The sequence below is a fragment of the Paeniglutamicibacter gangotriensis Lz1y genome, assembly GCF_000348945.1.
In the GTDB taxonomy this organism is placed as follows: Bacteria; Actinomycetota; Actinomycetes; order Actinomycetales; family Micrococcaceae; genus Paeniglutamicibacter; species Paeniglutamicibacter gangotriensis.
The window spans coordinates 1-112649 of the sequence record NZ_AOCK01000011.1; the positions used below are offsets into that span (position 1 = coordinate 1).

The 112649-nt window shown below is 63.8% G+C and carries 103 protein-coding genes, 6 tRNA genes and 1 pseudogene (1 of these 110 running past the window's edge); 50 read left to right on the forward strand and 60 right to left on the reverse strand.

Going from position 1 to position 112649, the window contains the following annotated elements:
* Window positions 1-204 precede the first annotated feature (204 nt).
* The 5 genes from ADIAG_RS16110 to ADIAG_RS16130 form a co-directional block, all read right to left on the reverse strand.
* Window positions 205-960: a GlgB N-terminal domain-containing protein gene (locus ADIAG_RS16110; protein ID WP_007272491.1), complete on the reverse strand. Its 756-nt coding sequence runs from the start codon at window positions 958-960 to the stop codon at window positions 205-207.
* A 230-nt stretch (window positions 961-1190) separates the two neighbouring features.
* Window positions 1191-2192, reverse strand: coding sequence for a 23S rRNA (guanosine(2251)-2'-O)-methyltransferase RlmB (gene rlmB, locus ADIAG_RS16115; protein WP_007272492.1), 1002 nt, complete (start codon window positions 2190-2192; stop codon window positions 1191-1193).
* A gap of 105 nt (window positions 2193-2297) precedes the next feature.
* The gene (gene cysS / locus ADIAG_RS16120) at window positions 2298-3767 is read right to left on the reverse strand and encodes a cysteine--tRNA ligase (protein ID WP_007272493.1); all 1470 of its coding nucleotides are present in this window, start codon (window positions 3765-3767) and stop codon (window positions 2298-2300) included.
* A gap of 44 nt (window positions 3768-3811) precedes the next feature.
* The gene (gene ispD, locus ADIAG_RS16125) at window positions 3812-5074 is read right to left on the reverse strand and encodes a 2-C-methyl-D-erythritol 4-phosphate cytidylyltransferase (protein ID WP_007272494.1); all 1263 of its coding nucleotides are present in this window, start codon (window positions 5072-5074) and stop codon (window positions 3812-3814) included.
* 156 nt (window positions 5075-5230) lie between these two features.
* Entirely contained in the window at window positions 5231-5713 is a 483-nt protein-coding gene (locus ADIAG_RS16130; RefSeq protein ID WP_007272495.1) for a CarD family transcriptional regulator, read from the reverse strand.
* A gap of 309 nt (window positions 5714-6022) precedes the next feature.
* On the opposite strand from ADIAG_RS16130, the gene ADIAG_RS16135 reads away from it, so the two are divergent.
* Entirely contained in the window at window positions 6023-6553 is a 531-nt protein-coding gene (locus tag ADIAG_RS16135) for a hypothetical protein (RefSeq protein WP_152426194.1), read from the forward strand.
* A 114-nt stretch (window positions 6554-6667) separates the two neighbouring features.
* On the opposite strand, the gene ADIAG_RS16140 is transcribed toward ADIAG_RS16135, so the two are convergent.
* Both ADIAG_RS16140 and ADIAG_RS16145 read right to left on the reverse strand, forming a co-directional pair.
* Entirely contained in the window at window positions 6668-7348 is a 681-nt protein-coding gene (locus tag ADIAG_RS16140; RefSeq protein ID WP_007272497.1) for a response regulator transcription factor, read from the reverse strand.
* A 66-nt stretch (window positions 7349-7414) separates the two neighbouring features.
* Window positions 7415-8566: a sensor histidine kinase gene (locus ADIAG_RS16145; RefSeq protein ID WP_007272498.1), complete on the reverse strand. Its 1152-nt coding sequence runs from the start codon at window positions 8564-8566 to the stop codon at window positions 7415-7417.
* Window positions 8567-8745: 179 nt separating this feature from the next.
* On the opposite strand from ADIAG_RS16145, the gene phoU reads away from it, so the two are divergent.
* Window positions 8746-9405: a phosphate signaling complex protein PhoU gene (gene phoU, locus ADIAG_RS16150; RefSeq protein WP_007272499.1), complete on the forward strand. Its 660-nt coding sequence runs from the start codon at window positions 8746-8748 to the stop codon at window positions 9403-9405.
* Window positions 9406-9591: 186 nt separating this feature from the next.
* On the opposite strand, the gene ADIAG_RS16155 is transcribed toward phoU, so the two are convergent.
* Together ADIAG_RS16155 and ADIAG_RS16160 are read right to left on the reverse strand one after the other, a co-directional pair.
* On the reverse strand, window positions 9592-9894 hold the full coding sequence (locus tag ADIAG_RS16155) for a DUF4193 domain-containing protein (RefSeq protein WP_007272500.1): 303 nt from the start codon (window positions 9892-9894) through the stop codon (window positions 9592-9594).
* 304 nt (window positions 9895-10198) lie between these two features.
* A complete protein-coding gene (locus ADIAG_RS16160) occupies window positions 10199-10942 on the reverse strand; it encodes a phosphoglyceromutase (RefSeq protein ID WP_007272501.1) in 744 nt (247 codons plus the stop codon).
* 85 nt (window positions 10943-11027) lie between these two features.
* On the opposite strand from ADIAG_RS16160, the gene ADIAG_RS16165 reads away from it, so the two are divergent.
* From ADIAG_RS16165 to ADIAG_RS16175, 3 genes are all read left to right on the forward strand, one after another.
* Window positions 11028-11885 carry a hypothetical protein gene (locus ADIAG_RS16165; RefSeq protein ID WP_043475536.1) on the forward strand — a complete coding sequence of 286 codons (858 nt, stop codon included), beginning with the start codon at window positions 11028-11030 and terminating at the stop codon, window positions 11883-11885.
* Between the two features lie 66 nt (window positions 11886-11951).
* Window positions 11952-12419 (forward strand): globin family protein, encoded by a 468-nt coding sequence (locus tag ADIAG_RS16170; RefSeq protein ID WP_007272503.1) that lies wholly within the window; start codon window positions 11952-11954, stop codon window positions 12417-12419.
* Complete coding sequence (locus tag ADIAG_RS16175; protein ID WP_007272504.1) at window positions 12416-14083, forward strand: DUF5671 domain-containing protein; 1668 nt, start codon at window positions 12416-12418, stop codon at window positions 14081-14083. Before ADIAG_RS16170 ends, ADIAG_RS16175 begins: the two co-directional genes overlap by 4 nt.
* Here the strand turns inward: ADIAG_RS16175 and ADIAG_RS16180 are convergent.
* Complete coding sequence (locus ADIAG_RS16180; protein WP_007272505.1) at window positions 14080-14418, reverse strand: DUF2516 family protein; 339 nt, start codon at window positions 14416-14418, stop codon at window positions 14080-14082. The genes ADIAG_RS16175 and ADIAG_RS16180 overlap by 4 nt on opposite strands.
* 5 nt (window positions 14419-14423) lie before the next feature.
* Window positions 14424-15575, reverse strand: a complete 1152-nt coding sequence (locus tag ADIAG_RS16185) for a trans-sulfuration enzyme family protein (protein ID WP_007272506.1) — start codon at window positions 15573-15575, stop codon at window positions 14424-14426.
* A gap of 65 nt (window positions 15576-15640) precedes the next feature.
* Here ADIAG_RS16185 and tmk point away from each other — a divergent pair, with 65 nt between their 5' ends.
* The 6 genes from tmk (at window position 15641) to ADIAG_RS16215 (ending at window position 20421) form a co-directional block, all read left to right on the forward strand.
* Complete coding sequence (gene tmk / locus ADIAG_RS16190) at window positions 15641-16354, forward strand: dTMP kinase (RefSeq protein ID WP_007272507.1); 714 nt, start codon at window positions 15641-15643, stop codon at window positions 16352-16354.
* A 2-nt stretch (window positions 16355-16356) separates the two neighbouring features.
* A complete protein-coding gene (locus ADIAG_RS16195) occupies window positions 16357-17505 on the forward strand; it encodes a DNA polymerase III subunit delta' (protein ID WP_007272508.1) in 1149 nt (382 codons plus the stop codon).
* Between the two features lie 51 nt (window positions 17506-17556).
* Window positions 17557-19080, forward strand: a complete 1524-nt coding sequence (locus ADIAG_RS16200; RefSeq protein ID WP_007272509.1) for an alpha/beta hydrolase — start codon at window positions 17557-17559, stop codon at window positions 19078-19080.
* 81 nt (window positions 19081-19161) lie between these two features.
* A tRNA-Thr gene (locus tag ADIAG_RS16205) sits at window positions 19162-19234 on the forward strand.
* A gap of 80 nt (window positions 19235-19314) precedes the next feature.
* A complete protein-coding gene (locus ADIAG_RS16210) occupies window positions 19315-19818 on the forward strand; it encodes a MepB family protein (RefSeq protein ID WP_007272510.1) in 504 nt (167 codons plus the stop codon).
* A 9-nt stretch (window positions 19819-19827) separates the two neighbouring features.
* Window positions 19828-20421, forward strand: a complete 594-nt coding sequence (locus ADIAG_RS16215) for a GNAT family N-acetyltransferase (protein ID WP_007272511.1) — start codon at window positions 19828-19830, stop codon at window positions 20419-20421.
* 76 nt (window positions 20422-20497) lie between these two features.
* Here the strand turns inward: ADIAG_RS16215 and ADIAG_RS16220 are convergent, their stop codons facing one another.
* Window positions 20498-21352: an aldo/keto reductase gene (locus tag ADIAG_RS16220; protein ID WP_407636057.1), complete on the reverse strand. Its 855-nt coding sequence runs from the start codon at window positions 21350-21352 to the stop codon at window positions 20498-20500.
* A 124-nt stretch (window positions 21353-21476) separates the two neighbouring features.
* Between ADIAG_RS16220 and ADIAG_RS21045 the strand changes: the two genes are divergently transcribed.
* Complete coding sequence (locus ADIAG_RS21045; protein ID WP_235045945.1) at window positions 21477-22004, forward strand: RNA polymerase sigma factor; 528 nt, start codon at window positions 21477-21479, stop codon at window positions 22002-22004.
* A complete protein-coding gene (locus ADIAG_RS16230; protein WP_007272514.1) occupies window positions 22001-23200 on the forward strand; it encodes a hypothetical protein in 1200 nt (399 codons plus the stop codon). Before ADIAG_RS21045 ends, ADIAG_RS16230 begins: the two co-directional genes overlap by 4 nt.
* A 22-nt stretch (window positions 23201-23222) precedes the next feature.
* On the opposite strand, the gene ADIAG_RS16235 is transcribed toward ADIAG_RS16230, so the two are convergent.
* The 6 genes from ADIAG_RS16235 to ADIAG_RS16260 form a co-directional block, all read right to left on the reverse strand.
* The gene (locus tag ADIAG_RS16235) at window positions 23223-23675 is read right to left on the reverse strand and encodes a hypothetical protein (RefSeq protein WP_007272515.1); all 453 of its coding nucleotides are present in this window, start codon (window positions 23673-23675) and stop codon (window positions 23223-23225) included.
* A gap of 56 nt (window positions 23676-23731) precedes the next feature.
* Window positions 23732-24352, reverse strand: coding sequence for a proteasome activator (locus tag ADIAG_RS16240; protein WP_007272516.1), 621 nt, complete (start codon window positions 24350-24352; stop codon window positions 23732-23734).
* A gap of 158 nt (window positions 24353-24510) precedes the next feature.
* Window positions 24511-24726, reverse strand: a complete 216-nt coding sequence (locus ADIAG_RS16245; protein ID WP_007272517.1) for a hypothetical protein — start codon at window positions 24724-24726, stop codon at window positions 24511-24513.
* Window positions 24727-24947: 221 nt separating this feature from the next.
* Window positions 24948-25175, reverse strand: a complete 228-nt coding sequence (locus tag ADIAG_RS16250; RefSeq protein ID WP_007272518.1) for a YbdD/YjiX family protein — start codon at window positions 25173-25175, stop codon at window positions 24948-24950.
* 2 nt (window positions 25176-25177) lie between these two features.
* Window positions 25178-27424 (reverse strand): carbon starvation CstA family protein, encoded by a 2247-nt coding sequence (locus ADIAG_RS16255; protein WP_007272519.1) that lies wholly within the window; start codon window positions 27422-27424, stop codon window positions 25178-25180.
* 125 nt (window positions 27425-27549) lie between these two features.
* Complete coding sequence (locus ADIAG_RS16260) at window positions 27550-28527, reverse strand: NAD(P)H-quinone oxidoreductase (RefSeq protein ID WP_043475542.1); 978 nt, start codon at window positions 28525-28527, stop codon at window positions 27550-27552.
* A gap of 197 nt (window positions 28528-28724) precedes the next feature.
* Here ADIAG_RS16260 and ADIAG_RS16265 point away from each other — a divergent pair.
* Window positions 28725-28812, forward strand: a tRNA-Ser gene (locus ADIAG_RS16265).
* A gap of 86 nt (window positions 28813-28898) precedes the next feature.
* Here the strand turns inward: ADIAG_RS16265 and ADIAG_RS16270 are convergent.
* Window positions 28899-30932, reverse strand: a complete 2034-nt coding sequence (locus ADIAG_RS16270; protein WP_007272521.1) for an FAD/NAD(P)-binding protein — start codon at window positions 30930-30932, stop codon at window positions 28899-28901.
* A gap of 82 nt (window positions 30933-31014) precedes the next feature.
* On the opposite strand from ADIAG_RS16270, the gene ADIAG_RS16275 reads away from it, so the two are divergent.
* Window positions 31015-33213 carry a prolyl oligopeptidase family serine peptidase gene (locus ADIAG_RS16275; RefSeq protein ID WP_007272522.1) on the forward strand — a complete coding sequence of 733 codons (2199 nt, stop codon included), beginning with the start codon at window positions 31015-31017 and terminating at the stop codon, window positions 33211-33213.
* 8 nt (window positions 33214-33221) lie between these two features.
* Here ADIAG_RS16275 and ADIAG_RS16280 read toward each other — a convergent pair whose 3' ends face one another.
* Complete coding sequence (locus ADIAG_RS16280; protein ID WP_007272523.1) at window positions 33222-33632, reverse strand: hypothetical protein; 411 nt, start codon at window positions 33630-33632, stop codon at window positions 33222-33224.
* 137 nt (window positions 33633-33769) lie between these two features.
* Here ADIAG_RS16280 and ADIAG_RS16285 point away from each other — a divergent pair.
* Window positions 33770-33858 (forward strand) — tRNA-Ser (locus tag ADIAG_RS16285).
* A 141-nt stretch (window positions 33859-33999) separates the two neighbouring features.
* Here the strand turns inward: ADIAG_RS16285 and ADIAG_RS16290 are convergent.
* Together ADIAG_RS16290 and ADIAG_RS16295 are read right to left on the reverse strand one after the other, a co-directional pair.
* Window positions 34000-34935 carry a hypothetical protein gene (locus tag ADIAG_RS16290; protein WP_007272524.1) on the reverse strand — a complete coding sequence of 312 codons (936 nt, stop codon included), beginning with the start codon at window positions 34933-34935 and terminating at the stop codon, window positions 34000-34002.
* Between the two features lie 196 nt (window positions 34936-35131).
* Window positions 35132-37267: a RecQ family ATP-dependent DNA helicase gene (locus tag ADIAG_RS16295; protein ID WP_007272525.1), complete on the reverse strand. Its 2136-nt coding sequence runs from the start codon at window positions 37265-37267 to the stop codon at window positions 35132-35134.
* Window positions 37268-37402: 135 nt separating this feature from the next.
* Between ADIAG_RS16295 and ADIAG_RS16300 the strand changes: the two genes are divergently transcribed.
* The 4 genes from ADIAG_RS16300 to ADIAG_RS16315 all read left to right on the forward strand — a co-directional run bounded on the left by ADIAG_RS16300 (window position 37403) and on the right by ADIAG_RS16315 (window position 41270).
* Window positions 37403-38818, forward strand: a complete 1416-nt coding sequence (locus tag ADIAG_RS16300) for a phosphomannomutase/phosphoglucomutase (protein ID WP_043475597.1) — start codon at window positions 37403-37405, stop codon at window positions 38816-38818.
* Entirely contained in the window at window positions 38815-39297 is a 483-nt protein-coding gene (locus ADIAG_RS16305) for a hypothetical protein (protein WP_007272527.1), read from the forward strand. The genes ADIAG_RS16300 and ADIAG_RS16305 overlap by 4 nt, the downstream gene beginning before the upstream one ends.
* A 142-nt stretch (window positions 39298-39439) precedes the next feature.
* Window positions 39440-39877: an RrF2 family transcriptional regulator gene (locus tag ADIAG_RS16310; RefSeq protein ID WP_043475600.1), complete on the forward strand. Its 438-nt coding sequence runs from the start codon at window positions 39440-39442 to the stop codon at window positions 39875-39877.
* A 211-nt stretch (window positions 39878-40088) separates the two neighbouring features.
* A complete protein-coding gene (locus ADIAG_RS16315; RefSeq protein WP_007272529.1) occupies window positions 40089-41270 on the forward strand; it encodes a globin domain-containing protein in 1182 nt (393 codons plus the stop codon).
* 134 nt (window positions 41271-41404) lie between these two features.
* On the opposite strand, the gene ADIAG_RS20475 is transcribed toward ADIAG_RS16315, so the two are convergent.
* From ADIAG_RS20475 to ADIAG_RS16330, 3 genes are all read right to left on the reverse strand, one after another.
* Window positions 41405-42679 carry an alpha/beta fold hydrolase gene (locus tag ADIAG_RS20475; RefSeq protein WP_007272530.1) on the reverse strand — a complete coding sequence of 425 codons (1275 nt, stop codon included), beginning with the start codon at window positions 42677-42679 and terminating at the stop codon, window positions 41405-41407.
* Window positions 42676-43203, reverse strand: a complete 528-nt coding sequence (locus ADIAG_RS16325; RefSeq protein ID WP_007272531.1) for a PadR family transcriptional regulator — start codon at window positions 43201-43203, stop codon at window positions 42676-42678. Before ADIAG_RS16325 ends, ADIAG_RS20475 begins: the two co-directional genes overlap by 4 nt.
* 213 nt (window positions 43204-43416) lie before the next feature.
* Window positions 43417-45246 (reverse strand): phosphoenolpyruvate carboxykinase (GTP), encoded by a 1830-nt coding sequence (locus tag ADIAG_RS16330; protein WP_007272532.1) that lies wholly within the window; start codon window positions 45244-45246, stop codon window positions 43417-43419.
* 306 nt (window positions 45247-45552) lie between these two features.
* On the opposite strand from ADIAG_RS16330, the gene ADIAG_RS16335 reads away from it, so the two are divergent.
* Both ADIAG_RS16335 and ADIAG_RS22245 read left to right on the forward strand, forming a co-directional pair.
* Window positions 45553-45629: transfer RNA gene (locus ADIAG_RS16335), tRNA-Arg, on the forward strand.
* Window positions 45630-45960: 331 nt separating this feature from the next.
* Entirely contained in the window at window positions 45961-46359 is a 399-nt protein-coding gene (locus ADIAG_RS22245; protein ID WP_051059986.1) for a VOC family protein, read from the forward strand.
* Here the strand turns inward: ADIAG_RS22245 and ADIAG_RS22565 are convergent.
* The 7 genes and pseudogenes from ADIAG_RS22565 to ADIAG_RS16370 form a co-directional block, all read right to left on the reverse strand.
* Window positions 46356-46406 (reverse strand): annotated as a pseudogene (locus ADIAG_RS22565) (hypothetical protein); the annotation flags it as partial. The gene ADIAG_RS22245 and the pseudogene ADIAG_RS22565 overlap by 4 nt on opposite strands.
* Window positions 46407-46436: 30 nt before the next feature.
* Window positions 46437-46580, reverse strand: a complete 144-nt coding sequence (locus ADIAG_RS22255; protein WP_235045946.1) for a hypothetical protein — start codon at window positions 46578-46580, stop codon at window positions 46437-46439.
* Window positions 46581-46756: 176 nt separating this feature from the next.
* Window positions 46757-47770 carry a LacI family DNA-binding transcriptional regulator gene (locus tag ADIAG_RS16350; protein ID WP_007272536.1) on the reverse strand — a complete coding sequence of 338 codons (1014 nt, stop codon included), beginning with the start codon at window positions 47768-47770 and terminating at the stop codon, window positions 46757-46759.
* A gap of 96 nt (window positions 47771-47866) precedes the next feature.
* Window positions 47867-49285, reverse strand: a complete 1419-nt coding sequence (locus ADIAG_RS16355) for a GH1 family beta-glucosidase (protein WP_007272537.1) — start codon at window positions 49283-49285, stop codon at window positions 47867-47869.
* Window positions 49285-50181 (reverse strand): carbohydrate ABC transporter permease, encoded by an 897-nt coding sequence (locus ADIAG_RS16360; RefSeq protein WP_007272538.1) that lies wholly within the window; start codon window positions 50179-50181, stop codon window positions 49285-49287. Before ADIAG_RS16360 ends, ADIAG_RS16355 begins: the two co-directional genes overlap by 1 nt.
* On the reverse strand, window positions 50178-51299 hold the full coding sequence (locus tag ADIAG_RS16365) for a carbohydrate ABC transporter permease (protein WP_007272539.1): 1122 nt from the start codon (window positions 51297-51299) through the stop codon (window positions 50178-50180). The genes ADIAG_RS16360 and ADIAG_RS16365 overlap by 4 nt, the downstream gene beginning before the upstream one ends.
* A gap of 70 nt (window positions 51300-51369) precedes the next feature.
* A complete protein-coding gene (locus ADIAG_RS16370) occupies window positions 51370-52695 on the reverse strand; it encodes an ABC transporter substrate-binding protein (protein WP_007272540.1) in 1326 nt (441 codons plus the stop codon).
* A gap of 370 nt (window positions 52696-53065) precedes the next feature.
* On the opposite strand from ADIAG_RS16370, the gene ADIAG_RS16375 reads away from it, so the two are divergent.
* Window positions 53066-53142: transfer RNA gene (locus ADIAG_RS16375), tRNA-Arg, on the forward strand.
* Here ADIAG_RS16375 and ADIAG_RS22700 read toward each other — a convergent pair.
* The 3 genes from ADIAG_RS22700 to ADIAG_RS16385 form a co-directional block, all read right to left on the reverse strand.
* Window positions 53113-53325, reverse strand: coding sequence for a BTAD domain-containing putative transcriptional regulator (locus tag ADIAG_RS22700; RefSeq protein WP_152426202.1), 213 nt, complete (start codon window positions 53323-53325; stop codon window positions 53113-53115). The genes ADIAG_RS16375 and ADIAG_RS22700 overlap by 30 nt on opposite strands.
* Window positions 53326-53679: 354 nt before the next feature.
* Complete coding sequence (locus ADIAG_RS16380; protein WP_007272541.1) at window positions 53680-54396, reverse strand: esterase/lipase family protein; 717 nt, start codon at window positions 54394-54396, stop codon at window positions 53680-53682.
* A gap of 9 nt (window positions 54397-54405) precedes the next feature.
* The gene (locus ADIAG_RS16385; protein ID WP_007272542.1) at window positions 54406-55431 is read right to left on the reverse strand and encodes a lactonase family protein; all 1026 of its coding nucleotides are present in this window, start codon (window positions 55429-55431) and stop codon (window positions 54406-54408) included.
* A gap of 157 nt (window positions 55432-55588) precedes the next feature.
* Here ADIAG_RS16385 and ADIAG_RS16390 point away from each other — a divergent pair, with 157 nt between their 5' ends.
* Genes ADIAG_RS16390 through ADIAG_RS16400 form a run of 3 tightly spaced genes read left to right on the forward strand, consistent with a single transcriptional unit; the run spans window position 55589 to window position 59405 of the window.
* Entirely contained in the window at window positions 55589-56485 is an 897-nt protein-coding gene (locus ADIAG_RS16390; RefSeq protein ID WP_007272543.1) for a hypothetical protein, read from the forward strand.
* Window positions 56482-58800, forward strand: coding sequence for a YhgE/Pip domain-containing protein (locus tag ADIAG_RS16395; RefSeq protein ID WP_007272544.1), 2319 nt, complete (start codon window positions 56482-56484; stop codon window positions 58798-58800). The genes ADIAG_RS16390 and ADIAG_RS16395 overlap by 4 nt, the downstream gene beginning before the upstream one ends.
* Window positions 58797-59405, forward strand: a complete 609-nt coding sequence (locus ADIAG_RS16400) for a TetR/AcrR family transcriptional regulator (RefSeq protein WP_007272545.1) — start codon at window positions 58797-58799, stop codon at window positions 59403-59405. Before ADIAG_RS16395 ends, ADIAG_RS16400 begins: the two co-directional genes overlap by 4 nt.
* On the opposite strand, the gene ADIAG_RS16405 is transcribed toward ADIAG_RS16400, so the two are convergent.
* The 4 genes from ADIAG_RS16405 to ADIAG_RS16420 all read right to left on the reverse strand — a co-directional run bounded on the left by ADIAG_RS16405 (window position 59386) and on the right by ADIAG_RS16420 (window position 63977).
* The gene (locus tag ADIAG_RS16405) at window positions 59386-61137 is read right to left on the reverse strand and encodes an ABC transporter transmembrane domain-containing protein (protein WP_152426195.1); all 1752 of its coding nucleotides are present in this window, start codon (window positions 61135-61137) and stop codon (window positions 59386-59388) included. The genes ADIAG_RS16400 and ADIAG_RS16405 overlap by 20 nt on opposite strands.
* Entirely contained in the window at window positions 61134-62288 is a 1155-nt protein-coding gene (locus ADIAG_RS16410) for a hypothetical protein (RefSeq protein ID WP_007272547.1), read from the reverse strand. The genes ADIAG_RS16405 and ADIAG_RS16410 overlap by 4 nt, the downstream gene beginning before the upstream one ends.
* Before the next feature lie 281 nt (window positions 62289-62569).
* Entirely contained in the window at window positions 62570-63091 is a 522-nt protein-coding gene (locus tag ADIAG_RS16415; protein ID WP_007272548.1) for a SixA phosphatase family protein, read from the reverse strand.
* 88 nt (window positions 63092-63179) lie between these two features.
* Window positions 63180-63977, reverse strand: coding sequence for a winged helix-turn-helix domain-containing protein (locus ADIAG_RS16420; RefSeq protein ID WP_007272549.1), 798 nt, complete (start codon window positions 63975-63977; stop codon window positions 63180-63182).
* A 585-nt stretch (window positions 63978-64562) separates the two neighbouring features.
* Here ADIAG_RS16420 and ADIAG_RS16425 point away from each other — a divergent pair.
* Window positions 64563-65303: a response regulator transcription factor gene (locus ADIAG_RS16425; protein WP_007272550.1), complete on the forward strand. Its 741-nt coding sequence runs from the start codon at window positions 64563-64565 to the stop codon at window positions 65301-65303.
* On the forward strand, window positions 65300-66955 hold the full coding sequence (locus ADIAG_RS16430; protein WP_007272551.1) for a sensor histidine kinase: 1656 nt from the start codon (window positions 65300-65302) through the stop codon (window positions 66953-66955). The genes ADIAG_RS16425 and ADIAG_RS16430 overlap by 4 nt, the downstream gene beginning before the upstream one ends.
* Before the next feature lie 91 nt (window positions 66956-67046).
* On the opposite strand, the gene upp is transcribed toward ADIAG_RS16430, so the two are convergent.
* On the reverse strand, window positions 67047-67685 hold the full coding sequence (upp, locus tag ADIAG_RS16435; protein ID WP_007272552.1) for a uracil phosphoribosyltransferase: 639 nt from the start codon (window positions 67683-67685) through the stop codon (window positions 67047-67049).
* Between the two features lie 121 nt (window positions 67686-67806).
* On the opposite strand from upp, the gene tadA reads away from it, so the two are divergent.
* Window positions 67807-68289 carry a tRNA adenosine(34) deaminase TadA gene (gene tadA, locus ADIAG_RS16440; protein ID WP_007272553.1) on the forward strand — a complete coding sequence of 161 codons (483 nt, stop codon included), beginning with the start codon at window positions 67807-67809 and terminating at the stop codon, window positions 68287-68289.
* Between the two features lie 14 nt (window positions 68290-68303).
* Here tadA and ADIAG_RS16445 read toward each other — a convergent pair whose 3' ends face one another.
* Window positions 68304-69542 (reverse strand): DNA glycosylase AlkZ-like family protein, encoded by a 1239-nt coding sequence (locus ADIAG_RS16445; protein ID WP_007272554.1) that lies wholly within the window; start codon window positions 69540-69542, stop codon window positions 68304-68306.
* A gap of 70 nt (window positions 69543-69612) precedes the next feature.
* Here ADIAG_RS16445 and ADIAG_RS16450 point away from each other — a divergent pair.
* A tRNA-Ser gene (locus ADIAG_RS16450) sits at window positions 69613-69703 on the forward strand.
* Between the two features lie 193 nt (window positions 69704-69896).
* On the opposite strand, the gene ADIAG_RS16455 is transcribed toward ADIAG_RS16450, so the two are convergent.
* The gene (locus ADIAG_RS16455; protein ID WP_007272555.1) at window positions 69897-70670 is read right to left on the reverse strand and encodes an SDR family oxidoreductase; all 774 of its coding nucleotides are present in this window, start codon (window positions 70668-70670) and stop codon (window positions 69897-69899) included.
* Window positions 70671-70724: 54 nt separating this feature from the next.
* Window positions 70725-71429, reverse strand: coding sequence for a phosphatase PAP2 family protein (locus tag ADIAG_RS16460; protein WP_007272556.1), 705 nt, complete (start codon window positions 71427-71429; stop codon window positions 70725-70727).
* A 56-nt stretch (window positions 71430-71485) separates the two neighbouring features.
* On the opposite strand from ADIAG_RS16460, the gene ADIAG_RS16465 reads away from it, so the two are divergent.
* Window positions 71486-71944, forward strand: coding sequence for a 23S rRNA (pseudouridine(1915)-N(3))-methyltransferase RlmH (locus ADIAG_RS16465; protein WP_188109157.1), 459 nt, complete (start codon window positions 71486-71488; stop codon window positions 71942-71944).
* A gap of 72 nt (window positions 71945-72016) precedes the next feature.
* On the opposite strand, the gene ADIAG_RS16470 is transcribed toward ADIAG_RS16465, so the two are convergent.
* A complete protein-coding gene (locus tag ADIAG_RS16470) occupies window positions 72017-72436 on the reverse strand; it encodes a hypothetical protein (protein ID WP_007272558.1) in 420 nt (139 codons plus the stop codon).
* A 116-nt stretch (window positions 72437-72552) separates the two neighbouring features.
* On the opposite strand from ADIAG_RS16470, the gene ADIAG_RS16475 reads away from it, so the two are divergent.
* The 4 genes from ADIAG_RS16475 (at window position 72553) to ADIAG_RS16490 (ending at window position 81385) form a co-directional block, all read left to right on the forward strand.
* Complete coding sequence (locus ADIAG_RS16475; protein ID WP_007272559.1) at window positions 72553-77388, forward strand: ATP-dependent helicase; 4836 nt, start codon at window positions 72553-72555, stop codon at window positions 77386-77388.
* A gap of 184 nt (window positions 77389-77572) precedes the next feature.
* Window positions 77573-78334, forward strand: a complete 762-nt coding sequence (locus tag ADIAG_RS16480) for an Fpg/Nei family DNA glycosylase (RefSeq protein ID WP_321162835.1) — start codon at window positions 77573-77575, stop codon at window positions 78332-78334.
* Between the two features lie 54 nt (window positions 78335-78388).
* Entirely contained in the window at window positions 78389-79462 is a 1074-nt protein-coding gene (locus tag ADIAG_RS16485) for a pseudouridine synthase (RefSeq protein WP_188109170.1), read from the forward strand.
* 180 nt (window positions 79463-79642) lie between these two features.
* Complete coding sequence (locus tag ADIAG_RS16490; protein WP_152426196.1) at window positions 79643-81385, forward strand: hypothetical protein; 1743 nt, start codon at window positions 79643-79645, stop codon at window positions 81383-81385.
* Between the two features lie 23 nt (window positions 81386-81408).
* On the opposite strand, the gene ADIAG_RS16495 is transcribed toward ADIAG_RS16490, so the two are convergent.
* A complete protein-coding gene (locus ADIAG_RS16495; protein WP_007272563.1) occupies window positions 81409-81714 on the reverse strand; it encodes a hypothetical protein in 306 nt (101 codons plus the stop codon).
* Window positions 81715-81788: 74 nt separating this feature from the next.
* Here ADIAG_RS16495 and ADIAG_RS16500 point away from each other — a divergent pair, with 74 nt between their 5' ends.
* Window positions 81789-82565, forward strand: coding sequence for a DUF1684 domain-containing protein (locus ADIAG_RS16500; RefSeq protein ID WP_007272564.1), 777 nt, complete (start codon window positions 81789-81791; stop codon window positions 82563-82565).
* A gap of 14 nt (window positions 82566-82579) precedes the next feature.
* On the opposite strand, the gene ADIAG_RS16505 is transcribed toward ADIAG_RS16500, so the two are convergent.
* A complete protein-coding gene (locus ADIAG_RS16505; RefSeq protein WP_007272565.1) occupies window positions 82580-83359 on the reverse strand; it encodes an SDR family NAD(P)-dependent oxidoreductase in 780 nt (259 codons plus the stop codon).
* A gap of 143 nt (window positions 83360-83502) precedes the next feature.
* Between ADIAG_RS16505 and ADIAG_RS16510 the strand changes: the two genes are divergently transcribed.
* Complete coding sequence (locus ADIAG_RS16510) at window positions 83503-84249, forward strand: glutamine amidotransferase (RefSeq protein ID WP_007272566.1); 747 nt, start codon at window positions 83503-83505, stop codon at window positions 84247-84249.
* Here ADIAG_RS16510 and ADIAG_RS16515 read toward each other — a convergent pair.
* Window positions 84246-84818 (reverse strand): YdeI/OmpD-associated family protein, encoded by a 573-nt coding sequence (locus tag ADIAG_RS16515; protein WP_007272567.1) that lies wholly within the window; start codon window positions 84816-84818, stop codon window positions 84246-84248. The two genes, ADIAG_RS16510 and ADIAG_RS16515, sit on opposite strands and share 4 nt — an antisense overlap.
* 117 nt (window positions 84819-84935) lie before the next feature.
* On the opposite strand from ADIAG_RS16515, the gene ADIAG_RS16520 reads away from it, so the two are divergent.
* The 3 genes from ADIAG_RS16520 (at window position 84936) to ADIAG_RS16530 (ending at window position 87034) form a co-directional block, all read left to right on the forward strand.
* Window positions 84936-85094: a ribbon-helix-helix domain-containing protein gene (locus ADIAG_RS16520; protein WP_007272568.1), complete on the forward strand. Its 159-nt coding sequence runs from the start codon at window positions 84936-84938 to the stop codon at window positions 85092-85094.
* The gene (locus ADIAG_RS16525) at window positions 85094-85855 is read left to right on the forward strand and encodes a hypothetical protein (RefSeq protein ID WP_007272569.1); all 762 of its coding nucleotides are present in this window, start codon (window positions 85094-85096) and stop codon (window positions 85853-85855) included. Before ADIAG_RS16520 ends, ADIAG_RS16525 begins: the two co-directional genes overlap by 1 nt.
* 69 nt (window positions 85856-85924) lie before the next feature.
* Complete coding sequence (locus ADIAG_RS16530) at window positions 85925-87034, forward strand: oxidoreductase (RefSeq protein ID WP_007272570.1); 1110 nt, start codon at window positions 85925-85927, stop codon at window positions 87032-87034.
* Between the two features lie 326 nt (window positions 87035-87360).
* On the opposite strand, the gene ADIAG_RS16535 is transcribed toward ADIAG_RS16530, so the two are convergent.
* Window positions 87361-88797, reverse strand: a complete 1437-nt coding sequence (locus ADIAG_RS16535; protein WP_007272571.1) for a DHA2 family efflux MFS transporter permease subunit — start codon at window positions 88795-88797, stop codon at window positions 87361-87363.
* 163 nt (window positions 88798-88960) lie between these two features.
* Between ADIAG_RS16535 and ADIAG_RS16540 the strand changes: the two genes are divergently transcribed.
* On the forward strand, window positions 88961-89500 hold the full coding sequence (locus ADIAG_RS16540) for an NUDIX hydrolase family protein (protein ID WP_043475628.1): 540 nt from the start codon (window positions 88961-88963) through the stop codon (window positions 89498-89500).
* A gap of 111 nt (window positions 89501-89611) precedes the next feature.
* Here ADIAG_RS16540 and ADIAG_RS22465 read toward each other — a convergent pair whose 3' ends face one another.
* The gene (locus ADIAG_RS22465) at window positions 89612-89734 is read right to left on the reverse strand and encodes a hypothetical protein (RefSeq protein WP_268744256.1); all 123 of its coding nucleotides are present in this window, start codon (window positions 89732-89734) and stop codon (window positions 89612-89614) included.
* Window positions 89735-90000: 266 nt separating this feature from the next.
* On the opposite strand from ADIAG_RS22465, the gene tgt reads away from it, so the two are divergent.
* Both tgt and ADIAG_RS16550 read left to right on the forward strand, forming a co-directional pair.
* Window positions 90001-91302, forward strand: coding sequence for a tRNA guanosine(34) transglycosylase Tgt (gene tgt, locus ADIAG_RS16545; RefSeq protein WP_007272573.1), 1302 nt, complete (start codon window positions 90001-90003; stop codon window positions 91300-91302).
* A 243-nt stretch (window positions 91303-91545) separates the two neighbouring features.
* The gene (locus tag ADIAG_RS16550; RefSeq protein ID WP_152426197.1) at window positions 91546-92571 is read left to right on the forward strand and encodes a hypothetical protein; all 1026 of its coding nucleotides are present in this window, start codon (window positions 91546-91548) and stop codon (window positions 92569-92571) included.
* Window positions 92572-92611: 40 nt separating this feature from the next.
* Here the strand turns inward: ADIAG_RS16550 and ADIAG_RS16555 are convergent, their stop codons facing one another.
* The 3 genes from ADIAG_RS16555 to ADIAG_RS16565 form a co-directional block, all read right to left on the reverse strand.
* Window positions 92612-94228: a DUF6297 family protein gene (locus ADIAG_RS16555; RefSeq protein ID WP_152426198.1), complete on the reverse strand. Its 1617-nt coding sequence runs from the start codon at window positions 94226-94228 to the stop codon at window positions 92612-92614.
* A 100-nt stretch (window positions 94229-94328) separates the two neighbouring features.
* Entirely contained in the window at window positions 94329-95021 is a 693-nt protein-coding gene (locus ADIAG_RS16560) for an ABC transporter ATP-binding protein (RefSeq protein ID WP_007272576.1), read from the reverse strand.
* 113 nt (window positions 95022-95134) lie between these two features.
* Window positions 95135-95860 (reverse strand): queuosine precursor transporter, encoded by a 726-nt coding sequence (locus ADIAG_RS16565; RefSeq protein ID WP_043475569.1) that lies wholly within the window; start codon window positions 95858-95860, stop codon window positions 95135-95137.
* Between the two features lie 293 nt (window positions 95861-96153).
* Here ADIAG_RS16565 and ADIAG_RS16570 point away from each other — a divergent pair, with 293 nt between their 5' ends.
* From ADIAG_RS16570 to ADIAG_RS16590, 5 genes are all read left to right on the forward strand, one after another.
* A complete protein-coding gene (locus tag ADIAG_RS16570) occupies window positions 96154-96801 on the forward strand; it encodes a TetR/AcrR family transcriptional regulator (protein ID WP_007272578.1) in 648 nt (215 codons plus the stop codon).
* 172 nt (window positions 96802-96973) lie between these two features.
* On the forward strand, window positions 96974-97630 hold the full coding sequence (locus ADIAG_RS16575) for a hypothetical protein (RefSeq protein ID WP_007272579.1): 657 nt from the start codon (window positions 96974-96976) through the stop codon (window positions 97628-97630).
* Between the two features lie 90 nt (window positions 97631-97720).
* On the forward strand, window positions 97721-98545 hold the full coding sequence (thiD, locus tag ADIAG_RS16580; protein WP_007272580.1) for a bifunctional hydroxymethylpyrimidine kinase/phosphomethylpyrimidine kinase: 825 nt from the start codon (window positions 97721-97723) through the stop codon (window positions 98543-98545).
* Window positions 98546-99000: 455 nt separating this feature from the next.
* Window positions 99001-102312 (forward strand): S8 family peptidase, encoded by a 3312-nt coding sequence (locus tag ADIAG_RS16585; RefSeq protein ID WP_007272581.1) that lies wholly within the window; start codon window positions 99001-99003, stop codon window positions 102310-102312.
* Window positions 102313-102523: 211 nt separating this feature from the next.
* Window positions 102524-103435: a serine hydrolase domain-containing protein gene (locus tag ADIAG_RS16590; protein ID WP_007272582.1), complete on the forward strand. Its 912-nt coding sequence runs from the start codon at window positions 102524-102526 to the stop codon at window positions 103433-103435.
* A 10-nt stretch (window positions 103436-103445) separates the two neighbouring features.
* On the opposite strand, the gene ADIAG_RS16595 is transcribed toward ADIAG_RS16590, so the two are convergent.
* Entirely contained in the window at window positions 103446-104750 is a 1305-nt protein-coding gene (locus ADIAG_RS16595; protein ID WP_007272583.1) for a glycoside hydrolase family 3 N-terminal domain-containing protein, read from the reverse strand.
* A 189-nt stretch (window positions 104751-104939) separates the two neighbouring features.
* Here ADIAG_RS16595 and ADIAG_RS16600 point away from each other — a divergent pair, with 189 nt between their 5' ends.
* Entirely contained in the window at window positions 104940-105389 is a 450-nt protein-coding gene (locus ADIAG_RS16600) for a hypothetical protein (RefSeq protein WP_007272584.1), read from the forward strand.
* Here the strand turns inward: ADIAG_RS16600 and ADIAG_RS16605 are convergent.
* The 7 genes from ADIAG_RS16605 to ADIAG_RS16635 all read right to left on the reverse strand — a co-directional run bounded on the left by ADIAG_RS16605 (window position 105386) and on the right by ADIAG_RS16635 (window position 112247).
* Complete coding sequence (locus tag ADIAG_RS16605; protein ID WP_007272585.1) at window positions 105386-106660, reverse strand: Y-family DNA polymerase; 1275 nt, start codon at window positions 106658-106660, stop codon at window positions 105386-105388. The two genes, ADIAG_RS16600 and ADIAG_RS16605, sit on opposite strands and share 4 nt — an antisense overlap.
* A gap of 40 nt (window positions 106661-106700) precedes the next feature.
* Entirely contained in the window at window positions 106701-107123 is a 423-nt protein-coding gene (locus tag ADIAG_RS16610; protein ID WP_007272586.1) for a LexA family protein, read from the reverse strand.
* A gap of 73 nt (window positions 107124-107196) precedes the next feature.
* Entirely contained in the window at window positions 107197-108087 is an 891-nt protein-coding gene (locus ADIAG_RS16615) for a cytochrome c biogenesis CcdA family protein (protein WP_007272587.1), read from the reverse strand.
* A gap of 6 nt (window positions 108088-108093) precedes the next feature.
* Window positions 108094-108837 (reverse strand): DsbA family protein, encoded by a 744-nt coding sequence (locus ADIAG_RS16620; protein ID WP_161623975.1) that lies wholly within the window; start codon window positions 108835-108837, stop codon window positions 108094-108096.
* A gap of 255 nt (window positions 108838-109092) precedes the next feature.
* Complete coding sequence (locus ADIAG_RS16625; protein ID WP_007272589.1) at window positions 109093-110148, reverse strand: SH3 domain-containing protein; 1056 nt, start codon at window positions 110146-110148, stop codon at window positions 109093-109095.
* Window positions 110145-110456: an SH3 domain-containing protein gene (locus ADIAG_RS16630; RefSeq protein ID WP_007272590.1), complete on the reverse strand. Its 312-nt coding sequence runs from the start codon at window positions 110454-110456 to the stop codon at window positions 110145-110147. Before ADIAG_RS16630 ends, ADIAG_RS16625 begins: the two co-directional genes overlap by 4 nt.
* A gap of 201 nt (window positions 110457-110657) precedes the next feature.
* Entirely contained in the window at window positions 110658-112247 is a 1590-nt protein-coding gene (locus tag ADIAG_RS16635; RefSeq protein WP_007272591.1) for an AMP-binding protein, read from the reverse strand.
* Between the two features lie 368 nt (window positions 112248-112615).
* On the opposite strand from ADIAG_RS16635, the gene ADIAG_RS16640 reads away from it, so the two are divergent.
* A protein-coding gene (locus tag ADIAG_RS16640) for a uracil-DNA glycosylase family protein (RefSeq protein ID WP_007272592.1) crosses the window boundary here: on the forward strand, window positions 112616-112649 show its beginning. The gene runs 596 nt beyond the window's last position; 34 of the gene's 630 nt are visible here — the first part of the coding sequence; the start codon lies at window positions 112616-112618; the stop codon falls past the right edge of the window.

The window sequence follows — 112649 nt, forward strand, 5'->3', positions numbered from 1 at the left end:
CAACTCTACGCGCAACGGGCCGGAATGTCCAAACCGCCTGCTCCTAGCCGGGATACGACACCAAAGTCCCGGAAACACGTGGTGTTTCACGCTTTAGACCGCTTGAAACAGGAGATTAGCCCGATTTCGAGGCTTGTGAACTGAAGCACAGGAAGTTCCCCATCGTTCCAAGAACGATTTGGGCCTCGCTTGAGGCACGAAGGCCTAAGCTTCGAACCCTTCTGGTTGAACCACGCAAATGGAGTCTGGATCCTCGGTCGAATAGTGCCCCACGGGATCGGCATACTCGACCCACGTGCCAGTCGGCTCTAAGTACTCAAACCGGTACTTGGCCCCGGTGGGTACACCGGGGATGAAGATCTCCCAGATCCCGCTCAGGCCCAGCCGCCGCATTGCATGTGAGGAACCGTTCCAGATATTAAAATCCCCGCAGACGCGCACAGCGAGGGCTTCTGCCTGGCTGACCACGAATCCGGTGCCTTCAACCTCGCCCATGGGTGAGGAGTAATGCTGTGGGTGAGCGCCAAGAAGCAGTTCAAGCGTGTCCATGCCCCCGGTCCTGATCCGGTGCAGTTCCAACTCTCCGAGTCTCGGGGTGTGCCGATACGGATCATCAATGATCCGAACCCCATCGGACTCGATCCGTTGGATCCGGTAGTCGGGCACCCGCCCAATCTCCAGGGCTTCGAGCAGGCCCACCCAGATGTCACCATGTTCTCGGGTCAGCGGCACGGTATCGGTGGCGGTGAGGATATTGATAGCCAAGACATCACGTTGCAGGGTCCTGACACTTACGTGGCCCAACAAGTTCAGGTGGGGGCCCAGGACAGCATGCGGGGACTTGTCCTCGCCGCGCTCTACCGCTTCAAGGATCTCGGGACGCACATGTAACGGCGCCCCCAACGAGTCCTCGAGCCGATGCGGCGCGTAATCTTCGGCGTCCAGCCGCGTTGAACCCATATACGTGGCTCCCGTCCCTCATGTAGCAACTTAAGAATGCGGTTGCCGGCCCGTTTCTGAGCCGCGTTTGCCGTTGACTCTCACGCTATCGATAATCCATGGGCTTGGGAATAGCCCCACACCGTGCCGCCGTGGCACATTGCTTCGGAAAACGAAAAAGTGGTCCGACGAATCCTTTCGGAAACGTCGAACCACTTTCGGCCACGGCTCGGAGCCGTGGAAGTTATGGATCAGGCGCTGCGTTTGCGCGAAACCTCATAGAGCGTGATGCCTACTGCCATCGACGCATTCAAGGACTCCATGGACGAGTTGATCGGGATCGAAAGGATCAAGTCGCAGTTCTCCCGCACCAGGCGAGAGAGTCCCTTGCCCTCGGAGCCGACAACGATGCACAGCGGGTCGGTGGCCAGGTCAAGGTCCGGAAGCGAGACATCGCCCTCGCCGTCCAGGCCAACGACGAACACTCCGGCTTCCTTCATGCCTTTGAGCGTGGCAGTCAGGTTGGGGGCGCGGGTGACGGGCACACGCACCGCCGCACCGGCACTGGTCTTCCAAGCCGAGGCGGTCATGCCCACCGAGCGGCGTTCTGGCACGATCACCGCGTGGGCGTTGAACGCGGATGCCGAACGGATGATGGCACCGAGGTTGCGCGGGTCGGTGATGCCGTCCAGGGCGATGAAGAGCGGGGCGTTCTTGATGTAGCCCTTCTTGTGCTTGGAGATGGTGGCCTTGACGGTCTCCAGCGCATCGGCGTAGTCGTACGGCGGTACCTGCAGGACCAGGCCCTGGTGGATTGCTTCGTCAGTCATCCGATCCAGTTCGCTCTTGCTGGATTCCATCACCGGGATGCCACGCTCGGCAGCGATCTTCATGGTCTCGCGCACACGCTCGTCCACGTCGATGCGGATGGCCAGGTGCAGCGCCTTGACCGGGATGCCGGCGCGCAGTGCCTCAACTACCGAGTTGCGGCCGGTCACCAGCTCTTCGCTGTTCTTCGAGCGTCCACCGGTGCTGCGGCCGCGGGGTGCGGAGCCGCCCCTGGACGGAGTGCGCTTGGCGGCGGAGCGCTCGGCGAGCTCCTTGCTCTTAAAGGCCTTGTGGTACGGGCGGTCTTCGGCCTTGGGCGTGGGTCCCTTGCCTTCGAGTGCCTTGCGGCCGTATCCGCCGGTTCCGACGGAGGGGCCCTTCTTGTTCTTGCTTGTGGCGCTGGAACGCCTTGGTGCAGCAGACATGATGGTGTATTCCTAGGATCGGGGCGGACGGCACGGCGATTTCACTCACCGTCCCGCCCATTTTAGCGACAAGGAACCTCGATCCCTTGTTCTTTGTGGGGCAACTTACGCTTTCAGGCTCCAACTGGCTCCGTCGGCGGAATCCTCGACAAGGATTCCGGCCGCGGCCAAGGTGTCCCGGATGGCATCGGAACGGGCCCAGTCCTTGGCGCTCCGGGCTGCTGCCCGGTCCGCAAGTTGCGCGGCAACCAGCACGTCAAGGGCCGCGGACTGCGCCGCGTCGGCGGCACCGCCGGCCTCGATGGTGTCGTCCAAGCCCAGCGTGTAGGTCATGGCCATCACCTGCTGCAGGGCTTGGTCGGCGGCTTCCATGTCGCCGGCGGCCAAGGCAGTGTTGCCGCGGCGCACCGTCTCATGCAGCGCGGCCAATGCCATGGGCACGTTCAAATCGTCGTTCATGGCCGAGGCGAAAGCCTCGGTGACCACGAAGTGGTGCATGTCGATGGAGAAGTCCTCGCTCGGACCAACCCCGTGGATGCGGGACAGTGCGTTGGCGATAAAGGTGTCGATCCGCTCGATGGCAGAGGCGGCCTCGGTGAGCGAATCGGGCCGGTAGTCCAACTGGGATCGGTAGTGGGCTTGGCCCAGGAAATAACGAACGACCCTCGGGGTGGCCACTTCCAGCATTTGGGCCGGGGAGATGGTGTTTCCAATGGACTTGGACATCTTTTCACCCTCGTAGGTGACCATGCCATTGTGCATCCAGAAGTTGGCGAAGTCGTGGCCGGCGGCCATTGACTGTGCCATCTCGTTCTCATGGTGCGGGAAGCGCAGGTCAAGTCCGCCGCCATGGATGTCGAATGCGGTGCCCAGGTATTTGGTGACCATGGCGGAGCATTCCAGGTGCCAGCCCGGGCGACCGGTGCCCCAGGGACTGGGCCAGGAGGCGGTGGCCGGGTCGGTGGCCTTGCGGCCCTTCCACAGCGCGAAGTCCCGGGGATCCTTCTTGCCACGTGGATCGGCATCCGGGGCGCCCTGCATGTCGTCGACTTTTTGATGGGTCAGGGTGCCGTAGGCGGGGAAGGAACGAACGTCGAAGTAGACATCTGAGGAGTCATCCAACGCCGGGTAGGCGTGCCCCTCCTCGATGAGTCGGGCGATGAGCTGGTGCATCTCGGTGATGTGTCCGGTCGCGCGCGGTTCATAGGTGGGACGGCGCACCCCGAGGGTGTCGTAGGCGGAGGCGAATTCCTGCTCGAAGCGGTAAGCCAAGGCGAACCACTGTTCGCCGGCAATGTAGTCATCGTCCGCCTCGAAGTCTTCGGCGAAAGAGGCCGCGGACTTTTCTAGGATCTTGTCGTCGATGTCCGTGACGTTGCGGACCACCGTGACCTCGAACCCGCGGTTTTCCAACCAGCGAGTGAGGATGTCGAAAGCGATGGCGCTGCGCACGTGGCCCACGTGCGGCATCCCCTGGACTGTCGCACCGCAGTAGTACAGCCCGACCTTGCCCTCGTTCAGGGGGACGAAGTCCCGGGTCGTTGCCTGCTTGGTGTCATAAAAACGGATAGTCACCCCTCAAGGTTATCCGAGGTCGTCAACCGGATCCGACGGGCGCCTTAGCGACGGAGAGAATACACCAGGGCGGTGGCGTACGCAGTCAGTCCCTCCCCCGTACCTTCATAACCCAGTCCGTCCGACGTCGTGGCGGTGACGGTGACCGGAGCACCCGCCGCCGCGCTGAGCACGGCATCGGCTTCCAGCCGGCGGGCGGAGAACTTCGGGCGACGACCCACGAACTGGACCGCCACGTTGCCGATCTCGAATCCCGCCTCACGCACCAGCCTGGCCGCCTCGGCCAACAGCGTGGTGCCGGCCGCTCCCGCATACTCGGGGCGGTCGGTCCCGAAGTGCGTGCCCAGGTCTCCGATGCCAGCGGCCGAGAAGAGCGCATCGCAGGCCGCATGTGCGACGGCATCCCCGTCGGAATGCCCGGACAGGCCTTGGTCCTCCGGGAAGTGCAGTCCGGCAAGCCACATCGGCCGGGGCTCGGCGGAGTCTGCGACGGCGTGCACATCGATCCCGATGCCGGTACGTGGGATCAACAGGGGGGTGTCCCTGGCCGGCTGCAGCTCGTCAGCGGATTTCCCAGGCTTGCGCTCCTGCAGCATGGAGCTGGCCAGCGTGAGATCGGGCTTGGTGGTGATTTTCAGCGCCGCAGCTGCCCCGGGCACCGTGTCCACACGTTCTCCGAGCATTTCCATGAGCATGGCATCGTCGGTGATGGCGGCGGCTTCGGCAGGTGTCCATCCGGCGGCACGTTCGTGGGCCTCCAACAACGTCGGTGCGTGGAACCCTTGCGGGGTCTGCACCGCGCGTAAAGATTCACGGGCAGGGGTGCCGGTGACGTGCGGTGAAGTTCCGCTACCGTCGTTAGCGACTTGCTTGATGGTGTCAACCACCGGCAACACCGGGATCACGGCGTGGGCGCCGCGGACGAGTGCGAGTGTCACCTCGCGGAAGACCTCCGGCGGGGTTAGCGCGCGGGCAGCATCGTGGATCAGTACCCGTTCGGTCCCAGGCTTCAGCGCCGCGAGGCCGGAGCGGACCGAGTCGCTGCGGGTGGCTCCCCCCTCGACGCAGGTGGGGCGCGAAGGGTGGTTCCCCGCCAGGGCGGCCAATGGGGCGTCACCGGCGGGCAGCACGGCGATGATCTGGGCGGCGCAGTTCGCCTGCAGGATGCCGTCGAGTGCGTGTTCGAGCAGGGACCGTCCTGCCAACGGCACCAAGGCCTTCGGGATCCCGTAACCGAGCCGGGTTCCAGAGCCTGCCGCAACCACAATGATCGCGGTATGTTCGATGTTTTGGTCGCTTAGCGACATGGGTGCACTCACGGGTTACAGCCTAGTCGTGTTGGTCCGGGCTACGTCGGCGGGGCAAGTAACTGCGGGTTAAATGCCGGTGGGGGTCCGCGAACATCCTTGCGGATGCTCGAGGACCCCCACCGGGGAACAAATCTCTTACGGTTCAAAAAGTTCTTACGAGGCCAGAACTTCGTCGAGGACAGTCTCTGCTTTTTCCTCGTCAAGCTTCTTGGCCAGCGCAAGTTCACTGATCAGGATCTGGCGTGCCTTTGCAAGCATGCGCTTTTCGCCTGCGGAAAGCCCGCGGTCATTGTCTCGGCGCCACAGATCGCGAACGACCTCTGCCACCTTGATGACGTCACCGGAAGCAAGCTTCTCCAGGTTCGCCTTGTATCGACGCGACCAGTTGGTAGGCTCTTCAGTAAACTCGGCACGGAGAACGTCGAAGACTTCATCCAAGCCCTCCTGACCAACTACATCGCGCACGCCAACGAGATCGACATTTTCTGCCGGAACCTCGATGGTCAAATCACCCTGGGCAACCTTAAGCTTGAGATACATCTTCTCTTCGCCCTTGATGGTGCGCATCTTGATCTCTTCGATCATTGCTGCACCGTGGTGCGGGTAGACAACTGTCTCGCCAACCTCAAAAACCATGTGGATAAACCCCTTTCCCAATTACCAGTTTATCACGATAAATGCCCAAAACGATTCGGGGGCCTCCTCTACTCCCTAGTAATGGCGCGGTTTTGCCTCTTCCCAAGTCGGCAATCTAGTGCTATGCAAAGGGGTCATTTCGGGTCGTTTAGTGCTGATCATCAGTACATTGATGACGCTTCCGCCGGGAGCCGAATCATACATTTGGGGGGAAACCCCTTAGGCTAGGACACGAGAGTGGCTCCCTCGGGTGCAACCCGTGTGCCCACGAGCTCACCCGAACTCGAACCTGATTGAGGAGTTTGTGCCGTGATGACCGCACAGAAGAACCGTGGACGCCGCGTCGTTGCAGCAGCCGCATTGGCCATGTTGACCCTTGGTGTTACCAGCTGTGGTGCCATCAACGAGCAGGCGACGACCTACCAGTACGCCGCTTCCGACGGAATCGTACTTAACGTCGGAGATCTTGATGTCCGCAACCTGATGCTCGTCACCAAGAGTGCCACCGACGAGGCCCGCGTACTCGGCTCCCTCGTTAACAACACCGACAAAGACGAGACCTTCGAGCTGAAGCTCGATACCGACAGCGTCACCGTCAAGGTCCCGGCCAAGAGCGTCGTGGAATTTGAAGAAGACGAGAACAAGACCCTGTTATCATCCACCGGTGTGGCTCCTGGAGCCCATGTACCCGCGACCTTGACAGTGGGCGTGAACTCCGCCAGCCCCAGCATCCCGGTTATCGATGGAACACTCGAGGAATACCGTGAGTATGTCCCGGGCGGGTTCGAGCCGAGCGATCTGGCGCACTTGACTCCGTCACCGAAGCCCGCCGGACACTAAGTCGGCCGCGGCGCCTAGGCCGTCAAGAAGCATATGAGTGGGGCCCGATGGAAAGATCCATCGGGCTCCACTCGCGTCTCTGGCCGATGCTTTCCCGGGGCGATCTACGCTCTACTACGCCTCAAACTTGTAGCCCAGGCCGCGCACTGTCACCAGGTGCACCGGTACCGCGGGTTCGGGCTCAATCTTTGAACGCAACCTCTTCACGTGCACATCAAGCGTTTTGGTGTCTCCGACGTAGTCCGAACCCCAGACGCGGTCGATCAGCTGCCCGCGGGTCAGCACGCGCCCGGCATTGCGCAGCAGCATCTCCAGCAGCTCGAACTCCTTCAGCGGCATCGAGACTTCGTCGTTGCGCACCGAGACCACGTGGCGTTCGACGTCCATACGCACCGGACCGGCAGCGACAACGTTGGTCACCAGCTCGTCGCCCTCGCCCTGGCGGCGCAGCACCGCGCGGATGCGGGCCACCAATTCACGCGAGGAATAGGGCTTGGTGACGTAGTCGTCGGCGCCCAGCTCCAGGCCCACGACCTTGTCGATCTCGGAGTCCTTGGCTGTCAGCATGATCACGGGGACTTGGGAAGTCGTACGGATCTGGCGGAATACTTCGGTACCGGGTTGGCCCGGAAGCATCAGATCGAGCAGCACCAGATCGGCGCCGTGGCGCTCGAACTCCGTGACCGCGTCCAGGCCGTTCTCGGCCACACGAACCTCGAAGCCCTCTTTTTCCAGCAGGTACGTCAACGGGTCCGAGAGCGATTCCTCGTCCTCAACCAGCAAAATACGGGTCATCCCCGTCCCTCCTTCAGATCGGTGCCCCGCAGGGACGCCGACCATGTTGTGTTTATTCGTTCCACGTTAGGGAAGCGATTTGTCGTTGTCGCCGCGTTCTTCCAACATGGGCAGGCGCACGGTGAAGGTCGAACCCTGTCCGGGTTGCGACCACAGGGTGATCTCTCCGCCGTGATTGGCCACCACGTGCTTCACGATGCTCAGCCCCAGACCGGTACCCCCGGTGTGGCGGGAGCGTGCGGCGTCGATGCGGTAGAAGCGTTCAAAGATCCGGTCTTGCTCATCCGGGGCGATGCCCGGACCTTGGTCGGTGACGGAGATTTGGATCAATCCATCACGTTCCCGCAGCCCTACCCCCACAGTGGTGTCTTCCGGGGAATAGCGGATGGCGTTGTCGATGAGGTTGCGCAATGCGGTCATCAACAGGTCCCGATCCCCCAACACCCCCGCTTCGATGCTTCCGCCCATCGAGATCTTGATGCGTTTTTCCTCCGCGGGAAGCTTGTTGCGGTCCACCGCCTCGGCCAAGACCTCGTTGAGGTCGATGGCCTCTCCGGCGAGCACCACGTCGGTGCCCTGCAGCCGGGAAAGTTCGATGATGTCTTGCACCAGTGCGGCCAGACGCGCCGATTCCTTGTGCAGACGGGTGGTGAAGCGGCGCACCGCAACCTCGTCGTCGGCGGCCCCGTCGATGGCCTCGGCCAACAGGGAGATCGCCCCGACGGGGGTCTTGAGTTCGTGGGAGACGTTGGCAACGAAGTCGTTGCGCACCGCTGCGGTGCGAGTCAGTTCGGTGCGGTCATCTGCCAGCAGCAGGATGTATTCCTCGCCCAACGGGGCGACGCGCACGTGGACGAACATGCTGGCCACACCCATGGTGCCGCGCTGCAGCTCGAATTCCCGCTCGGCGATCACCCCGTCGGCTCGGACCTTGCGGGCCAAGTCACGCAACTCCTCGTGGATCAGCGTATGACCGCGGACGAGCCCATAGGCATAGGAAGCGGGATTGGCCCGCACCACCCCGTCGACCTCATCGAGGATCACGAAGGCACGGCCAATGACCGAGAGCACCTCGGCGGAACCTTCGGGCAGCGTCGGTTCGCCCACCACGGGCAGCCCGCCGCGGGTCAGTAAGGAGCCGCGGTACGCCATGATGCCCACAATGCCCAGGGCCAACCCGACGAGGCCCGCAACCACGGATAGCAAGACATCATTCACGTTTCCTAGCCTAGCCGGGGTTCACCGCCACACCCCTGCCAAAGCGTGCCGCGCGGCGACTCATTCACTAAACGTTCACCTTGTGCGTCACGTTGGTTCACCCGGTGCTGTAAGAATAGACATGAACAGTTCCGTGGTCCGCGTCGGACGCGGTGCCACCGTAGTGAAAGGACGCCCGCGTGCGTAAGGTTTTCCAGGCCGATCTGCAGCAAATCGGAGAAGAACTCATTGAGATGTCGCGTTTGGTGGCCACGGCCATGGAGCGGGCCTATGAGTCATTTGCGAACGCGGATATCGAGTTGGCCCAGGAAGTCATCGGCGAGGACGCGAAAATCGATTTCCTGCAGAACCAGCTTGATGAGCGCGCCATCGATGTCCTCGCCCTCCAGGGCCCCGTGGCCTCGGACCTGCGCATGATCGTCGGGTCCCTGCGCATGAGCGCGTCGCTGGAGCGCATGGGAGACCTGGCCCGCCACGTGGCCCAGCTGGCCCGCCTGCGTTTCCCGCAGCAGGTGGTCCCCGACTCTATCGCCCCGACTTTCCAGGCCATGGCCGAACTGGACATCGCGATCGCCGGCAAGGTCGGCGAACTGCTGGACAGCCGGGATTTGGCTGTTGCCCGGGAGATCATCGAGTTGAATACCAAGATTGATGAACTGCACGTCTCAATCTTCAAGGCCGTCGCTTCCCCCGAGTGGTCACACTCCGGGCCGATGACCGCCGATGTCACCCTGACCAGCCGCTACCTTGAGCGCTTCGGCGACCACGGGGTATCGGTGGCTCGCAAGGTCTCTTACTTGGTGACCGGCGAATGGGATCCGGACATCACCGTTTTCTAATCCCCGCACTACGCACCAAGAATGCGGGTGGGCCAGCCAAAGCGTTGGCCCACCCGCATTTTTTGTGCCGTAGTGGACCTGCTTAAATATCGAAACGCTGCGCCTTGCCCTCTCGGGGAACACGCTTTGCGTGTGATCCGACAGGGCCTATGGTGCAGCGGCAGGGTGTCTTCGTGGCTCGGGCTTTTAGCTTTCGCAGTCGCGGCAGTATGCCACGCCCTTGGACTCGCGCGCCAGCAGCGTGCGGTGGCGGATCAGGAAGCATGAACCACACAGGAACTCTTCTTCCGTCTGCGGGATCACCGTGACGGATAGTTCCTCGTTGGACAGGTCGGCACCACCGAGTTCGACACCATCAGAGGTGTCTGCCTCATCCAGATCCCGGGACACGCTGCGCGCGTCCGGGGCGTTTGCGGACTGGACCGCGTCTAGGGAGGCCTTACGGGCCTCGGCTACGTCCGGCCGGACCTCATCATAATCAGTTGCCATTAAATGCAGTCCTTACGTGAATCAGGGGTACGTCGAGACGACACAGTACAGCATGAAACCGAGCGCGCAAGCCTAAACCCGATTTTTCGCTCCCCCACAGGGCGTCTTGTGACCAACGACATGTCGGCGGAGCCCTAGGGTACGACATCCCTATGGTCAGGAGCACCGCCACTGCCGAGGAACCCCGCCGAGACACCCATTATTGCGTGGCCTGCCACCGCGCAAAACGGGGTCGTGGTCAATGCCCGCGATGGACATTGACCACGACCCCGAAGAGTCCCCCTGATGCGAGGAACGAACCGGCTTAGCGGCCCTGGTTGGCTACTGCCTTGATGGCATCCGCCGCGGCGTCGGCATCCAGGTACTGCCCACCACGGGTGACCGGAGTGAAGTCCTCATTCAGTTCGTAGACCAACGGAATGCCGGTGGGAATGTTCAATCCGGCGATATCCTCGTCGCTGATGCCATCGAGGTGCTTGACCAAGGCGCGCAGCGAGTTGCCGTGCGCGGTGACAAGCACCGTCTGGTGAGCCGCGAGGTCGGGCTTGATCTCGTCCTCCCAGTACGGGAGCATGCGGACCAGAACGTCTTTGAGGCATTCGGTGCGTGGCGCGTCGTCACCCAGGTCCGCATAGCGCGGATCGTTGATCTGGCTGAACTCCGAGTCGTCGGCCAACACCGGCGGAGGGGTGTCGTAGCTACGGCGCCATTCCATGAACTGCTCTTCGCCGTATTCGGCCAGGGTAGCGGCCTTGTCCTTACCCTGCAGCGCACCGTAGTGGCGCTCGTTCAAACGCCAGTTGCGCTTGACCGGGATCCACGACAGATCCGCTGATTCAAGGGCGAGGTTGGCAGTGATGATGGCGCGCTTGAGCAGCGAGGTGTGCAGGACGGCAGGGGCCAGCCCGGCCTCGGTCAGCAGCGTGCCGCTGCGGGTTGCCTCGGCACGGCCCTTCTCGGTGAGCGGTACATCGTACCAACCGGTGAACAGGTTTTTTTCGTTCCACTCGCTTTGCCCGTGGCGCAGCAGGATCAAGGTGTAGGTCATAGAAACCATTCTAGGACGCGTGAAGTGCCTTACTTTATTCCGTTACGTGCATTCGGGACGTGGCCGACACTTTACTCTTAAAGCAATGGTTCAGAAAGCGACTCGGCTCGGCGGACGGTCACGGACCGGTCGCCCACTGGGCAATACGACCCGTGGGACCACAAATCCCAACCGCATGCGCCGCGTGGACCGCTGGATGACCGGCTCCCAGGGCTGGCGTCTTCGCCCCGAGACCACCGGCGCACCACCCATAGCCGTCGACCTAGGGTTCGGCGCGTCTCCTGCCACCGCCGTCGAATTCTACGAGCGGGTGCGCGCCATCAGCCCCACCGCACGCGTCTTCGGCATTGAGATTGAACCCGAACGTGTCGCCCGCGGTGTCGCCCTGCACTTGGAGGGCCTTGATTTCCGTCTGGGTGGGTTCGAGATCCCCATTGAATCGGACGCCACGGTGATCCGCGCCTTCAATGTGCTGCGGCAATACGACGAATCCGATGTGCCGGGCATCTGGGAAACGATGGCCGGTCGACTGACGGAGCACGGGATGATCATCGAGGGCACCTGCGATGAGATCGGCCGGCGCAGTTCCTGGGTCACGCTCACCAAGGGCGGCCCACAAACCTTGAGCATTTCCCTGCGCTTCGGCGCCTTTACCCGACCCTCGGATGTGGCCGAACGGCTGCCCAAGGCGCTGATCCACCGCAATATTTCCGGTGAACGCATCCATGATTTTCTCACCGCCGCCGATGCCGCATGGCTCAGCGCCGCACCCCTGGCCACCTTCGGCAACAAGCAACGTTGGGTGTCCATGTGCCGTGCACTGCGCGAGTCGGGCTGGCCGATCTGTGATTCGGCCTCGCGTTGGAGACTGGGCGAGGTGACGGTGAAGTGGGAGGCCGTGGCCCCGCGCAGCGGAGCGTTGGCCCTGGCGGAACCCAACTAGCCATCACCGGATTTTGCCCGCCCTGAAGGATGTGCAATTTCCCCGGTGCGAGACCATACTTGATCCATGGTCAAAGGTATTGGACGGCCCGGGAGACCACTGGTCCTGCTACTCTGTGTGATTGCCGCCCTCGTGCTCGCGTCACTGGTCGTTGTGCTCACGCGGGGCACACCGAAACCGCTTGATCCCTCCACCCCTGCCGGGGTGGTGCAGGGCTATGTCACCGCAGTCATCGGCGGCGATGAGGACGCCGCCGCCCGCTTCCTCGAACCCGGGCAGGACACCCGGTGCAAGGAGTTCGAATCGGTGGCCCCCGAGCGAAACATCCGGGTCGCACTGGTATCCACGACCCAGCGCGAAACCACTGCAGACGTCGTGGTTTCCATTTCCTACATGAATGTCGGCGGGCCCTTCGGTAGCCCCGAATACGCAAGCGAGGAATCCTTCGACCTGTCCCTCGTTGAGGGACAGTGGTTGATCTCCAAAGCGCCGTGGCCGTTGCTCGTCTGCCCGGGCCAGGAATTTGCGCCATGAGCGCCCCCGACGCTGCCGGGGGCCGCACGACGGCCCCCGCATTGGGCACGCTTCGCCGCATCATTCTCTACGTGCTCTTGTTCGCCTTGGTGGCCCTCACCGCTTCCGGCGTGAGCGGACTGTTGGGCAGGTTGTTCACCACGCCGGACGTGATCGCGTTCAACGATTCCTCGTCACTGGCGCTTGACCTGGCACTGACCCTGGTCGGCGGCCCGCTGGGTGCCGTGGTGTTCTGGGCCTCGTGGCGGCTGCTGGCCCATCCGGCCGAGCGCCGCGCCACGGCCTGGGGCATCTATGTCTCGGCCATGTGCATTACTTCACTTCTCACCGCGGCCAGCTTCGGCATTGCTGCCGTGGCTTCCCTGGCCGGCGGGGACACAGGTTCTTGGATGTCCCCTCTGGCCACCGGCCTAGCCTGGGCCGGGGTCTGGGTGTGGCATCGGTGGATTCTGGGCCACCGAACGCGTGGCCCGTTGGCGTTGGCGAAGGTCCCGCAGGTGCTGGGCACCGCCGTGGGGTTGGTGATCGGTTTGGGCTCAAGCACCACCGCGCTGGGCATGCTCTTCGAACGGGCGATCGGGACGGGCGGGGAGCTGGCAGTCATCGGGGTGCCCTGGTGGCGCGCCAGCCTCGGGCTGCTGGTCTGGGCCGTAGGCGGGATCCTGATCTGGTGGTGGCACTGGGTCCGCGAGGGCACCCGCAAGCTGCACACCACGCTGTCCGGGGTTTCCCTGGTGGTGATCGGCATCGGCGGGTCCGCAATCCTGGCCCTGGGCGGGGCAGGCGTCCTGCTGTTCGTACTGCTGCGCCTGGCACTTGACCGCACCGACCCGGTGCCGGTGCTGTTGGAGCCGGCACCCGAAGCCCTGGCCGCCGCACTGCTCGGCACACTGTCCTGGCTGTACCACGCCCGGATCGCCCGGGGGCGGCCGGCGCCGGTCCCTGCCGCGGCCGGATTGGCAATTTCCGGGATCGTCCTGGCCGCTGCTGCCTCGGGCATCGGAGTCGTCGTCAACGCGGCCCTTGCCACGGGTACCACGCAGTTGGGCGGCACAGACGCTAGGGAGCTTCTACTGGCCGGCCTCAGTTCGCTGGCCATCGGCGGGCCGCTGTGGTGGTTCACCTGGCATCCGACCCGGCCCTCGGACCCGCAGGGCAGGAGGATCTACCTAGTCCTGATCTTCGGGATCAGCGCGGTGGTTGCCCTGGTGACGCTGCTGGTGATCGGCTTCCGGCTCTTTGAATTCATGCTGGGGGATGCCGCCGGTTCGGGCCTGCTCGAACGCGTCCGCGCGCCCCTGGGCCTGCTGGTGGCCACCGGGTTGGTGGCAGGGTACCACTTCGCACTCTGGCGGCATGCCCGCGTATCGGCGCCGGTCCCCGAGGCGGAAGCTGCATCCGGGACCGAACGCAAACGCGGTATCAGGGAGGTGGTGCTGGTGGCCGGTGCGGATGCAGAAGAGCTCGCATCCGCGATCCGCGACCACACCGGCGCCACTGTCACGATACTGCGGCGCCAGCACGCACCGGGCGGGACGCCGGGCCCCGCGCAACTCTTCCGAGTTCTTGAAGGCGTCGAGGCAGAGCGCGTCCTCCTACTGGCAGGCCCCGAGGACAGCCTCGAGGTCATCGAGCTGGCGGCCGAGACCCGCCGCCGGGCCTAGTACGGGTAGTAGCCGCCCTTGCCGGACACGGCGGGCTTGACGTCTGCGAGGTACACGCAGGCGATGCAGGCGCCGATGAGCTGGAAGATCCCGCCGCCGCCGCCACCAATGGCCCCGGCAGCGATGTTCGCAAACCCGGTATAGGCCGAGAGCCCACACACGAGGGTCGCTGCAGCAGTCAGTCCCATCCAGAACGGCTTGCTGCGCTTGTTCTCGCGCAGGTAGTTGGCTGCGGGGCGCCGCACCGCGTCCACGAGGGCCACGATGGCAAGCACCGCGGCGAGGACACTGAGTGCGAACAGCAGATACATCTCGAACAAGTGCGCGTAAACCATGTGTTTCAGCTTAGCCGGGTTTCATCCAGTGCGGCGCTGAGGTCGGCGTGCAAGTCCTCAACATTTTCGATACCGACACTGAGCCGCACCAGATTTTCCGGGACAGTGCCAGGTTCCCCGGGGTGGCGCCGGCGCCGCTCGGCCAGCGATTCGACCCCGCCCAGGGAGGTGGCCGGGGTCCACAGTTTCAGGGCCGCGAGCATCGCATCGGCCACCTCTGCGCCGCCGGCGATCTCGATTCCCACGATGGCCCCGAAGCCCTCCAGCTGGGCTGCAGCTCGTTGGTGCCCGGGGTCCTGCGGCAGGCCGGGGTAGCGCACCTTGGAGATCCCCGGGTGATCGGCCAGGCGCTTGGCCAGTTCCATGGCGTTGGCCTCGGCCTTGTCCAGGCGCAGGGCCATGGTCCGGATGCCGCGCAGCGTCAGCCAGGCCTCGAAGGGTCCGGGGATTGCCCCATGCAAGGTCCGCATGGTGTGCAGGCGGGTACGCAGCTCGGGATGCCGGGTCACCACGGCCCCGAGGACCACATCCGAGTGCCCTCCCATGTACTTGGTGGCCGAATGCACCACCACGTCGGCACCCTGTTGCAGGGGGCGCTGGCGCAACGGGGTGGAGAAGGTGTTATCCACCACCGACAGCGCCCCTGCCCCGCGCGCGGCGGCCAACAGCACAGGCAGGTCCGCGACCTCGAGCATCGGATTGGTGGGCGATTCCAGCCAGGCCATGTCGGCACCGTTGAAGGCAGCGATTGCCGCGTCGGTGTCGGCCAAATCGACGCGGCGCACCGTGAGCCCGAGGTTGGCCTCAAGCTCGGCGACCAGCGAGAGCGACCCGTTGTAGGCGTGGGACGGCATCACGATGGTTCCGCCGGCAGGAAGCAGCGACAGGGCAGCGGCCACGGCGGCCATGCCGGAGGCATAGGCCAAGGCCGGCAGATCGCAATCCTCAAGTTGGGCAATGGTTTCTTCCAACGGATCCCAGGTGGGGTTGGTGAAGCGCCCGTAGACCTTTTCCCCGGCTCCCGGGGTCCCCAACGAATGGAAGGTGGAGGAAAGCACTATCGGCGGGTTCACGGGCTGGTCAGCTTCATGCGGCGGGCGTCCTGCGGCCACCACGAGGGTGTCCGGGGCCCAAGGCGCGGATTCAGGGCGGGTCATGACTTTGAGGTTACTCCCTGCGCCCGTCCGCGCCCCAGCACGTGACGCGCACGGGCGCAGGGCAGATGAACCGACATGGCCCGGGTGGCGATAGGCTGGAAGGCGTGAGCAACGCGCAACCAAACCCCGTCAATGCAGGCCGTTTCATCGTCTTCGAAGGCGGTGACGGCGCCGGAAAATCCACGCAGGCAGCACTGCTGGTCCAGGCCCTGGGCCAAAAGGGCCACACCGTGCTGCACACCCGCGAGCCCGGCGGAACCCCCATCGGCGAGAAGTTGCGCTCCCTGGTCCTCGACCACGGACAGGGCACCGTGGACGCCCGCACCGAAGCGTTAATGTATGCCGCGGCCCGCGCCGCCCACGTCGAACAGGTCATCCGTCCTGCCCTGGCGGCCGGCACCATGGTCATTTGTGACAGGTTCGTCGATTCATCTCTGGCCTACCAGGGCATCGGCCGAGGTTTGGGTGAGGACAAGGTGCGCTCGATCAACGAGTTTGCCACCGGCGGCTTGGCACCGGATCTGACCGTATTACTAGATGTTTCACCGGCCGACGGTCGCTCGCGGCGCACCGTGGGCCCCGATGGCCAGCCGGTAACCGAGGACCGTCTGGAATCCGAACCCGACGAGTTCCATTCCCGCATCCGCGATGCCTTCGTGGACTTTGCCGCCCGCGAACCGGAACGCTACCTGGTGCTGGATGCCGCCACCGGCGTCGATATCTTGGCCTCGGCAATAGCCGAGGCCGTCGCGGCACTGCCCGCAGGACCCGGAGCCTAACCATGGACGTCTGGGGAGACCTGCCGGGACAGGAAAAAGCCATCACCGCGCTGCGCCGCGCGGTCGCCGAGGGCAACCCTGCACACGCGTGGCTGTTCACCGGCCCCCCTGGCTCGGGCCGGTCGAACGCCGCCCGCGCCTTCGCCGCGGCCCTGCAATGCCAGGTGCCCGACCCCGAACAGCGGGGCTGCGGGACCTGCAAGGCCTGCATCACGGTGCTGGCCGGCACTCACCCCGATGTCGCGCTGATCAGCACCGAGAAGGTCAACTACCAGATCGAGGACGTCCGGACACTGATCACCAAGGCACAGGACCGGCCCTCCACCGCGCCCTGGCGCGTGATCATTGTCGAGGACGCGGACCGGATGACCGAGCGCACCACCAACGTGCTACTCAAGTCCATCGAGGAGCCACCACCGCACACCGTATGGATGCTGTGCGCACCCTCCCCTGCCGACGTCCTGGTGACCATCAGATCGCGCTGCCGTTCGGTGTCCTTAGCTGTGCCCACCCGCCAGTCCGTCGCCGAGCTACTGGTGCGTCGTGACGGACTGACTACCGAGCAGGCCGACTTCGCCGCCCGTGTCTCCCAGTCGCACATCGGGGTGGCCCGTCGGCTGGCCCGCGACGAGCAAGCACGGCGCCGCCGCGATACCACCGTGCGCCTGCCGCTGCGCATCAGGTCGGTGTCCGATGCGGTGATGGCCGCGGCCGAACTCGTGGAGCTGTCCACCGCTGAGGCCACTGCCTCGTCGACTGAACGGGCCGAAACCGAAGCCTCTTCCTTGCGCACTTCGTTGGGCCTTGACGCGGATTCACCGATCCCGCCCCAGCAACGCAGCGCGTTCAAGGCGCTGGAGGAGAATGCGAAGCGTCGTGCCCGGCGCGCCACCACCGATGCTTTGGACCGTTCGCTGATCGACCTGACCACGTTCTTCCGCGATGTGTTGGTGCTGCAGCTGCGCAGCGGCAGCGAGCTGGTCAACGACTACCTCGCGGATCCATTGCACGCTTATGCCAACGCCTCACGCTCCGAGCAAACGATCGCGAAGATCGATGCCATCGCCGAGGCCCGGAAACGTATCTGGACCCCGGGCAACCCCCTGTTGACCATCGAGGCCATGGCGGTCTCGCTGCGTCCGGCCAAATAGCAATTTTCTCGCCCGCTTTTCCCCTATCCCCACAAGGAGCCCGAAACCCGCATGAGAGCCTCCCGCAGTCGTCCCCTGTTCATCATGGCCATCCTGGGTTCGCTGTCCCTGCTGCTGGGCTCCTGTTCAGCAACCCCCGCACCTTCCATCGATTCGGCGCCGGCCCCGGCGGCCAAGGTGCCCGCGGGACTGGAGAAGTTCTATTCACAGGAACTGGACTGGGCCCCCTGCGGCGGCGCGCTGCAATGCACGGAAATCGAGGTCCCGATGGACTATGCGAAGCCGGAGGGCGAAACCATGACGCTGGCGCTGAACAAACGCCCCGGCGGCAAGAAGACCATCGGATCGTTGTTGGTGAATCCGGGCGGCCCTGGCGCCTCGGGACTTGAAATAGTGGCAGATGCGGTTCCCACGATGTTCGGACAAAAGTTACAACGCGGCTACGACGTCATTGGTTTTGATCCGCGCGGTGTCGGTTCCTCAACACCGGTGAAGTGCCAGACTCCCACCGAACAAGATGCCTCACGCGAAGAGCAATTCGATCCAAGCACCGACGCCGGACTAGCGGACATGCGCAAGGCCAGCGCCGCCTACGCCAAGCAGTGTGCCGAGCGCACCGGGGAGTCCTTGGGTTTCGTGGACACGGTGTCCGCGGCGCGGGACATGGACGTGATGCGAGCGGCTCTGGGCGATGAGCAATTGAACTACCTCGGATACTCCTACGGCACCTCATTGGGAGCCCACTATGCGGAGCTATTCCCGAGCAACGTGGGCAAGCTCGTACTCGATGGGGCGTTGGACCCGACGCTGGGTGACGATGAAATCACCTTGGGACAAGCCGTGGGGTTCGAGAACGAAATCCGGTCTTATATGCAGGATTGCCTCGAGTCCGCAGACTGCCCGTTTACCGGCACCCTTGACGAGGCACTAACCCAGCTCCACGATCTCTTTGACTCGGTCAAGGCCACCCCGATGGTTGGCAGCGATGGACGCAAGGTCCCGATCATCGACTTCGTCAATGGGTTCATCATCCCGCTGTACGACAACTCCACTTGGCCGATGCTCACCGAGGGGCTGCGCAACGCCATCGCTGGGAACGTCGATGACATTTTGTACTTTGCCGATCTCAACGCCGGGCGAGAAACCGATGGCAGCTACAGCGGCAACGGGGCAGCAGCCTTCACCGCCATCAACTGCTTGGACTACCCCGTTGACGCCGACATACCCACCATGCGCGCCGGCGCCAAGACCCTAACCGAGAAGGCACCGACCATTGGCGAATACCTCGCCTACGGTGCGGTGGGTTGCCAAGACTGGGAGTTCCCAGCCACCGGGAAACCTGGAGAACTGACGGCGAAGGGCGCGGCCCCGATCATGGTCATCGGCACCACCGGTGATCCAGCCACTCCGCATGCCTGGAGCCAGTCGCTTGCCAAGCAACTTGAGTCGGCTTCGCTGGTCACCTTCGAGGGCCACGGACACACCGCCTATGGCCGTTCCAACGGTTGCATCTCCAACGCCGTGGAATCCTATTTCCTTGACGGCACGGTTCCCGCCGACGGTTTGACCTGCTGACCGACCATGTCATCGCCCCGTTTTGACCGCTGAGGACAGACTCCTATAAAGTGATCACTTGTGGTGCATGCGCACCGCGGTGCCTCCTTAGCTCAGTTGGTAGAGCGTTTCACTCGTAATGAAAAGGTCGCCAGTTCGATTCTGGCAGGGGGCTCGTAGCTTCACTTCAAGGGTCCGACACCGCAAGGTGTCGGACCCTTGAACGTTAACCACTGCGGCACTCCGGGAGGCCCCATGCCAGCCACATCGGCCGATGTCCCTGTTTCCACCCCTGCGTTGGACCGGTTCCTGGCCTGCAGCAACATCTTGGCAACCCACCGGATCTCCGCTTTCACTCCCGATTCGAACCCCGAAGCCCGCGCATATTCCGGCTGCAGCTACGTGCTGACAGGTCCAGACGGGCTCAGCACCCGAACTGTTTTCCGCGCCGCAAAAGTGACCCCCACCAAGGCGGGACTCTTCGTGACCTTATGGCAACGCGGCGCGGACGGTGAGACGCGGCCCTACGCTCTCAGCGACGACGTCGAAACCTTCATCGTCTGGACCGCTACGGCGGCCGGCTGCGGATACTTCCGCTTCCCCGCCGGAGCTCTGGCGGAGAACGGCATCCTCTCCGGCGTCACACGGCCCGGCAAACGAGGTTTTCGGATTTACACCCCGTGGGACAAGAATCTAAACGCGACCGCCAGCAGGACGTGGGACTGGCAGCGCAACTACTTCACCATCGCCAGCGAATAGTCTTTCTTCATGGAAAAACTGTCCCTGGCCACCCCCAATCTGGAGCTGGTTCCTCCCTGTGCAGCAGATGCCGAAGCCTTGACCGCTGCCTGCCAGGACCCGCAGATCCAACGGTGGGTACCCATCCCTGTCCCGTACACGCTCACCGACGGCCTCGAGTACGCCACCACCGGATGCGACGCTGCCTGGGCCGAGGGCCATGCGGCAATCTGGACCATCAGGCTCGGGGATAAAATGGCCGGGAATGTGGGCCTGCACCGGATCGGCCATGGTGCCGCCGATCTCGGTTTCTGGATGGTTCCCGCATTCCGTGGCCGCGGCATCATCACCGAGGCCTGCCGTGCCGTCTTGGACTATGGATTCGCACCGGATCCCGAGGGACTCGGCCTGAAACGGATCGGTTGGAACGCCTACGCCGGGAACCACGGGTCGGCCAGGGTCGCCCAAAGACTCGGATTCCGGTTTGAGGGCATCTCTCGTCTTGCGGCGGTGGGCAGGGACGGACTCGAAGACGACTGGGGAGCCGGGCTGTTGGCCACCGACGACCGCAGCGAACAGCCCTGGCCGGCCCTCAACGGACCAGCGGGCCCACAGGCCGGTTAAAGCAGTGGTGGGAGCCCCACAGGACTCCCACCACTGCTTTGTTCTGGCCCGTGCAGCTGCGCGAGGAGTTTAGGATTTAGGCGAAATCGCTGGTTGCCGGATCGGCAGCGATGCGGCCTTCGGCGCCCTTGTCCAGCGCATTGATCGCCGCGAGGTCGCCCTCATCCAGACTCACGCCGAGGCCCGCATAGTTTTCCACGATGCGCGAGGGGGTCACCGACTTCGGGATGACCACGTTGCCCAAGGCGAGGTGCCAGGCGATGACCACCTGGGCCACAGTGGCGTCGTGCTTCTGCGCGATAGCTACCAATGCGGGATCAGCCAACAAGTCGCTGCCCTGGCCCAACGGCGACCACGACTGGTGCAAGATGCCCTTGGAGGCCTCAAATGCGCGAAGCTCGGTCTGTGGGAAGTACGGGTGGGTCTCAACCTGGTTGATCACCGGCAGCACCCCGGTGGCCTCTTCGAGTTCGGCGAGCGCCTCGGCGGTGAAGTTGCAGACGCCGATGGACTTCACGCGGCCGGCACGCTGAAGCTCGATCAGGGCCTTCCAAGTGTCCACGTACTTGCCCTGCTTGGGCTGCAGCCAGTGGATCAGGTACAGGTCGAGGTATTCCAGGCCCAGACGGTCCATCGACGCATCAAAGGCGGCCAGTGTTTCGGCGAAGCCCTGGTCGGCGTTCCAGACCTTGGTGGTGATGAACATGTCTTCGCGCGGCACCTCGGCCGCCTCGATGGCGCGTCCCACGCCCTCTTCGTTGCCGTAGATCTTGGCCGTGTCGATGTGGCGGTATCCTGCGGCAAAGGCCTGCTGGACTACATCTGCTGCCACGTCGTCCTCGACCTTCCAGACCCCGTAGCCAAGCTGGGGAATGGTGTTGCCGTCATGGAATGAAAGTTCTGGGGGTACAAGGTTGGTCATGTCCCCCATCCTGCCACCGCGTGTTGTTCCGCCGCGCGGCAAAGCCGACCGATCAGCGTTGGGCGAAACAAGGAATTTTCAAAAGCCGTGTAACACTGTGCCCACCTGCGGACATAAGGGAAGTATGGACGAGGTGAAGACACTACCGCGACCGGCGCCAAGCGCCGAGGAACGATTCGCAGCCGTGCATACGGCATGCCACGACACCGTGTATAGATATTTGGCCCGCCGGATCATTCCGGCGCATCTGGCCGAGGACCTGACCGGCGAGGTCTTCGTGATCGTCTGGTCAAAGGTGCTCGATGGTGCACACCTGGAGGTGCCCTATGTGGTGGCCATCGCGCGTAACCTGCTGCGCAACGCCTATCGGGCCTCGGCGAAGGCCTCAAGGCTGCGCGCGGCGCTGGCACTGACACAGCAACGCCCCGCAATCCACGACCCGGAGGTGGCCCTGGGACTGGCGGCACTGAAGGAAGCCGAGCGCGAGCTGTTGCTGCTCACCTATTGGGATTCCTTCACCTCCGAGGAAATCGCCGTCATCTTTGGCACGAGCCCCGGTGCCATCCGGGTGCGCCTGCATCGGGCACGCAAATCCTTTGCGGCGGCCCTCGAATCGGAATCCACCCAGCGCGGTCCCCTGGGAAAGGCGGCACGGCCATGAACACCATTCCAACTCCACCAGCCAACGACGAACTCGATCCGTCTCTGGCGGCATTACTGCGCGGCTCCGACCCCTGCGACGCGGAGCATGAGCGCGCCATGGCCCGTAGCCGTGCCCACACCGCCGATATCCCCGACGGCGCCTATCTGCCGGTGATCTCCCAACGGTTGAACCCCGCAGCGGCTCTCATGCCCGCATACGCAGCAGCAAAGCGGAATGCGGGCAGGGGTTGGGCCGCGATCCTGGCCTTGGCCGCGGTCGGCGCCGTTATTGCCGGTGTGGCCGCGCTTGGGCCGTGGGGCGGGCAGCCGCAGCCGGCCGCACCGCCGCCGGTGGTGCCCTCCCCCGCCTCCCTCGAATTCAACCCCGACGACGACGGCCGAATGAACGAGTTCGCCGAGGCCGGCGGCAAGCGTGTCACCGGCTGGCTCCGTTCGGCGCTGCCCACTGATCCCCCGGCTTTGCACCGCACCGGCTGGCTGTTCAACACCATCGCCGTGGCCGGTTCTGGCGAGGTCTGGTCCCAGGCCCAAGACCCTTGGGTTCCGATCGACCTGGGCTCGCGTGACACCTCCCTGCTGGACAGCACCGGCCAAGGTGGGATTCTGGCGGTGGTCGCCACCACCGATGGCAACTTGGAGTCCATCACCCCGGTGCCCGGACCCTACGGCATCATGTTCACCGATGCGAAGCGGCTTGCCACGGGGTCGGTGTCCGATGCCAGGAGCCTGATGACGCCGGACGGGGTCCACCTCAGGGAACCCGACGGGAATTACAACGGGACCGTGCTGGCCCAATTCGCGACCTTTGAGATGACCTATTCCTACACCGCCGTCCCGCCGAGACCAGCCCGGCGGTTCAACGCCACGGCGTTCCATTCCCATACCAATTCGGAGGCCCTCTCCTGCATCACGGCTTCCACGGGATCCGGGGAGAAGATCCTGGCCTTTCCCGAAGGTGCCACGGCTTCCGTATCGATTGCCGAGCCAACCGACCTTGATGAGCCCGTCGCCGACTACCCGCTGCGGATCATGCCGCTCGACGGGTGGTTCGATGATGCGGGAGACGACTCGATGTTCTTGTTGGACACGGCAGGGACACCCCAGGCGACTTTCACCGGATTCCCCACCGCAACGATGGGAACCTGCGGAGGATATTCCGGGGAGGTCGTCCAGTTCGAGGCACTTGCTCAGTAGCTGCTTAGCTGGCGTTGCTCCCCTAGTGCCTTGCGAGTTCGGCCTCGGCCGCGCTGATGCCGTCGGCGACCAGATCCGCGCGCATGGCGACGTTTTCCAGACCCGCAGAGGCGTAACCCCAGCGTTCGCCATCCATTCGGGCCATCGCCGCAACTTGGGCCGCGGCGGCCAGATCGTTGGCTGCCTTGGAAAGCAACCGGTGCACCGCGTGAAGCTCGTTGGGAATGTCATCGCCGCTGCTGGGGCACGTGGCCTGGGCGGCGACACACACCACCCGCACCCGGGCCTGGAGATCCGCTAGATGGTTGGCGATCAGGATCAGTGCGTTGTGCAGGTCATCGTCTTCGATCCCTTCCAGGACCTGGTGCACCCGGTCCAGCGAGCGGCCGAACCTGTCATAGGCCCGACGCCAGACCCCGTCGCCGAGTTCCTTGTTGTCGCGGCGTGCGCCGCGCGCTGCGGAGAACAACCCCATCTACTGTCTACGCCTTCGTTCGTGCCGTGGGATCCGTTCCCTCGCGCCATTCCAGTCTAGAGGTATTGCCCGAATCCGCCGTCGCCCCCGGGCCTCTGGCCCTGCGTCGGCGACTGCGGCCCGGGGCCAGGAGTCTGGCCGGGTGCGCCCACGCGCTCGGGTTCGCCCTGCTCGTTGATGACGATGCCCGGGGCCACCTGCGTGCCCGGGGGAAGCTGGCGCATGGCCATCTGCTGGGCCAGCTGTTGGTTTGCCAGTTGCTGGGCGGCCATCGCTGCTTGCAAGCCATGGAAGACGCCTTCCAGCCAGCCCACCAGCTGGGCCTGAGCGACGCGCAGTTCCGGGGCCGAGGGGGTTTCCCCGTCGGCAAACGGCAACCGGATGCGGTGCAGTTCCTCGGCCAGTTCCGGGGACAGTCCGGTCTCCAGCTCCTGGACCGAGCGTTCGTGGATGTTGGCCATCCGGGCGCGGGCCTGCGCATCCAGCGGGGCGGAGCGCACCTCGTCGAGCAGCTGCTTGATCATCCCGCCGATGCGCATGAGTTTGCCCGGCTCGCCGATGCTCGTGACCTGTACCGCGCCGGTGCCCGACGAGGATGCGGATTGTTGTTCGGGGCGGGGCGCCGAGGTGCTTGGTGCGACGCGGGGATCGGGGTTCTGTTCACTGTGCTCGCTCATGACCCCATCTTGCCATGCAGATCCCCGGCCCGTCTGGACCACTTCGTTGTCGGTGAACCACCAAGGGTGCGCCGCACGAACAAGGGCACGGGAAAATGCGCGGCCACATTGAATCCGCGGCTAACTGGTGCCGGTCGTGGAGCGCGCTGGCCGCGTTGCTACCGGGAGCCGGCGGCCTCCGCAGCGTCCCCACCGGATTTTGCGATCCGCAGAGACCGCATTTCAAGGCCCTGCCAGCCAGTAAACGCCGTCAACATCCAAAAAAGCAGCGCCGACTGATCCCGCATCGGGGCGATAAACAGCGCCCCAATGAGGCAGGCCGCGGCCAGCATCCACATCAGGGCCTCGAACAGAACGGGGAAACGTGAATACATGGCAAGCTCCTGGTGCATGATCGGGCACGGTATGACTCTCCCACCCATTGTTACAGAACCCCCAAGGGTCAGCACCGCAGAGCCCCGGCGGAACGTCCCCGTTCCAGGTGGCTCGTGCCCACACTCGGACACCACAAGGGGAAGGTGTGCAGATCAGATTCATTCATTCGGCCCATGCACGCCCTCCCCGTTGTCACCGGTACTCCCGCAGCGTCAGTGACTCAGCAGCAGCGGCCCTGGGGGTTCTTTTCCTGCCAGTCGGTGTAGTCGCGCCAGAACTCACGTTCGCCCATGGGTGCCTCTCCGGGGTGCGTGCGGGCTTGGTGCTCCAGGTAGATGCGGTATTTGTCCGCGCCCAACACCCCCTCGAGATAGCGTGTCAGCGCACGAGCCCCCGACCCCACCGAGCGCAGGGCCCGCAGAGTCATCGAGGTGCTTGCAGCTTCCATTCTCAGTGTCCCCCGCGCGTTGTCTGGTGCTCGGGCGGAACCTGCTTCCAGGCCGCCTCGAGTTCCTTTTCCGCCGGGGATGACACAATCCCGCTGGGTGCGTACATCCGGGAAGGCAGCTCCGGGTCCTCGGTGTCCTTGCCCCCGCCATGGGGGTAGGCGCGGATGGTCGCGATGATCGCGGTGATGATCACGATCAGCGAAAGCACCAAGAAGATCACCGAGAGCCAGCCCTGTACCCCGGTGTTGCGCACCACGGCCTCCATGGCTTCGACGTTCTTGGCAGATCCGAAGCTGGTCTCGCCGCGCTCCAGCGCACCCTTGTGCGCATTATGCTGGGCGAAGTAGCCCACGGCCGGGACCGTGGAGAAGATCTTCAGGAACGAGGCGTACACGGTGACCACCGTGGCGAAGGCCAGCGGCAGCACCACGATCCACAGGTACTTGAAGTTCCCGCGTTTGGCCACAATGGTCATGATGACGGCCAGGGCGATGGCGGCCAGCAGTTGGTTGGCAATGCCGAAGAGCGGGAAGAAGGTGTTGATGCCGCCCAACGGGTCTGTGACCCCTAGGAGCAGGATGTACCCCCATCCGGCGACCATGATGGCGGTACAGACCCACGCCCCGGGACGCCAAGAGGTGTCCTTGAACTTGGGAATGAAGTTGCCGATGGTGTCCTGCAGCATGAAACGAGCCACGCGGGTTCCCGCGTCGACGGCGGTGAGGATGAACAGCGCCTCGAACATGATGGCGAAGTGGTACCAAAAACTCATCATGGCGGCCCCGCCAAACCACTGCTGCATGATGTGGGCGATGCCCACGGCCAAGGTCGGGGCACCGCCGGTGCGCGATACCACCGATTCCTCGCCCACGCCTGCAGCAAGATCGGTGAGCATGCTCGGAGTCAGGTTCACGCCGGTCAGGCCCAGCGAGTTCACAAACGCCACTGCACCTTCAACGGTGCCGCCGGTTGCGGCGGCCGAGGAATTCATCGCAAAGTAGATGCCACGATCAATGGAAATCGCAGCAACCAACGCCATGATGGCCACGAAGGATTCCATGAGCATGCCCCCGTAGCCCAGGAAGCGGGTCTGCTTTTCCTTTTCCACCATCTTCGGGGTGGTGCCGGAGGCGATCAAGGCGTGGAACCCGGAGAGGGCGCCACAGGCAATGGTGACAAAGAGGAACGGGAAGAGGTGCCCGGCGACCACGGGTCCCTTGTCGGTTCCCGCGAACTCGGAGATCGCCGGAACACTGATTTCCGGGCGGACCACCAGGATGGCCACCGCGAGCAACCCGATGACACCGATCTTCATGAAGGTGGAGAGGTAGTCGCGCGGGGCCAGCAGCAGCCACACTGGAAGCACCGCGGCGATGAAGCCGTAGATGATGATGAACCAGGCCAGCGTGGTCCGGTCCATGTGGAAGAGTTCGGCTCCCCATGCCGACTCGGCGACCCAGCGCCCGGAGATGATGGCGAACATCAGCAGCACGAAGCCGATCACGGAGATTTCCATGATCTTGCCCGGGCGGATGAAGCGCAGGTAGACGCCCATGAACAGGGCGATCGGGATGGTCAGGCCGACCGAGTACACGCCCCAAGCCGATTCACCCAGCGCGTTGACCACCACGAGGGCCAGGATCGCCACGATGATGATCATGATGGCCAGGGTTGCGATCAACGCGGCGGTGCCGCCAATGACACCGAGTTCCTCGCGGGCCATCTGGCCCAGCGAACGTCCTCCCCGGCGCATCGAGAAGAACATCACCAGGTAGTCCTGGACGGCTCCGGCCAGCACCACGCCGATGATGATCCAGATGGTTCCCGGAAGATAGCCCATCTGCGCGGCGAGGATCGGACCGACCAGCGGGCCGGCACCGGCGATCGCGGCGAAGTGGTGTCCGAAGAGCACCCGGCGGTCGGTCGGCATGAAATCGCGGCCGTTGTTGTTGTATTCGGCCGGGGTCGCCCTGAAATCGTTGGGCTTGGCGATCTTGCGTTCAATGAACTTGGAGTAGAAACGGTAGGCCACCAAATAGGTGCACACCGCAGCGAAGACAAACCAGATAGCGTTGATGGTCTCACCGCGGGAGAAGGCCAGGATCGCCCACGCGACACCACCGAGCAGCGAAATCGCCACCCACAGCGCGATCTTCGCCGGTGTCCATTTTCTTTCCTCGGCGTCCGCAACCTGCGGGTCCACACCTGCCGGGGGAAGCCCCGGGGCTGTTGGTTGTGACGTGCTCATGTTTTCCTCTCACGTGACTACTGGGTCGGTGGGTGCGAGTGATCCCTGGGGAGGGTGCCTCTGGACTCATGTGTCCTGCGGCACCCTCCCGTTGTGATCCACCGTAGTCCGTGGGAAAAGCAGAATCAGTTCTTTACGATGATTTTCCCCATGTGCATCCCTGAATCGAAGTATTCGTGCGCCAAACGGGCTTCCGTGAAGGAGAAACGACGGTCAATCGACAACTCGAGCGTGCCCGCTGCCAATAAAGGCAGCGCATGGGTTTTCACTGCCGCAACGATCTCGGCTTTCTGCTCCAGTGGCCTGGCCCGCAGTGTGGTGCCAATGACCCTGGCCCGCTTGCCCATCAAGACGCCGAGGTTCAGTTCCGCCTTGGCCCCGCCCTGCAAGCCGATGATAATCAGGCGGCCGTCGTTGGCCAGAGCCTTGACGTTTTGGGCCAGGTATTTGGCTCCGACCACATCGAGGATCACATCGACTCCGTTTCCGCCGGTCAGCTCCGCAACTCTTTCGACGAAGTCCTCGTCGCGGTAGTTGATGCCGGCGCTCGCGCCAAGCGCCAGGCAGTGCTCGATCTTTTCCTGACTTGATGCCGTGACCAGAACCTTCGCACCGGCTGCCGCGGCGAGCTGGATGGCCATGGACCCGATGCCGCCCGCCCCACCGTGCAGAAGCACCGTCTCCCCTTCGGTGAGGCCCGCTTCCAGGAAGAGATTGGAGACCACCGTGCCGGCAACCTCCATGAACCCGGCGGCGTCGATGACGTCAATGTTCTTCGGGACCTCCAGGACCAAGCCCGCGTTCACCGCAACGAACTGGGCATAACCGCCTCCGGCTAGCAGGGCGCAGACGCGCTGCCCGACCGCGAATCCCGCAGCACCCTCCCCTACCGCCTCGATGGTGCCGGAAATTTCCAGTCCCGGAATGTCGCTGGCTCCGGGCGGCGGCGGGTAGACGCCGCGTCGCTGTTGCACGTCGGCGCGGTTCAGTCCGAAAGCGGAAACCTTGATCAGCACCTCACCCGGCCCAGCCGTTGGCTTGGGCCGTTCGACCTCCGCCAGTACTTCGGGTCCGCCTGCACCCTGATATTCATAGGCACGCATCGTTGTCATACTTTCCTCTTTTCTTGCCTCGTCCTGCTCCCGGCCAGGGCCCGCCAGTCCACTGGCGTTGGCCCCTCGCAACATGTCTAAGGCCTTGTTGGGCCCACTCTACAGCGGCGGGACAACGCCCCCACAGTCACATTTCGAAGTGCCGCTGTCAGCCAAAGACCTGACTCTGGAGTATACTTTTTTGGTCTGGATGGTTGTCCGAGCGGCCTAAGGAGCTGGTCTTGAAAACCAGTGTGCGGTAACCCCGCACCAAGAGTTCAAATCTCTTACCATCCGCTCAATATGCTGAAGGCGGTTCCCCCGTGGGGGGGAACCGCCTTCAGCTTTTCGTTTTTATTGGCACCGGATGGTCCGGTTCCGGCTCAATGCGGCTGGTTGAGATTCTGGACCTGGCTCAGCCGCATCAGTTCTCGGGCAATCTCCTGGGCGTCGCCCAAGGTCCGTGCTGCCCCATCAAGAGGTTCACCGGCCTGGGCGGCAATCGCCGTCCCCCACTGTGCCGTGGAGAGCTGCAGCCCGAGCACGAACACGGCCCGGTGCGCCACACCTCTGGCGTCGACCATCCGGTAGGGTTCCCCTGCGACCGACAGTCCCTGCCCGGGGAGCGGCTCGCCTTGGTCGTTGCGCATGGGATGCGCCGCGGCCAGCCCGTCATTGAGCAGCTGGCGCAGCAACGGAGATGCACTCTGCAACACCCTGTTGGCCGGCATCATCGCCTCGATGAGGGTATTGGCGGTGTATGCCGGCGCATCGACCCAGGGTGAGGACGCGGTGAACATGGCGGAGGGCCCGTCGATGCCGAACTCCGGATCAGGGCCGATGAACTCCACCACGTTGGCGCGGGCCAGCGCGGCAAGTTCCTCGATGCGTTGCAGCGGCGGGCCGGAGGCCAGCCCTTCGACCAGCGGCTCGAACCATCCTTGGACTTCCAAGAGCCGGGATTCATCGGAGATCAGGCCTTCGGTGATCATTTGTTTCACGACCATGCGCCCGGCATTCAGCGTGGCGATGGCCATCTTCAGTGGGTCCTTCTCCCCTTCGTCCGAGGAGATCGCGTCGTACTCCAGGTACTTCATGACGGCCTTCTGGTATTCCTTCAGCGTGCCGAACCCCCGCTGGTCGAACGGGTGCCCCAACCCGGGAAAGTCAAGGAACCCCAGCTCCGGGGCCAGCTTCCCGATCAGTCGGCGAGCCACCTGCAACCACACCTGCGATCCAGCCTGGTGCTCGGCATCGAGCACCGCGGTGAGCTGTTCCACGAAGTCGTCTGGGTCGATTTTGAAGCGCGAAGGATGACGCGTGGCCGCGGTGCGGTAGTAGGCCAGGAGGACGTCGCGGTGCAGCAGCGGCCACACATGGGCGTCGAAGCGGACCGTTGCCTCGGGGTTCAACACCCTGGCCTCGGCAACCTGCTGCACAATCACTTCCAGGTCGAGGTAACGCAATCCCACGGAGGCGGGAATGAATTCATCGATGCAAGATTTGGCCCGGTAGGGGGTGCCGCGCCGCGAGGCAGCCACGATCCGGGGCTCGCGGCCCGAGGGCCAGTACTCCAGAGCCCGACCCGGACCGCCGTTGAGCTGGTTGAATTGTCCGCCGCGGCCGGCCGTCAACGCAATCATCACATCAAAAAAGTTCAGACCAAGGCCGCGGACCAGCACCGTGTCCCCGGCGGGGACGTCGTCCCAGTGCACATCTGTCGGGATGTTGGGGCCGATGTAGCGTAGCCCGGCGTCGTCCGCGGCTTGGGCCATGGCTTCCTGGGTCGGGTTCAACCGTGCCGGGACGTGGCCTAGCGCCAGCACCACCGCCTGGGCACGCAGCTCAACTTCTTCTCTAACACCGCTGGAATAGCTCTTGCTTTCCCCTACGTGGTGGCCTTTCAGCAGGTAGTCTGCATCCCCGCGGTGTAGCTCGGTGATTTCCGCGCGTTCGATGCGTACCTCGGCCACGGCCTCGTGGGCGCGCAGAGCAGCCACAGAATTTTCGAAGACGTGGCGAAGGTACCTGCCGTAGAGCGCGCGCGGCGGGTAGGACCCCCTGTCTAAGGACTCCAGCTCTTGGGTTTCGACGCTGCTGAGCACCGCTCCATCACCGGCGGCAAGCCGCCATTGATCAAAGCTGAGTCCAGGTTCGCCGGGAACGGTTCGTTCGGGGGCAACGGTGGGGAACCCCGCAGGAGTGTTCATCAAAAAAAGCCGTGACTGCGTCGTTGCCCAGACATGACCGGGGCCCGGATCGTGAACATCGAAGACCACCACGCGGATCTGGCGCGAAGGGTTTTGGATACTCCCTAATTCGGCCGCCAGACGTTCGAGGACCGAGGTGCCTCGGGGGCCAGCCCCCACTACGGCTATGACATAGGGTTCCCGACCGGGATTCTGCGCATCACTCACTGTTTCAGCCTAGTCGCACCGGCACCTTGGGCAGGGCCCGACGCCCACCTGTTTTTCATTCGCTGCATGAGAGACTGTGCCCATGAGCCATTCTTACCCTTACCCTCCCCTGATCAATACGTCCGATACACAGGCGTCGAACGACGTGGACATGGGGAACGCGGCAGCCGGGGCGCCCGCCTCCGATATCGATTCGAAGACCGGAGAAACACCCGAAGACCTTTTCCTGTGGTTGGAGGAACTGGACTCCGAACGCGCTATGGACTGGGTCATGAAGCAGAACGCCCGCACCGAATCGGAGCTCTTCGACGACGGGTTCAACACCACGAGAGAATCCATCTTGACGGTCTTGGATGCCACCGACAAGATCCCGATGGTCACCAAGCGTGGGGAGCACTACTACAATTTTTGGCGTGATTCGCAGAATCCCAAGGGCCTGTGGCGCCGCACGTCGTGGGAGTCGTACCTGCAAGAGGATCCCGAATGGGAAATCCTGTTGGACATCGATGCACTGGCCAAAGCCGAAGGCCTCGACTGGGTCTTCTCCGGTGCGCAGATGCTTCGTCCAACACCGGGAGAGCCCTACACGCGTGCCCTACTCAAGCTTTCGCCCGATGGTGGAGACCAGGTCCGCATCCGCGAATTCGATTTGTCGGCGGGCGGCTTCGTCCCCGGTGGTTTTGATATGCCCGTGGCCAAGACCAATGTTTCTTGGGCCGGCCCAGACACCTTGTTCGTGGCGACGGACGTCGGTGAAGGATCCCTCACCCGATCTTCCTACGCACGAACCGTGCGCCGGCTTCAGCGCGGAACGCCGCTGGATGCGGCACCGGAGATCTTCGCCATCGACGAATCGCATGTCTTGGCCTATGTCTCCCACGATCCGACTCCGGGGTTTGAACGCGATGTGGCCCACGATGTCATCGACTTCTACAACTCCAAGACCTTCCTGCTCCGCGATAACCAGTGGGTGTACATCGAGGTTCCGACAGATGTCGGGGTTTCGCTGCACCGCGGCTGGGTATTGTTCTCCCCGCAGACACCCTGGACACGTGAGGGTGTCACGTACGTCCCAGGCTCCCTGGTGCTCGCCGACCTCGAAGAGTTCCTGGCCGGAACCGCAACCCTTCATGAAATCTTCGTTCCCACACCAAGCACCTCGTTGCAGTCCATCGATTTCACGGCAAACTACATCCTGCTCAATGTTCTGCAGGATGTCTCCTCGCAGATCGTCATCTGCGATCCGGCCCGGGACTTTGAACTGCGAGCCATGGACATCGGTTCTCCGTTGCACAGCTTCGGTATCTCCGCGGTAGACGACCAAGACCCGGAATGCGGAGACGACTTCTGGCTGACCTCGACCGGATTCCTCACCCCCACCACGCTTGCGCGCGGAAGCGTCGCTGCCACTGCCACCCCGCAGGCTATCAAGAGCACCCCGGCGCGCTTCGACGCTGCCGACTTCGAGGTCTCCCAGCACTTTGCCCGCTCGGACGACGGGACGTTGGTCCCCTATTTCCAGGTATCCGAACGCGGGCTGCGGCTCGACGGGCAGAACCCGGTGCTGATGAACGGGTACGGCGGCTTCCAAGCCAGCCTGACCCCCAGCTACCTCGGCGCGATGGGACCTGGCTGGCTGACCCGCCGCTCCACCGACGGCAGGCGCGGCACCTATGTGGTGGCGAACATTCGCGGCGGCGGCGAATACGGGCCGAACTGGCATCGTGCGGCTCTGCGGGAGAACCGTCACCGCGCCTACGAAGACTTCGCGGCCATTGCCCGTGATCTCGTTTCGCGCCGGGTCACATCGCGCGAGCACTTGGCTGCGACCGGTCGTTCCAACGGCGGGCTGTTGATGGGCAACATGATCACCGGCTACCCGGAACTCTTCGGGGCGATCTCCTGCGGTGTTCCGTTGTTGGACATGCGCCGATACACCCGGCTGGCCGCGGGACACTCTTGGATCGCCGAATATGGAGATCCTGATGTGCCCTCCGATTGGGAGTTCGTGCAGACGTTCTCCCCCTACCACCGCCTCGACGATGCCTTGGACGAAGGTGTCGAGTATCCGGCCTCACTGATCTGGAGCGCGACGAGTGATGATCGGGTCGGTCCGGTGCAGGCCCGCAAAATGGCCGCGAAAATGATGGATATGGGGGTACCGGAGGTCCGCTACCACGAGTCCCTTGACGGGGGTCATGCAGGAGCCAGCGACAACGGCGCCACCGCAACCATGCTGGCCACCAGTTACGAGTTCCTCTGGCGGCACGTCGCCAGATAATTCACTGCTTAGGGCGTACGCCCTCCCTGCTGGGGGGTTGCAGCGTTGAGGCGCTTGATCAGCCGTTGACTTAGCCGGACTTCGTGGGGCAACTCGCGCAGTCCGGCCGGCTCAATATCAAAATCCTGCCGTTCAAGGATTTCGCTCAGGTATTCCCAATACTCCTCGGCCGCCTCGTCATCGCTCTGGTCCTCGAGCGCATCATCCGGACCCACGACACTCAACGCATCTGCTTTGATCTCATCTACTGCCGCTTCCGACCAGCGCTGCGTGGTGGAGAACCCCCGGTCGTCAAGTAGCAGCAGACTGTTTCCACTTTCCAGCAGCAGGCTAAGTCGCGCCGAGACCGATACACGGTTTTTATCGGACGAGTTGTAGTCGAGATCTGCGATGGTGACCAGGCTGATGGCTCTTCTCATGTGCCCACGATATCCTTCTAGGCCGCAAGACGTCCGCGGAATTCCGCCTGTCTTGGGCGGGTATTGCATTCCCTTGGCCCTCGTTTTGTATGCCGCGCCTGCTTTGGGTAGTCTAGGGGAGCTGGAAACAGCAATATGGATACGTGCCAGAGCGGCCGAATGGGCTTCACTGCTAATGAAGTGTCGGGGTTAAACTCGACCGGGGGTTCAAATCCCCCCGTGTCCGCTGAAATAGCCTCGATTATTCGGGGCTATTTTCGTTTAACCACTGTCTAGCCACGGACAAAAAATCCCTCTTTAAACCGCAAAACCGCGCGGAACCGATCCCTTGGGAGGGAACCAGCTACACGCGGTAGACGATGGGAAGTTATTTGTCTCCGTCGCCGAAGGCGTTGAGCAGGGTGCGCACCATTTCGTCGGGCAGACCGGTGTGGCGGACGACGATGTTGGTCGCTTCATCCAGTTCGCCTAGGCGCAAGTGGTCAAGCAACGCGGTGCGCTCGGGCTCAACCAGGTCATTGATGCTGAACGTTACCGGGCCTTCGGGGCCTTGGCCTTCAAAGCTGAAATCGGCAATGTTTTCTGTTGCGGTTTTGTTTCCGCCCAGCGGTGATGCGGCCAGCATCCGCAGGATCTCGACCTGTTCAAGTCCGGAGTGCTTGGCTATCAGTGACGCGGCGCCCGGCAGGTCGTCATCGCGCACCAAGGCGAGGAACTGGTCGTATTCGGCAGGCGGCAGGTCCTCGCTGGCGAACTCGCGCGATTCGCCGTCGACCAGGTAGGAGACCTTGAACTGTGTGGAGGTCCGTTCCGCCTCGCTGCCGAATTCCTGTGCCCATTCGGTGGGCACCACCCACCGGTCATCAGCATCGGGGGCAGCTGCAGGCTGTACTGGCACCTCGGCAGCAGCACCTGCTGCTTGTGGTTCGGCGGCGCTGGCATCGGTCACCGGGTCCGACTCGCGCTCCGCGGCCAGCTGCTGGGAAATTGTGGGGCCCGTGACCGGCTCCTGGCGAACCTGGGGGAAGCGTTCGAGGCTGCGAACGGAAATGATGCTGGCCTTGTAGCCTTCTCCGGTCATGGCCTTGTAATTCTGCACGGCAGCCATGAAATCACCTTGGGCTAGGGACTTGTAGACGGCACGGTGCCCTTCCCCGGTCAGCCGTGCGGCGGCGGCCTGCGCCGTTTTCTGGGTGAGCGACGCGGAAACCTCGGCCGAGTTCTTGATGCGCAGCCGCCGGATGCCGATCCACGCAAGTCCAATAATGAGCAGCGGGACGACGACCCAGAGCAGAGTTTCCATATCACTAGCCTACGGCCACGCGGGGGCCAATGCTTAACTCGGTAGCCACAGGATTCGCCCAGTCCTGGCCTTCGGGCACTTCCCATGTATCTCCCCATGTTGGAAGCTATATGGGCGCAAGAATGTCTGGAGGAGAGGTCGAAGATCGGTCCGCTCTCCGGTCTTCCTGCTCTAGTCCGTGCGTTGCCGCCCTCCGTCAGCCAGCCACGCCGAGCACAAAGGGAAGCACTCCGGGTGCGCCCGCCTCACGCAGGATCCGTGCAGCCTCGGTCATCGTCCATCGGCTGTCGGCCAGGTCGTCGAGCAACAGGACCGGTCCCGGGGCGCCGGCCAGCTTCTGTGCCATTTCCGCCGGGACCACAAACTGGTCCCAGACCGCGGCAAGCCTGAAGGCGGAGTTGCCGCCCGAGCCCCCTCGCGGTCCATGGTCCCGGTATTCCAGCTGACCCAGGTACGGCAGCCTGCCGATGGTCGAGATGCCTTGGGCAAAAGAGCCGACCAGCTGGGGCCGGGAGCGCGAGGGCATGGAGACCACCGCGACGGGCCGGGTCGACCACTTCCATTCGCTGAGCACCTTCACGCAGGCATCGAGCATGGTCTGGGGAATCGGCGCATCCGGTTCGTCCGCACTCTCCAATAAGGTGCGTAAGCGCCCGCCCCACCCAAGGTCCGTGAGTCGGGCCAGTGCGCGCCCGTCCTCGGCTTGGAATTCAGGTTTGATTTTTCCCTTGAGCGGAACACCCAACTTTTCCATGCCGCCGGGATACATCCGCCGTGCCTCCACCAACGCACCGACTCGGCCCAGAGCGGTCTGCGCCGAGTCCTTGGCCGAGGCTTGGATGTCATCGCTGAACCAGACCCCGGCACAGTTGTCGCAGCGCCCGCAGGGTGCAGCCGCCGGATCGTCCAACGCGCGGGAGAGGAACTCCATGCGGCAGCCCTTGAGGTTCTCGTAGTCGAGCATCGCGTTCTGTTCCTGGACTCGGGCGGCGGCCACCCGGGTGTAGCGTTCGGCGTCATAGAACCATTGGGCGCCGGTGCGGATCCAGCCTCCGGAGACACGCTGGACGGCGCCATCCACGGCCAGCACCTTGAGCAGCAGCTCCAACGGCGTGCGCTTGATGTTGACTCGCGCCTCGAGCGCGGGCACGGAGATCGGACCTGTGCTTGCACCGAGTTCCTGCAGCACCGCGTGGGCTTTTTGCTCGTCGGGCATGGAGCTGGTGGCGAAGTAACGCCAGATCTCGCGATCCTCCGGGCCTGGCAGCAGCAACACATCGGCGTTGATGCTGCCACGGCCGGCACGGCCCACTTGCTGGTAGTAGGCCACCGGGGAGCTTGGTGCCCCGACGTGGATGACGAAGCCCAAGTCCGGCTTGTCGAAGCCCATGCCCAGCGCACTGGTAGCAACCAGCGCCTTGACCTCATTGTTCTTCAGCGCGGTTTCGGCACGTTGGCGTTCTTCGGTGTCGGTGCGCCCCGAATACGCCAGCACCTGGTGGCCGGCCTCGGCCAATAGCCGGGTAATGTCTTCGGCCGCGGAGACGGTCAGCGTATAGATGATGCCCGAGCCGTGGAAGTCATTCAGGTGCGTGAGCAGCCAGGCGAATTGCGAGCGCGGCGAGGACAGTCGCAGGACACCCAGTCGCAGGGAATCGCGGGCCAGCGCGCCGCGCAGCGTGAAGACCTCGGCGCCGCCGACGGCCAGCTGTTCGGCCACGTCCTCGACAACACGCTCGTTGGCCGTGGCGGTGGTGGCCAGCACCGGGACATTTGTGGGCAGCTCGTTGATCAAGTCCTTGATGCGGCGGTAGTCGGGACGGAAGTCATGTCCCCAGTCCGAGATGCAGTGTGCCTCGTCAATCACCAGCAGGCCCATCCGCTCCACCAGGGCAGGCAGCTGGGTGTCACGGAAGACCGGGTTATTCAGTCGTTCCGGGGAAACCAGCAGCACGTCGAGCTCATCGTTGGCCAACTTCTGCGCAATGGTCTCCCAGTCCAGGGCATTGGCGGAGTTGATGGCTTCGGCGCGCACCCCGGCGCGGGAGGCGGCGGCGACTTGGTCGCGCATTAGCGCCAGCAGCGGGGAAACGATCAGCGTCGGCCCGGCTCCGCGGGCGCGCAGCAACAACGAAGCCACGAAGTACACGGCCGATTTTCCCCAGCCGGTGCGCTGGACCACCAGGGCACGGCGGCCCCCGGCGACCAAGGCCTCGATCGCTTCGAACTGACCGTCATGGAATTCGGCGTCGTCCCGTCCCACCAGGGAACGCAGGATCGACGTGGCATCGGAGCGCAAGTCCGAATCAATGCTGGGTGTGAAGGCGTCCATGGCCCCAGTATTCCAGTGTCCACCGACACTTGCCTGTTTCCTGACCCAAACGGAGCACGGGTTCGCTTATGGCACTACTCACCTTCGAAGCACCAAATCCCCGGGGCAACGAAGCAACCGGATAAGCTCGTGGGTGTGAGTGTGGAAATCGATCTTTCTGAGTCCTTCAAGGCCTACGATGTGCGCGGCATCGTCGGGGCCACCATTACCGCCGAAGCGGTCGAAGCCATTGGCGCCGCGTTCGTCGACGTCTTGGGCCTGACGGGCCAGGATGTGCTCGTCGGCGGGGACATGCGTGCATCCTCCCCCGAGTTCTGTGCGGCCTTTGCCCGTGGAGCGGCCTACCGCGGGGCCAATCCCAGAATGTTGGGGCTAATCTCCACCGACGAACTGTATTTTGCTGCCGGTTCGCTGGATTGCGCCGGCGTGGTGTTCACCGCCAGTCACAACCCTGCCGCCTACAACGGCATCAAGATGGCCAAGGCCGGTGCCGTGCCGGTGTCCTCGGCCACTGGGCTCTTCGACATCCGTGACCTGGCCCAGAACTACCTGGATGAGGGGCTGCCGGTATCCACCGAGGCTCCCGAGGGGAACATCGCCGAGCTCGACGTGCTGGCCGATTACGCGGCCTACCTGCGCTCGCTCGTGGATCTTTCGGGCATCCGCCCGTTGAAGGTCGTCGTTGATGCCGGTAACGGCATGGGCGGGCTGACCACTCCGGCCGTTCTGGGCGCCACCCTGTTGCCCGGTCTGCCGCTGGAAATCGTCGAGATGTACTTCGAACTCGACGGCACTTTCCCGAACCACCCGGCCAACCCGCTGGAACCAGAAAACCTGCGCGATTTACAGGCCGCTGTCATCGAGCACGGCGCCGACATCGGCCTGGCCTTCGACGGAGATGCTGACCGTTGCTTTGTGATTGATGAAAAGGGCGATCCGGTCTCCCCTTCCGCTGTCACCGCGCTGGTTGCGGTGCGTGAGATCGCCCGGGCCCAGGCCTCCGGCGAGGACACCCCGGTGATCATCCACAACTTGATCACCTCCCGGGCAGTGCCCGAGGCAGTGGTTGCCGCCGGCGGACGCCCGGTGGTTACCCGCGTGGGACACTCCTTCATCAAGGCCGTCATGGCCGAGGAAGGTGCGGTCTTCGGCGGGGAGCACTCCGCTCACTACTACTTCCGCGACTTCTACAACGCTGACACCGGTATGCTTGCCGCCATGCACGTGCTGGCGGCGCTGGGCCAGCAGGAGACGCCGCTGAGCGACTTCGCTGCCGAGTACGAGCCTTATGTTTCCTCCGGAGAGATCAACTCCGAGGTTGAGGACAAGGCCGGGGCTGTGGCCCGCGTGCTGGCCGAGTTCGCCGGCTCGCCGGTGGAAATCGGTCACATGGACGGAACCACGGTGGCCGCCACCGACGGGTCGTACTGGTTCAACCTGCGTCCATCGAACACCGAACCCTTCCTGCGCTACAACGGGGAAGCAAAAGACACTAACACCATGGAATCCATCCGTAACCAGGTCCTCTCAATCGTCAGGAGCAACGCATGAGCACCCCAGAAAACAAGATCGCCGAACTCGACGAAGCCGCACAGGTGGAGCTGAACAAGGTCCTGGGCACCGCCCTGGGCGTGGCACGCGAGCAGCTGGAGGAACAGGGCGTTTTCCTGCCCTTCGCCATCGCTGTGGAGCCCGCCACCGAGGAAAACGCGGAGCCCGAACTGCGCCTGCTGGCAGTCCAGCCGACCGAGGAACTCGACGATCCCGAAGCCGACATCGACGCGGAGATCATGATGAACGAGCTCGTGGAGCTGTTGCAGTCCCAGCGCGACTCCTTCAACGCGGTGGCCTTCGTCTCCGACGTGACGCTGTTGGATGACAACAAGGACGCCGTGCATGTGATGGCCGAACACCGCGATGGCGGCTCGGTTGCCATCGTGCAGCCCTACACAGCACCGGATCCGGAAACCGGGGTCTGGGAGTTCTCCGAGCCCAGTGCCGAGGCAGGCCAGATCCAGGTCTGGGGCTAGACACCTCCCCATTTCATCCAGGCCTGTGGCCCGGGACCTATCAAGAGGTTCCGGGCCACAGGTTTTTCCTGTGACGGCGTTCGCGCATGCAGTGCGATGCAGGGCACTGCGCCCGGTTCCGGAACCTGCGAGAATGGAAGACGTGAAGCTCAGCGCCTTTGCGGATGTTTGTCTGCGCACCTTGATGTTTCTCGGCTCCCGTCGCGACCAACAGGTCACGACCAAGGACATCGCCGAGCAAATCGGCGTGCCTTACAACCACGTGGCCAAGGCCATTGTGGAGTTGCGCAACCGCGGTGCCCTAGATGTGGCGCGAGGACGCTACGGCGGCTCGCAGATCACCGGCGCCGGGCTCCAGCTGCGCGTCGGGACCTTGATGCGCGATCTCGATGTCCGCGAAGACGTCGTCGATTGCGTTTCCGATGCAGGAGTTCCCTGCCCCCTGCTTGCGGCCTGTGCGCTGCGCAGCGCCCTGCGGCGCGCCCGCGAGGCGTTTTATGCCGAGCTCGATCTACTGAGTGTCGAGGATCTCACCACCGGTTCAGTCAGGACCCTGCTGCCCTTCCCGACCATTCCGTAACCATTTCCGGCCTGTGGTTTAAGGATTTTTCGCCGATTCTCCCCGAGATCCTCCGTGGCGCGGAGCGGTCCTCGCCGGTTCCGGACGATGCAGCGTTACGGCATCACGACCAACCAATTTGCATCCCACTTCTACGTCAGGTAGAAATGAAGTATCAATCTTGCATCGAAGATACAAGATAAGATCACACCCCTCGTCAAGGAGCCACCAGATGCTTTCCGAGAAGTCCCGCCCGGTCATTGAAGCCACCCTCCCCCTCATCGGTGAGCGGATTTCACACATCACCCCGAAGTTCTACGACCGGATGTTTACGGCCCGCCCGGAACTCCTTGACGGCCTCTTCTCCCGCGCCAACCAGAAGAACGGCGCGCAGCAGCAGGCGCTGGCCGGCTCCATTGCAGCCTTCGCCACCCACCTCGTCAACAACCCGGGCACCCTGCCCGAGGCCGTTCTTTCACGCATCGCCCACAAGCACACCTCGCTGGGCATCGTCGAGGAGCAGTACGCCATCGTGTACGAGCACCTCTTCGCGGCCATCGTCGACGACCTGGGCGAGGCAGTGACCCCCGAGGTCGCCGAGGCCTGGTCCGAGGTCTACTGGCTGATGGCCGATGCACTGGTCAAGATCGAAAAGGGACTTTACAAGCAGCAGGCCAATGACAAGATCTGGACCGACTGGAAGCTCGTGGCCAAGGAAGCGGCCGGAACCGGATCTGTCACCTTCCGCTTTGTCCCTGCCGATGACAACCCTGTCACCGTGGCGAAGGCCGGCCAGTTCGTCTCGGTCCGCGTCCCGCTGCTCGATGGACTACGCCAGTGCCGCCAATACACGCTCAGCGATGCCGTCACCTCTACCACCGAACGCGTGATCACCACCAAGTTCGACGGCGGCGGCGAAGTCTCCCCGTTCATGCACCAGCACCTGAACGTCGGGGACATCATCGAGCTCTCCAACCCCTATGGCGATCTGGTCATCGATACCACCGGCGCCCCGATCGTGCTGGCCACCGCGGGCATTGGCTGCACCCCGAGCGCTTCGGCACTAGCCACACTGGCCGCAGCAGGCTCCGACCGCCAGGTCCTGGTCCTACACGCGGAGGCCACCGAGGAAGCCTGGGCATTGAAGGAACAGATGCGCGAATCCATCGAGTCCCTGCCCAACGCCGAACTGAAGCTGTGGCTCGAAGACATCGAGGCCAAGGCGGCAGACACCGTAGCGACCGAGGGCTACATGAGCCTGGCCAACCTCGAGCTGCCGGCCGACGCCCGCCTGTACCTGTGCGGCCCGCTGCCGTTCATGCGCGCGGTCCGCTCACAGGCCATCGACGCGGGCATCCCGGCCGCGAACATCCACTACGAGGTCTTCGGCCCCGACCTGTGGCTCGCAGCCTAACGATCACCTGACCCGGGTTCCGCATCGATAGGCATATCTGCGGAGCCTGTTTGGGGGGCGAAGGCCGCCACCGAGTATTCGGTGGCGGCCTTCGGGCTAAACTCACGAGGCCTAGGGCACCGTCGGAGTGTCAGCTATTTCTGTGCCGCGGGCTCCTGGAGCCGCGGATGCGCGGTGCCCTTTTCAACCCATGCGCGCACCGTGGCGTTGAAGAGCAGCGGGTCTTCGATGTTCCACTGGTGGTGCATGCCCGGAGCCATGCGGAACAGGGCTTGGGGAAGCGCCCTGGCCAACGCCGGGAAGGCCTTAGCCACCAGTTTGGGTTCCTTGCCGCCGGCGACCACCAAAGCGGGGCCTTTATAGTCCCCGAGCTTGGCCGGGACCCCTCCGGGGTCCACCTCATCCATGATCGCCCGCATGTTATCGGCACGCAGGTGGGTGCCGTGCTCGGCGAAAAGGTCCTTTTCATCTGCGACCATGCCGTAGGCTCCGGCTTGGAAACGCCAGTACCATTCGCTGCCGAAGAGGCGCAGCTGCATCCGGCTCATGGTGCGCATCGAGGCCGAGACCCCGGCGGCCGGGACACCGGAGATCATCAGGGATTCAACCAGTTCCGGGTGTCTGGACAACACCCGCAGGGCGATGACCCCGCCCAAGGACAACCCCACCAGGTGGGCTCCTCCGTTGGACACCTCATCGGCAATCACCGCTGCCACATCGTCGGCCGCGCTGTCCAAGCCAGCCCAGTCTTCCTGGGCTCGGGCCCCGAAGCCCGGAAGGTGCGGCGTGAGCACCTCATAATCGCCAAAGGCCCGCACCTGCGGGTCCCAACTCCAGTTCGCGACGTTCCCTCCGTGGAGGAACACGATGGTCTGCGCGCGCTTGCCGTCCTTACGCGCCCTGGTGGGCGCATGGAATTCCGGGTATCCACCCGGATCCCTGTCTCCGGCCGGCTGGGCGCTGGCAGGCTTCGCCTCGACCGGTTCGCTCGAGGGTTTCGGCGTGGAAGCCGCCTCGGGAGCAGGCTTCGTGGATTGTTTGGCGTCTTTGGCCGGGCGCGCTGGCTTGTCCTTGGGACCTCGCGCTTCGGCGGGGTTCCGCTGCTTTCCCGCGGGCTGTTCGGCACTACTTGACTTGCTCTGCCCCGCAGGAAGCTCCGGCTGGGCACCGTCGCGGGCTGGCTCCGGGGTCGAGGGGACCGGGTCGGGACGGGGCTTGCCCCTCGCGACCGTTTCGGCCTGGGGCCGGGAGCCCTTGGGCGCACGCGGGGCACCCGGTGCCTTGGCTTGCCCTCGGGGCTTGGCGGCCTTGGCGGGCGATCCGTCGGTGCCGTGCTCCTCGAAGGAGTGATCCACGAATTCTTCGTCGGTTCCGGCGTCCGACCCGCCGGCATCGTCGTGCCGGCTCATGGCAGGTGCTCCGTGACGGCATCTAGCCATTCAAGTTCCGCTGCCGCGTGCCGGATCCCGTTGTCGAGTGTCGCAGCCATCAGGAAGCTGCGGCGGTCCGCTGCCGCCCGCATGTCAATATCCTCGCGCTGCGAGAGGTAGTCCTCGAGTACTTCGCGGGTTGCCTCGCGCCGGGCCTGGATCAGTTCGAGCACGGATTCCCTCTCGAGTTCCGCGGCAAAGAACACGCGGGCCAGGAAGGGTTCCCGGGGAGTGTGTGCGTTGACTTCTCCGCCCAGCCATTCCACCAGTGCTTCGCGGCCGGAATCGGTGATGTGGTGTTCCTGGCGGTCCGGGTAGTTGTCCTGGGCGATGGTGGTGACGGTGGCGTGCCCGTCCTTCACCAATTGGGCCAGCGTGCGGTAGATCTGCGCCTTGTCGGCGTTCCAGAAATGATTGATGGACGAATCGAAGTGCTTCTTCAGTTCATACCCGGTCATGGGCGCCAAACTCAACAGCCCGAGGATCAAACGCGCAAGAATCATGCTTTCATCCTGACACATCCCCTAGGGGATTGTTCTGCCAGCCACGCTTTTTGCGTTCAGTTCGGAGCCGGACCACTGTCTCCCCGGGCGCTGATGATCCCAAATCCCTGCCAAACGGAACGAGCCCCGCGACCATCACCCTGATCGTCTCCGCGAACGGGAACAAGGGCGATGGCGGCGGGGCTCAGAGCCGTGGCTACGCGTCTGGGGAGCCTAGGCTTCCAGACGTTCCTTCAAGCCATCGAGCTCGGCGCGCAGCGAATCCGGAAGCGCGTCACCGAACTTTGCGTACCATTCTTCGATGCTGGTCAGCTCGGCGGCCCATTCGTCCTTGTCGATAGCAACAGTCTCTTCGACATCGGCCGGGGTCATGTCCAGGCCGGTCAGATCGATCGAATCGCCGGTCGGCACGAAGCCGATCGGGGTCTCCACCGCCTCGGCCTTACCTTCAATGCGCTCGATGGCCCACTTCAGCACGCGGGAGTTGTCCCCGAAGCCAGGCCAGGAGAAGCCGCCCTCGGAGTTGCGGCGGAACCAGTTCACCAAGAAGATCTTCGGCAGGCGTTCCGGGTTGGCCTTGGACTCGATCGAGTCCCAGTGCTTCAGGTAGTCTCCGGCGTTGTAGCCGATGAACGGAAGCATGGCCATCGGGTCGCGACGAACCACACCGACCGCGCCGGATGCCGCCGCGGTGGTTTCCGAGGACAGCGTTGAACCCATGAAGATCCCATGGGCCCAGCTGCGGGACTGGGTGACCAACGGGATCGTGGTCTTGCGGCGGCCACCGAAGAGAATCGCGTGGATTTCCACACCATCCGGGCTGTAGTACTCCTGCGAGAGCATGTCGACCTGGTCGATCGGGGTGCAGAAGCGGGAGTTCGGGTGTGCAGCCTTGCGGCCGGAGTCCGGGGTCCAGGACTCGCCCAACCAGTCGGTCAGGTGTGCCGGGGTTTCGTCGGTCATACCTTCCCACCACACGCCACCTTCGTCGGTGAGCGCAACATTGGTGAAGATCGAGTTGCCCTTGGTGATGGCGTTCATGGCGTTGGGGTTGTTTGACCACCCGGTGCCCGGTGCCACGCCGAACAGGCCGTATTCGGGGTTGACGCCGCGAAGCTCGCCGTCCTTGCCGATGCGCATCCAGTTGATGTCATCGCCCAGGGTTTCGGCCTTCCATCCTTCGATGGTCGGCTCCAGCAGCGCCAGGTTGGTCTTGCCGCAGGCTGACGGGAAGGCGCCGGCGATGTTGTAGCTCTTGCCTTCCGGGCTGGTGAGCTTGAGGATGAGCATGTGCTCGGCCAGCCAGCCCTCGTCGCGGGCCATCACCGAAGCGATGCGCAGCGCGTAGCACTTCTTGCCCAGCAGGGCGTTTCCGCCGTAGCCCGACCCGTAGGACCAGATGGAGCGCTCTTCGGGGAAGTGCACAATCCATTTTTCCTCGTTGCATGGCCATGCAACGTCTTCCTGCCCTTGCTCCAGCGGAGCGCCGACAGAGTGCAGTGCGGGGACGAAGAACTCATCCGTGGCTTCCATCTTGCGCAGGACGTCATTGCCGATGCGCGCCATGATGCGCATCGAAGCGACCACGTAGGCGGAGTCGGTGATCTCAACACCGTACTGTGGCTGCTCTGCATCCAGCGGGCCCATAACAAAGGGGATGACGTACATGGTGCGGCCACGCATGGCGCCGTCGAATACCCCGTTGAGCATCGACTTCATCTTTACCGGGTCTTCCCAGTTGTTGGTGAAGCCTGCGTCCTTCTCTTCTGCGGAACAGATGAAGGTACGCTCTTCGACTCGTGCCACGTCCTTGGGGTCGGAGAAGGCCGCGAAGGAATTCGGGAACGACGGATCGGTCAGCTTCTTGAGCGTGCCGGCCTCAACGAGCTCGGCGGTCAGGCGATCGTTCTCCTCCTGCGTGCCATCTACCCAATAGACATGGTCAGGCTTCGTCAGTTCCGCTACCTCCTGCACCCAAGCGGCTAGCTTTGCGTGCGTGGTCGGTGCTGCGTCGATGACCTTCTGGTCCGAGCTCTCGCTCATGTCCATTCCCTCCATTGGGCTGAATTTGCAATAATTCGATGCTATGGGGCCACTCTTGCACCCCCATGTGACCTGGATCGCCTAAAATGCCCTTATCTGGTTTAGTTTCGACGAAAACCCCGGCATTTCAGGGTTCATGTTGTTCCACTATACGACTAAAGTGAGGAAGGTCACGTAGACCGGTACACTTCACGCTTCGTTGCCTCTGGTCACGCGGCGGGTCGAGTGAGCGGATTTTGCGCACACGGCATTCGTCTGTATAGTTATTCGAGGTCAAGCCGTGAGGCGAGGCCGATAACTGAAAATGCGCCCATAGCTCAGCTGGATAGAGCGCCTGTCTACGGAACAGGAGGTCAGGGGTTCGAATCCCTTTGGGCGCACCAAGAAGAAAAGCCACGAGAAATCGTGGCTTTTTGCATTTCCGGGCATGTTCCTTCCCCAGCCAAGATTGTTGGCCTCGGTTCGCCCGATCCGCGCGGTGGCATCAGTTCCCAGGCTCCCAGATGGATTCCTTCTGGAACTCGGCCAGAAATTGCCGTCGTCCAGGTTTGCGGCCTACTGAAAGGCGTTGCTATACGCAGGCATGCTGTTTCCCGCCTTGCTCCCACTTTGGCGGCCTTTGCTTCGGGGGCCACGTCCGGCCCCGGCCGGGGTTGGAGTCTTCCTCACCCGCGGAATCAGCCGTAGGCTGGGGCCCGAGAACATCTGGGGGAAGTGCACAGGTCGCGAATCATTCGGTTTGACCACGTCGGTGTCACCGTTCGGAACCTCGACCACGTGAGGGCATTTTTCGTCGGGCTCGGTCTCGAAGTCGAGGGCCGGACATTCGTGGAAGGCGAGTTCCTTGACACTGTCACAGCGCTCCCCGATTCCCGCACAGAGATCGTGATGCTGCGAACGCCTGACGGAGGGACGGGGGTGGAGCTTTCCAGCTTCGTGCGGCCCGACTCCGAGCATGGATCGCCAGCCGCCATGGCCAATGAGCTTGGTCTGCGCAGTTTGTCATTCGAAGTCGATGATCTCCAGACGCAGATAGATCGGCTGGCCACCGAGGGGTACAGCACCCGGCCGGTCTTGCGTTCATACACAAGAATGGAGTGCACCGCCGCATAGTCCAGTGACGACACCGTCAGCGCAAGGATATGTTCGGGCGTTGTCACGGCCCAGTATTCCCAGCGTTTGTTCCTGCCTCAGGCGCGGGTACCGGCACCAATCCCGGAGGTGTCGTGCAGCGGGGTGCGGCTGTAGCCCACCGCCTCCGGATTCAGTTTGCCGTGGGCGTCAAGCAGTGCGACCGGGTCGGTGATTTCGCGTTCCATCAGCATGTTGCTCAAGGTGCCTCGTTTCTGCGGGGAAGGGCGCTCTGGTACGTGCTGGCCGGTTGCCGGTTGAGTATCCACACCACATCCGGATAGGCCTCGGCCATGGTCCAATGCTCCGATCGGGACCAGTACAGGACGAAATCCGAGAGTGCTCGAGAATCGGGGAGCCAACCGGGCGAGGGGTAGCGCTAGTGAGAGGCGCGCTTGATCAGCTCGGTGGCGATGATGGTCCGCTCGGGGACCTCGCCGCCGCCGATCAGTTCCACCAGCAGCCTGGCCATGGTCGCGCCCTGGCGTTCGGCGGGCTGCGCGATGGTGGTCAGCGGAGGGGTAGCGCTTTGTGCATAGGAGTCGTTGTCAACGGTGGTGACCGACATATCCTGCGGAACCCTGATGCCGCGCTCATGCAGTACCTTCAGAGCACCGAAGGCCATCTGCGCACTGGCGATAAAGATCCCATCCATGGGTTCCCCGCGCTCCAGCAGCGCCGACATGGCTGCTTCTCCCCCGGGTGGGGTGAAGTCGCCGTATTCAATGAGGTCCGTTTCCAGTCCCGCGGCATCGAGTTCCTCGCGCCAACCGCGCAGGCGGTCCTGCCCCGCACCCATGTTTTGCGGCCCGGCTATCGTGGCAAGCCGGCGCCTGCCCGATTCTAAGATGGTCCGTGTTGCCGTGGCGGCCGCGGCGACGTTGTCCACGTCAACTACGTGCAGCTCACCGCTCTCATTGCTCATCGGCCGGCCACCGAAGACCATCGGCAGCGATCCGGCCAGCTCCACATAGGAGCGATCGTCGCTGTGGTGGGAAAGGATCAACGCGCCATCAACGTTTCCGCCGCGCAGGTACCGTGCAGTCTTGGCGGGGTCAGCTTCGGTGGCGATGAGCAAGGTGAGCGTAAATTCGGTGTCGGCCAAATACACGGCAGCGCCCTGAATGACGGTGGCGAAGTAGGGATCGGCAAAGAATTTTGCAGCGTTTTCCGGAATGACCAGGGCAATGGAATTGGTGCGCCCGTTGGCCAGAGAACGTGCGGCCCGGTTGGGAACGTACTTAAGTTCGGCAATGGCCCGATTGACCTGTTCGACGACCTCGGCCTTGACCTTGGTGGAACCGTTGACCACGCGTGAGACGGTGGCACGTGAGACCCCGGCCCGGGCCGCAACAAGTTCAAGGGTCGGCTGCGGCTTGCTTGGCTCTGCCATTGCTGTGCCCACTTTCCCTCTAGCTCTGCGGTTCCCGACCCGCTGGGCCACCACCTGAAGGTGCCGCGGAACGCTACGCGTTGCGCGGCACCTGACTTATGCCAGTGTACGGCTCGCTGTGATCAGCTTCGCGTAGGCAAGCCCGCTGTCCTTGATGGTCCTCTCCTGGGTATCGTAATCGACCCGGACAATGCCAAACCGCTTCTCGTACCCCCAGGCCCATTCGAAGTTATCCAACAGCGACCACACAAAGTAGCCGCGCACATCGGCCCCGTCGGTGATGGCCTCGGCTACAGCGGCAATATGGTCCTTGATGTAGTCGGAGCGCTGGGTATCTGCCACGCTTCCGCCCTCTTCCACCAGGTCCTCGTAGGCCGCACCGTTTTCCGTGATGTACAGCGGCGGCAGGTTGGGGTAGTCGGCGGTGAGCCGGTTCAACAACGTGCGCAGCCCGCCGGGGTTCACTTCCCAGCCCATGGCAGTCAACGGCAGGTCCCTGGCCGGGAAGGAGAGGTGTTCGCTGCCGACAAAGGGTGAGCTCTTGGGGCTGTTGGTGGGTACCACCGCGGGTGCTGCGTCGGGATCGGCAGGGTGTCCACTGACGTTGTCATCGTGATAATGGTTCACCCCAAAGAAATCAATGGGCTGGGAGATGAGTTCCAGGTCGCCGGGCAAGATCAATTCCGCCAGGGAATGGTTCTTGAGGTCCTCCATCAGGTCCGCGGGGTAAGAGCCGCGCAGGATCGGATCCAGGTACATCCGATTCCACAGGGCATCGAGGCGCCGGGCAGCATCGAGGTCCACCGGATCCTCCGGGTCGTTGGGCACCGCGTTGGTCAGGTTCAGCGTGATGCCGATCTGTTCGACTCCGGCCTCGCGCAACCAGGAGGTGGCCATGCCGTGGGCCAGATGCTGGTGGTGCACGGCCGCCAGTGCGGCGTTGGGCTCTTGGCGCCCCGGCGCATGCTCACCGGCGGCATAGCCGATCAGCGAGGAACACAACGGCTCGTTGAAGGTGGTCCAGTGCGTGACTCGGTCCCCGAGCACGGAGTGCACCGCCTCGGTGTAGTCGAGGAACCTGTGGGCAGTGTCGCGGTTGGTCCAGCCGCCGCGCTCTTCCAGCTCCTGGGGCAGATCCCAGTGGTAGAGGGTCAGCCAGGGCAGGATGTCTGCCTCAAGCAGTTCATCAACCAGCCGGCTGTAGAAGTCCAGGCCCTTGGCGTTGACCGTGCGTCCGCCGGGGACCACCCGGGCCCACGAGGTGGAGAACCTGTAGGAGTCCAGTCCCAGTTCGCGCATGATGCCAACGTCCTGGGCGTAGCGGTGGTAGTGGTCTACCGCCACTTCCAGGTCATCGCCGCCGGCGATGGCTCCGGGCACCCGGGCGAAGGCATCCCAGATGGAATCCTCCTTGCCATCGAGGTGCGCTGCCCCTTCGATCTGTGCGGCGGCCGTAGCCGATCCCCACAGGAAGCCCCGGGGCCAGGAAAAGTCGTGAAGTTTATTGATATCCATTAGCCTTTTACTGCTCCTGCCATAATTCCTGATACAAGTTGTTTCCCAGCCAGCACAAAGAGCAACAGCAGCGGGATGGTTGCCATAACGGCTCCGGCCATGACAATGGTGTGGTCCACGTATTTGGCCGATTGCAGTTGGCTCAAGGCCACTTGCAAGGTGGGGTTTTGCGGTGAGACCAGCAGGGGCCACATGTAGTCGGTCCAGGCTGTCATGAAGGTGAACAGCCCGAGGATCGCCATGGCGGGGCGTGCTGCGGGTACTCCCACATGCCAAAAGGTCTTGATCATTGAGGCCCCGTCGACCCGGGCGGCCTCAATCAGCTCGTCGGGAATAACATCAACCAGGTATTGGCGCATGAAGAACACCCCGAATGCCGTGACCAGGGTAGGGACCATGATGGCCCCGATCGAACCCGTCCAGCCAAATTCCTTCATCATCATGAACAGCGGGATGATGCCCAGCTGAGTGGGTACCGCCAAGGTCGCAATGACAAAGACCAGCAATCCTTGTTTGCCACGGAAACGCAGCTTCGCGAAGGAATATCCGGCCAACGTGGAGAATCCGACTACCGAGATGGTGATGACACCCGAAACGGCGATGCTGTTGCCCAGTGCCGCCCAGAAGTCGATCGTGGAGAAGACTTCTGCCACGTTGGAGAGGAAGGCCTCGCCGGGGAAGATCGGCGGCAGCGGGCCGGCAAATGCACCAGTTGAGGCGGAGCCGGTGACGAAGGACCACCACAACGGGTAGGCCCCGCCGAGGAAGAAGGCGATGAGCAGCCCGTAAGTGAGGAAGCCCGGGCGCTTATCGATGCCCAGGGAACGCTTGCGCGTTCGTTTGGCCGACACCTGCGTGGTCTGGGTCTGTGGGGTGGGCGCGGTCTTGAGGCTCATCTCCGATGCTCCTTCGAATCGTGCGCGGCCGGTGAATGGCCGCTCCGCTGAATGTTTTTGTTGGCAGCCCGTCGGGCGGCCCTAGCGGTTTTCCCGGGGCTCGTCGCGCCGGCGGAGGCGATCGACCGGGAAATGAAGAAGTTGATCAGCCCCACGCCGATGATGATTATGAACAGCAGCCAGGCCACTGCCGAGGCCTTGCCGAAGTCCCCGCGGTTGAAGGCCAAGTCCCAGAGGTAGAGGACGGTGGTCTGGTATTCGCGGTTTGGCCCACCGAGAGTCGAACTGCTGGGGTTGAAGAGCTTGGGTTCGGTGAAGATCTGCAGGCCACCCACCGTTGCGGTGATGATCACGAAGATCATGGTCGGACGGATGCTGGGCAGCGTGATCGAGAAGAAGCGTCGGAAGGATCCGGCACCGTCCAAGGATGCGGACTCGTGCAGGTCCCGGGGCACTGCCTGCATGGCGGCCAGCAGGATAAGCGCGTTGTATCCGGTCCACCGCCAGTTCACCATGGAGGCGATGGCTATGTGGGAGGGAAAGACCTCGGATTTCCACCCGATGGCGTCGAGGTTGAGCATCTGCAGCAGGTTGTTGATCAGCCCGTATTTTTCGTCGAAGGCGCTGGAGAAAATCAGCGTCACCGCCACGGGGGTGACCACGTAGGGAAGCAGGACGCCCATGCGCCAGAAGGTCTTCCCGCGCAGGTTCTGATCAAGGATGGCGGCTATGAACGTCGCTGCGATCAATTGCGGAATGGCCGAAAGCATGAAGATGCTGAAGGTATTGAACAGGGAATTCCAGAAATACGGGTCCTTGAGCTCGATCGCGTAGTTCTGGAGACCGACCCATTCCCCCGCGCCCGAGAGCAGGTCCCAATCGTTGATCGAGACCACGAAGGTGTAGACCAGCGGGAAGAGTCCGACCAAGGCGAACAGGATGAAAAACGGGGCAATGTACAGGTAGGGCGATGCCTTGACATCGAGGGCGCCCAGCTTGCTGCGCCATTCGCGTCGGGGGCGCGTGACTGGCCCGGTCCCGCGTCCGCCAGGGGATTCCGGGTCGCGCCGGCCATTCTGTTGCGCCGGCCCCGAGGGCGGGCTGATGGTGCTGGTCATTGGATTCTTCTCCCAGGGGTACGGGGGCCCAATCTGGTGCCCAGGCCGGGCCCCCGTACGTCTCAGTGGATTATTTGAGGTCGAGGTTCTTCAGGGTGGTCAGCGCGTCGTTCCACGCTGTTTTTCCGTCGGTTCCCTTGTCCAGGGCGATGGTCGCCGGCCCGAAGACCTGTTCCTGGATGACCGAGTCATTAGACCCCTTGAACTGGGCCTTGATTCCCTGGGCTCGTGAGGCCAGGATTTCTCCGACCGGAGCGTCGTTGAGGAACTCGCTCATCTCGTTACTGCCGGTGACCCCGGGATCGGTTTGGGCTTCCAACACGCTCGGGAAGGTTCCGGCCGACTGGAAGGCCTCCACCTGAGATTTGGCACTGGTGAGCCATTTGGCTAGTTCAGCGGCCTCGGCCGGGTGCTTGGAGGTGGTAGGCACGGTCAAGAATGTTCCGCCCCAGTTGGTGGGCCCACCGGGGAACACGTCGGCAAAATCCCAACCGGAATCGCCGTCGCCGCCCGCAGCCTCGATGCCGCCCTTGAGGTTACCGAGTAACCAACCCGGGCACACCATAGTGGCAAAGGAGCCATCGAGGAAGGCCTGGCCCTTGCCCCAGTCCCATTGGGTCTGGGCCGAGGAAAGCCCTGCCGCGGCGCCATCGGCAAGTTCGCCCCAGCGTTCGGACAGCGCGGTGTTGCCCTCGATGCTCAGTGATCCGTCTGCCTTGTAGTATCCCTCTGGCAGCTGGTTGACCATGGAGTTCCAAACGAAGCCCGACTGGTCGTACCAGGCCTTACCTGTGGCCTTCTGGTATTTTTTGCCGGTCTCAAAGTAGTCCGCCCAGGTCGAGTTTTCTCCGCCGAGCAGCTCGGCGACTTCGGTCCGGTCGCTGGGCAGCCCTGCTTTCTCGAACAGGTCCTTGTTGTAGCAAAGGCCAACTGGTCCGATGTCGGTTCCGAAGCCGATGACCCGGCCTTCGGCGTCGGTGGCCTGATCCATCTTCCAAGGAATCCAACGGTCCTTGATGTCGGCAGCACCATATTCTCCGAGGTCGGTGAAGGAGTCCGAAACGGCCATGACCTGACCGAGCCAGCCTTCCTCGACGGCCTGGACATCGGGAAGCCCGGCGCCAGCTGCTTGCTTGGTCTTCCAGTCGGTCAGCGCGTTTCCGCCGGTGTCGATGTTGGTGGCATTGATGGTGATGCCCGGGTGCTCGGACTCGTACTGCTTGTAGAGGTCGTCAAAACCCATGGTATTGAAGGTGGTGACAGTCAGGGTGACGGGATTATCCGACGAGGCGGGCTCGGCGGAGCTGGCCCCGGAGGAACAACCGACGGCCAAGAGTGCGAAGGCCGCGGCCCCGGCGACGGCCGTGGCGGTTCTAGTGTGGCGTGAGAACTTCACGTTCACTCCTTTGAGTGCGTTGGTGGTGCTGCGAATGCATGGAGATGGATCAAAAATGAGAGCGCTCTCATTTTGTGTTGACGAGCACCCTTCGCAAACATGACCGGGGATTCGTCCGATGGTGAGAGCGCTCTCAAATCGCGATGTGAGCGCTCTCACGTTCTTTCTAGATACAAGATTCCATGCCCTCGCCCAATTGTCAATGGCCCATCCCCGCGCACAACCGTGCCCGAACAGTGCGCCGCCTCAACGCAGAGTGCGGATAAAGCGTGAGATCGGGCACGAATCAACTCAGCCGATCGACCACCATGCAAAAGCTATGTATAGTTGTTCGAGGTCAAGTCGTAAGGCTGGACAAATAATTACATATGCGCCCATAGCTCAGCTGGATAGAGCGCCTGTCTACGGAACAGGAGGTCAGGGGTTCAAATCCCTTTGGGCGCACCACAATGAAAAGCCACGAGAAATCGTGGCTTTTCTGTTCCCCGTGAGCATGGCCGCGGCTTCCGATCCGCGCCACAGTTCGAGTGCCTCGTTCAGCCGTTCGGTCGCCTCCACTAAAGCGCCATCGGCCAGGAGCCAGCCCCTTTCTTCCCGAAGCTTTTCAAAACGAATGGTGTCAGTGTAGATGTGTCGGTGTAGATCCTTCTTGTCTCAAGTCGGTACCCGCCATTGGTCAGCTCGAGGTCCAGCGTGGGCAGAGCCAAGCACAACAGTGAGACCCGAGTCTGCAAGGCGTGAGCAGGGTTGCGAAGTGATTCTTCGGACCACAACTCTTCACCTTGCCGAAAAGCAGAAACGGGGTGTCCCCGAGCGACCACCAATCGTGACAGGAGCGCGCCGCTTAGCCTGACCGATCGAAGAATTCCACCCGTTCAGGAGAACTCCGCTCGTGCTCCGGTGCGGGAACACTCATCGATCAGCAGCCGTCGTGCATGGTGTGGTCTCGTCGTTTTTGTACAGCTACGATTCGGCTAAGGTTCACTAGTCCCCCAGTGAACCCACAGCGTCCTCGATGACACCCAACACCAGGGGATCCGCCACGATACGGAAATGGCCTGCCGCCTCAAGCCTGATATTGGTTGCCCCGGCGAGCGCACTTCCGCCCGGGATATGCGGATCGAAGTCGGGGAAAATGGAAATGATCCGCTCGTTCGCTTCCTCTTGGGCCTGCAGGGACAGTAGGACCGCGTCGGCAGGTGAAAACTGGCGCAGGGCCCGGGGAAAAAGATACTTGGCGTAGACGGATCCGGCAAAGGGAGTATTGAGCGTCACCATCCCCAGGATCTCGGGTTCCGCCGCCGACGGCTCCACCGGCAGCAAGGCCTCGAGCATGGTGTATTTGCCGATCAACCCGCCCTTGCTGTGTGCCAGCAACACGCAGTGCTCCACACCATGGGTTTGTCGAAGCTCGGCCAGACGCCGCTGCACCCGGGCGGCGGAATCGGGCACCGAGAGCTGGTTGAATCCCAGCTCGGGAACTGTGAAGATGCGGTGCCCCGCCTTGTTCAGGCGCCCTGCGGCGGGTTCGAGGAACAACCAGGTTTCATAGACACCAGGCAGCAATACGATGGCAGGTCGGGTTAGATCCCCCGCGGCGTAGTCCTTCGGCGGCCGCCGCCGAAACACCGAGCAGGTCTGGACCCAACCGGCATGGAGATAGTCAAGCAGCCACCACCACGCGTGCTTCCAACGCCTCATGCGGCCACGCTACACGGTCACCTGGGCGGCAATGCAGGTGGGGCTTTCCATGGGCAGCGAGCTCAAGGAGACTTGTGGCAATCCGTCCGCCCCCTCCAGCCCGATGGCCTCGATGGTGTTTGAAAGCTGGTTGGCCACCAGCAGTGAATTTCCGACCTGCACGTGGTGGCGCGGCCACGCTCCGGCGCAGGATCCGCTGCCCCGCAACACGGGCCGACCCGAAACCAAGTTCAATACCGCAACGATCCCGGCACCCCGAACCCCGATGTAGAGCCTGTCGTTGTTGGTATCCAAGGAGATCTCCGCGGGAAAATCCGACCCGGCCAGGACCTTCTCCCCTAATCCGGTGCGGCAGAGCTCCCGGTACACCCCTGCCGCATCCGCCCGGAGGGTAATGACCTCGGCGCCGTGCTCGGTGACGACATAGATGAACCCCGAGGGGTGTTCCACCAGGTGGCGTGGCCCATCGCCCTTGCGCAGCCCGAGTTGTTGGCGCAATTTCCATTGTCCTTGCACCAAATCCCAGAAACGCACGGCATCGTGGCCCAGATCCGTGGTGGCAATGACCCCCGAGCGCAGCACCGTGGCTTGGTGGGAGTGCGAGGCACGCTCCGGGTGGCCCGGCACCGCAAAGGGGTCGATCGATTCAGCGGCCGGGACCGGGTCGGACAGGGTCCCGTCGGCATCCATGGGATAGGCCAGCATTTTCCCATCCCCGTAGCAGCTGGCGACCAACGCTCCGGCGGCCTCGGCGACTACCAGGTGGCAGAGCAGCGCACCGGCTGGCTTCGGCTTGCCCAGCGGTTCCAGCTTGTTGTGGCCCAGGATTCGGTAGGCGGCAACTTCTCCGCGATGTTCGAGCGCGGCGTACAGCACCGGCAAGCGCGGATGCGTGGCCAGCCACGAGGGCGACTCGGCGGCGTGGGCCAGACCCAGGTCGGTGAGCACTCCCTGGGTGTAACCCATGGCCCGGATGCCTAAGCTCGTTCCGCCGCCATCGGGCGAATAGCCGCCGACCCAAAACCTTTTTTCCATGTCTCCCATCCTGCCCGTCTGGCGAGCCAGATGATGCGTGGCAAGGAATCGATGCCCAATCGTGTCGTGGCCGCAGCGACGTCGGACATTCGGAGCGTGGCGAAGCAGACAACCTGACTATTTGAACTGACCGGTCAGTTTGCTTTATGCTGGGTAGGTGCTTATAGCCGATAACCTGGCCATTGACGGCCGCCACCTGCCCCTGCTGGAGTCCACCAGTTTCGCCGTTGCGCGCGGCGAACTGCTGCTCATCGCGGCCGAACCCCAGCCGACCCGCACCGCGCTGGCCCTCGGGGCCAGCGCCCGGATGCGCCCCAGCCAAGGCACAGTGGCCTGGTCGGGCAGCACCTCACTGAAGGCAGTCCGACGGATCAGCACCCTGGTCGACTCCCCCGAGATCAACGAGCCGGAGGCCCACCTGAAGGTGCGCGACCTGGTGGCCGAGGACCTGGCCCTGCTGCCGGGGCCCATCTGGCGGCGTAGCGGCATCGACGCCTGGCTCAAGCGGCACCACCTGGAGGACCTGGCCGAGCAGTGGCTCGACGCAGTCGACCCACTGGAGCGACTGACGGTGCTAACCCACCTGGCTCTCGAGGACCGCAACGTCGAGCTGCTGGTCTTCGATACCCCCGACCGCCATGGCATCCCGGAAGACGATTGGTGCAACCACCTTCACACCGTGGCGGCAGGACGTCGCGCCCCGGCCGTCATCGGCATCGTCCAGCGCATCCCGGAAAACTGGTCCGGTTCGACGGCCTATGCCGGAGAAATCCAGGAAAAACTCGACACTAGGCAGACCCTTGACGGCGCCGCACCCGAGAGTACCGACCCCGAATCCGGGACGTGCCTCGAAGAGCCCGGCCAAATCCCTGAACCCCTCGACGAGGATTCGCCCGGTGCGGCACCGGCCACGAATCAGGCGGACCCACGAACCGAAGATGCCCCCACGTCGGCGGTCCCGACCACGGAGCCGGCAGCAGCCGCGGATGACCCCGAAAGCGGCGAACCGGCCGCGCCCACCACTGACCCCCACGCAACAAAGGACCTCCCATGACCACTTTGCGTCTGGCCCTGTCCGAACTCAAGCGCATGACCTCCGGAACCCTGCCCCGGATCGCCATCATCGCCATGGCCCTGGTTCCACTGCTCTACGGCGCCCTGTACCTCTACGCCAACTGGGACCCCTACGCACACCTGCACAACGTCAAAGCAGCGATAGTCAACCTAGATACCGGCTCCACCAAGGACGGCAAGGAACTCCAGGTCGGCGACGATGTCACCGCGGAGCTGATCGAAGACGGCACCTTTGGCTGGGAAGTGGTCACCTCCGAGGCCGAGGCCGACGCGGGGGTCGCCTCCGGGGATTTCTCCTTCGCACTGACGATCCCGAAAGATTTTTCCGCAAACCTCGCCTCCCCCGGTGACTTCGAAAAGGCCAAGCAGGGCATCTTGAAGATCACCACCAACGACGCCAACAACTACATGGTCGGTACCTTTGCCGACAAGCTCGCCGGACAGGTCCACAACACCGTGGCCAAGGAGGTCGGCACACAGACCGCCGACGCCCTGCTGACGGGTTTCTCCGACATCCACTCCTCCATGTCCAAGGCCGCCGATGGTGCAGGGGAACTCCACACCGGAACGGTGAAGCTTTCCGACGGAGTCACCACCCTGACCGACGGGGTCACCACGCTGGCCGACGGCGCGGGAAAGCTCAACACCGGCGCCTCCGATTTGTCAGACGGAGCCGGCACCCTGGCCGATGGCACCGGATCCCTGGTGGACGGCCAACAAAAACTTGCCACCGGGGCCCGGAAGCTCGCAACCGGCGCCGACACCCTGGCCGATGGCACCACGGAACTGAACGCCGGGCTCACGGAACTGAAATCCAAGACCTCCGCCCTCCCTGCCAAAACCAAGCAGCTTGATGACGGGGCACAAACGGCCGCCGCCGCCTCCACCAAGCTTGCCGCCGGTGCCGCGGAGGTCGCCGCCGGAAACAAGGCCCTGGATGACAAGGTGACCCAGGCGGCCGAGACCATCAAGGCGCTGGAAAACGACGCCGAATCACGCATCGACTCGGCTACCGAGGCCTTGGATGCCCGGCTCGATAAATTGGTGAAGGACGGGGTCGTCACCGAAGCCCAAGCCCAGAGGCTGCGCAGCGAGGTGAAGGACGCGGCCGCCTCCAGCGGCGTTGCCCAACAGGTGGCGGACACCAAAAAGCAGCTGGCCGGGGCCCAATCACAGATCTCCGCGCTGTCTGATGGTTCGGCGCAAGTCTCCGCCGGTGCCAAGGAGCTATCCGGCGGCCTATCCACCCTGGCCGATGGCACTCACCAGCTCGCCGGAGCCATGCCGGCACTGAAAACCGGCATCTCGGATGCCGCCGGCGGATCGGCCAAGCTCGATACCGGCGCAAAGTCCCTGTCCGACGGCGCATCCACCCTGGCCGACGGGCAGCAAGATGCACTAGCCGGAGCCAAGAAGCTCGATACCGGAGCCGGAAAGCTCGCCACCGGCGCCGACACCCTGCACACCGGCACCGGATCGCTGCTGGCGGGAGTCGGAGACCTGGGCGACGGCGTGGGTGAGCTCGGTGACGGCGCCACCGAATTGAGCGATGGTTCCTCAGAGCTCTCCACCAAACTGGCCGATGGCACCGACGAGGTTCCAAACCCCGATGACACCGACCGCAAACAGGTCTCGTCGGTCATCGGGGACCCGGTGAGCATCCAAACCATCGAACAGGCCAAGGCCGCGGTCTATGGCGAAGGGCTGGCCCCGTTCTTCATGACCCTGGCCATCTGGATCGGCGCCTTCATTCTGGTGCAGATCATGCGGCCCATCACCAAGCGTGCGTTGGCTTCCAACGCCGCGAACTGGAAAATCGCGATCGGCGGCTGGCTCCCATTCCTGGGCATCTCCATGATCCAGGGAACGATCCTCTACGCCGTAGTGCTCTTCGGCCTGGGGTTGAACACCGCGCACCCGTGGGCGACCTGGGGCCTGTTCCTGATGGCTTCCATGGCCTTCACCGCGATGATCCAGGGCATCTGTGCCCTGGCCGGGACCCCGGGCAAGATGGTGGTGTTGGTGCTCATGGTGCTGCAATTGGTCTCCTCCGGAGGCACCTTCCCCTGGGAAACCACGCCGTCAATCCTGCATGTGGCACACCGTTGGCTGCCCATGGGGCACGTCGTCACCGGTCTACGCCACCTGATGTACGGGGCGGACTTGACGGTGCTCGGTCCTATTGTGGCCGGGCTGATCGGCTACACGGTGCTGGGACTGGTGGCCAGCACCGTGGCGGTACGATTGCACAAGACATGGTCCCTGAAGTCCCTGCATCCGGAGCTGAGCGCATGAGTGAGGCAAGTGCCCCGCGCACCCGGTTGCGGGCCACCGATTCCAAGCACCGGCTTTTTACTGCCTCCATGGAGTTGATCGGTGCCCGCGGACACCAGGATGTCAGCGTTGATGAGATCGCCAGGGCCGCAGGGGTTTCCAAGGGCACCGTCTATTACAACTTCGGATCAAAAAACGATCTCATCGGTGAGCTCCTGAACTACGGCATCGCCATTCTCTTCGAACGCCTCGAGGCCGGCACCACGGCCCCGGACCCGGATACCGGCCTGCGGCTGATGGTCAGCGAATCCTTGGAATTCATCGCCGAATACCCGGCCTTCTCCCAACTATGGATTTCCGAGCAATGGCAATCCGACAGCCACTGGGCCGGCGCGCTGGAACAGACCCGCCACGACGTCATTGGTGTGGTCCGCGGCGCGCTGCAGCGCCTGGCCGAGACGCGACCGAACCCTCCAGCGGATGCGTTGCCTGACCTGGATGCCCTGGCCACCGCGTTGTTCGGCGCGACGCTCATCCTGGGCCGGGACCGGCAGGTGTTCCATCCCGAACGCAGCATCGCCGACTGTGTCGGTGCCGCCATGGCCTTTACCGCGCCCCTGCGCTGAGCGCCTGGCTCCTCTCTGGCACAGAATCTGCGGCCTCCAGGTCCCATTCCCGGTAGCCTGCACACCATTCCGCTTCGGAGGCCACGACCACCACGCCGCGGTAATTCTGCAGCATGGTCTCGAGTTGGGTGAGGGCCTTCTCCTCGAGGTGTCCGTCGATGTCGTTGAGCAGTAGCAGGGCCGGGGAACCGAGCATCGCCCGGGCCACCATGAGCCCGGCCCGTTGCCGTTCATCCAGCGGCAGCCCGCCGCGGCGCAGCACGGTGTTTTGCCCGCGTTCCAGCGTTTCGGTGCGCAGCCCCAACCGCGCGGCCAGGGCCAAGGCCTTGCCGGCGTCCGCCTCGGGACGCCGGTAGCGCAGGGCACGCAGCAGCGTGCCGCGCTCGGGCACCATCGAGGAGAAGGCCGCGCCGATAAGCCGGCGCCGCTTCTTCTCGCCCACCGCGCCCGGAATTTTTCCGGCCACCACGTAACCTGGCTCGCGGCCGGACAGCTCCCGGCCCAGGGTCCCCAGGATCGGGCCGGCCGGCGTGCGCGCCGTGGCCAGCACACCGAAAAGTTCCGCGCGCAGTGCCGCGTCCCCGCCGACCATCCTGATCCTGTCCCCCGGTTCCGCACGCAGTTCCGGAATCCGGGTCGATCCGAGGATGAGGCCGCGCAGCCACACCCCCGCCACGCGCTCGGCCTGGAGCCGCGCCGCGGCTTGCGGGGCCTCGGGCACCAGCTCCGGACCGGCGGCGAGCCTGGCTTCCTCCACCAGCAGCGGGGCTATGATGCGCCGTGCCGCCCGGTAGTTCTGCCGGTATTCCACAATGCGCCCCCATTCCCCCACGGGTGCCGCACACAATCCCAGCAGGGTCAGGGCCGCGGCGATCGCGCCGGCATCAAGCGCCGCGTTACGGGACACGAGCACCACCGCCGCGGTGGCAAGCACCGGCATGCCCAGCGAGCAGGCACGCAGCACCGCGGCCATCCGGGCCCGGTGCACCGCAGCGTCCATGACCTTTTGGCCGCTGTCCCGCACCCGGGCCAGCTCGCGCGCCACCCCACCGGATGCCACCACGGCCGACGAGGCGGCCACCGTGTCGGCGATACGTGCGGCAAGGTTGCCACGGTGCCGACGCAGGACCCTGGCCCGCTGGTACGCCGGCCCGGCCAGCAGAAACAGCGTGCCGGCCAGCGCCAATACCGGTAGCCCCAGGGCCAAGGCCAGTGCGGGGTGGATCGTCCAGAGCCCGGCCATGGAGATCAGGACCAGTGGGATGCCGGCCAACAGCGGGGCGATACCTTGGGCCACCCAGTTGCGCACCGAGGACAGGTCGTTGCTGGCCCGGGCCACGGTAATTCCCACCGAGGGGACCTTGCTCGCCAGCAGCGAGTGCGAGATGAGCGAGATCCGCAGCTGGGCAACATAGTGTTGGCCCAGCTTTTCCGCCAGCACCCGTTCCAGATAGCGGCCGCAGCCCAGCGCCACCATCAGCGCCGCGATGCCTGCGGCGATCGGGGCCACCGCGCCGCCGCCCACCAGCGCACCGACCAGCAGGGCAATGAGCACACCGAGGCCACCGCAGAAGGTGGCGATGCCCAGCAGTCCGGCGAAGAGGGTCCGGCGTCCGCCGGTGACCAGGCGTGGCAGTCGTGGTTCTGGTTCCGCGGGTGTGGCAGCGGTGGGATCCCAGGGTTCGGTGGCCGGTTCCGGTGCTCCGTCCATCAGGCCCTCGAGGCGGCTCACAGCGATGCTGCGCGCACCGGGATCAGGGCGGTGGCGACCTCGGGGAGGCACAGGGCGTAGGTGTCGATGACCTGAACCTCCAGCTTGGCGGAGGCCTCGGCGGTGGCCAGCGGGGAAGCGGTGAGTACCCCGGAGATTGCGGCGACCGGCACCGCCGCGTCCTGCAGCACGTCCAGTCCGGCGCGGGCTCCCAGTGCGTCCTGGGCGGAGAACACCACGGTGTCGACGTAGGCGGTGAAGAGCGGATCGCGCAGCAGCCTGGCGGTCTCGCCTTGGTAGAGGCCGTCGGCGATCTCGATGACCACCACATCGGCGCCGGAGGCTGCCTGTTCATCGATCATTGCGGCCAGCAGATCGCGGACCTCTTCGTAGGCGAGCTTGAAGGTGGTGGGGTAGCCGAAGTCGGTGAAGTCGCAGACCGGGAATGCTCCGGCGTCGATGAACAGGTTCGGGTCGTTGCCGGCCCCGGTGCCGGTGGCCTTGCCGGCCGCGACGTTGAGCCCGGCGTTGGACAGTCCGTTGACCAGGCAGCCCAGGGTGGTGGACTTGCCCGAGTTCATCGAGGTGCCCAGCACCGCAATGACCGGCGGGCGCAAGGTGCCGACGGCGCGGACCGCGGCCAGCGACGGGTTACCTACCTGCAACGGCGCGAAGCCGCGCAGGTTGACCACGCCGTCAGCGGTGGCCAGCAGGCCGATCGGTTCGATGGCGGTGGCCGCGTCGATGGATGCATGCATTTCGGTGACATAACCGGCCAGGCCGCCACCCGCCACCAGATGGCAGGGCTCCAAGGTCTCTGGCACGTGGGCCAGGAACTGGTCCGGTGCGTAGCGATTGCCGTAGGCGACCATGATCTCCTGGCCTACGAACATCAGCTGGCGGCGGGAAACCGGGGATTCGAGGCGGGTATGCTTGCCGATTTCCGCCACCCGGGCGATGACCACATCTCCGGGCCGCGGTGCCACCTCGGCTCCGGCGATCAGGTGGAAGTCCTCTGGCCGCTTGGAAAATTCGGTTGCCACAAAACGGGTGGCGTAGGCGGCACGGATGCCCAGTGCCCGTCGGGCTTCAATCGGAAGGTGGCGCTCGCATCCTTCATCCGCGGCTGCGGCGTCGAAGAATTCGGGTTCAAGGCTGGTGCTGATGCTCATCGGGGAGTCCTTTTCGCTGGGCTGAAACACACGCCGCACCGCTGCGGCGGCACGACCTGTGCCTCGTGTTGCCCCTAGTCAAAGCCTCGAAAGCAAGCAACGGGTAAACACCCGATGAGTGAGCTCTCATAAATCCCACAGTTGCTCTCATAATCGCCGAGCGCGGCCGCGGAAAGCCGGTGTCGTTGCCCCTAGGAAACTCTCATCGAGATTTTTACCCCGGAGGGCGCACCCTCATGCATTGGTTCTGGTGGCCATGCCGCCAGCTGATTGAATCAGGATCAGCGAGGCACCACGAAGTTCGTCACCGTCATGTCGCGCCCATCGATTTCCGCCCAGGGCTTGTCGGTCTCCAGCACCGTCATTCCCAGCGTCGGGTAGTTCATGGCCAACTCGTAGACGGCCTCTTCCTCGGAATCCACCGCGGCCAGGGCCATGGCCAGTTCCTGGAGCACCGGCTGGTGCCCGATGACCAGCAGCGTGGTGACCGTTTCGGGAGTCTCGTTAATGATGGAGCAGAGCTTGGAGCTCGAGGCGCCGTAGATGCGGGAATCCAAATAGGGTGTTGGCGCTTTCTCCCCCAGTTCGCTGATCACCCAGGCACAGGTGGCCCGGGTCCGATGGGCATCCGAAAGCACGATGTAGTCAGGCACCACGTCGTTCTCGCGCAGCCATGCTCCGGCGGCCGGAGCCTCCCGGTTTCCGCGGGCCGCAAGCGGCCTCTCGTGATCACTCATGCCCAAGGGATAGTCGGCCTTCGCGTGACGCAGCAACACGAGTCGCTTGAGGTGATGTTTACTCATACACCCAAGCTTAGGCGGCGCGTGTGGTTAAACGCCCGTGGGAGCCGCATCGTTGGATGCTGGCTCCCACGGGGAACAAGGTGTGGATCTAGATGGTGTATTCCGGGGCGGCCCAGACGACGACCTCGGGGTGCTCGTAAAAACGGTAGCCCTGGCCGCGTACGGTGCGCACGGTGTTGGCCAGGCGGCCCAGCTTGGAGCGCAGGCGACGGATGTGCACGTCGATGGTGCGTTCGTTGGGGACCTCTTCGGCGTTGCGCCACAGGTTGGTCAGCAGCTCGTCGCGGCCCACCGTGCGGGTGCCGTTCTCCACCAGGTAGTTCAGCAGTTCGAATTCCTTGAACGTGAGGTTCAGGGTCTCGCCATCCAGGTGCACCTCACGGCGGGACAGATCGATCAGCACGCCGGAGGGACGCGGCGCAGCAGGCCGGGCATCCACACGCGGGCGGCGGTTGACGGTGGGGTCGCCCAGCGCCTGACGCACCACGTCGATGTTCTCACCCTGCGCGCTCGCCGGGGCCAGCGCTACGGCGGCGTGGGTCTGTGCTTCGGGAGACAGTGTGGCCAAGAATGCGCGGACCTGCGTGGCCAGTTTGCCCAGCGAGGTTCCCTGCGCCTGGGCTACCGACTCGTCGAGGCCGACATAAAGCACGAAGCCGCGTGCGGTGGTGTCCCCCGTTACCGGCTGCGGGCCCGAGGTACCACTGGGTGCCACCACCGGGGTTGGAGCCGTCATCGGCTGGGGGTCATGGGCCGTTGGCACCGCGTGGAGCTGGCGGTAGCCGGCCGGAGCATAGCTGCCGGGCACAGTGTTGCGCTGCGCTGCCGCCGCGCGTGACTGGGCGTTGCGGATTGAGACATGGACGTATCCGGAAGTTACCGACATGCTTCTTTACCTCTAACTCGTGTGAATGCCACGGAATGGCGCGAATGCTTAGGAGCCCCGTTGATCTCGCCGGTGCGAGGAACGGAAACGATGCGAGTGTCACTGAGCGTCAAAGTAGTTTCGACGCTCAGCTGGGCATTCGACAACAACACTGGCGATAGGTCATCGCCACGCCTACAAAAAGGCTGCTCTGTGTTGTTGCTGCGCTATTCACAATCACTAGTTTCCTCGTAATATTAGGAACCCGCAAGTAACAAACTTAGATACTGTCCACAATGTGAGACGTCAAGCGCTTTATGTGGCAATCATCACACTGTGCAGATATGTAACGATGAGACTTCGGACAAGGCGGTATGCGCTGCGATTTTGTAAAGTGCAAGCAATCTGATCAATTCGCCAAGAAAACATCGTTTCAACGGACCGAACTACACCCAGAGCCCTCTGCAGGCAACGAGCGACCCAACATTGCCTCGACCAACAGCTCCGGCCCGGCCAGTGAGCCCTAAGCTGGAACCAGCAGGCCTCACAGCCCACACACAGCCGGACCACAGAGCTGGCCTACACCTCGGAGGGAAAGTTAACATCATGCCAAGCTCCCGCTTTTCTCCCACGCAATTACCCCGCCTCACCCACCCGGACGGCACCGCCATCAAGGTGCTCGTCGTCGATGACGAACCCTCGCTGGCCGAGTTGGTCTCCATGGGCACCCGTATGTTGGGCTGGGAGGCCAGTGTTGCCCACGATGGTCCCTCCGCGGTGGAAGCTGCACGCAAATCGACACCCGACGTCTTGGTGCTCGACTGGATGCTGCCGGGCTTTGAAGGCCCGGAGGTGTTGCGCAAGGTCCGCACCTTCCTTCCCGAGGTTCCAGTGCTTTTCCTGACCGCCAAGGACGCGGTGGAAGACCGGATCGAGGGACTGGGCATCGGTGCCGACGATTACGTGGCCAAGCCCTTCAGCCTCGAGGAAGTCCTCTTGCGCCTGCACAAACTGGTGGAACGCTCCGGCGCCACGGCCGCGGACGGCGCGGAACTGGTCGTGGGCGACCTGGTACTGAACTCCGACTCCCATGACGTCACCCGGGCGGGGGCCCCGATCAACCTCACCGCCACCGAATTCGAGTTGCTGTCCTACCTGATGGTCAACGCCCGCCGCGTGGTCTCCAAGACGCAGATCCTGGACAACGTCTGGCACTACGACTTCGGCGGCCAGGCCAATATCGTTGAGCTCTACATTTCCTACCTGCGTAAGAAGATCGAGGCCGACGGCCCCGCGATGATCCACACCGTGCGTGGGGCCGGGTACATGCTCAAGCCCGCGTCATGAGCCACAACGCACGCCCCGCCTTGCCCTCCGAGCCCCTGAGCCCGCGATCCCCCGAGTCTGCCACTCCGGCCGCTGCCGATACCCAGCCCCCCGGGCCTCCTCCGAACGGCGGCCCCAGGGACGCGCGCGGCCACGCTCCGTTGCAGGCCCGGCTGCGCAATCGCCTCGGTCAGCTCACCTTGCAACGCAAGCTCTTGCTGGCGCTGATTGGTTCGCTCGCGCTGATCTGTACGGTCATCGGACTGCTGTTGAATACCGGTATGCGCCAATCGATGGCCACGCAATTGCACGAACAATTGAATTTTGCCTCAGAACGGACAGCCTCCTACACGGCACAAAATGGCCGCGACGCACCCCAGGGATCGATCTTCGCCCCCGGCCAGGCCTCGGGCACGCTGAATGCCAGAATCCTCTCCGGATACCTGTTTTCCGGCGGTGTGCTGGACTCAAAGACCGGCGAGCGCAAAGACATCACGGGCACCGATGCACAGTTGCTCTCCACGGTGACGGTCGATGCCGCCCCCGTGGTCAAGGAATTGAGCGTCGGGGACTACCTGCTCTCGGCGCAAGAAGACCCCGGTTCCGGCGGCATCCTGATCACCGGGCTACCCACGGCACCCAACGAGCGCACCCTGGCCGCCCTGGGCGTCCTGACGCTGACCATCTCCCTGGCCGGGGTCATCGCCATCGGACTGATTGGGTCCTTGATCATCCGTCGGTCACTGGCTCCTCTGCAACGGGTCTCGGCGGTGGCCTCCTCGGTGGCCAGTGCCGAACTGAAATCCGGGACCGCGGCGCTGGAGGCCAGGGTCACCCCCGCGGACTCGATCCCCGGCACCGAATCCGGGGAGGTGGGCAGGGCGCTAAACGCATTGCTGGACAATGTGGGCACCGCCTTCGCTGCGCGCGAGGAATCAGAAGCCCAAATGCGCCAATTTGTTGCCGACGCTTCGCACGAGCTGCGCACTCCACTGTCGGCCATCCGCGGATACACCGAGCTGATCAGCGCCACCGAGCACTTCTCCGACGACGGGCAGCGCTCGCTGGACCGGGTGCTTGAACAAAGCACGCGGATGAGTACGCTGGTGGAAAACCTGCTGCTACTGGCCCGCCTCGATGAAAAACACCACGTGAAGACGACCCCGGTGGACCTGGGGAAACTGGCCGCCGAGATCACCGAGGATTTCCGGATCACCACCCCCGACCACCACTGGGAAAACGACATTCCGGCCAGCCCTCTGGTCGTCTCCGGCGATGCCGCGGCACTGCGCCGGGTCATCACCAACCTGTTGGCCAACGCCCGAAAACACACCTCCGAGGGCAACACCGTCACGGTGTCGGTCACCGAGGATTCCAATGCTCACCAGGCGATCCTGCGGGTGGCCGATACCGGCGAGGGAATCGCACCAGGGTTCCTGCCGCAGGTCTTCAAGCGCTTCACCCGCGCCGATGCCGCGCGTTCGGGAGCGGACGGCACCACCGGGCTGGGCCTACCCATCGCCAAAGCCATCGTCGAGTCGCACCACGGAAGCATCGATGTCACCTCGGTCCCGGGGAACACGGTCTTCGAAGTCCGGCTGCCGCTGCCGGTGCAGGTGCTACCCAAGCCCGCAGACCCGCCACGGCCTAACGCCCGAGGTATCCGGCCCTGACACAAAAAAGCGACGCCCGAGCGGCACCGCGAATCACTGTTCCTGGTGCCGTTCCGACGCCGCTTCGTTGCTGCGGGTCTGTCCCGAATCCCTAGTGGGCAACCCCGTAGAGGCGGTCGCCGGCGTCGCCCAGTCCGGGAACGATGTAGGAATTTTCGTCAAGCTTTTCGTCCAGGGCGCCCAGGATCAGGTGGACCTTGTCATTGTCGCCGTAGGCCTCTTCCAGTCGGGCCAGGCCCTCGGGTGCGGCAATCAGGCAGATGCAGGTGACGTCGGCTGCCCCACGGGCAAAGAGGAACTTGATCGATTCGATCAGCGTGCCGCCGGTGGCAAGCATCGGGTCAAGCACGAAGACCTGGCGTCCGGTCAGATCCGCGGGAAGACGCTCTGCATAGGTGATGATGTCGAGGGTTTCCTCGTTGCGTGCCATGCCCAGGAAACCGACCTCTGCGGTCGGGACCAGGCGTGTCATGCCTTCGAGCATGCCCAGGCCTGCGCGCAGGATCGGGACCACCAACGGGGTCGGCTTGGCAAAGGCAATGCCCTTGGTCGTGGCCACCGGAGTCTGGACCTGGATCTCAACGGTCTTGACGTCGCGCGTGGCTTCATAGGCCAGCAGGGTCACCAACTCGTCGGTCAATTGCCGGAAAACCGGGGAGGGGGTGTTTTTGTCCCGAAGGACAGATACCTTGTGTGCCACCAACGGGTGGTCAACTACCTGTACGCGCATGCACCAAAATCTACCAGCCAAACGCCCCCAATTCCCGGTTTTCGCATTTGGCACTCTGGTGATTCCCACCATGGGGGCTGTACCCGGGCACTCGGCCGACAAAGCTAGCATGGGATGCACAATGACTGATTCTTCCCACCTGACGCTCATGGACCTGGCCCTCGACGAGGCCCGGGCTGCCCTTTCCACCGGGGATGTGCCCATCGGCGCGGTAATCACCGGCCCCGATGGAAGCGTGCTGGCCACCGGACGCAATGAGCGCGAGGCCCACGGCGATCCCACGGCCCATGCCGAACTCGTGGCCATCCGATCGGCGGCCCGGGCGTTGCGTGAGGCAGGAACAGACGACGGGTGGCGGCTGGAGGACTGCACGCTGGTGGTCACTCTGGAACCGTGTGCCATGTGCGCCGGGGCGATCGTGCTCTCGCGCATCCCGCGCGTTGTTTTCGGAGCCTGGGATGAGAAGGCCGGTGCCGTGGGATCGGTATTCGACATCCTGCGCGAACCGCGACTGAACCACTGGGTCGAGGTTTATCCCGGGGTGCGCGAGGAAGAGTGCGGACGTCTGCTCTCCGAGTTCTTCCGGGCACGCCGACAGAAATAAGTTTCCCCGACGCATCAGCGTTGACGCAGGGCATCCAGCCTGGCAATGGTTGTGGCCCGCGACTTGGGCGAGTCCAGGGAAAAGGACCTGCAGTCCCCCAGATCCTCGGTGATCCATTGTTCGATCTGTGCAACGCGCACCAGCACGCCGTCGCTGGCGGGCTCAAACGTCCACCACGCAATCCTGGCGTTGTCCGGATCGTATTGCCACAACCCGATGATCCGGCCCCGGTCCACGATCGGATGGTCCGACAGGTCGGCGGCCAGCGCCGACCCGCTCATCCCCGCCACCGCTTCGGCGCCGGTTTCATCAAACAGATCGGCAGAGTTCCTCCGCAGCAGCACCAGCGAGTCTGAGCCCGAAAGCAGCTGGATATCTGCGGCCTTCGGTGCCTCGAACCCTGCCAGCTCGTCAACATCCCCCGGCAGCATCCACAGCACGTGGCCGGCAGCGGTGGGAACTTCCACGGCGCCGGTTGCCGCCAGCGCTTTCTTGGACTGGGCCACGGTGAAGGCGCTGAACCAGCGGATCTGGCCCAGCGTGGCTCCCCCGGTCCAGCACAGAAACCGCTCCAACATCCGGACCCTGACCGCCTCGTCGTCTTGGCCACTATCTTCCAGCTGCCAGGCGACGTAGGAGTAGCGTTGCTGGTCCAGCCGACCGTTCACCGGCACCCGTCGGATCCGCCCATCGGCCTGCAACAGCCCCAACGCGGCGGGCAACGTGGTGGATGCGCCTTTTTTCTTTCCTTCCTCGCCCAGACTGCGGACCTTGTCCCCCAGGACCTGCTTGATCCCGCGCGGGTCCAGGGCCTCGGTTTCGGTGCCGCGGACACCGAGCAGCACTCGCAGCACCTCAGCGGCGAGATCCTCAATTTCTCTCCGCTCCACCCCGAGGCGTTGCAGCACCTTCACGGAGGCCTCGGCCGAGGCATGTCCCAGCTGCAGCCCCCAGGCGTAGTCCGTGGCAGGCAAGACATACGTGCAACCCCGTGCGGCGGGTAGCTCGTGGATGTGCTGCGCGGCGAGTGCCGCATCGGCCTCGGGGCGGCGGATGCCGGCCCGGGCAAAAAGTGTCAGGTAGGCATTCGCGCCGCCGACCGACCGGGCCCAGCCCGCCCGGTCCAGAACCGTGGCCGGGTCGGCCCCCGCGAGTGTCCCTCCAAGGCCCTGACGGTGCCACGACCAGACCCGCAACAACTCCGGGGTCAACTGCTCTTGCGGGATCTGCGGCACGGCCGCCTTTGTCGTCATGGCTACATTCTGCCCCGAAGTACCCCACGTTTTTGTTGTGGGGCGTTTTCCCGGTATAGTATTCAGGTCTGGAGATGTGTCCGAGCGGCCGAAGGTGCAACACTCGAAATGTTGTGTACGGTAACCCCGTACCGTGGGTTCAAATCCCACCGTCTCCGCCAGCCATAAAGGCCCCAGCTTCCTGAGCATCATAGGGAAGCTGGGGTCTTTTGCTTTGCCAAAAACATCCGGCAGAAAACGGTTTTACCGGCCCGTAGTTCACCGCACCTACTGCCCTTGACCGGCACTCGGCTCACCTGGCGCGGGCAATGCTGTCCGAAGCGGTTTCTTCCGACCCTTGGGATGATGCGATCCTCAGGCCTTGCGTCCGTTGCCCAACCATTGCTCAAAGGTCGTCGGATCCCGCCGCACCGCGCCCGAGGGCAACAGCCCGCCGTTGAGCACCTTCATGCCGGGAACCGGCACACCGATCACTCGTGAGTGTGGCCCGCGGCTTCCGGTGGCAGCATTGTTTTTGGAGACCAGGCGTGCCAACTGGGCCATATCGCGGGGTTCGGGACCGGCAAGCTCAACACCCGCCGCCGCACTCTTCCCGGATTCGACGCTCGAAGCTACTAGACGTGCCACGGCATCTGCGGCCACGGGCTGGGTTTGCATGCGGGGAACCACCGAGATCGGCCCGAATTTCATCTGCTGCAGCAGGGTTTCGGCCAGTTCGAACCACTGGGTGGAGCGCACGATGGTGGTGGGGACCTTCGTGTTTTGGTATCGGGCTTCCTGCGCGGCCTTGCCCCGGTAGTACCCCATGCGTTTATTGATCTCGGGATTGCGGGCGTTGATGATCGAGACGCATACCAAGTGCCCCACCGCTTCCTGCTCGGCGGTGTTAATGATGTTCTTGGCCGTGGTGTCATAGAAATCAATGCATGTTGCCGCGCTGACGCTGACCAGGTTCAGACAATCCACCACCGCGTCGGCCCCGTGGAAAACCTCCGCCAGGCCGGACCCGGTGTAGGCATCAACCCCCGAGGTTCGGCTGGCGGCCACCACCTCGTGTCCGGTGCCCAGCAGCAGGCCAACAACCCGCCTGCCCATGTTTCCGCTACCGCCAAGAACGATGATCTTCATGTGATTCAGCTTACGCCTTGACCCCCAGGTCGGTCTGGGGCAACCAGGAAGCGCTTAGGTGCGCAGCCAGCGGCTCCAGCGCCCGTTCTTGACCAGCACGAAGTGGTGCAACACGATCACCACGGCTGCCCAGCAGCCACCGATGAGTAGGCCGCCGAACACATCGCTGAGCCAGTGATGACCCAGGTACAGCCTGCTTACGGCCACCCCGATGATAAATATGCCCAACGCACACATGGCCACGATGCGCGCCAGCCGGTGCTGCAGCACCCTCAGCGCCAGATAACCCACGACGCCGAGGATTGCCACGGAATTGAGCGTATGCCCGCTGGGGAATGAAAATGATGGTGGCACCGGCGGCAGTGCGTCATCCAGGGGTGGCCGCGCCCTGCCCAAGGAAGTTTTCAGCAGCAGCGTGAGCGCGACCGACCCGGCCGCCGTCACCGCGATGAGCACCCCGGAACCGGCACTCTTGGTCCGCCAAGAGAACAAGCCAATGAGGACCAAAGAAATCAGGCTCATCCCCAGGGTGTCCCCGGCGATGGTGAAGAACCAGGCGATGGCCGTTGCCGCGGCAGTGCGGTGGGCCTCGAACCATTCGAGTACGGGGATGTCCCAGGCATCGGGCACCCCACCGACCCGCACCGCTATCCACAGTCGACGGGCCACGGCGAAGAGCCCGAACAGGATGGCGAGGGAGAACACCAGGATCGATCTGGTGCGCTGGCTGTTCCTCCCGGAACGGCGTGGTGTGTGCATGCCTGAAAGCCTATCCTCGTGCCACCGGCCCGTCGGGGATGCGCGAAGATGGAACCATGACAATTCGCGTGCTGGCCGTCGGCAAGAAACATGAATCTTGGGTGAGCGAAGGTATCGAGCGCTACGAGAAGCGTATGAAGAAACCCTTCGACCTCAAGTGGCAGCTGCTGCCGCATTCGGCTCGCGAGGGGGATGCTGCCCGCACCGAGGAATCCGAGCGGATCCTGGCCAAGATCGACTCCCGGGACTTTCTGGTGCTGTTGGACGAACGCGGGAAGAACATCGATTCCCCAGCCCTGGCCGCGACGCTGCAGCGGCCCTTGGACACCTCACGGAACATCACCGTGGTGATCGGCGGCGCCTACGGAGTCGACGCCTCGGTGCATTCTCGCGCCGATTTCACCTGGAGCCTGTCCAAGCTGGTCTTCCCGCATCAGCTGGTGCGGTTGATTCTCACCGAGCAGCTCTACCGCGCCCAAGAAATCGCCGGCGGCGGGAAGTACCACCACGTCTGACCCCCGTGTCAGCCACCCCCCCAATTTCCGATACCTGCGAGATCATCAATGGGTGGTGAATAGATTCTGGCGTTACCTGCCGGCGGCCTGCGCGCTCTTGATGTTCGTGGTTGTCGCCGTGGTGGATCCCGCACTGGCCGGGGCGCCATGGTGGACGCTTAATGAGTCAGGACTCTGGATTGCGTTGGCGTTCCCCTTGGTTCCCTGGTTCATCTGCGCGGCCATAGCGTTGTGGGTTTCCCGGGGGACGCGGTCACGAACCGTCATCCTCCTGTTATCGCTGATGTCGTTGACTTCCGGAATCATTCCCGCTTTCATCTGGGCCTTGCTGCTCCATGATGTGTACCCGGAAGCCCGGAAGCTGGGAATATCCTTGGCGATACCCACGATCGCGGGCATGACCCTGCTGATGCTCCTGGTGGGGCTGGCCCTCAGGCGCGCGCCGCGCCACACGCGTTTCCCGCGACGCAGCACCCGGCTGACCTGTGGCATGTTGTGGCACCTTGCTCGCCGTCCACGTCATCGCTTCGATTCCCACGGAGCGGCCCGCCTTGCTGGCACCGTCTGTCGTCGGCGAATTGACGCCACGAACGTTTAGGCTGGGATCGATGGGTAAGAATCTTGATGCGGCACACGTCCTTGAACGGTTCACCCCCGCGACACGAGCCTGGTTCGAGGGGGCCTTTGCCGCGCCGACACCAGCCCAGATCGGTGCTTGGGACGCTATCTCCACCGGCCAACATGCCCTAGTCGTGGCCCCCACCGGATCCGGCAAGACGCTGTCGGCTTTCCTCTGGGCCCTGGATTCCTTTGCCCGTGCCGCCACCGAGATCTTGGACCCCGCGATCCCGGGCGTAGAGGCGCTTTTGTCACCCCAGATTTCTGCCGCCAAAGCCTCGAAAACAACATCCGGTGGCACCAAGGTGCTTTATATTTCGCCGTTGAAGGCCCTGGGCGTGGATGTGGAGCGCAATTTACGTGCCCCCTTGGTGGGTATCAAGGCCACCGCCGCTCACCTGGGACTCGCGGTTCCACAAGTGTCGGTCGGGGTCCGTTCCGGGGACACCCCGGCCAATGACCGCCGCAAGCTGGTGACCAACCCGCCGGACATCCTCATCACCACCCCCGAGTCGCTGTACCTGATGCTCACCTCCAAGGCCCGGGAATCCTTGGCCGGTGTGCACACCGTGATCATCGACGAGGTGCACGCGGTGGCAGGCTCCAAGCGCGGCGCCCACCTGGCGCTCTCCCTGGAACGCCTCGATAACCTGCTGGCCGCCCCCGCCCAACGCATCGGGCTCTCGGCCACCGTCGAGCCGCGCGACGAGGTCGCCCGTTTCCTGGGTGGGCGCGCCCCGGTGAGCATCATCGCCCCGCCCATCACCAAGACCTGGGACTTGAGCGTGCGGGTTCCGGTCGAGGACATGACCGATCTGCCCGCCGCCGCAGCGGCCCACGATCTGGAGCCCGGCTCCGGACTGGCCCCGCAGGCCAGCATCTGGCCGCACGTCGAGGAACAGATCGTTGATCTGATCGAGGCGAACCGCTCCACCATCGTCTTTGCCAACTCGCGCCGATTGGCTGAGCGGCTCACCGGCCGACTCAATGAAATCCACGAAACCCGACTCGGCGGAAACGAACCCGCAGCCGGATTCGCCCCGAATCCCCTCGGTTCCACCGGCGCCCCGGTACAGCCGGGCACCTCCATGCCCGCGGCCATGATGGCCCAGGCCGGGACCACCGCCACCAGCACCCCGGAAACCGCTTCAGGGGCCGTGCCACCGCTGGCCCGGGCACACCACGGCTCGGTGTCCAAGGACACCCGGGCCACCATTGAGGACGATCTGAAGACCGGGGTGCTGCGCGCCGTGGTGGCCACCAGCTCTCTGGAACTAGGCATCGACATGGGGCTGGTTGATTTGGTCATCCAGGTCGAATCCCCGCCCTCGGTGGCCTCCGGGCTGCAGCGCGTGGGCAGGGCCGGGCACCAGGTCGGCCAGACCTCCATCGGCGCATTCTTCCCCAAACATCGTGCCGATCTGCTGGCCACCGCCCTGACCGTCTCACGGATGCGCGAGGGGAAGATCGAAAAGCTACATATCCCGGCGAACCCACTGGATGTGCTGGCCCAGCAGACTCTGGCGGCCTGCGCGTTGGAAGAACTCGACCTCGAGGACTGGTTCGAGACCGTCCGCCGTGCCGCACCCTATGCCGCACTGCCACGCTCCGCGTTCACCGCCACCTTGGAGATGCTGGCGGGCAAGTACCCCTCGGACGAATTCGCGCAGCTGCGCCCACGCATCGTCTGGGACCGGGACTTAGGATCGCTGACCGGCCGTCCCGGCGCCCAACGACTGGCAGTGATCAGCGGCGGCACCATCCCGGACCGCGGACTCTTCGGCGTGTATCTGGCCGCCGGAGACGACGGCTCCGGATCCAAGGGCGGGCGCCGGGTTGGCGAGCTCGATGAGGAAATGGTCTACGAGTCCCGCGTCGGGGATGTCTTTGCCCTGGGTGCGACCAGCTGGAAGATCCAGGACATCACCCACGACCGAGTACTGGTCTCACCCGCCTTCGGCCAACCGGGCAAGCTGCCGTTCTGGAAGGGCGATTCCCAGGGCCGGCCCGTGGAACTCGGGGCCGCCCTGGGCGCCTTCACCACGCATCTGGCCAACGCCCCGGAACAACAGGCCCGCGACGAACTGGCCGCCATTGGCCTGGATTCCTTTGCCGCGGGCAACCTGCGCAACTACCTCGAGGCCCAATCGCAGGCCACTGCGGTGGTGCCCGGGGACAAGGTCCTTCTCATCGAGCGCTTCACCGACGAACTCGGAGACTGGCGAGTGATCCTGCATTCGCCCTTCGGGCTGCCGGTGCACGCCCCCTGGGCGTTGGCCGTGGGCGCGCGGCTGCACGAGCGCTACGGGCTGGACGGCTCGGCGATGGCCGCCGACGACGGGATCGTGCTGCGTGTCCCGGCCATGGACGATGAACCACCGGGGGCCGAACTCTTCGCCTTCGAGGCCGACGAGATCGAGGACCTCGTCACCGCACAGGTGGGCAACTCCGCACTTTTTGCCTCGCGTTTCCGCGAGTGCGCGGCCCGCGCCTTGCTGCTGCCGCGCACCAGCCCGGGCAAACGCACCCCCCTGTGGCAGCAGCGCCAACGCAGCGCCCAATTACTGGACGTGGCACGCAAATACCCGGATTTTCCGATCATCTTAGAAACCGTCCGCGAGTGCCTCAACGACGTCTACGACCTGCCCTCACTTAAGTCACTGCTGCACGATATCTCCGCCCGTTCCATCGCGCTGCGCGAGGTCCAAACCCCCGTCCCGTCCCCCTTCGCCCAGTCGCTGCTCTTTGGCTACGTCGCCCAGTTCCTCTACGAGGGCGACTCCCCGCTGGCCGAACGCCGGGCCGCGGCACTGTCCCTGGACCCGGGGTTGCTCGGCGAGCTGCTGGGCCGCACCGAATTGCGCGAATTGCTCGACGCCGAGGTCATCGCGCGCACCCAGGACCAGTTGCAGCGCACCGCACCGGACCGCAAGCTCACCGGGATCGAGGGCACCGCCGATTTGCTGCGGATGCTCGGCCCGTTGGATGAGAACCAGGTCGCAGCCAGGCTGCACCCCGAAACCGAAGACGTAACCGCGGCCGAGGCCCTCGAGTCCGCGGCCGGGCACCTGGCCTCGCTGGTGCGCGCCAACCGGGCCCTGGAGGTGCGTCTGGGCGGGCGGAAAGTGTTCGCGGCCATCGAGGACGCCCCACGGCTGCGCGACGGGCTCGGGGTCCCGCTGCCGCACGGGGTCCCGCTGGCCTTCATCGACCCTGTCGCAGACCCGGTGGGCGATTTAGTCTCCCGCTTTGCCCGCACCCATGGTCCCTTCACCGCCGGCGATGTCGCCGCCGCACTAGGCCTGGGGGTCGCGGTGGTCATGTCCGTGCTGGAGCGCCTCGTGGCAGATACCCGGGTCATGGTCGGGGCCTTCCGTCCCGCCGAAATGCTCACCGAGGCGCAGCTCACCGCCGCCAACACCACCGAGTATTGCGATGCCACGGTGCTGCGGATGATCCGCACCCGATCGCTGGCCGCGCTGCGGGCCGAAGTCGAACCGGTGGACCAGAACACCTTCGGTCGATTCCTGCCCGCCTGGCAAGGCATCGGTGCGGGGTTGCACGGCATCGACGGGGTGCTGGCCGTGGTCGAACAACTGGCCGGGGTGCCGGTTCCCGCCTCCGCACTGGAATCCCATGTGCTTCCCGCCCGAGTGCGTGACTACGCGCCGTGGATGCTCGACGAGTTGATGAGCGCCGGAGAGGTGCTGGTTTCCGGGGCCGGGGCGTTGGCCGGAACCGACGGATGGATCGCGGTGCACACCGCGGAGAACGCCGCGTTGAGCCTGCCGATGCCCGATACCACCGCGTTGGGCGATCTGGCGGGCAGACTGCACCAGAGGCTCGGCTTCTCCGGGGCCTACTTCGTCCCGCAGCTCTCGGGATTCCTGGGGACAGACGGGGCAGCAGAACCCACCGATGCCGCGGTGCTCGAGGCCCTGTGGGAACTGTTCTGGGCATCCGCCGTGGCTCCGGATACCTTGGCGCCGTTGCGCCAGCTGCTGGCCGGCGGCCAGGGCGCACACCGGATACAGTCGCGCACGCCGAGGGCACGGACCGCCACACTGGGACGCATGGCCGCGCTGCGTGCCGGCGGCTCTCCCGTGCTCTCCGGGCGCAGGGCCGCCCCCGAGACGGCATCCGGGCGTTGGGCGGCCCTGCCGGCGCCGTTGGCCGACCCGACCATCCGCGCGCACGCCGCCGCGGAGTTCCTGCTTGAACGCTACGGGGTGCTGACACGGGGGTCGGTCGCCGCCGAGTCAGTTCCCGGCGGCTTCGGCCAGCTCTATCGGGTGCTCGGGCGCCTCGAGGAGGCCGGGCACACCAGACGGGGCTACTTCGTGGAAAAATTAGGTGCCGCCCAGTTCTCCACCTCCACGACCATCGACAGGCTGCGCACGCTGGTGCGCGAACCGGGGAACGGACAGCCACCGGTGGCACTGGGGTTGGCAGCCACTGACCCTGCCAATCCCTACGGTGCGGCACTTAGCTGGCCGGATCCGCCCGGTGGCCACCGTCCGGGACGCAAGGCCGGGGCCCTAGTGGTGCTGCTGGATGGTGCCCTTGCGCTGTATGTGGAGCGCGGCGGTAAGACCGTGCTGAGCTTTGGCATCGCGGTCCAAGTACCCAGCCCCGAAGGCCCGGAAATTTCATTGCTTGACGCCCTCGCGGTGGAACTTGTCGCGGTGCTGCGCCGCGCGGGTACCGCGAAGCTCGCCATCGAGAAAATCAACGGGGAGCCAGTCAACGACACCTTGCTCGGCGCCGCACTTCATCGCGCCGGGTTTTATTCAACTCCTAGTGGCTTACGGTTTAGAGGACGGTAACCTTCGTCGTTGTCGCCCACGATCCACGCACACCGGCTAGGCTAGGTGATCAGGGTCACCTGAAAACTTGAGGGCAGGTGAACCCACTCTAGGAAGATTGGTGGTTTTGGCGATGCCCGAAGGGGACACAGTTTTTCGCACGGCCCGGCGGCTGGAGGCGGCACTGGGTGGCAAGGCCTTGAGCATGAGTGATTTCCGCGTTCCGGCCCACGCAACATTGTCGTTGGTTGATTGGATGGTCGAGTCCGTCGTCTCACGCGGCAAACACCTGATGATCCGCACCCGGCCCCCGGCCAAGGTATCCGCCCCACCGTTAAGCATCCACTCGCATCTGCTGATGGAGGGCCACTGGGACGTGTACGCCACCGGCGAGCGCTGGCGATCTCCGGCGTTCAAGGCCCGCGCCGTGCTGGGCAACCCTGCTTTCACCGCGGTGGGCTTCGAGCTCGGGTTTCTTCACGTGCTGCGCACCACCGACGAGGTCGAGGTCATCGGGCATCTGGGACCCGACCCGCTGGGCCATTCCTGGGATCCCGCCGAGGCCGTGCGCCGACTGCTATTTGCCCCGCAACGGCCCATCGGCCTGGCATTGCTTGACCAGCGACTGATCTGCGGGCTGGGCAACATCTATCGTTCGGAGCTGCTCTTTGTTGCCCGGGTGCACCCACGTACGCCGGTCGGCGAGGTCGAGGATCTGGCTCACCTGGTGGATCTGGCGCACCGGCTACTCAACGCCAACAAGGACCGGGCCCGCCGGGTGACCACCGGCGCCGATGGAATGAACCGGTACTGGGTCTATGGCCGTGAAGGGCAGGCGTGCCTGCGCTGTGGCGGCAACCTAAAAATGGAGTCGCTGGCCGAATCCACGCGCGGCGCAGAACGCAATGTGTACTTCTGCGGCTCCTGCCAGGCCGCCCAGGTGCCCAGCACCGAAGGTGTGCACTAACAGATTCCGGCCAGCGGCACCATGGGCACCCGTGAAAGACTGGTGCCCATGGCCATGATCTCTCCGCTTCCCGTGCGCAACGGCGTCAATGCAACCCGTCTGCGGGTGCCCGCCGAGGGCCCCTGGGCAACGGTGTGCGCCTACATGCTGCACCGCTTCGGACACGTCGACGCGGCGGGCATCATCCGTCGCTTCCAAAACGGTGAGATTGTCGGGCTGAACGGGACGACGTTGGATGAACACACCACGCTGGGATGCCACGAGTTCATTTGGTATTACCGGAGCCTTCCGGTTGAGGAACCGATCCCTTTCACCGAAACGATCTTGTTCCAGGATGAGAACCTGCTGGTCATCGACAAGCCGCATTTCCTGCCCACCACCCCCGGCGGGAGGTTCATCCAGGAATCGGCTCTGGTGCGGTTGCGCAACCGCACGGGGAACCCCGAGCTGATCCCCATGCACCGCCTGGACCGGGCCACTGCCGGAATCTTGCTTTTCTCCACCAACCCGGCCACCCGAGGCGCCTACCAGACGCTCTTTGAACGCCGGGAGATCTCCAAGACCTATGAGGCAGTTTCCGCCCTTGAGCCCGTGGCCGGCCGACCGGCCGGCGAAGTGTTGGGCTCAGGTGGCCTGGGCGGAAGCGCCGAGGACCGCAGTGGCAATGCCGTGGATGGCCTGCCCGGACCGGGGAACCATCTGCTCACCCCAGACGAGCTGCGGGCCCGGGTCGAGTCTCTGGCGCACGAGCCTTTGGTCTACCGGAACCGGATGAGCAAGATCAAGGGGCAGCTGCGCTCGCTGCTCGAGGAGGGCGAACCAAACGCCGAATCCCGCATCGAGCTGCTGGGCACCGGCATCTCGTCCGGATACTTTGCCGGCCTGAACGTCGCACGGTTCAAGCTCAGTCCGCATTCGGGCAAAACCCACCAGCTGCGTGTGCATCTGGCCGCACTGGGACTGGGGATCCTGGGCGACCCGTTCTACCCCACGCTGCTGGATCTGGCCCCCGATGATTATGCCCGTCCCCTGCAGCTGCTCGCCCGCAGCATTTCCTTCATCGACCCGCTCTCCGGGACACCGGCCAGTTACACCTCAGAGCTGGAATTGGCTGAATCTCCCGCCTAAACATCGCCGCAGGCACGACCCCCTACACTCGGGGCTCTCCACACTGCCATGGCCAAGCTCACCAGCGGGGCCGCGGTCCGAGGTGTGTGGGACAACAACCCGGCTACGGATGTTCGGTACGCTGGAAACCATCCAATGAGGCGGCGCACCAAGGTCAGCGTGGCGATGAAGGGGCTGAAAATGAGCAATTCCGACACCAGAACCTCCGCCGCGTCAAAAGCAGCGCCACAACCCGACGGCGAACCCGGATCCGAGAAAAAAGACTCGGCACCCACCCCCTCCGCAAGCGAAGCCACCACGGCCACAGACTCAGGCCCCACCGACTTCATCGGCCCCGCGGAAAAACCAGCCCCCACGGTGAACTCACCAGTAGCAAAGGACTCCCCGCCCTCCCTTGCAGGGAATCCCCAGGCACTGGATACGAAGAGCGTTTCGGGCGGTTTTTCCGGGATCAACAACTGGCTCGATTCCATGCCCGACCCTGATTTGGAACGCTTGGGAGACAAGATCTTTGCCGCGCCGGCCACCATAAAGGCCAAATGGCACCAACGGCGGATCGAGCGGGCCAAAGCCGCCGAGCTCAAGGAACAGGAGCGCCTCGTAGAGGTCGCCCGCGCCGAAGCCCAGGCAGAGGCCGAAAAGCGCGCAGCTACCCGTCTGGCCCACCAGGCCGCACTCGATGCCGCGGCCCGCGACGCCGCAGAGGCACAGCGCGCAGCTCAGGCGCGAGCCGAAGCCGAAGCTCGCGATGCCGCAGAGACACAGCGCGAAGCTCAGGCACAGGCGCAGGCACAGACCGAAGCCCGCGAGCTAGCGGAGGCACAACGTGCAGCTCAGTCGCGAGCCGAGACCGAGGCCCGCTTCGTGGCCGCAGAAACCGCTCGACTCAAGGCCCCCGCGCAACAGACCAAGGCCAACACCCGCCCGAATGCCGATCCGGCCACCGCCGCGCAGGCTGCCAACACCACCCCGAGCCGGACCGCACCGGCACCACGCAAAACCACCGGCCCCGAAGATCTGGCCCGCCTTGTCGCCAGCGCCAAGGCGGCCATCGACCACCAACAGTCCGCTGTCGAGCCGGTGTACGTGGCCCCCTATGAACTCCCTGATTTTTCTCCGAACCCGGTGGAGCAGCCATCGGACCTGCGACGGCGGATCCTTGGATCCCTTGCAGCAGTGGCTGGCGCCGCGGTGTCGCTGGCCATCTTGGACACCTTGGTCTCCGGCAGTGTCGAGTCGCTCGGTTCCAACTATTCGATGATGTCTCTGACCCCCACGGCGCACCTGATCTGGCCGGTGATCTTCATCTGGGCGCTGCTCGGTGCCGCGTTCTCATGGGTCCCTGGGCAGCGTTCGGCCGTTCGCCAGCGAGCGGTAGGCATTCCCTTCGCACTGTCCTGCGCAGCAGCAATCCTGTGGATGGTCGCGGCACTGAACTCGTGGTTGCTGCTGGCTCTCTTCGCTTCGGCGGCAAGTTGCTGGTTCCTATACACCGCGATGCGCACCCTGAACAGGCATACCGCCCGCACCACGCTTGAGCGCATGCTCACCGACGCGCCGATCAGTCTGATGACAGGTTTCAGCCTGGTGGTGCTGGCCTCCACGTTCACCAACCTGTTGACGTCCTGGGGCGCCGGAGGCGCGGGCATCTGGGTTGCGACGGTTCTGGTGCCGGTCGTGGCTTATGCATCCACGGCGCTGGCCATGACCGAACGCGGACGCATCATCCTGGCAATCGGCGTCGGTTGGGGCATGTTCTGGCTGCTGATCCCGCGAGTGCTGGGCACCAATAACTCGATCTGGATTGCCATCCTGGCGGGCATGGCCGGTTTCGTAGTCCTACTGGCCACCGAAAATCGCCGCTACCAGATTCACCATGCCGAACACCGGGCCGCCCGCGGAAAGTCAACCGACTTCGCCTGACCTGGCCGGAGGGCGACGGTCTTCTAGCGGCGCAGCACGATCCAACGTCCCTTGGTGCGGCGCAGCACCACCAGCTTTTCGCTCAAGGCCACGCTCTCCACCGCGGCGCGCATCAGCGCGGCCGATGACAAGGCCTGAATATCGGGGTTACCGTCGTCTTCCACGGTGTATCGCACCGTGATCCGCGGAGTCCCCGCCACAATATCGAGCTGATTGGCATCCACGTGGTGCCCGGTCGCCAACGCTGCCACCGCGGATTCCATGACCGACTCGGGGGCGTTCCCGGGCCGAAGTCCCATGATGTTCAATTGCGCGCGATAGGAAGGCATACGCACAAGCCTAGTGTGCCCTTGGCGCCAGCCCCACAGCTTCGAGGCCGGGCAAAGAGTGGAAGACTAGTCTCATGAGTGCAGCAACGGAATTCACGCAATGGCGCCGAATGCGCGACGAAGGACTGGCCACCGAGTTCGGATGGCTTTCGCTGAGCAGCTATCAGTGGCTGCCCGCGGATCCCGGGGCGCTCGAGCTGCTTCCGGGGCAATGGAGCGCTGACGCCGACGGAGCCCGGGCCACCTTCGAGGCCTCCGACGGGGTGGAGACCACGGACGGCGAGCCGATTTCCGGCACCCTGTCCCGGTCCTTGCTAGAGGGCGAATCGATGCATTTCGTCCGTCACGGCGACACCCTGGTCGAGCTGGGGGTTCGCGATGGCCGATACATGATTCGCACTCGGGAGCGCAATCACCCGAGGGTCAAGGCCTTCACCGGCGTACCGGTCTTCGACTACGATCCCGAATTTATCGTCCCCGGAAAATTCATCGCCTTCGATACCCCGAAGGAAGTACCGATCGATACCTTCCGGGCCGACACCACGCTGCGAGCAGAGCTGGTCGGTGAGGTCGAGTTCGAGCTGGCCGGACACCGGGCGGTGCTTGCCGCCACCCAAAGCCCCGATGGTTCGCTCACCCTGAACTTCCGGGATGCTACCAACGGGGTGCAGACTGCACCGTGGCGTTTTGTCACCGTCAAGGCGCCCGGGCCCGATGGGTCCGTGACCATTGATTTCAACCGCACACTGAACTATCCCATGGCGTTCTCACCCCATGCGGTGTGCCCCGCCCCGGTGCCCGGCAATCATCTGGAGACCGCGGTGCGGGCCGGGGAACTGCTGCCTCACTAAACGCGGCGGGCCGTCTACTTTGGTCCCATGCGGATGGCGCCATCCAGGCGGATGGTTTCCCCGTTGAGCATCTGGTTGGCCAGGATGTGTTCGACCAGGGCCGCGTATTCGGCGGGTTTGCCCAGACGTGCAGGGTGCGGAACCTGGGCTCCCAGGGAGGCCTGAGCCTCGGCGGAGAGCGAAGCCATCATCGGCGTCTCAAAAATCCCCGGCGCAATGGTCATGACTCGGATGTAGTGTCGGGCCAATTCACGGGCCAACGGCAGCGTCATCGCGGCCACAGCACCCTTGGAAGCGGCGTAAGCAGGCTGCCCGATTTGCCCGTCGAAGGCTGCGACGGAGGCGGTGTTGATGATGACACCGCGTTCGGCGGTGCCGGTGACGGGGTCGATCAGTGGGTCAGTGGCTGCCATGGCCTCGGCCACCAGACGCACCACGTTGAAGGTGCCGGTGAGGTTGATGGAAATGACCTTTTCAAAGGAGGAAAGCGCCAACACGCCCTCACGACCCAGGACCTTGCCCGGGGTGGCAACGCCCGCACAATTGACGGCGATGCGCAGGTTTCCCAGTTCTCCGGCCACGGCAATGGCCGCCTTGACCTGATCTTCGTTGGTGACGTCGGCGGCTACGAAGCGTGCCCGTGCTCCCAGCTCCTTGGCTGCTTCTTCGCCTTTCGACGAGGGTAGGTCAACCAGCACCACGTGGGCGCCCGCTTCGTAGAGCACCCGCGCGGTGGCGGCCCCGAGCCCGGAGGCTCCCCCGGTGACCAGTGCGACTGAGTCGGTGATGAGCATGGCGCGTTTCCCTTCCTTGGTGCTTCTCCGGGCCGCAATTTGGGTTAGCGGCCATTAACTCATCCCAGCCTAGACCGGGATCCGGCAAGACAGAAGGGTTTACCGCGCTCTTCACCGGCGCAAGCCGGCCGTAGACTGCTTTCATGGGGCCATTCATCTTGTTTTCCACACGCGAGCACGACGGCGCCGCAGCCGACGAGGTCCGCGGTGTCCTTGCTGCCAGCGGGCTCTCCGGCGATCGACTGCGGGTCATCAGGCTCGAGCAGGGGCCACTGGGCCCGATCGAGGACCTAGGACTGGAAGACTGCCCGGGCATCATCTTGGGTGGGAGCCCCTTCAATGCCTCGGATCACCCGTCCGGAAAATCCGCTGTACAGCAGCGCTGCGAGGCGGATCTGTCCGGGCTGCTCGATGTGCTGGTGGCGCTGGACTTCCCGTTCCTCGGCGCTTGCTACGGAGTGGGCACCTTGGGACTCCACCAGGGCGGAACGATCGATACGCGATTCGGGGAGCCCGTGGGCACCTCCAGGATCCGCCTCACCGACCAGGGACTCGCCGATCCGCTGCTGGCCGGGCTACCGGAGGAATTCGATGCTTTTGTAGGCCACAAGGAGGCGGTCTCGGTGCTGCCGGACTCGGCGGTTTTGTTGGCCGGTTCGGCACCCTGCCCGGTGCAGATGTTCAGGATCAAGAACAATCTCTATGCCACGCAATTCCATCCTGAGCTCGATCCGCAGGGATTGGCCCAGCGCATCCTGATCTACCGTGATGCCGGTTATTTTCCGCCACGGGAAGCCGAACGCCTGAGCGAGCGAGCGCTGGCTTCCCACGTGGAGTGGCCAGCACTGGTCTTGCGCAACTTTGTGCAGCGCTACGGGACTGGAAGCTAAAAGATCCCCGCCCCGGCATCGAGTCGGGCCACATACTCGGCGATCTTCTTGCGCCGGGTCTCGGCCCCCTTGACTGCGTGCAGCCGGTAGTAGATGGCGTAGCGCTCAGTGGCACCGAGCGTTCCAAGTTTTTCCTGCGCCAGCGGGTGCCCGGCGAGCGCGTCAAGGAAGTCCTGTGGTAGTTCCGCGGCGGCCTGCCCCGCATAGGCCGCATCCCAGCGGCCATCGGTTTTTGCTGCCCGGACGGCCGCATCCCCCGCCGGGTCCATGAGTCCCGACCCGGCGAGCCGCTCGACATTGGCCACGTTCTTGGCCGACCATTTACTGCGGGCGGTGCGCGGCGTGAAACGGACGCAGTAAGTGTGGTCGTCGCGCCGACCAACCTGTCCATCGATCCAGCCAAAGCACAGCGCCTCGTCAACCGCCTGCGCATAAGTGAGCTCGGTGGTGATCCCGCCCTTCTTGTGCAACACCAGACGCACCCCGCGATGATCGATGTGGTGTTCGGCGAGCCACTGGCGCCACGCCGCGGCGTCGGGGAGCAGTAGCTCGTCCAAGAGAATTGCCATGGCATCAATCCCATCACGGCCAGTGGCTGACGCACCAGTGATGGAGCGGTACGTCTTTCGGGAAATCGCGATGGGAAGCTCTATCCAAATGAATGCTATTTTGCTAGCATCCCTCGTATGGCAACGAATATGGACGAAAAACATCCAAAAATCCAATTTAACATCTATCTGCCCGCGTCCCTGGTGCGTCGGGTGAAACACGCTGCCATCGACGACGAGGCAAGTCTGTCCGCCTTCGTAGAAAAAGCCCTTGAAACCTATCTGGAGGATCACTGATGCTGCGCGTCCGCCCCACGCTACACACACCTCATGTCACCGCATGGGCAGAACTACTCACGGCACTCGGACTTAAAGAAATGAGCCCTCTTCCCGCTGCTATCTCCTCCGTCGGGGCGCAGCAGCGTTGTTTTGCCGCCGATTCCGGTCGAATCTTGTTGCAGCATGCGACCGAATTCGGCACCGAGTTATTTCTGGAGGTCCGTGATCTGGAAAAGTTTGCGTCGTGGACCAGCGGTGATGGAACACCCGTGGACCTGCACCCCGGTGAGAGCAACAACGGCACTCCGGCCTCCGGACGTATCACGGCCCCGGATGGGTTGACCTTCACCGCTCTGGCCGTCGATTCCGCGGACACCGCGGGAACGCCACAGGATCCTGCCGCATCGGCAGGGCTCCCCGACGGGCAACAAGCGGTATTGGCCCTCTGGTACACCCCGGATGTTCCGGGGGCAGAAGCCACCTTGGCAAACATCGGCGCGAAACCCGACACCATTTCCCAAAGCGGTGCCTGGGCCCAATACCGAGCCAAACACGGGGGATACATTGCCGCGCACTCCGGGGACGAACCACGAATCGAATTGTCCCTCGAATACGCCGGAAACCTCGAAGCGCTGGAAACCCTGGTGGCCGCCGCAGGCATTGTCTCGAGCCTGGTTGACGAGTCCTACGGGCGCACACTGCTGGTGGATCATCCCGACGGCGGACAACTCTGGGTCAACGAACGCCAGCTAGATCTCTATGGATACGCCCGCCACTGAGCAGCACCTCCGTCTGGCTCCGGCCGTGCTGCGGGAATAGGCCCGGACCCGACCCCGTTGGCACCACACATGAGCAAACTCTTCACACCGGTCCATCTGGCAGTCCCCGAAGGACCCGGCCTGACCTTGCGAAACCGCACGGTACTGGCTCCCATGTGCCAATATTCGGTCACCACACTGGACGGGGTTCCGCATGCTTGGCACCTGGCGCATCTGGGTGCGCGGGCCGCCGGCGGGTTCGGGTTGGTCTTCACCGAGGCCGCTGCCATCACCGCGCAGGGACGCATCAGCGACCAGGACGCAGGAATTTGGAACGATGCCCAGGGGCGAGCATGGTCCCCAATCGTCGATTTCATCCATTCCCAGGGCGCGGCCGCCGGCATCCAGTTGGCACACGCCGGGGGCAAGGCCTCAACCTATGCGTGGCTTCCGCAGCAGGTCGCCGAGCACAAGATCGGCAGCATCAGCGCCACGGACGGCGGCTGGGAAACCCTGGGCCCCGCCGAAACCGAGATTTTCGGCCTTACCTCCCCCTGGTCCATGACCCTCGAGCAGATCGCCGCCTCCGTCCAAGACTGGGCCGATGCGGCACTGCGTGCCGATGCTGCCGGGTTTGATGTCGCTCAAATCCATGCCGCCCACGGGTACCTGGTCCACCAGTTCCTCTCGCCGCTGACCAACACCCGGACCGACGCCTACGGGGGTAGCTTCGAAAACCGCACCCGCTATGCCCGCGAGGTCATCACCGCGGTGCGTGCGGCATGGCCGGCGCACAAGCCGCTGGCCATCCGCTTTTCCGGGGACGACTGGGTCGAGGGCGGCTGGCGGATCGCCGACACCGTGCGCTTCGCCGCCGAGGCCTTCGAACTGGGGGTCAGCGCCTTCGATCTCTCCAGCGCCGGGATTGGCAAGTACCACGGGCCCTCGGGCCCGGGCTTTCAGGTACCGTTGGCCGCGGCCGTGAAGCAGGCGGTCCCCGACGCGTTTGTGACAGCGGTGGGCATGATCAACGATCCCTCGCAGGCCGAACAGGTGCTGGTCACCGGTTCCGCGGACGGGGTCTCGATCGGCAGGGCCGCACTGAAGAACCCGAATTGGCCTGCCGTCGCCGCCTCCGAGCTGGGCGCGTCCCGGGACGATATCCCCTTCGCCGCGCAGTACTGGCGCGCCCACTGGTAAAGGGCCCGACGGGCGGCAATGGCCTGTCAAGCACCACGGGGTGGGGCATCCGAGAAAACTCGGATACCCCACCCCGTGTGTTGGTAGGCATTGTGTCCCCCGCGCGACGGAAGCATTTACGACACTGCTGGAAAAGAAATGGCCGCCGCCGGCCGAACCCGCCCAGAGATCCTAAACAAAGTAGTCCGAGTCGAAAACACCGACCCGGACTACTTTGGTATGCCCCACGAAAAACGTGACGAACCGGAGAAGCTCCCTCGTTTCCTCCCCCGAAAGTGGGGGAAGAAACGAGGGAATCGTTCTGTCGGCCAGTGGACTGGAAGGTACTAGTGCGCGTGTACCTCTGCTTGGACAGGTTCCTCGGCCTTGGTCAGGAACGCGGCAATGACCACCATGCCGACCGCGCAGATCGAGGCCACGGTGAAGCCGGCGGAGAATCCGTCGATCTGGGCTTGGATCGGGTCCGTGCCCGCCACGGCACCTGCGCCGATGCGCGAGGCCAGGACGCCGACAAGCAATGCCGTTCCGGCCGCGCCGCCAAGCTGCTGCAGGGTGGAGAGCACCGCGGAACCGTGCGAATGCAGGGAGTGCGGCAACGGGTTCAGCGCGGTGGTGAAGGCCGGGGTGAAGATCAGCGCGAGCGCCAGCGACATGGCCAGGTGCAACCCGACGATCACGCCGATGGCCGTTTCCGCACCGAGCAGACGCGAGTAGCCAAAGAGCACCACGGTCAGGATCACTGCGCCGGGAATCATCAGCGGCCGCGGACCGACCTTGTCAAAGAGCCTGCCGACAAACGGTGCCAGCAAACCCATGAGCAGCCCGCCGGGCAGCAGTATCAGCCCGGTAGCCAGGGTGTCGAGACCACGCACGTTTTGCAGGTACATCGGCAGCAGAATAATGACACCGAAGAGCGCCACCATGGCCAGCACCATCAGCGAAAGTGACAGCGTGAACGGGCGGTAGGTGAAGGTACGCAGGTCCAGCAGTGCGTGGTTTTTCTTCTGCAGGCGAAGCTGCAGCATGGTGAAAGCTACCAGTGCCAGTACGGCAATGACGAGGATGACCAGCGTCTGTGCATCCAGTCCGTTAGCCGAGAGCCGGCTGAGTCCGAAGACCAACCCACCGAAGGCCGGGACGGAGAGGATCACCGACGGAATCGACAACGGAATGGTGGAGGCCTCGGCGACCTTGTTCAGTCGCGGGGCACCGATGAACAGCGCGGCCAGGGCGATGGGCGCCACGATCAGGAACATAAAGCGCCACGACAACGAATGCAGGATCAGCCCGGAGATGGTGGGGCCGATGGCCGGTGCCACGGAAATGACGATCGACACGTTGCCCATGATCACCCCACGCCGGTGGGCCGGCACCAGGTCAAGGACCGTGGTCATCAGCAGCGGCAGCATGATCGCTGTGCCCGAGGCCTGAATGACGCGTGCGGCTAGCAGCATTTCGAAACCGGGTGCGGCAGCAGCCAGCAAGGTGCCCAATGAGAACAGGCTCATGGCCAGCGTGAACACCGCGCGGGTGCTGAAACGTTGGAGGAGGAAGCCAGTGGCTGGAATGACAACTGCCATCGTGAGCATGAAGATCGTCGAGAGCCACTGGATGGCTTCCTCGCTGACCATGAACTCGTCCATGAGCACGGGCAGCGCCACATTCATGATGGTTTCATTCAGGATGACTACGAACGCCGATACGATCAGCACTGCGATGGTGGCCAGGTCCTTGGGGTTGAGTTTGGTGCTGGTCCCGGTCACGGGTAGTGGCCTCTTCCATGAAAAGTGGGGATGGGTGCTACTGAACATTTCATTCTAGCGTCGGGGGCTCTCGATTGATTCCCGAAATCAGAAACTTGTCGCCGATTGCACAACACGGTCGCCCACGTGGCTCGGCGAGGCACCTATGGGCGAAGATGGGAACATGAACGTTCGCACTCCCGATCCGTATCCAGGCTGGCTGTCCGAGGAAGACCTCTATGAGGCCCGCGCCCGATTGCCCATGCTCTACATCGAAGCCATCCCGGTACGCCTGGATCCGCTCGGCTATGTCACGGAGATCGGTCTACTGCTCACTGCCGATCCTGAAGGACGGATGCTGCGCACCTTCGTCTCGGGCCGGGTGATGTATCGGGAGACCATCCGTGCGGCCTTGACCCGTCACATCGAGAAGGACCTGGGCCCCCTGGCGATGCCGCAGCTGCCTCCGTGCCCTGCGCCTTTCACCGTTGCCGAGTATTTCCCTTCTCCTTCGGAGACCGGGTTGACCGACGAACGCCAGCATGCCGTGGCACTGGCCTACATCGTGCCGGTGCGCGGGGAATGCTCGCCACGACAGGACGCACTGGAGCTGACCTGGCTGACGCCCGAAGAGGCGTTGAGCCCGAACATCCAGGAGGAGTTCGCCGGTGGTCGGGAAAACTTGGTCCGTCAGGCCCTGGCGCACGTCGGGTACATCGGCTAGGTGGCATCGGGTCCCCGAGCCTCTGATACTCGCCTGGGAACCGGGCACGCGCCGTTCAACCGGGCCATCCTGCCCTGCGTCTGACTGACCTCGAAGGCACCAAAAATACCGTCAGGGCTTTTCGGGCATCAGCTTGCGCCGCAGCCAGGCTCCGTAGGCGGCACCGAGTAGTACCACCAGCATCCCGATAAGTGCCCCGATCATGGTTTCGAGCATCCGGTCGTAGAGCAGCACGTTGTTCAGCCCCGTACCAAAGGAAACACTCCCGATGCCCCGGTGTCAGGGAGTGACAGGGAACCGTAGACGCTTCCAAACTTGTTACTCATGGCTTCGGGCTCCTCACGTCATGGATTTTTTGAATTCGACGGCCCGCCCGGCATGTTTCGCGCCTTCGCCCAGTGCTACACGCTACTCTTTCGGGCCCCGGCGGCCCTGATCTTATGAGCCATCCCACGCGGAGGTTTTGCCGTCAAACCGGGGGCATGCGGCACACTGGATAGGTGCCCAACAATTCTTTTGACGCCACGGCGTCCCATCCACGCCAGTCCGACTTTTCCTTTGAGGTCGGCACCCGGCTGAATAATCCCGACGGTTCGGTCTCCAACGGCCGCACCGGAGTGATCAGCACCCCACACGGACAGATCAAGACCCCCGCGTTCATTGCAGTGGGCACCAAAGCCACGGTCAAGGCAGTGCTGCCCGAATCGGTGGCTCAGCTCGGCGCCCAGGCGGTGCTGGCCAACGCCTACCACCTGTATTTGCAGCCGGGTTCCGATATCCTTGACGCCGCCGGCGGGCTGGGCAAGTTCATGAACTGGCAGGGTCCCACGTTCACCGACTCGGGCGGATTCCAGGTGATGAGCCTGGGTTCGGGGTTCAAGAAGGTCATCGACATGAAGTCGGTGGACCAGTCCGGTCCCGACGATGCCGTGGCACCGGGCAAGGAACGCCTGGCCAACGTGGACGACGACGGCGTGTGGTTCAAGAGCCACATCGACGGGTCCAAGCACCGCTTCTCCCCGGAGATCTCCATGCGGGTCCAGCACGAAATCGGCGCGGACATCATGTTTGCCTTCGATGAGCTGACCACCTTGCAAAACTCCCGCGGCTACCAGGTCGAATCCCTCGAGCGCACCAGGTTGTGGGCGCAACGCTGCGTGGCCGAACACTTCGACCTCACCGACTCCCGGGTGGGCAAGGAATATCAGGCGCTCTTCGGCGTGATCCAGGGCGCCCAGTACGAGGACCTGCGCCGTCAGGCCTGTAAGGATCTGGGTGCGATGGCCTTTGACGGCTTCGGCATCGGCGGGGCACTGGAAAAAGAAAACCTAGGCACGATTGTGGGCTGGTGCTCGCAGGAACTGCCGGAAAACAAGCCACGGCACCTGCTGGGGATCTCCGAACCCGATGACATCTTCACTTCCATCGAGAACGGGGCCGACACCTTCGACTGCGTCTCCCCCACCCGGGTGGCCCGCAACTCCGCGTTCTACACCCCGCACGGTCGCTTCAACCTTTCGGGCCAGCGCTACAAGCGCGATTTCACGCCCCTGGCCGAGGGCTGCGACTGCTACACCTGCCAGCACTACACTCGCGCCTACATCCACCACATGTTCAAGGCCAAGGAACTGATCAGCCATACGCTAATCTCCATCCACAACGAACGCTTCGTGGTGAAGATGGTTGATGACGCGCGCCTGGCCATCGAGGACGGCACATTTTACGAAATGAAGGAACGCGTCATGCGCGAGTACTACGCCGGCGTCCCGGATCCGCAGGGCCTGGTCACCGCCACGGTTTAAGCTCGGGGCAGGGGTGCTAGGACACCGTCCCGACGCGCTTGGGCCGGTGCCTTCTTCCGGAAACTATCCCGATCCACTCCTTGCCCCCGTTGCCGCGCTTCAGCTTGCCGGTGCGGACCGCGACATACATTGCCCCAGATACATCCCTCGAACGGAACCTTAGTTATGCTGGAAAAAATCAAATACCGCCGCTGACCAAGTGCTTTGCGAACGGCCCAGCCTTCTAGACTCCTTGGGGTTCTCTTGACTGCTCTTTTCCCCGTCCGGGCCCAGCTGCGGATGCCTATCGCAGCGTTTTCATTACTGATCGCCGCGGCATTGCTAACCGGATGCACCTCCGATGATGCCGCTGCCGAATCCAGTGTTTCCGCAGCACCTGCAACGAGCCAGAGCCAGCCCGATCCCACCACGGCGCCGGCCATCCCGGAGCTCAAGAGGCACCTCGTCGCCGATGGAACCTTGAGCTTCGAATCGCCGGTGGAATGGACGCTGCAGGACCAGCCGCTCGAGAGCCACCAGACCCCGGGACCGACAACAGTCAATATCGAGGTCAGGGATGCCACCGGCACGACGGTGGCATCCCTGAGTACCGGCATGGGCGCCGTTTTGCACTATGAATACGTCCCCGATGCCCCGATGCTCCCGTACAAGATCCGCGATCAGGAAAAAACCTCCCTGGAACACTCACTTGCGGAGACCCACAGCCCCAATACATTTATGTTGGAAACTCTGGGCAAGGGGGCCGAAATCCAGGGATCCGTTGCCTTGGGGATGCCCCTAGCCGAGCCGAAGGATTCACTCCAATATCTGGCCCCCTCTGCCGTCAACGGTGCCGAGGGACTCTACTTCGGTCACTTCATCGAACCGACCGATGCCCTGACCGATGTGGACAAGGCACTGACCGGCGATGCCAAGTTCACTGCCTATATGAAGACAACCCAATACCAGGATCTGAAAGCCATGCTGGTATCCCTTCGGCAACTCGCCCCGAAGGCCGGACTGGCCGCGCCAGCCAACACCGAACCCGTTCAGTGCCTGGGAGCCAGCTACAGCTACGATCTCAAGGACTCCGGCATGAGCTGCACCGAAGCCAAGGGCTTCGTGCAGAAGATCCACGATGAGGGAGGCGGCGGGGCCGGCGGATTCGAACTTGTGGGCCACGGCGGCTGCTACACCATGGACGAGGACGGCGCCTACGTTGAACAGGACGATTTGATCTGCACCGTTGAGACCACGGGCAAGAAATTCGGGATCACCATGCGCAATTAAGCTCGCCCGAAAGAATCCTTGCTTTTCGCCCGGGACCTGGTCACGGTCCATCCCTAAGGATAGGCCGTGACCGCTGCGACTGCAGCGCGCGGTGCGCGTTTGATCTGTTGGTGTTCGAGGTGCCGACGGACCAGGCGATCACCGCGACCACCACGCCAAGCCCCAGCAACCCTAGCGGGACCGGATCGAGCAAAAGCCCGGCAACCAGTGCGATGGCAGATACCACCATCACCTCGTACCCGTAGGTGAAGTGCTGGATCAACGGACCCGTGGCCTTTCCCATGGCGGCCATCAGCATCACCGATCCCCAGTCGAGCGCCGGACGGAAGGCCATACGCACGGCCCCGGCGGCCAGCCCGAATCCGGTCAGCAGACCAAGTCCCAGCAATACCGTGGTTCCCGCGGGGTCGGCGCCGACGGCCCAGCTCAGGAACGCCGCCAGACCGATGCCCCAGCGGACCAGCAACAGTGCCGCCACCAGTGCATGGGTTTGCCTCACTCCGCTGCGTCCCAGCGGGATGATCGCCTCCAGCGAGGGCACGTTCGCCGCCTGCACCGCGGCCTTCGAGGCCGCCCGGGCGGCCAACACCGCACCGACGAGCACCAGCATCGCCAAGACCAGGGGGTGCCCGCCCTGGACGGCGAAGACCCCGGCCGCCGGAACACCCCACCCGGCCAGCAACCCGCGCCATGTCGCGCCGGTGCGCAGCAGCACCAACAGTTCCGCACGCACCAGCGCGGTGTAGGGCCCGCGAACCCAGTGGGCCGGAAGCATGCGCGCAAAAGAATCCGCCCCGCGCACCCTGGTGCGCTCCCGCTTGGCCTCCTCTCGCTTCCCTTCTCGGGCACCCGCGCCGTCATAGGCACTGCCCAGCGCCTTGTCGTCCATCAGCGCCAGCGCCGCACCTGCATGTTCGCTAGCGGCTCCGCGGGCGATTAATTCCCTGCTCGGAATACGTTGGAGCTGCCCCGCCAACGCGGCGAAACCGCCCAGGCAGAGCAGCGCAAGGACCACCGGGACCCACCACGCTCCGGCTTGGGCCAGTGCCGGAAGCGTCGCGGGCAACAGTGCCCAGAAGGCGGCGAGATTTCCCGTCCCGGTGCTGCGCAACAACACATCGAGCAGATAGGCCAGCAGCACCGCCAGCATCGCGAGATTCAGCACGGCTCGGAAGTTACCCCCGGCCTCGCGGGTCTGGGCCCAGGCGGCCAGCAACGAGAGCATCACAAACAGCAACCCCAAGGTGGCCGCGCCCAACCACACGCCCAGCGCCGAACCTTCGACCACCCCGCCGAGCACGCTGCCGTAGCCAATCGGCAACCACAAAAAAGCCCCGAAAAAGAAGGTGCTGACCAGTCGTTGGCGCAGGAGGCGGGACAGGAAGCCGGTTCTTTTCACCGGTAGACCCAGCCACCAGAATCCCTGGGCCCGGTCCACTGCCGTCGGACCGAGCTTGGAGACCAGCGCCAAGGCACCGAGCATCCCGAGCATCACCAGCGCCGAGGCCGCCGAAGCCCCGGGAACCACACCCAAGCCGAAACGCACGACACCCGATTCCGGATCGCCACGCATCTGGTCGAAGAACGCCAGGGCCAGCCCGGCAGCGTAGGCGAAGACCAGGGCCGCGGTCAGCAGGGAAATATAGGCATCGCCCATGCGGTCCCAAAAGTCCTCGCGCCTGACACTCTTTTCAGCGACACGGTTTCTCGCCCAGGGATCAAAGTCGACCGGAACGTTCGCCAGTTCCTCTGACGGGTCAGCCGCGAGCAATTGCTGCAGCCCCTTCTCCGACCCCAACGTGGCTGATCTGCCCGTCGGAAACCAACAGCACAGAATCCGCGAAGGAGGCAAGAAAGTCGGGGTCATGGGTGACCACCAGGAGCGCGGTTCCGGTGTTGGCCACCTCGCGCAACCGTGCGGCCAAGGCGGCACGCATGACCGGGTCCAGGCGTTGTTCCGGTTCGTCGAGGACCAGCAGGTTGCTGGGGCGCAGCAAGGCAGCGGCAAGCAGCAAGCGTCGGCGCTGCCCGGAGGAGAGCCGCCGCGGGTACGCGGTCCGGGCCGCTTCCAGATCGAAAAAGACCAGTTCCTTCTCCACTGCTGCTTGCGGCTGGCTCATCCCGTGTCCGCCGGCAATGAGCTGAAGATGCTCCTCGACGCTGAGCGAGGGGAAGAACGCGTCTTCGTCGAAGACCACTGATACGGCCTTGCGGTAGATGAAGCTCGAGTCATCGGTGAAGGATCCCAGGATGACCGATTCGCCGGCCACCGGCTCCTGGTAACCGACCAGTGTGCGCAGCAGCGTGGATTTTCCTGCGGCGTTGAATCCAACGATCCCCAAGGACTGCCCGGGTTCCACCACGAGGTCCAGCGGCCCGCAGACGTCCTGGCCGCCGTAGCCTGCGACCAATCCGTTGGCCCTGAGCAATTCCCGGTGCGTGGTGTCCATAATTTGACGTTACCAAGCCATCCGCTGTCCACGCCTCAGCAATGCGGATGATTTCGGGCCCGGCTCCATACCCTGCTCGGTTCAGCTAGGGCGGTGGTGCGTGAGTGTCGCTTCTACCGATCCGTGCCGGTCGGCTTGTTGGCCGCCCCGTAGCTGGGTTCGCGTCGCTTGAACCAGCGGATGACCAAGGTGGTCAACGGAACAAAGAGGACTTCCACGGCCGTCTTGTAAAGGAATCCGACCACCACGTAGTTGATGAACGTTGGCAGGTTGGTGATGCCGATGACCGTGGCCGCGATCGAGCAGAAGATCAAGGTGTCGGCGAATTCGCCGACACCGGTGGAGCCCATCAACCGGCCCACCAGGCCACGTTCGCCGAAGCGATCCTTCATTTTCACCAGCACCCAGGAATTCAGGGTCTGCCCGACCAGGAAGCCGAGCAGCGAGGCCAACACGATGAGCCAGACCGGGCCGAGAGCCCGTTCAAGGGCCTCCTGCCCGTCGTACCATGCGGCAGCGGGCAGCTCAATCATGATCCAGAAACACAGGGTGGAGAAGGCTGCCAGCGCAAAGGTGGTGATGATGGCGCGGCGGGCGGCCTTGAACCCGTAGACCTCGGAGATCACGTCGCCCAGGATATAGGCGAGCGGGAAAAGGAAGAATCCGCCATCGGTGACGATGGGGCCGAAGGTGACTCCCTTGGCGGCACCGACGTTGGACAGAATGACCACTACCGCCATCAGGGCCAGCACGGTGGAAAAATAGGGGCTTCCGGCGGACGCAAAGATGGCCCGCGAAGCTTGTTGACGTCGTGAAATGGAGGCGTCTTGATCGCCCATGGTTATACCCAATCGAAGAAGTGGTTCGCCAAGCCAATCCCGGACCATGCGATTCCCGCCCTTATCCATCAAGGTATTCCGGGTAATCAAAGCGGTGGGACCGCTCGCTATATTAACACTTGAGCTATAAGTATCCCATGCCGCCCCCCGGGGCATTTTGTATCCTCCGCCACTTTGGGGGTGCCCCTCGACGTTCCGGTATCGTATTTCCCCACGAAGTCGCGGAAAGAACAGTTTTGAACGCGTTCAAAACTGATAGAATGGTGGCTAGGACCACAGCAGAAGGAAATGGCATGAAGACTCCAACCGAAAAGAGCACCAAAACCCGCCAGTTACTGCTCGACACGGCCCTCGAGCTCTTCGCCACGAGGGGCTTCGCCGGGACCACCATGCGCGTCATTGCCGAGGAATCCGGGCTTTCCTTGGGGAACGCCTACTATTATTTCGAGTCCAAGGACGCGATCGTCCACGAACTTTTCCGTGACCTGCTCGAGAAGCACCGCGCGGCCACCTGGCCCCTATTGGTCCAGGGAAACAACCTTGAGACAAACCTGCGCGTGGCACTCGACAAAACCCTGGAAACGATGGCTCCGTTCCACGAGTTCGGACCTGCGTTTATCCGAACAGCCTTTGCCGGGGCGCACAGCGATCTCAGCGATGTACACCGCGCTCTCGAATTCGGATTGTGGCGTCAGGTGGTTGCCACGAGCAGACCACTGCCGCCACTGGCCATCCGTAACGACCTTCCCAAACTGCTGTGGTTGATCCAGCGCGGCGTCTTCCTATTCTGGGCCTACGATTCCTCCCCTGGAGCAGCGCGCAGCCACCGGCTCATCAAGAACGTCGCACCTGTGACGGCGCGCCTGGTGGTGCTCTCACGCATGCCCGTGGTCCGAAGCATCCTTGATGATGTCCTGTCCTTGGTCCGCAACGCCGCCTGACTGCTCGCCCTCAGCGCCCCGGCCCATCCGGTCCAGGGATCACCCGCCGCGGGCGTAGAGTCGATGATGAAGCCTTCGCGGCAGAGGACACCAGCACCTGGCCCTGTAACGGCAGGTGTGCCCCGCGTGTCCGCATCGTTTTCGTTGCCCTTCCAGGAACAGGAGCCGCCACATGCCATCCGAGTCCACAGCACTTCCCCGCTGGGTCTACGACTTCGCCCTGCTGCGTGATCGCACGGTGAACCGCGAGGAATCGAATCAGCTTCACAGTATCGCCGGCGACGGAAGCGACTACGAAGTTGCCTGCCGCTGGCCCGCAGCCAGCCACCTCGCAGCGCTCCTGGGCGACCCTGACCTGACCAGCCACCGGGGAACATCCCGAATAACGTTCCTGGGTGCACCTGACGCCGCGGTCGCCACCGAATTAGTGGCGAAGGGCTGGCAAGAGACCGAATCCCAGGTGCTGTTGGCCGCGATGGCCGGCGATGTGGAGCAATTGGTCTCCCTGCCGGAGACCTCGACACTCTTCGAAGCCCCCATGGACGATTATGACGTCGTTGAAGTCACCGACTTCGATGCGCCGGCCGGACGCGGACGGATCCGTTTTTCCGACACCTTTGCCTTGCTCGCGGACCCGAGCATCTTGGTCGATTCTCACGTCGAGGTGTTCCGCACCGCAATCGTGGCCAACCTTGCCGCAGCAGCCGCACGCCAGGGCCTACCGCTGCTCTTCATGGTCACCGACGCCGATCCCACCACCGGAACCCACGCCAAACGCGCACCCGGCTGGTCAAACGCAACCCGGCTGACCACCTTCACTAGGGCCTGAACGCCTAGCGGCACCCTGCTCTGGGGCCGCGGCGCCGGCGGTTCCCGGCGGCCGGACGCTCGCGGGTGAAAACCGTCCTAAAATGGAATCATGACTTCTGCCACCACCGGGACCCGTCCCGCCATCACCCTGACCATTGCCGGCTCCGAAGCAACCGGAGGTGCCGGCGCCCAGGCCGACCTGAAGACTTTCCAGGAACTGGGCACCTATGGCGTGGTCGCTCTGACCTGCATTGTGTCCTTCAACCCGAAGGACAACTGGAACCACCGCTTCGTTCCGGTCGAACCACAGGTCATCACCGACCAGCTCGAGGCCATCCAGACCTGCTACGCCGCTGACCTCAAGACCGTCAAGCTTGGCATGATGGGCTCTCCGACCACTATCAATACCGTGGCAGCCGCGCTGGGGAACCAAGAGTGGGAGAACATCGTCCTGGACCCGGTGTTGATCTGCAAGGGCCAGGAACCGGGCCATGCTCTGGACACCGACGAGGCCCTCAAGTCCACTCTGCTGCCGCTGGCCACCTTTGTGACGCCCAACCACTTCGAAGCTGAATCGCTGTCAGGGATCACGATCAACAACGTCGAGGATCTGGCCGAGGCCGCCAAGAAAATCCATGCCCTCTCCGGTGCCGCCGTTTTGGCCAAGGGTGGGGTCCGTCTGGCCGGCGACGAAGCGGTAGACGTGTTCTACGACGGCGAGGTCCTCGAGGTGCTTTCCGCACCCAAGGTCGGCGAGGTCGCGGTGTCGGGTGCCGGATGTTCGTTGGCGGCCGCCGTCACCGCGGAGCTGGCCAAGGGCGAAACCCCGCTCCAGGCCGCACGCAATGCCAAAGCGTTTGTCACCGCGGGCATCAAGAACCGGGTAGCTTCCGCAGCACCGTTCGATGCCCTGTGGCAGGGCGGGGCTCGCTAGTGCGAACCATCCACTGCTGAAGAGAAAACGCTGGCCCCGATTCCGGGGCCAGCGTTTTTTGCGTCTCCCCCAAGGAAACGCGTGTCACCACGGGCGGCGGGCCTCCGGTTCATGTAGGACCGGTGTCCTTGCCCGATACCGATCCTCAGCCCCGCAGGGCCTGGCACCCGTGGTGTGCGGTGGCACTTTCCCCCCAAGGGAGCGCCACCGACTTCACTGAAGGGTATCGACACGCTCCGACATTTTGCTTCGGAGCGATGAATTCCTCAAGAATCCGCATGCTGTCCGCTCATTTGCCGTCCCGGCCGCCGTGCCGCGCGATGTTATTTTCCAAAAGATATCAAACAACCCCTTGATATGTGCTCCTGCTCACATAGTATGTGGCGTGGGGCGGTTGCCACCACATGATCACGGCTCACCGTTCCGCATTACTCCCACCGGATTCAAGGAGAACCATGTCCAACCCGCGTCGTCACAGACTTGCGCGCACGATCCTGGCATCGGCCACGGGGCTTGCCCTGGCCGTGACCATGTCCGTTCCTTCTCTTGCTGCCCCACCAACCATCGACCCCTCCCCGGGTGGTGAGGCGCCATCCCTGGGCGGCCTCGCACCCAAGGCGTTGAAGAACCTGAAGGTCTCGGGCCCCCTGGCCCAAGCCAAGGGCGACGTTTCGGTCTACGTCCAGTTCGAAGGCGAAGGCGCCTTCGCTGCCACCCAGCCCGAGAGCGCAGCATCTCCGCGCGGCAAGTCCGTGAAGAACCCCAACAAGGTCAAGCAGATCCGCTCGGATATCAAGGCCAAGGGCAAGTCCGCGGCCAAGGCCGCCAAGGCAGATGTCATCTACACGACCACCAACTCGCTTCCCGGTGTGGCCCTCCGCGGAGACGCCGACGCACTGCGCGCACTGGCTTCCCGCCCCGACGTCAAGAAAATCACCGCGATCGTCCCTAAATCCCCTGAAAACAAGGGTTCAGTCCTCGACACCCGTGCCTTGAGCGCTTGGAACACCCTGAGCGAAACCGGCGACGGAATCACCATTGCGGTGCTGGACACCGGCATCGACTACACGCACGCAGGATTCGGTGGCCCAGGAACCGTTGAGGCCTACAAGACCGCGCAGGATTCCAAGGACCTGCCGTCCCAGGACTCGGGACTCTATGACCCGGAGAAGTTCATTGGTGGCTGGGATCTGGTGGGCGACGACTACAACGCCAACCCGACCGACCCGACCTACCAGCCGATTCCCAAGCCGGACTCCAACCCGCTTGATTGCGCCTCGGCCGGGCACGGTACCCACGTTTCGGGCTCCGCCGCCGGATTCGGTGTGAACGAGGATGGCACCACCTTCACCGGTGACTACACCAAGCTCACCGCCGACACCGTCGGTTCCATGCTCATCGGTCCGGGCTCCGCCCCGGAGGCCTCGCTGGTCGGCATCCGCGTCTTTGGCTGCGAGGGTTCATCCTCCGTGGTCGGGCAGGCACTTGACTATGTGCTGGACCCCAACAACGACGGCAACTTCGATGACCGCGCCCAGATTGTGAACATGTCCCTGGGCTCGGACCACTCCCCGGTCGAAGACCCGGAGAACGACATCGTTGATGCCCTGACCAAGCTGGGCATCCTCTCCGTGGTGGCCTCCGGCAACGCCGGGGACGTCACCGACGTCGGCGGTTCACCGGGCAACGCTCGCTCCTCGCTGACCGTGGCCAACTCCGTGGGCTCCAAGGTCACCCTCGATGGCATCAAGGTCAACGCCCCGGCAGAGTCCGAAGGTGTCGCTGCCGGCCAGTACTCGGCCAACTTCAACTACACCGCCGCCGACCCCGCCATTCTCAGCGGGGACGTGGTCATGGCGCCGGCCGATAACGCGTTCGGTTGCGACGCCTTCGACGCCGGTTCGCTGGACGGCAAGTGGGTCTGGCTGCAGTGGAGCGAGAACCTCGAGTTCCCTTGTGGCTCGGGCGCCCGCTTCAATAATGCCGAGGCAGGTGGGGCCGCAGGTGTCATCCTCGACTCCGAGGTCGCAGTCTTCGAGGCCGGCATCGCCGGCAACGCAAACATCCCCGGGGCACAGTTCACCAAGGCTTTCTCCGATAAGTTGCGCTCCGCAGCTGAGGCAGGCACCTTGAACGTCACCCTGGATCCGGCCCTGGTCGGGACGGCCTCGGCCGAGTCGGGACTCGGCGACACGCTGAATTCCTCATCCTCACGCGGTGTTCACGGCTCCGAGGGCATCGTCAAGCCAGACGTCGCAGCACCCGGAACCCTGATCGGTTCGGTTGGCGTGGGCACGGGCAACGGCCCGGCCGTCATGTCCGGTACCTCCATGGCCACCCCGCACACCGCCGGCATCGCCGCCCTGGTGGCAGGCAGTGGCGACTACACGGCCCTGCAGGTCAAGTCGCTGGTGATGAACACCGCCACGGTCGACATCCTGGCGGCCAACGGCAAGGCCTACGGCCCGGCACGTGTCGGCTCCGGACGTGTCATTGCCGATGCGGCCATCAATTCACCCGCCTACGCCTACGCCACCCAGGACCCCTCACTGGTCTCCGTGGTCTTCGGCGTCATCGAGCTCGACAAGAAGAAGTACAAGGACACCAAGTCCATCACCGTGGTCAACCAGTCCGACAAGACTCAGACCTACAACGTGAAGTACCTCCCGTCCACCGAAATCCCCGGGGCGAGCTACTCCCTGGGCACAAAGAAGGTCACGCTCAAGGCCGGTGCCAGCACCAAGGTCAACGTCACCCTCAACATCGACGCGCGCAAATACGCTAAGACCCTCGATCCGACCATGGACCGTGCGCAGCAAGGCCTGCCACGCGCCTGGGCCGCCGATGTCTCGGGCCGTGTGGAACTGACCAGCTCCACCGCTCCGACCCTGCGCGTTCCCGTCCATGCGGCTCCGAAGCTCGTGTCCGACATGGGTGCCAAGAAGATCAAGATCGACAAGGGTGCCACGACCGGCAACGTCGAGCTGAAGGGTGATGACATCCGGGCCGGTTCCGGGGACACCCAGGTTCTCTCGCTGGTATCCGCGTTCCAGTACGGAACCTCGTCGGGTGCCCTGCCTAAGTCCGCCGACCAGATTCCCGGGGCTCGCTCCATGGACCTGAAGCATGTCGGCGCGGCTTCCACCGCACCCACCACAGGAGTTGCCGACGGACTGTTGAACTTCGGCGTCAGCACCTGGGGGAACTGGGCCCACTTGGCCGGTGGAACCGAGGTCAACATCGAAATCGACACCACCGGTGACGGGGTGGCCGACTTCGTGACCTTCAACAGCAACTTCGATGAGTTGGATGCTGATTTGGCGGCAACCTTCGATCTGCGCACCGGGGAACAAGTTGATCTGCAGTTCCTCAACGGAGTGGGCGGAGATATCGATTCCAATACCTTCGACACCAATGTGGCGACCTTCCCGGTCTCATTGGCGGCTCTGGGACTGAAGGATTCCAGCGACCCGATCTCCTACAAGGTCAGCACCTACTCGCAGTACAACACCGATGAGACCGGTGCTAATGTTCCGGTGGATTCGACCGATTGGGTCAAGTTCAACGCTGTCACCCCGGAGCTGTCCTTCGCGGGCGCCGGCACGGTGTTTGCCGATCTGAACAAGAGCACGCTGACGGCCTCTGTTGCTTCGCAGGATACCAAGGTCAAGGCCTTGTTCCTGCACCTGCACAACTCCTCGGGCGACCGCGCCCAGGTAGTGGACGTGAAGCTGCACCAGGGCAAGGGTGGAAAGCACCACGGCTAAAAGCGCACCTAGCTGGCGTTGATTGCCGGTAGCGGCGCGGCCCGGAGGACGACAAGGCACGGTTTGTCTTGTTTAGTCCTTCGGGCCGCGCCATTTCCGTATCCGAGCCAAATAGTGGGGCACGCACGGGCACGCAGCACCTCAACATCGCGTATCTGCCAGGTGTTCTCCTAGCAGCTAACGCCTTGACCTCACAGTTAAGCTGGGACCTATGGACGATTCGTCGCTGGCCCAGGCACTCGAACGCGCGCTACCCTCGGGGTCGGCAGCGGCTTGTCGCGCCGGCTTCGGATCCGAGACCCGGATCTTCGGTTCTTCCGAACCGCAGCCGGTATTCAGCGTGACCAAGATGTTTGTTGCCGCAGGGGTCTTGCGGGCCGTTGATGCCGGGGCCTTGCGGCTTTCCGATTCGTTGGCCTCACGCTCGCCCGGCGCCCCGTCGGGTTGCTCGATCGCACAGGTTCTCACCCATACCGCCGGACTGGGCGACTACAGCACCAACCCGGAGTACCTCACAGCGGTCCGCGAACATCCCTCCGATCCCTGGTCGCTGGACTCGATTGCCGCAGCAAGCCGCCAGGGCGAACCGGGGATCTTCGTGTATTCCAATACCGGGTATTGGTATCTGGGAGCGATGCTCGAGGAAGTCTCCGACATGGGGCTGGGCCAATACCTGCACCGCGAAGTCTTCGAACCGGCAGATATGGGTTCAACCCGCTATCCCGAGCTCGAAACCGCGCTGACCGCCTCGGGATATTCGACCCTGTGGGCCGGACCTGCCGGTGCCGCGTTCTCCACTCCCGAGGACCTGCTGTGTTTCGAGTCGCTGGTCACTGACACCGACCCGCCCTCTCCAGCGGCGGTATCCCCCGCCATGCGCCGTGCCTTCAGTCAATCCGTCCCGGTGGATGCGCCGGCGCCTTGGCGGGACCCTCGCTACGGCGCCGGGGTCATGATCGATACGAAGCTGCGGCTCTGGGGCCACGGAGGTTCAGGTCCCGGCCACCGCAGTGCGGTGTTCACTTCCTGGGACACCGGCGCCGCCGTCGCGGCCATCGTCCCCGAGGAGAGCGGATTCATCCCCGAAGAGGTCCTGGTCCCCTTACTCGGGCACTGGGAGTAGGGCAGGAGAATCAGAACTTCTTTTCCTTGACCTCCAAGACACGCAACGCCGCGTCGTTGATGGTTTCGGCGAATTCCGGGTCGCTTGTCGCTTTACTACGCAGGGCCTCGGCCATGCCAGGTACATCCACCGCGTCGACGCACAGCAGCATGGTGCCGCCGGCCTCGAAAAAGCGTTGCGCACGGGTGCCGCCGGCCCATGGGCCCAGCTGCGCGGCAGCGCACATGTCATCGGAGATGATGATTCCTTCGAATCCCAGGTCATCGCGAAGCATCGAACGCATGATAGTCGAGGAGAACGGGGCAATGTTCTTCGCGTCGATCTTCGAGTAGTAAGCGTTGGAAACCATCACCCAGTCGTTGCCTGCGGCAATGCCCTCGGCGAACGGCTTGAGGTAGGGATCGTTCCGGGTGGTTTTGGTGTCCGTGACGTTCTTGGCGGTGTCGGTGTTCTTCGTGACCCGCCCGAGGCCCGGGAAGTGTTTGATGACCGGGTCCACGCCGGCGGCCAGCATGCCCGCGGAGAAAGCCTGGGTCGCTGCGGAAACTGTTCCTGTGTCGTACCCGAATTCACGTTTCCAGTAGCCGATGGGCCCGTTCGAGGGTGCGAACGCAGCGGAGGGAACGGTATCGGCCACCGGTGCGAGGTTGACGTTGATTCCGGCCTTGGCCAACTCGTTGCCCCAGGTCGTGGCGCGATCACGCAGCGTTGCGGCGTCCCAACTGCCCTGGGTCAAGGCCGTTGGCAGGGTGGAGAACCCGCTTCCTTTCAGGACCTGGACATAACCACCTTCTTGGTCGGTGGCGACAAACGCTTCGACTTCCGTCTCCAGGGCCCCCGAAATGGTGGCCTCAACCCGTTTGACCACCGCTGCCGTCCCCGCGGTCCCGGCGCTGCTTCTGCCCTTGAGGAAGACGTTTCCCAGCTCGTGGGAGGCAATCGTGGATCGGTCGGCCGCGGTGCTGCCGGTCGCCGGTATCCCGACCATCAGGACCTGCCCGATGCGCTCCTCCAGGGTCATGGACGCCAGGGTTTTTTCGGCGGTGCTTGGCTGGGCCGATGGTGTTGGTTGAGTTGCCGGCGTCCGGCTAGGCTTCTGGCTCTGCGTCGCCGATTGCGCGGGGGCAGAGGCTGGTGCGGAGCTGGCCGGCGGTACAGCCGTGGTGTTCGATGCGGCCGGTCCGCTGGTGGTGGCCGAGCTGCTTGGTGCTGCCGGCGGGGGTCCCGAGGTACATCCGGCCAGGATCATGGCGGGAAGCAACAGCAGCGGAAGGACCTTGTAGCGACCTGTCGTTTGTACGTGCGTGGTGTTCATGATGCCCAGCCTCTTTTCTCAACCCCCTTCAAGCGTGCCAGAGAACCGCGCCGCGAGAAGCCATTGGAGCGTGAATGGTCATGTTGCTTTGGCTGCCGTCCATGTCCGGCCGACTTTTCTTGCCGGTGCCGGAACGTGTCGGCGGGCGAGCCTATGCTGGGCACATCACCATTCAAGGAGGTATCTGCCATGTGGCCGGATGGTTTTCAGTATTCCGAGGCTTCCACGGCATCCACATTGATGTGTGCTCCGGGTTTTCCTGCTGCCGAAGAACCGTGGGAGACCGCGGCGGTTCCCGATGTCTGGACTATGCCTTCGCGGGGCATGGAGTGGTGCGATTGCGGGCAGCACCACGAGCTGGACCGTGACATCGTCCTGGGATTCGCCCGGGATCTGGTGGACGATCAGGCATGGATGACCCACGATGAAGTCATCGACACTGCTATGGATCTCTGGAAATATATTTCTGTGTGCAGGTTTTTTCTGCTGGCCATCGGGCGCTCGGCGAGTGTCGTTAACGGCGGGCCGGCCCCGCGCTACGGTTTTGAACGCGGTATGGAAATCGTGGCCTACTTTTCCAAGACCTGGCAAGGATGCCCGGAGGAAATCTGCGACCCGACCACCGACGGCAGGGACTAGGCCTTCACCACCGGAATCTGCGCCCAGTCGGTGGTGAACTTCGGTGAGGAGTACTCCCGTTTCATCGACCACCCAGGTTCCACGGCCAGGCCGCCGGAACCGAGCCCAATCGACTTGTTCCCAAATTTGGCCTTGACCGCACCGAGCACGTCCCCGACGTGGGTCTCGGTGGTTTCCTCGGCAAAGATCCCGAAGGTTTCTTGGCCGGGGGCCGGCTGCAAACCGGAAAGCACCACGCCCCCGCGGACGTATGAGATTCCCTGGACCATGATCTCGCGCATGGCACCGACCGCCAGCCGGGTGAGCAGGATGGGGTCTTGGGTGGGTGCGGGCAATTTGAGCGTCACCGCGGGAAAAGAGGCTTCCCCCGAGGCGAAACGGCTGGTTCCCGCGGTGACGGTGAGCAGCGTGGCCCACAACCCGTCCTCCATGAGTCGGGAGGCTCCGCGCTGGGCGTAGATGGACATCACCTCGACCATGTCCTCGATGGTGGTCACCGGGCTGGAGAAGGACCGTGAGTACATGATCTGTTGTTTGTCCGCGCGTTCCTCGTTGTGGGGAATGCACGGTGTTCCGTTGAGTTCCAGCACCGTGCGCTGCAGGACCACGGAGAACTTCTTGCGGATCTCGGTGACGTCTGCGGACTTCAGATCCGCAATAGTGCTGATGCCCATGCCCGAAAGCCTGGTGCCGGTGCGCGCCCCGACTCCCCATAGGTCGGTGACCGGGACCAGGGATTGAATGTGGTCAATAAGCCCGGCGTCCATCGAATCCATGGAGCACACGCCTTCCAAATGCGCGTTGTGCTTGGCCACGTGGTTGGCGAACTTGGCCAGGGTCTTGGTCGGGGCCACACCCACACATACCGGGACCCCGACGCTGCGAGCCACTGCGGCACGGATGCGTGTGGCCAGCTCGCCCAGCTGGCCGGGGCTGCCCTGGATGCCAATGAAGGACTCGTCGATGGAGTAGACCTCCTGCCAGCTGCCGAAGCGCGAGAGTACCTCCATCACGCGGGCGCTCAGGTCGCCATAGAGTTCGTAGTTACTCGAGCGCACGATCATGCCGTGGCTGTCGACGAATCTTTTGACCTTGAAGAATGGTGCCCCGGTGGTGATCCCCAGATCCTTGGCCTCTTGCGAACGCGCCACCACGCAGCCGTCATTGTTGGAAAGGACGACCACGGGGCGACCCACGAGTTTCGGGTCGAAGACCCGCTCGCAGGAAACGTAGAAGTTGTTCACGTCCACCAGCGCGATTCTCTCGCTCATCGGAGCACCGTGGAGGAACGATCATGCGCTGACGCGCGCGCTAAACGTGGTGCAAGCACCTGGTCACCACTCCCCAGATGGTGGTTTCCTCGGCCACGGCTTCGGCCTGCCCCAGAGGCTGCTCGTCGCTCGAGAGGATCATCGTGCCGTGGCGGGACACCAGCCGGCGGATAACCAGTTCACCGTCGTGGATGGCGATGACCACCGAGCCCTCCCGTGGGGCCAGGGCACGATCGACGATGACTTCGTCGCCGTGACTGATGCCGGACGAAGCCATGGAGTTTCCCGAGACGCGCATCAGGAACGTGGAGGTGCGGTCACGGATGAGCAACCGATTCAGGTCGATGCCGCCGTTGTAGTAGTCGCGGGCCGGGGAAGGGAATCCCATAGCTTCGACGGAGCCCACAGGGCCCTGGGAACCGGCCTCGGGCGGTGGTGGCTGTGGAAGGCCCATCCCAAACATGAACCGCACCTCTCCTAGAACATAGTTTCGACTCCCAGCTTATCAGCGGAAGCGTTCCACGAGAGCACGGCTACTAATTTTTCGGGGTCGTCTCACCGTCGGTCGACTCATGCACGGCCTGGCCATCCAGTGCACCGGTGGTGGCCGTTGCGTTCGTCCTACTAATGGCTGCCCGCACCCACCAAAGCAACAACAATGCGCCAATCAACGCGGTCCAGACCCAGGAGAGGATCACAGCATCCAGCCCCCTGCCCAGGTCCTCTAAAGCGGCAACAAAACCGGTAGGAAGCAACTCGGGTACCGCAGCCATGCCGTTGGTGAAGATCATCAGCCAGCCCACCAAGACGGTGATCGCGCCCATCAGCAGCGAGGTGGTGTGCAGGCGCAGCCTACCGATGCCGAACCTCCGTCCCCGCAGCCAGGAGACTGAGCGGTGACCGAGCGTGCGGATCAGCACGGCGATGAGCATGATCGGCAGCACCATGCCCACCCCGTAGAGCCCCAACAGCGTTCCGCCGCGCACCGGGGAGGCGGAGGTCAGCGCCAGGGTGAGGATCGCACCCAGCACCGGGCCGGTGCAGAAGCCAGCCACTCCCGAGACTGCGCCCAGGGCGAAGGTGGCCGCCAGCGAACCGGAATTCCGGTGCGCCCGGCCGGGTATGAGCCGGGAAAAGTCCATCCCGCCACCCAGTGCCGTGAATAGGCCCAGCGCGATCAGGACCCAGCCGGCAACGCCGAGCAGCAGCCCGCGGTCCAGGGTGAAGCTGCCACCCAGCCAGCCCAACCCGAGGCCGAGCGGTACCAAAGTGGCCAGCAGGCCGACCAGAAAGACGGACCCCAGGCTCAGCAGCTTGGCGCGCGAGGTGGCAATGTTGGCGAAAAACGCCGGGAGCAACAGGGCGTTGCAGGGGCTGAGCACCCCGAGCATGCCACCGATCAACGCGTAAGCGAATCCTAGTTCCACGGTGACCTAGCGGCCCAGTTCCTTGTCGATGACCTGCACAAACGCCTCCAGCGGCTGGGCCCCGACAATCGGGCGGCCGTTGATGACGAAGGTCGGGGTTCCGGTGACACCCAGCGCGTTGGCCTCGTCGTGGTTCTGCTGGACCAGGGACACCGTATCGGTGTGCTTCGCATCCTCGATGAACTGTTTGGCGTCGACGTCGATGTGTTCGGCCAGGTCCTTGAGGCCCGCCTCGGAGTAGTCGGCGTCCTTCGCGGTGGCACCCTTGGCGAAGATCGCGTCGTGGAATTCTTGGTATTTGCCTTGTTTCCCGGCAGCGACGGCAAGTTCCGCGCTCTGGCGGGAGTTTTCGCCGAAGAACATGATGTCTCGGTATTCAATGCGCAGTTGGCCTGACTCCACGTACGACGTCAACAGGCTCGGCAGGGCTTCGTTGGCCCACTTCGCGCAATAGCCGCACTGGTAGTCGGAGTAGGTGACCATGACCACCGGCGCATCGAGAGCCCCGACCGCCGTGGGATCGTTTGCGTCATGTCGCTCGACCTCGATGCGCTGCGCGGTTTCCGACTGCGTTGCGGCACTCGGCTCTTGGCTTTCCTGCGTCACCGCCGGCCCGAGCCCGCCCGGTGCTGCGATTTGCATGCCGATGACAATTCCTAGCCCCAGGGCCACGGGGATCGGAAGGATCCAAAACCAGGGGAAACGTGGCTTGGCGGGTGCGGCGGGGGTTTCGGGCATGGATTGGGACACAGGTTCCTTCAGACGTGGTGACATCCCCCTGTGCAACCGGCCAAGCCGGTCACCGAAGATGACCTTGGGACGTTCCCACCTAAAACGTACCTAAGGGCTCTCCGCAAGGCGAATTCTGGTCCTCGACGTGTCCGCCGGCCGTTATCGGGTCTTGGGTCAGGTCAGTGCGCTGGGCGCATACGACCTTCGGGACATCATTTGTTCGCGCGTTCGGCGAAGATCTCCGCGTGGATGTGGTCCATATGCCGGGTGGCGTCATTCCCTCCGCGCGAGGATTCTAGGTGCTTGCCATCCGCGCGAGGATTCTAGGTGCTTGCCCCAACCACCGGTTGAATACTTCCCCCATTGGCCGTCCTGGGCAAGCCACAGCTTGTCCCGCCAGATCAGATAGCTGATTCCCAGCCGTTTGTGGTTTTCCACCAGGTATTGAGCAATCCGATCTCCTGCCTCGATGCCAGCATCCGAGGCGTAATCCTTGATCATGAAGTCGGCGGCCAGCCCCGAGCTGTGTCCGATGGAGCCGGCGCGCGATCCACCGACGCTGCTGATGCCCGCCCCGAAGTGCTCCTGCACATCGCCGATCATGGAGCGGGTTGTGGGCTGCAGCGGCTTCGGTTCACGGTATTCGACGCTGGTCAGCAGCGGGTTCTTGATCCAGCCGGTTCCCTTCGGGGTCTTGACTTGCGACCAGCCCGCGGAGGACTTCAGGTACGTCAATTTCTGGTTCGCGGGGATGACACCCAGGGTGCTGAAGGACGTTGATGCTCCGGTACGTACGTTGGCGGCGTGCGCGGTCCAGCGGTTCGAGGTGGAATTATTTCCGGGCTCGCTGGTGGCCAGCGACGAACTGGGGATCCAGCCGGTGCCTGTCGGCGTTTGGACATAGGCCCACTTGCCGGAGTTCTTGATTACGTGGACCTTGGTTCCTCCGGTTTGCACCGCGAGCCGTTTGGAAGACAGCGAGGCCTTGGCGTAGATCGGTTGGGTGCCGTCGACCCAGCGGCTCGCGTCGTTCTCCTGCCGAGGCGCTGGCGCTTCGCTTGCCGCGGCCTCGAGGTAGACCGAGCTGACCCAGCCGGTGCGTGAACCGGCCTTCACTTCCCACCACACCCCGGAGGTCTTCCCCGTCCGGGTGACTGCGGTGCCTTTGGCAAGGACGGCCAAGGACGCGAAGTGGGCGCCCGGGTCCTTGCGCAGGTTCAGGTTTTCCGTGGTTTGATGACCGGTACCCTTCCGGGGTGCCGGTTCCGGCGCGTTGGTTGTGGCCAGGTAGACCGAGCTCACCCAGCCGGTGCGTGTACCGGCTTTCACTTCCACCACACCCCGGAGGCTTTCGCCGTCCGGGTCACGGCCGTCCCCTTGGCCAACACGGCCAACGAATCAAAGTGGGCGCCGGGGTCCTTGCGCAGGTTCAAATTCTTTGTGGTCTGGATGACCGCGGTTTTTGGTGCTGCGGGGACTGTGGGGATGCGGGGCAGTTGCATGCCGCGGGGCTTGAGCGTATCCACGGTGACCGGTGCGGGCGCCGCAGTGACGGCGGCCGGCAGCACCGCCACGGCCATCGATGCACTGAACGTCGCCGCGGCGATCCGTAGGGAGAGACGTTGGGGCTGGTTCATGCGGTAACTTCTTCAACCACGGAATTGGCCGTCTTGCAACAACTCCGGCCGGACAAGCACTCGTGTGCCTACACCCTAGGGGCCCGGTGTCGCCGATGTCACGGGCTTGATGCCATCGGCGCCGCTCAAGTCGGGCCCGTTTTCCGGTGTCTGCGCTGGCGCAGGGCCAGTTAGCTCTTCCGAGCCTTACACCGGATGACGCTAGGCGTTCTCCCGCAACACGTTCTTTTGCACCTTGCCGGTGGAGGTCCGGGGCAGGTCCTGCGGGAAGTGGATGGTTCGGGGGACCTTGAACCCCGCCAGGTACTTGCGGGCGTGGGCCTGCAACGCCGCCGCGTCGACCGTCGAGCCGCTGGCCCGGATCACGTAGGCGACAGGAGTTTCGCCCCATTTCTCGTGCGGAACGCCGATGACCGCCACATCCAGCACCTCGGGGTGGCTGGCGAGCGCCTGCTCCACCTCGATGGTGGAGATGTTCTCGCCACCGGAGATGATGATGTCCTTGGCCCGGTCGCGCAACTGGATGTACCCGTCGGCGTGCATGACGCCCAGGTCCCCGGTGTGGAACCAGCCTCCGGCAAACGCGGCGGCGGTGGCTTCGTCGTCCTTGTAATAGCCCATCATCACGTTGTTGCCGCGCAGCACGATCTCCCCCATCGTTTCCCCATCGGCGGGCACGTCGTTCATGTCCATGTCCACGATGCGCGCCGACTCGGCCTGGACCATGCCCACGCCCTGGCGGGCAACCTTTTGGGCCCGATCCTCGGCATTCAAGACGTTCCACTCATCCTGGTATTCGCAGATCGTGTAGGGACCGTAAACCTCGGTGAGGCCGTAGACGTGCACGACCTCGATACCCAGCTTTTGCAGCTTGGCGATGATCGCCGGTGAGGGCGGAGCGCCGGCGGTGGTGATCTTGATGGCCCGATCCAGGGCATGGGCCCGGGGCGAGTCCGCGATGATTGAGCAGACCGTCGGGGCTCCACAGAGGTGGGTGGCGCCGAGGTTATCGATGGCACCCCAGACCGGCTCGTCACGCACCGCGCGCAGGCACAGGTGTGTTCCTCCGGCCGCGGTGACGGCCCACGGTGTGCACCAACCATTGCAGTGGAACATCGGCAAGGTCCACAGGTACCGACTGTGGGCATCGAAGCCCTGATGGAAGGCCTCGCCCATGGAGTTCAGGTAGCTGCCACGGTGCGAGTAGAGCACGCCCTTGGGCTTGCCGGTGGTCCCGGAGGTGTAGTTCAGCGCGATGGCCGCGCGTTCATCGGCAATCGCGTAATCAAGGTCGGCGCCTGTGCCCCCGGCGATGAAGTCGGCGTAGGTTCCATCGACTTCGGCGTCGGGGCGGGAACCGGTGGATTCCGAGTCCTGGATCTCGATCAGGGCTTCGAGCGTTGACACCTGGGCGCGCAGCCCCACGGTGGCCTCCAACAGCTCGGAATCGGCGAACAGCACCTTGGTTTCCGAGTGCTCCATGATGTACATCAGTTCCCGGGCGGACAGTCTGGTATTCAGTGCCACCAGCACGCCGCCGGCCAGCGGAACGGCGTAATGCGCGAACAGCATCTCGGGGATGTTCGGGGCCAGCACCGCCACCCGGTCCCCGGGCTTGATGCGGGCGGCCAGGGCCTTGGCGAATTGTTGCACCTCGGCACCGAATTGCGCATAGCTGTAGGTCCGCGCCCCATGGATGACAGCATCCTTGGAGGGGTATACCTCCACCGAGCGCTGCAGGAAACGCAGCGGCGTCAATTCAGAGTGGTTGGCCAATGGTTGGATTCCCATGTGGTCCTCATTCCGGTGCTCAAGGGGATGTTACTTCTTCCGACTTCCGCAGGCGCCATGTGACGTCGGCGACACTTGCCAAATTCCACACTAAGGCCTGGAACTCGGTATCACAATCAGGAACTGGGTTCCGGTCGTTATGTTGCGGCCAGACACCCCACGTCCGGAACCACGCGCCGTCACCCGCTTGGAATCTTGCTCACCCGGCGAGTAGCAGGTCGCCGATCCGGTACACGAGCCCCTCCCCCGGAGTGCCCGAGAATCACGCATCGAGGCCTAAACCGGGTTCAGTCCCCGGCCGCCGAGATGCGAGAAATGCGTCGATTCCATATTCGGCGTAGGCTCAAGGGGAGGCCGAAAGGTGAACAATGAGCCAATCCGAGTACTTCGAAGAACAGCTGA

What these genes read in the sequence shown, in the direction of transcription:
- ADIAG_RS16110 (WP_007272491.1), bottom strand. Translation starts at nt 960, where the DNA reads ATGGGTTCAACGCGGCTGGACGCCGAAGATTACGCGCCGCATCGGCTC.
- rlmB (WP_007272492.1), bottom strand. Translation starts at nt 2,192, where the DNA reads ATGTCTGCTGCACCAAGGCGTTCCAGCGCCACAAGCAAGAACAAGAAG.
- ispD (WP_007272494.1), bottom strand. Translation starts at nt 5,074, where the DNA reads ATGTCGCTAAGCGACCAAAACATCGAACATACCGCGATCATTGTGGTT.
- ADIAG_RS16130 (WP_007272495.1), bottom strand. Translation starts at nt 5,713, where the DNA reads ATGGTTTTTGAGGTTGGCGAGACAGTTGTCTACCCGCACCACGGTGCA.
- ADIAG_RS16140 (WP_007272497.1), bottom strand. Translation starts at nt 7,348, where the DNA reads ATGACCCGTATTTTGCTGGTTGAGGACGAGGAATCGCTCTCGGACCCG.
- ADIAG_RS16155 (WP_007272500.1), bottom strand. Translation starts at nt 9,894, where the DNA reads ATGGCAACTGATTATGATGAGGTCCGGCCGGACGTAGCCGAGGCCCGT.
- ADIAG_RS16160 (WP_007272501.1), bottom strand. Translation starts at nt 10,942, where the DNA reads ATGACCTACACCTTGATCCTGCTGCGCCACGGGCAAAGCGAGTGGAAC.
- ADIAG_RS16165 (WP_043475536.1), top strand. Translation starts at nt 11,028, where the DNA reads ATGGTTCAGAAAGCGACTCGGCTCGGCGGACGGTCACGGACCGGTCGC.
- ADIAG_RS16170 (WP_007272503.1), top strand. Translation starts at nt 11,952, where the DNA reads ATGGTCAAAGGTATTGGACGGCCCGGGAGACCACTGGTCCTGCTACTC.
- ADIAG_RS16175 (WP_007272504.1), top strand. Translation starts at nt 12,416, where the DNA reads ATGAGCGCCCCCGACGCTGCCGGGGGCCGCACGACGGCCCCCGCATTG.
- ADIAG_RS16180 (WP_007272505.1), bottom strand. Translation starts at nt 14,418, where the DNA reads ATGGTTTACGCGCACTTGTTCGAGATGTATCTGCTGTTCGCACTCAGT.
- ADIAG_RS16185 (WP_007272506.1), bottom strand. Translation starts at nt 15,575, where the DNA reads ATGACCCGCCCTGAATCCGCGCCTTGGGCCCCGGACACCCTCGTGGTG.
- tmk (WP_007272507.1), top strand. Translation starts at nt 15,641, where the DNA reads ATGAACCGACATGGCCCGGGTGGCGATAGGCTGGAAGGCGTGAGCAAC.
- ADIAG_RS16195 (WP_007272508.1), top strand. Translation starts at nt 16,357, where the DNA reads ATGGACGTCTGGGGAGACCTGCCGGGACAGGAAAAAGCCATCACCGCG.
- ADIAG_RS16200 (WP_007272509.1), top strand. Translation starts at nt 17,557, where the DNA reads ATGAGAGCCTCCCGCAGTCGTCCCCTGTTCATCATGGCCATCCTGGGT.
- ADIAG_RS16210 (WP_007272510.1), top strand. Translation starts at nt 19,315, where the DNA reads ATGCCAGCCACATCGGCCGATGTCCCTGTTTCCACCCCTGCGTTGGAC.
- ADIAG_RS16215 (WP_007272511.1), top strand. Translation starts at nt 19,828, where the DNA reads ATGGAAAAACTGTCCCTGGCCACCCCCAATCTGGAGCTGGTTCCTCCC.
- ADIAG_RS16220 (WP_407636057.1), bottom strand. Translation starts at nt 21,352, where the DNA reads ATGGGGGACATGACCAACCTTGTACCCCCAGAACTTTCATTCCATGAC.
- ADIAG_RS16230 (WP_007272514.1), top strand. Translation starts at nt 22,001, where the DNA reads ATGAACACCATTCCAACTCCACCAGCCAACGACGAACTCGATCCGTCT.
- ADIAG_RS16235 (WP_007272515.1), bottom strand. Translation starts at nt 23,675, where the DNA reads ATGGGGTTGTTCTCCGCAGCGCGCGGCGCACGCCGCGACAACAAGGAA.
- ADIAG_RS16240 (WP_007272516.1), bottom strand. Translation starts at nt 24,352, where the DNA reads ATGAGCGAGCACAGTGAACAGAACCCCGATCCCCGCGTCGCACCAAGC.
- ADIAG_RS16245 (WP_007272517.1), bottom strand. Translation starts at nt 24,726, where the DNA reads ATGTATTCACGTTTCCCCGTTCTGTTCGAGGCCCTGATGTGGATGCTG.
- ADIAG_RS16250 (WP_007272518.1), bottom strand. Translation starts at nt 25,175, where the DNA reads ATGGAAGCTGCAAGCACCTCGATGACTCTGCGGGCCCTGCGCTCGGTG.
- ADIAG_RS16255 (WP_007272519.1), bottom strand. Translation starts at nt 27,424, where the DNA reads ATGAGCACGTCACAACCAACAGCCCCGGGGCTTCCCCCGGCAGGTGTG.
- ADIAG_RS16260 (WP_043475542.1), bottom strand. Translation starts at nt 28,527, where the DNA reads ATGCGTGCCTATGAATATCAGGGTGCAGGCGGACCCGAAGTACTGGCG.
- ADIAG_RS16275 (WP_007272522.1), top strand. Translation starts at nt 31,015, where the DNA reads ATGAGCCATTCTTACCCTTACCCTCCCCTGATCAATACGTCCGATACA.
- ADIAG_RS16280 (WP_007272523.1), bottom strand. Translation starts at nt 33,632, where the DNA reads ATGAGAAGAGCCATCAGCCTGGTCACCATCGCAGATCTCGACTACAAC.
- ADIAG_RS16290 (WP_007272524.1), bottom strand. Translation starts at nt 34,935, where the DNA reads ATGGAAACTCTGCTCTGGGTCGTCGTCCCGCTGCTCATTATTGGACTT.
- ADIAG_RS16295 (WP_007272525.1), bottom strand. Translation starts at nt 37,267, where the DNA reads ATGGACGCCTTCACACCCAGCATTGATTCGGACTTGCGCTCCGATGCC.
- ADIAG_RS16305 (WP_007272527.1), top strand. Translation starts at nt 38,815, where the DNA reads ATGAGCACCCCAGAAAACAAGATCGCCGAACTCGACGAAGCCGCACAG.
- ADIAG_RS16315 (WP_007272529.1), top strand. Translation starts at nt 40,089, where the DNA reads ATGCTTTCCGAGAAGTCCCGCCCGGTCATTGAAGCCACCCTCCCCCTC.
- ADIAG_RS20475 (WP_007272530.1), bottom strand. Translation starts at nt 42,679, where the DNA reads ATGAGCCGGCACGACGATGCCGGCGGGTCGGACGCCGGAACCGACGAA.
- ADIAG_RS16325 (WP_007272531.1), bottom strand. Translation starts at nt 43,203, where the DNA reads ATGATTCTTGCGCGTTTGATCCTCGGGCTGTTGAGTTTGGCGCCCATG.
- ADIAG_RS16330 (WP_007272532.1), bottom strand. Translation starts at nt 45,246, where the DNA reads ATGAGCGAGAGCTCGGACCAGAAGGTCATCGACGCAGCACCGACCACG.
- ADIAG_RS16350 (WP_007272536.1), bottom strand. Translation starts at nt 47,770, where the DNA reads ATGGCAGAGCCAAGCAAGCCGCAGCCGACCCTTGAACTTGTTGCGGCC.
- ADIAG_RS16355 (WP_007272537.1), bottom strand. Translation starts at nt 49,285, where the DNA reads ATGGATATCAATAAACTTCACGACTTTTCCTGGCCCCGGGGCTTCCTG.
- ADIAG_RS16360 (WP_007272538.1), bottom strand. Translation starts at nt 50,181, where the DNA reads ATGAGCCTCAAGACCGCGCCCACCCCACAGACCCAGACCACGCAGGTG.
- ADIAG_RS16365 (WP_007272539.1), bottom strand. Translation starts at nt 51,299, where the DNA reads ATGACCAGCACCATCAGCCCGCCCTCGGGGCCGGCGCAACAGAATGGC.
- ADIAG_RS16380 (WP_007272541.1), bottom strand. Translation starts at nt 54,396, where the DNA reads ATGAGGCGTTGGAAGCACGCGTGGTGGTGGCTGCTTGACTATCTCCAT.
- ADIAG_RS16385 (WP_007272542.1), bottom strand. Translation starts at nt 55,431, where the DNA reads ATGGAAAAAAGGTTTTGGGTCGGCGGCTATTCGCCCGATGGCGGCGGA.
- ADIAG_RS16395 (WP_007272544.1), top strand. Translation starts at nt 56,482, where the DNA reads ATGACCACTTTGCGTCTGGCCCTGTCCGAACTCAAGCGCATGACCTCC.
- ADIAG_RS16400 (WP_007272545.1), top strand. Translation starts at nt 58,797, where the DNA reads ATGAGTGAGGCAAGTGCCCCGCGCACCCGGTTGCGGGCCACCGATTCC.
- ADIAG_RS16410 (WP_007272547.1), bottom strand. Translation starts at nt 62,288, where the DNA reads ATGAGCATCAGCACCAGCCTTGAACCCGAATTCTTCGACGCCGCAGCC.
- ADIAG_RS16415 (WP_007272548.1), bottom strand. Translation starts at nt 63,091, where the DNA reads ATGAGTAAACATCACCTCAAGCGACTCGTGTTGCTGCGTCACGCGAAG.
- ADIAG_RS16420 (WP_007272549.1), bottom strand. Translation starts at nt 63,977, where the DNA reads ATGTCGGTAACTTCCGGATACGTCCATGTCTCAATCCGCAACGCCCAG.
- ADIAG_RS16425 (WP_007272550.1), top strand. Translation starts at nt 64,563, where the DNA reads ATGCCAAGCTCCCGCTTTTCTCCCACGCAATTACCCCGCCTCACCCAC.
- ADIAG_RS16430 (WP_007272551.1), top strand. Translation starts at nt 65,300, where the DNA reads ATGAGCCACAACGCACGCCCCGCCTTGCCCTCCGAGCCCCTGAGCCCG.
- upp (WP_007272552.1), bottom strand. Translation starts at nt 67,685, where the DNA reads ATGCGCGTACAGGTAGTTGACCACCCGTTGGTGGCACACAAGGTATCT.
- tadA (WP_007272553.1), top strand. Translation starts at nt 67,807, where the DNA reads ATGACTGATTCTTCCCACCTGACGCTCATGGACCTGGCCCTCGACGAG.
- ADIAG_RS16445 (WP_007272554.1), bottom strand. Translation starts at nt 69,542, where the DNA reads ATGACGACAAAGGCGGCCGTGCCGCAGATCCCGCAAGAGCAGTTGACC.
- ADIAG_RS16455 (WP_007272555.1), bottom strand. Translation starts at nt 70,670, where the DNA reads ATGAAGATCATCGTTCTTGGCGGTAGCGGAAACATGGGCAGGCGGGTT.
- ADIAG_RS16460 (WP_007272556.1), bottom strand. Translation starts at nt 71,429, where the DNA reads ATGCACACACCACGCCGTTCCGGGAGGAACAGCCAGCGCACCAGATCG.
- ADIAG_RS16465 (WP_188109157.1), top strand. Translation starts at nt 71,486, where the DNA reads ATGACAATTCGCGTGCTGGCCGTCGGCAAGAAACATGAATCTTGGGTG.
- ADIAG_RS16470 (WP_007272558.1), bottom strand. Translation starts at nt 72,436, where the DNA reads ATGCCACAGGTCAGCCGGGTGCTGCGTCGCGGGAAACGCGTGTGGCGC.
- ADIAG_RS16475 (WP_007272559.1), top strand. Translation starts at nt 72,553, where the DNA reads ATGGGTAAGAATCTTGATGCGGCACACGTCCTTGAACGGTTCACCCCC.
- ADIAG_RS16480 (WP_321162835.1), top strand. Translation starts at nt 77,573, where the DNA reads ATGAGTGATTTCCGCGTTCCGGCCCACGCAACATTGTCGTTGGTTGAT.
- ADIAG_RS16485 (WP_188109170.1), top strand. Translation starts at nt 78,389, where the DNA reads ATGATCTCTCCGCTTCCCGTGCGCAACGGCGTCAATGCAACCCGTCTG.
- ADIAG_RS16490 (WP_152426196.1), top strand. Translation starts at nt 79,643, where the DNA reads ATGAGCAATTCCGACACCAGAACCTCCGCCGCGTCAAAAGCAGCGCCA.
- ADIAG_RS16495 (WP_007272563.1), bottom strand. Translation starts at nt 81,714, where the DNA reads ATGCCTTCCTATCGCGCGCAATTGAACATCATGGGACTTCGGCCCGGG.
- ADIAG_RS16500 (WP_007272564.1), top strand. Translation starts at nt 81,789, where the DNA reads ATGAGTGCAGCAACGGAATTCACGCAATGGCGCCGAATGCGCGACGAA.
- ADIAG_RS16505 (WP_007272565.1), bottom strand. Translation starts at nt 83,359, where the DNA reads ATGCTCATCACCGACTCAGTCGCACTGGTCACCGGGGGAGCCTCCGGG.
- ADIAG_RS16510 (WP_007272566.1), top strand. Translation starts at nt 83,503, where the DNA reads ATGGGGCCATTCATCTTGTTTTCCACACGCGAGCACGACGGCGCCGCA.
- ADIAG_RS16515 (WP_007272567.1), bottom strand. Translation starts at nt 84,818, where the DNA reads ATGGCAATTCTCTTGGACGAGCTACTGCTCCCCGACGCCGCGGCGTGG.
- ADIAG_RS16520 (WP_007272568.1), top strand. Translation starts at nt 84,936, where the DNA reads ATGGCAACGAATATGGACGAAAAACATCCAAAAATCCAATTTAACATC.
- ADIAG_RS16525 (WP_007272569.1), top strand. Translation starts at nt 85,094, where the DNA reads ATGCTGCGCGTCCGCCCCACGCTACACACACCTCATGTCACCGCATGG.
- ADIAG_RS16530 (WP_007272570.1), top strand. Translation starts at nt 85,925, where the DNA reads ATGAGCAAACTCTTCACACCGGTCCATCTGGCAGTCCCCGAAGGACCC.
- ADIAG_RS16540 (WP_043475628.1), top strand. Translation starts at nt 88,961, where the DNA reads ATGAACGTTCGCACTCCCGATCCGTATCCAGGCTGGCTGTCCGAGGAA.
- ADIAG_RS16555 (WP_152426198.1), bottom strand. Translation starts at nt 94,228, where the DNA reads ATGGGCGATGCCTATATTTCCCTGCTGACCGCGGCCCTGGTCTTCGCC.
- ADIAG_RS16560 (WP_007272576.1), bottom strand. Translation starts at nt 95,021, where the DNA reads ATGGACACCACGCACCGGGAATTGCTCAGGGCCAACGGATTGGTCGCA.
- ADIAG_RS16565 (WP_043475569.1), bottom strand. Translation starts at nt 95,860, where the DNA reads ATGGGCGATCAAGACGCCTCCATTTCACGACGTCAACAAGCTTCGCGG.
- ADIAG_RS16570 (WP_007272578.1), top strand. Translation starts at nt 96,154, where the DNA reads ATGAAGACTCCAACCGAAAAGAGCACCAAAACCCGCCAGTTACTGCTC.
- ADIAG_RS16575 (WP_007272579.1), top strand. Translation starts at nt 96,974, where the DNA reads ATGCCATCCGAGTCCACAGCACTTCCCCGCTGGGTCTACGACTTCGCC.
- thiD (WP_007272580.1), top strand. Translation starts at nt 97,721, where the DNA reads ATGACTTCTGCCACCACCGGGACCCGTCCCGCCATCACCCTGACCATT.
- ADIAG_RS16585 (WP_007272581.1), top strand. Translation starts at nt 99,001, where the DNA reads ATGTCCAACCCGCGTCGTCACAGACTTGCGCGCACGATCCTGGCATCG.
- ADIAG_RS16590 (WP_007272582.1), top strand. Translation starts at nt 102,524, where the DNA reads ATGGACGATTCGTCGCTGGCCCAGGCACTCGAACGCGCGCTACCCTCG.
- ADIAG_RS16595 (WP_007272583.1), bottom strand. Translation starts at nt 104,750, where the DNA reads ATGAACACCACGCACGTACAAACGACAGGTCGCTACAAGGTCCTTCCG.
- ADIAG_RS16600 (WP_007272584.1), top strand. Translation starts at nt 104,940, where the DNA reads ATGTGGCCGGATGGTTTTCAGTATTCCGAGGCTTCCACGGCATCCACA.
- ADIAG_RS16605 (WP_007272585.1), bottom strand. Translation starts at nt 106,660, where the DNA reads ATGAGCGAGAGAATCGCGCTGGTGGACGTGAACAACTTCTACGTTTCC.
- ADIAG_RS16610 (WP_007272586.1), bottom strand. Translation starts at nt 107,123, where the DNA reads ATGTTTGGGATGGGCCTTCCACAGCCACCACCGCCCGAGGCCGGTTCC.
- ADIAG_RS16630 (WP_007272590.1), bottom strand. Translation starts at nt 110,456, where the DNA reads ATGAACCAGCCCCAACGTCTCTCCCTACGGATCGCCGCGGCGACGTTC.
- ADIAG_RS16635 (WP_007272591.1), bottom strand. Translation starts at nt 112,247, where the DNA reads ATGGGAATCCAACCATTGGCCAACCACTCTGAATTGACGCCGCTGCGT.